Raw genomic sequence first — 115,343 nt, forward strand, 5'->3', positions numbered from 1 at the left:
TAAAAAAAAACAGGGCCTCCCAGGGTAAGTGTTATCGCTTTCCATCCATGTAGCCGCTGCATTTACGTTGTTACAATCTGTGTAGTATCGGGTTTTTGTTTCTTATGCAACATCACCCTTGTAACCCCGCCTTGTATACAGTTTCTGTTCGTCGGCCCGGATGTTTGCCGCCAGCTTCCTTCAGATTCCACTTTACAGTGGACACCCTTGCTATTGGCTAATGCTTCCTACTACAAAGCGCATTCGGGACTTGCACCCTAGAGATATAACACATGCCTGGCACACATAAAAAAGCACCGCTGGTGAACGGTGCTTTGTAATAAGGTGTGGATCTATTCCTGGTCAAGCGTCATTATATCCCTGTCGAAGAGGTATAAACCGCTTTTATCATCGCCTATCATCTCCAGTTTATCATTACAATCTCTCGCCAGTTTTTCTTCCTCCATTTGTTCCATTACATACCATTGCAGGAAGTTGTGAGTGGCATAGTCCTTTTCTGCAAGCGCTATTTCAACGAGGTCGTTGATACTTTCGCTCACTTTCAGCTCATGTTTCAGCAGTTGTTCGAAGGCTGCCTTCAGGGAAACGAAGGTCATTACAGGCTGCTCCAGCGCCGGGATCACGGCAAACCCGCCTCGTTCGTTCACATAGTGGATCAGTTTCAGCATGTGCATTCTTTCTTCATCGCTGTGACGAAAGAAGAACTTGGTTACTCCTTTTAACCCGGGTTGGATTTCAGCCCAGCTACCCATGGCAAGGTAAGATTGTGACGATTGCGCTTCCATCAGTATCTGTTTGTTCAGCGCGTCTTTCATTCTTTGTGATAGCATATTACAGAATATTCAGGTTTATTAAGCTTTATACTAAAATAGGAGTTTTTATGTTACCGGGCTGAAAAATATCCATAAAAAAACAACAGGCCCTTTTTTAGAAAAGAACCTGTTGTTCTGCAATTTACCATGCCGATTATGTCTAATCGTGACCCTCTACTTTTACGATCTTATTGTAAATACCAAAAAGGAGGAATGAAGAAACCCACTGACCAACGAAAAGACTGGAATGCTTCCTGCCTAAACATTGTAATGCCAGTGATACGCCCATTGCGCTCAGTGCAGCCAACAGGTAAGCATCGGAAGGTATTTTTGCTGTTTGTTTCTCAATGGCCTTAGTAAGTTTTCCTTCTTCGGGTTGTTGGCCAAGTACGTTTTCCATAATACCTGATTTAGTAGTGAATAAATTGTTTTTCCTTTCCGGAGTTCACGTATAAAACCATGCCATTAATCTCAGCAAACACAGCACCAGCAATCACTTCCGGTTACCCGAATGGCACAATTAATGAAAGGGATAGCTAAAACTGATCTTATGTTAGTACCATTTATTGCCCTTATCGCCGTTATTGTTGCCGTAGTCATTTACCTGGTAATGCAAGGCAACCGCAAAACAAAGGATACCGGGAACAAATAGCAGCCTTAAACATAGTAAAGCATTGGCTCGATTTTGTTAGCTCATAACTGTAATTGTTTGTTCACTTAACCATTAATGTTATGAAAACGAAACCATCCTATCTCAAGCGCAAGGCTTATTTCTATGTTACCTTACTGCTATTCATGATCTCGGTATTTCTCCACTGGTTCTTTGGGTGGAAAGATTATAAACAGGAACAGCTGACCCATTCGCAACCTCCGCAGGTAGAAGAATATGCGGTACAAATGATGCGGGAAACAATGGAGAACTGGCAATCCGAATTCCTTCAGCTTATCTGGCAGGTAGTTGGCCTCTCTTTCCTTTGGTATTGCGGGTCTCCTCAGTCCAAAGAAGGCGACGACAGGCGGGAAGAAAAGCTGGACTTCATTATTAAACGCCTGGAACCAGACAATGCTGATGAGCTGCTGGCAGAATGGAAAAGAAAATATCCTGAGAAATAATTGTTCGTTAAAAATTTATAAAGATGAAAACGCTTACTATTCTATTACTAGCTGCAGCTATGCTTTCGGCATGCGGACAACGAAAGAGCCCCGAACAGCAAACAGAAAAAGATAGTGTAAAAGCGATGAAGGAAAGCATGGATCATGTGCCTTCTTCCACGGTCAACTTTATAACCGACGCAGCTATTACAAATATCAAAGAGATAAGGCTTGGCAGGCTGGCAAAGAGTAAAGCGGCCGATGAACGGATACGCAGGTATGGCGCAATGATGGAAAAAGACCACTCGCTTGCTAACCAGCAACTGGATTCAATAGCCAAACTAACAGGCGTAACAATGCCAACAGAGTTAACGGGAGAAGATAAAAAAACCGAAGAGACACTTTTCACCATAAAGTATACAGACTTCGATAAAACATACATCAAGGAAATGATAGCAGGTCATAAGAAAACGCTGGCCATGTTTGAGAATGCAAAGAATTCGAAGGATACGGCCATCAGCCGCTTTGCAGAGAGCATGATACCAACCCTGAACAAGCACCTGGATGAGGCGTTGACCATCCTGGAAGATATGCGTAAACAGATCAACAAAAGTAATAAGAGCATTCAATAAATTACGAGAAACGCAGGGCACAACAGCTGTTATAGTAGAAAAACGGATGCCTGCTCCCTGGCCAGATGAAAAGAGCAAGAATATCCAGGGAACGGCCAGGCCGGTGGAAGCTGATCAGTCTTCTTCCCCTTCTTCCTCATCATAACTGGTATACGACCAGTCGATATCCAGTGTATCCAGCATATTGTCGAACCTGTCCTGTATATCTGTTCCCGCAAAAATACCCGTACACTGCTGCTGATCATCAAACGACAGGCTAATCACCTCCCTGTAATCGGCTGTATATACCTTTTGCTTTTCCCAACTGATCTCCGGGAGCAATTCCCAGCGGGTTTCTAATTCTTTTACCACTGCGGGGGAAAGAGTGGTAAAGGCGTTCGCCACATATTTCAATCCTCCCAATGTGCCGTTATAAACAGCCATCAACAGGAGAAAATCTTCGGTTGTTCCAGTTTCCTTCATCCACTCATCGCCATAAAAACCATAAACAGGCGGATTATCCATTCTCAGGTCTTCTTCTTTGATCCCCCAATATGCCACAACCTGGTTCTCTTCATAAAACACCAGGTAACGATCGTCTGAAAAACCTATTTCTTCGCCCCGGGGTTTAAGCAAACGGTTATGCGAGTAGTTGATCGCTTCGTTCTTTCCCAGCGCGAGGTAGTATTCCCTGAGTTTGAGCGGCAGTTTAATATGCAGCCGCTTTTCTACCTGTTGCAATTCGCTGTCGGCAAAGCCCTGGTTTTCGACGGATGTTACATTGTAGAGTTGTTTTATTTTTTCGATTGCGGTCATGGGTTGTTTCCTTGAATTACGTTTTATAAATAAACGAAATTTTGTTCAGAAGAATGGGTGAATATTATTGCGCATTGTGGGACGTTCCATAACAATGGAGGTAAGTTCCATTATTAACCCAGCAATCTACATTTCCTTGATGAACCGACTGAAGCGCCTGCCGCCTTAGATAAAGGTTAAAATGAAGCCAAACAAAAGAATAGGTCTTATATAATCGTAATTAATTCAGTCGGGTAAACTATTGCCATAAAACATGAAAAGGAACTGCCCAAAGATTTTTTCCAAATGGAACTGCGTCCTTCCCTGAATAAAGTACGACACCGCCAATAAAATCTTTTGCAGCAAGTTCCGCTAACACCTGGATTCCTTTAAAATCGTGAATATTGACTGATTCAGATTTTTTAATTTCAATAGCAAATAGGGAACCGTCCGGCCGTTCAAGCACAAAATCAACTTCCTTGCCGTCACCTGTTCTGAAATGCAAAAGTTTGGCTCTCGTTTCGCTAAATGTCAGTTGCTTGGTTAGTTCGGTAGCAATATAATTTTCGAGGATATGGCCAAATAGATCAGGTTTATTTCTTTCGATATCTTCTATATCCAGATCCAGCATATAGCAGAGCATTAAGGTGTCTATTAAATATCCTTTGGGAGATTTAACTAATCGTTTTCCAATGTTTCTAAACCACGGCTCTATGTCAAAATTTAAAAACATCATTTTTAAAATGTTCCGATAAAATTTCGAGGTTACCGGATTTAGCCCCAGGTCGCGGGCGATGTCCGAATCATTTAACAGGTTGCCGGCGCGCGTTGCCAGAATACGTAGCAGATTAGGAAGAACGGATATTTTTTCCAATTCCGCTATAAGCCGTACATCGCGTTGTAAAATTGTTGTAAGGTATCCGTCGAACCAGATATTGCGCTCCGAAGACTCCTTATCCGCAATTTCAGGGAAAGTTGCCAGTTTCATTGCATCTGTAATACCCAAGCCCCGATCACTCATATTCTCAAAATCCAGGTTCACTAATCTATCCAATCCGTTTCCCTGACCTTGTGATGCTTCTGCCGTACAAAAGGGATAAAGAGTTAAGACGGTCATTCGCCCAACAAGCGGATCAGATAATTTTGGTAATGCCAGAATATTGGCCGAACCGGTTAATAAATACCTGCCGTTTGCGTTTGATTTATCTTGCAGCCTCAAGTCATCAACAACAACCTTTAAAGCGCGGAATAACTCTGGAACAAGTTGTACTTCATCAATGATTAAGGTGTCTTTATAGGACGATAAAAAACTTTCAGGAGATGAAGAAGCTGCGGCCATTTGGGTTGGACGATCAAATGATACATAGGCGGCAGGACTATTCTTATGACCTATTTGCTCCCTGAGATTCTGTACTAAAGTGCTTTTCCCAGACTGTCTGGCTCCGTTTAAAAAAACAACCGGGCTGACGTTTAGCGCCTGTAATAAACGGGAAGTAATATAGCGAGGTAACGTTTTCATATTTGCAAAATTAAAGGCAACCTTTTGAAATTCAAAAGCCAAACTTTAAATTTGCAAAATAAAATATAAATAATTGATTATAAGCAGATTATTTACAAACCAAACAATCAAAACAAACATATTAATCATTTTTTATATATTACTATTTTTTATGCAAATCGTATAATACAAAGTAGTTATCCGGCGATATAGGTCAACCTCCCTTCACTTTGAATGTACGTTTTTCGCCTACAAACAAAATGGCCGCCATAGATTATGGCGGCCATTTTGTTTATAGCTGAAATATCAATTCCTATCAACCAGCTTGTTCATCACTTCATTGTAACGATCGCCGGTATCAGGGTATTTCTCCAACAGCAATTCAATATTCCTGTAATCATCTGCTGACAATTCCACATCTACAGCGCCTGCATTTTCTACCAGGTATTTGCGGCGTTTAGTACCTGGAATAGGAATAATATTATCTCCCTGTCCCAGTACCCATGCCAGCGCCAATTGAGCAGGGGTACAGTTTTTCGCGGCAGCCAGCTCAGCAAATTCCCTGGTCAGGTTCATGTTGTTCTCTGCATGTCCGCCCTGGAAGCGGGGAAGCGCTCTTCTGAAATCGCTTTCTTTCAGGCTGGAAGGATCAAGTGCATTGGTGACCAAGCCTCTTGCCAGCGGGCTGAAAGGGATAAAAGAGATATTCAACTCCTTGCAAAGCGGCAGTATTGCTGCTTCCACGTCCCTGGTTAACAGGGAGTATTCGCTTTGCAATGCGCTGATTGGATGCACGGCATTGGCCCTCCTGATAGAGTTAGGCGAGGCTTCTGAAAGACCCAGGTAACGTACCTTTCCTTCCTTCACCAGGTCCGCCATTGCGCCAACCATTTCTTCTACCGGAACATCCGGGTCTATACGGTGCGCGTAATATAGATCTATAACATCGGTCTGTAAACGTTTCAGGCTGGCTTCTACAGCCTTTCTCATGTAGGCCGGTGAGCCGTCGAATGAGCGGGTACTGAGCGCCTGATTCAACTGGAATCCGAATTTGGTTGCAATGAAGATCTTTTGCCTGTTAGGTTTCAGGACTTTTGATACCAATTCCTCATTAGCCCCATTACCGTAAATATCGGCAGTGTCCCAGAAGTTGATTCCCAGTTCAAGGGCTTTTTCAAGGGTAGCGATAGATTCAGGGTCATTGGGTTCGCCGTATGCATGGCTCATGCTCATACATCCCAAGCCGATTGCAGATAATTCAATACCTGTATTTCCTAATTTCCTGTACTTCATAACTAAAACAATTATGGAACAAAGGTAAAAGGCAGCAGATTGATAAAATAAAAGTATTCAAACGAATAATTCTACAATTCAAACAATTACCTTTCTAACCTCTTTAGGTGTTTTGCCTGTATGTTTTTTATAGAAGGTATTGAAGTAGCCAGGGTATTCAAATCCCAGGCAGTAACCGATCTCAGAAACGGCCCAGTCGCTGTGCCGCAACAGCTCAGTAGCTTCCAGCAATATCCTGGAGGCAATATGCTCAGTGGTTGTTTTGCCCGTAACTTCTTTTACCGCCCTGTTGAGGTGATTGATATGTACGGAAAGTTGCCTGGCAAAATCCTTGGCTGATTTCAGTTTCAGCTCATTCTGACGGGAGTCGATAGGAAACTGCCGGCTTAAAAGCTCCAGGAAAAGAGAAGTAATACGGGCAGAGGCGTTCATATCGTGATCGTAGTTCTGCGCCGGTTGCATTTTGATGGCATAATGCACAATAAGATGAAGGTAATTGCGCAGCACATCCTGCTTCTGCACATAACTGCTCTGGTTTTCTTCCAGCATCTTCCTGAAAAGATATGATATCTCCTCTACGCTTTTGTCGTCCGGGAAAAATACCCTGTCTGATTCCAGCTGGAACATAGGCAGATCTGTCAGCATTTCGCTCCGCTGCTTCGCGAATGCTTCATTAAATATGCAAAACCAGCCGTGTTGCTCACCTGGTCCCGGTTGCCAGTAATAAGGGATCAGGGGATTGGAGAACATCAGCGCCGGCCTGTCTATATGCAGCGTCCTGTCGGCATATTCCAGCGTTCCTTTCCCCAGGATGAGGCTTACTTTGTAATAATCCTTGCGGGAGTACGGAATGGTTACCCGGCATGCATTTTTTTCAAATACATTCACGTGAGGAGTGCCAGGGACCAGCCTTTCCTGCAAAGGGTATTTGATACGCTGGTAAAAACTCGGTATATCTTCGCTCCTGTTCATGGATCAAAATTACACAATTCAAACAATATAGTTAAACCAGGCTTCCTGAGAAACCCGGTTCCGGCTTTATAATATCTCTACATATCCTTCCGTTCCGTTTACCCGTATCCGTTGTTTATCCCTGATCCGTTTGGTTGCATCCAGCACGCCCACTACGGCAGGCAAACCATATTCCCTGGCAATTACCGCTCCATGGGTCATCAGGCCTCCTACCTCGGTTATCAGGCCTTTTACAGACACGAACAAAGGCGTCCAACTCGGATCGGTGAAGAGGGTTACCAAGATATCGCCATCTTCCAGGTCTGCATCTTCCATCTTCAAAATAACGCGCGCCCTGCCTTCCACTACGCCCGAAGAAACGGCTAGCCCCACGATGGCATTCGCAGGCAGGTTTTCGTTCTTATACCTTCCTGTCATAATCTCACCTTCTGATGTCATTACCCTTGGCGGGGTCAATTTTTCAAACTGCCTGTATTCCTCTTTCCGCTGTTCTATCAATTGGTAGTCCAGTTTCCCGGAGTTTACCGCTTCCCTGAACTCGTGGAAGCCGAGATAGTAAACATCTTCCGGCTCGTGAATAACGCCTGCTTTCACCAGCGCTGCCGCCTCTTTCATCAATGCCTGTTTATAAAGGTAGTAACGCACGATCTTGGCATATTTAGGGTATTCGCGGTACCCGATATAATTCCTTACCAGGTTGATCACATGTTTTGCTTCAGCGGCCTTCTTTTCGCCGTCCGGCAACTGCCGGAGGCGTTCCAGCAGACCCCTCCCCTTGTCGTTAGCTTCCCGCAACCCTTTTTCAAACATCTTCCTGCCGGCCCCGGGTTCAAAATTCCTGATATTGCTAAGGATCAGGGGGATCAGCTGCGCAGGCTTTTCGCTCCACCGGGTTTTCGTGATATCGATTTCCCCGACGCAACGCATGCCGTATTTATCCAGGTACCGTGTAATCGCGTTGGCAGCTTCTTCGCCGCCTGCTGTTTTCCCCAGGTCCTCCAGGAAGTTATCGTCTTTGACCCGTTGCAGGTAGCTGATCACTTCAGGATAAGGACGGATCACATCTGCAACATCCAACAGCGCCAGGCCCATTTCGGAAGTGATGTTGTGAGGAACGGATTGCGTAAGCACATCTACAGCGTTCTTTTCTCCCAGCCACTCATTCATTTTATCGTTGACCCAGAAAGAAGCGTTTATCCCGGCCATCACCACACCCAGGCTTCGCTGGTTGAACATATCTTTCTTCTGCTTGTCCAGGTCTTCCACGATAAAATCAAAAAGTTCCGTGCCCGACTTCTTCGCAATCTGCTGCCGCAGCGTTGCGATATCCGCTTCATTAGATCTGATCAGCTCTTCTACCAGCGTGGGGTTATATTCTATTTCTGTAACCGGCGGCGTTGGAGGCAGCGGATTTACTGCTGGGTTGTCGGGTAAAGGTTTGATGAAATCTTCTTTTGCTACCACCTGTAATAATGCATCTTTTATCAGCGGGTCAGATTTCCCGAAGATATCCAGTATGGTGTCCCTGTTGCCGGGTGAAGCCAGGTTGCGGGCAATGTCTACAAACAACCTGCCTGCTGCCGTGTGCATCGGGCGGGGCGCTGTCAACTGCCAGATAGCAATGCCCAGAGGTTTCAGCGGATCGGTCATCATTTGCTGATGGCCTACAGACACGTATACATGGCTTTCGTCGTCGCCTGCTTCGGGAACAGGGAATAAAGTTGTGATCGGGCGGCTTTGCACGATATAGAAACTGCCATTTGCCAGGCACCATTCTATATCCTGCGGCTGGCCGAAATAAGCTGCTATACTCTTCCCGATGGTTGCCAGTTGCAGTATCTGTTCATCTGTTAAAGCCTGTTGCCGCTGTTGTTCCTCCCCGATCTCCTCCGCTGCTGTTCCCCCGTTTTCCTGCGCTTTTACAGCCAGTTTTTTTACAGCTACCTGTTTATCTGCTATCCTGTTATTATTTACTTTATAAACATCCGCATTCACCAGTCCCGAAACCAGGGCTTCTCCCAGGCCAAGGCTGGCGTCAATGGAAACGGTTTTCCGGTTGCCGGTAACAGGATCGGCGGTAAACATTATTCCTGCCACCTCCGGGAAAACCATTAGCTGTACAACTACTGATAACTGTACTTTACGATGATCAAACCCATTCTGCAAACGGTAGATCACCGCCCGGTCGGTGAACAGGGAAGCCCAGCACCGGCTGATATGTTTAAGGATCTCAGTTCTTCCAATAATATTCAGGTAGGTATCCTGTTGCCCGGCAAACGAAGCGGTTGGCAGATCTTCCGCTGTGGCGCTCGATCTTACTGCATAGGCCTTTTCTTCTCCCAGTGCGGCGATATACCGGGAAACTTCTTCCGCCATCTCGTTAGGAATTTGAAGGCGCTCAATTTCAGCCCTGATCCTGCCGCTTAAGGCACTAACTTTTTCCCTGTCATTGGCCCGGCAACCAGCCAACTGATCTAACAATTCGTTGATCAGCGAATTGTTAGCAACGATCTCGTTAAAGGCCCGGGTAGTGATGCAAAAGCCCTGCGGCACGTTGATCCCGTCAATGTTACAAAGTTCGCCGAGGTTGGCGCCTTTGCCTCCAACAGCGGAGAGTTGGGATTTGTCGATGTCCCGGAAGCCAAGTACATAGGAATTCATACTGATAATATTCATTGGTTTAAGTTGAGCGAGGTTATGCAGAGCAGGTGTATGCAATAAAAGTTTAAAAGGACAGCTATTATTTTATACCTGTCCTCTTAATAACAGTATCGCGTATACTATAACATTTCTACTAACTGGATATTATTGCCGCAGGTATCGTTCAACACGGCGAGCTTAACTGTCCCCATCGGAGTTGGCGGCAGGCTGAATTCCACTCCCAGCGCCAGCAGCCGTTCATACTCTGCCTGCACATCGTCGACGTTGAACTGGGTAAACGGAATCCCTGCATCGAAGAGGGCTTTCTGGTATATTCTTGCCGGTTCGAAATGTAATGGACCGGGTTCCAGCAAGATTTCCGGGCCATCCTGTTCTTCTTTGCTTACGACTGTCAGCCAACGGCTGTCGCCGTCCAGCGGTATGTCCGTTTTCTTTACAAAGCCCAGTTTATTTGTATAAAAATCCAATGCTTTTTCCTGGTTCAGGACTAGAATGCTTATAACTTTTACTTTCATCTTTTCCAGATTTTAGGTTTTAGTTTACAAGATTCCAAAATCAGGAGATAACCGACTTTGCGAAAGTTGCGCTTTTTTGAAATTCGGAAGGGCGTTGTCCTGTCCGGCTTTTAAATAAAGTGGTAAAGGAACAAGGACTTTCGAAGCCCATGGCAAAACAGGTTTCCATAACGCTTTTTCCTTCCCTGAGGTAAGCTTTGGATTTTTCTATGCGTTTGTCTGTCAGGTATTGTTTGGGTGTGACCCCGTAATATCTTTTGAACAAACGCAGCAAATGGTACTTCGATACAAACCGGGCATTAGACAATAAATTCAGGTTGAGGTCCGTATCGAAATGTTGATCGATATACTTACGGATGCCAATAACCGTATCCAGTTGAGCCTGGTTAGCATAGACGGAAGCACGGATGCGGTATATTTCGCTGGTGTAAAATGTCATCAGATGGTTTTTCGATCAACGGGGTTAGCAAAGGTATCAACAATTCATGATGTTTTGCAAAAGAAACAGCACTTTTTTTTCAGGATGATCAGCTTAAAAGCCGCGCGGGTATTGATGTTTGCATGTATAACAACGCTTCGGCCATTTATGTTTTATCTTTTATCAAAAAAATAAATGCCTTTCATTAAAAAGAAGACCGAAGATGTGGTATAATGGCAATACCAGCATCATTTTTTTTCAGCCGTTGCAGCAAATATTTGTATATTTCCTTCATAAGCATTTCTTAAATGGCCCTGGCAACAGACATACTAAAGGAACATATTTCCAAAACCGTTTCGCTGACGGATGAAGAGTTTGCACATTTCAGCTCCCATTTCAAACCCCTCTCCTTCCGGAAAGGACAGGCAGTGATCAGTGAAGGCGACCTGGTAGATCATGAGTATTTTGTAATTGAAGGATGCCTGAAGGCGTTTTATATTAATGATGAGATCAAGATGCACATCCTCCAGTTTGCAATGCCTACCTGGTGGACGTCCGACTATGAAGCGCTGTACAACAAGACAAAGGCCAAGATCAATGTGGATTGTATCACCGACGCCGAAGTACTGTGCCTGTCGAATGCCGACAGGGAGAAGCTCTGTAAAGAGATCCACCCGGTAGAACATTTCTTCCGCTGGCGTACTAATAAAGGATATGTAGCTGCGCAAAGGCGACTTCTTTCTTTGATGAACAATGATGCAAAAACCCGGTACGAAGAACTTCTCAAACTCTACCCACAACTATATAATCTTGTTCCCAAACACCTGATCGCCGCCTACCTGGGCGTTTCAAGAGAAACGTTAAGCCGTCTTTACAACTCAAACAGGAATGTGATGTAGGTCACGCAACCATCTGCCAACACCCTCGTTACTTTGTATTGAAAATTCAAAACAATTAAAAATACAAAGCAATGAACACACAAATTTTCAACATCGTAAATGCGCAAAGCAATATCGAATGGGTAGGCAGAAAAGTTACCGGCGCCCATAACGGCACCATCGACATCCAAAGCGGATCGCTTACCTTAACAGATGGACAGGTCACAGCCGGCAGCTTTGTAATTGACGTCGCTTCCATCAAGATCCTCGACGTTACAGATCCTGCTACCAACGCACAGTTTGCAGGACACCTGGCTTCCGACGATTTCTTCGGTACAGACAAATACCCAGAAGCCTATTTCGAGATCACTTCCGCCCGGGGCAATCATGTAACAGGCAACCTCACTATCAAGGGTATCACCCATCCCGTTGAATTTAATATAACCGTTGCCGTTAATAATGATACATTGTCTGCCAGTGCAAAGATCGTTGTCGACCGCACCCTGTACGATATCAAGTTCCGTTCCGGCAACTTCTTCCAGAACCTGGGCGATACCCTTATCTACAACGACTTTGATCTGAATGTATCCTTAACCGCCAAAGCAGCGCTTCAAACTGCCTAGCACAAATCTTATTTTATGCCGTTCATAAAAATTGAACTGACCCGCGAAGGTGTAACCCGCGAGCAGAAACAGCAACTGATAAAAGGAATAACAGACCTGTTTACAGACATATTGAATAAAGATCCGCAACTGACGCATATTTCCATACAGGAAGTGGAGCTGGACAACTGGGGATACGCAGGTGAACAGGTATCTGTATTACGTGAAAGAGGCATCACCGCCGATAAAAAATAGATAATGAAAAAACAAACCGTTATAGTAACAGGAGCCTCGTCGGGCATTGGAGAAGCAGTGGCCAGGTACTTCCTTGAAAGAGGCGATAACGTTGTTATCAATTCTGCAACCCCGGAGAAACTGGAAGCAGCCTACAGGAGGCTGGGAGGAGGAGATCACTTAGCTATGGCAGCCGGCGACGTCAGCAACAAAAAAACGGGCGAACAACTGTTGGCAGTAGCCCTGGAAAAATTTGGCAGCGCGGATGTACTGGTGAATAATGCAGGGATCTTTGAGAATAAGCCTTTCCTGGAAGTAGATGAAACCTATCTTGACCGTTTCCTTGATACCAACTTAAAAGGTATTTTCTTCACTACACAGGCTATCATCCCCCAAATGTTGCAACAAGGCGGCGGGGTAGTGATCAATATCGGAACTCCGTTGGTGAACCATGGATTGGGCGGCGCACCCGCCACCGCCCCGGTTTCGGCCAAAGGCGCAGTTCATGCGCTCAGCATCCAACTGGCCGCGGAATTTGGCAGGCATAACATCCGTGTAAACGTGGTTGCGCCAGGGGTTATCCGTACGCCGATGCATGGCAGCAACAGCGATAAAATGGCAGGCATTCACCTGGTAAACCGTGTAGGCGAATCCGAAGATGTTGCAGAAATGGTATATACCGTTGCCAAAAGTAATTTTATCAACGGGGCCGTTATCAATGTAGACGGCGGCATGGGCGCTGGTCATAACCTGAACTGAAATGAAAACAATATTGCTGATCGCTTTGTTGTCCTGCCAGTGGTGGGGCAGCAAAGCCCAAAATAAAAATAAGATGGAAAGTCTGAAAGCTAATACTGCCGCTATTTCCGAAATCCTGGAAACCAGGTATTTCAAAGGCATCTACGAAGGGGATATTGCCCTTTTGAGCACAGTCTATCACCCGGGTACGCTGCTTTTTGGCGATGTTAAAGGTCAACCCTATGCAAAGAACCTGGAACAGTATTTAGACGGGGTTAAGAACCGCCAGAGCCCCAAAGCCTCCGGCAAGCCGTTCAAGGGAGAGATCCAGGACATCCGGGTTGTCAATTCAATTGCCGTTGCCGAAGTAAAAGTAACCATGTATGATTTTGTTTACCAGGAATTTCTATCTTTTCATCAGATTGATGGCAAATGGTTGCTGGTAAATAAAATGATCGCTGATATAGCTGATCATGCTGTTATTGAACGTTAAATAAACTAAAAGCTGATGTGGAATAAAACTAAAGCAACGGAACTGTTAGGGATCGATTATCCCATCCTGCAAGGGCCTTTTGGCGGCAATCTTTCTTCCGTTGCATTAACAGCCGCGGTATCCAACGCCGGGGGCCTGGGAGGTTTTGGGATGTACTCATACGATCCGCAGGCTATCGTGGAAATCGACAGGCAGATCAAAGCAGCCACTAATCAACCTTATAACCTGAACCTCTGGGTTTCGGACAACGATGTTCCTTCCGGAATCATTTCTGATGAACAATATGAAGAAGCGGTGAAATTATTCCAGCCGTATTTCGATGAGCTGGATGTCCCTTTACCTCCGAAGCCTGCGCCATTTCATAGCAGGTTTGAGAACCAGCTGCAGGTAATACTGGACCTCCGCCCAAAGGTTTTCAGCTATGTATTTGGCGTCCTTTCACAGGATGTGTTGGAAGAATGCCGGAAGCGGGGAATTATAACCGTAGGCGCAGCTACCACGCTGGATGAGGCGCTTGCACTGGAAGCAACGGGCACCGATATGATCGTTGCTTCAGGCTTTGAGGCAGGCGGGCACCGGCCCTCCTTCCTGGCGCCGGCCGACTCGTCGCTTACCGGAACCTTTGTATTGGTACAACAGATCAGGGAGAAGGTCAGGATACCTGTTGTTGCCGCCGGCGGTATTGCCACCGGCGCGGGAATAGCCGCAGCGATGACGTTAGGCGCGGATGCAGTGCAGATAGGAACAGCTTTCCTGGCCTGCGAAGAATCAAATGCTCTACCTGTACATAAAGAAACATTGTTTTCAGCAAAGGCGAAGTATACTACGCTGACACGTGCTTTCACCGGCCGGTTAGGCCGCGGAATTGCCAACCGGATCACAGGAGAATTAGACGAGAAAAGATTTCTGCCTTTCCCTTTACAATCTCATTTCCTATCCGCTTTAAGAAAAGCAGCCATCGAAAAAGAACAATGGGATATGGTGTTCTTCTGGAGCGGGCAAATAGCTCCCGTGCTGAAGCACAGGAAGGCGGGAGAATTGATGCGGGGGTTGGTAGAAGAGGTAGAGGAGATCTTGGAGAGATAATAAAATACGGCGTTGCCGTTCTTCATCAGCAACGCCGTATTTCAACCTATTACTTCCCTTTGATAAGATGCACTAACCAGATAAGGATCACCGATCCTACTAACGCCACTATCAGAGAGCCGATAAAACCGTTTCCCATATGAATTCCCAGTTTGCCGAATAACCAGCCGCCCAGCCAACCTCCGACAACGCCTACCAGGATATCTACCAGCACCCCGAATCCTTCGCCACGCATTAATTTACCAGCGAGCCATCCTGCAATGCCGCCAATGAGTAAGGTCCATAACATAAGGAGATAATTTTTTAGATAATTGAAAGTATAGCTTATGGTGTATATTTCAGCAATATATAAAATATAGTTTAATACGTAGAATATTTAAATAAAAAAAACGGAACGGCATCCGCAACGCCGTTTATCCCAATTTCACTTTAATGCCTGCAGTTTCCTATATCATTATTTATATTTGAATTCAGTATTATGAAACTCCTCGGGTATATTCTTTTATTGAATTCAATATTACTGGCCGCCATTTCTCCATGTTATGGGCAATACTACTTTAAACATTACCAGGTAGATGATGGATTGGTACACAATGCCGTAACTGCTGTAATACAAGACAGCAAGGGTCTGATATGGGTAGGAACCCGCGGCGGGTTAAACCGTTTTGACGGTTATTCTTTCAAAGCATACAAAAACAATAACGACAAATTCGGCAGCCTGGGAAATGATGTTATCAATTGCATAGCAGAAGACAGGAATAAGATGATCTGGATAGCGACCGGCAAAGGTATTTTTAAATATGACCCCTACAAGGAAGTGCTCACCGAGCTGGAAACAGTTCCGAAAGAATATACGAACAATGTGGTAATAGACAAGGATAATAACCTATGGTTCCTCATCCAGTTTTCTCTCTACAAATACATACAGGCAGAAAACCGGGTAGAGCATCTGAAAGTAAAAGCTTCCTGTCTGGCGCTGGATTCAAGTATGAATTTATGGTTAGGAGATGATGACGGTAATATCCGTATTTACAACCCCAACTCAAAAACAGATAACAGGATAAGGATCGTTGAAAAAAATTTCCCTGCCAATGAGCGGTCTGTCAGCAAAATATTTCCTGTTGGCAATGGCGAGCTATTATTAGGTTGTTTTAAACATGGGTTAAAAAGCTACGATACCAAAACCCACGCCGTTAAATCATTATCCCTGGACGCCGACAAAAATAAAAGCATATTTGTTCGCGATATTGCAGCGGGTAACGACGGGAGGTATTGGATAGCTACCGAATCAGGAATTTATATCTACGACCGGGCCACTGACAAAAGTATAAGCCTGACAAAACGGCCCGGCGATCCCTATGCCCTGGCCGACAATGCCGTTTATGCAATATGCAGGGACAACCAGGGCGGCATGTGGGCCGGTACTTTTTTCGGTGGTTTAAACTATTATTCGAAAGTGAATGCGCGATTCGAAAAATACTACCCGCTGCCTGGCGCCAACGCAATTTCAGGAAATGCAGTCAGAGAAATATGCGCCGACACCAGCGGGCATCTATGGATCGGCACTGAAGATGCAGGGATTAACAAACTGGATCTAAAAACAGGGATATTTACCAACTATACCGCCACAGGCAAAAAAGGAAGCATCTCTTATTCCAATATACATGGTCTGCTTTCCTGGGGAAACCAATTATTTATCGGCCCTTTTTTACAGGGTATGGAGATAATGGACACGCGTACAGGATTGGTTACAGACAGGTTTAAACTGATTGGTGATAAAAAAGGCCTGGTAAGTGATTTCGTTATTTCAATCTACCGGACAAAAAAGGGCAAGCTGTTGGTTGGTACCGCCTATCGCCATGCGGGGCTGTTCGAATATGACCCGCAACAGAAAACTTTTAAACGCATACCCCAGATACCATACAACACCTATGTTTATGATATATTTGAAGACTCGGAAGGAAATATCTGGACAGGCAGCGTAAAAGAAGGCGCTTTTTACTATAATCCTGAAACCGGGCAGCATGGGAACCTAAAGTTTGGCGATACTACCAGAGGAAAAACTATCAATGAATTCCCGGTCTATAATATTTTTGAAGACAGCAACCATACTTTATGGTTTGCCACTACCGGCAGCGGGCTAATAAAGCTGGGCCGCGACCGCAAAACAATTAAAAGGTATACCACGGCAAACGGATTGCCCGGTAATGTATTGTACAGCATACTCGAAGACGATTCAAAACATTTGTGGATCAGCTCTTCCAAAGGCCTTATCTGCTTTGACCTGCGCACAGAACAGGCAAAAGTATTCACAAAAGCCAACGGGTTGATAACGGATCAATTCAATTATAACTCGGCCTATAAACATACCGATGGCAAAATGTATTTCGGCTCAGTTAAAGGAATGATTGCTTTTGATCCCGCACTGGTTAACCAAAAAGAAGACAGTCCCCCTACCTATATTACCGGGTTCCAGATCAATAATACAGAAGCAATACCCGGCGGCCATAACAGCCCGCTATCCCAATCTATTTTATATACGGACACGATTACACTGAAATACGACCAGAACAATTTCAGTATCGAATTCGCCGCATTAAACTTTTCGTCGCCCGAAGCAACACGATACAAATACCTGATGAAAGGCATCGGCCAACCGTGGACCTATCTCAACACTAACCGCAGAGCCTATTTTACCGATCTCACCCCCGGGACATATGAGTTTATTGTGCATGCAGAAAGCAACACCGGGAGCTGGACGGGCAAGGAGCGGCGGCTGTTTATCAGGATACTGCCGCCTTTTTGGAAAAGCAACGTCGCCTATGTTATATATCTCTTCCTTTTAGCTGCTGTTATATTTATTACAGACCGTTTATACCGCCGATACCTTGAGCGTAAAAATCTTACGAAACTGCGGTTATTTGAGCATGAAAAGGAGAAAGAAATATACCAGGCGAAAATCGAATTCTTTACCAATATCACACATGAGATACAAACCCCGCTTACGCTGATTGCGGGACCTATAGAATGGTTAAGCAAAAAATTCGACGATGATCCTGATGTCAAGAAAAGTCTCAAAATAGCTGAAAGAAACACCCAACGCCTGATAGAGCTGGCCAGTCAATTGCTAGATTTCAGGAAAACAGAAGCGGATCAGTTCAGCCTGAACTTTGTAAAAACAGATATTCCGGGGCTGGTAACCGATGTAGCCACGGGCTTTAAGGAACAGGCAGCAAGCAAAAATATCCGTTTGAATGTAGTTATACCTGAAAAACACTTTATGGCGTTTGTAGACAGGGAGGCGCTTGTTAAAATATGCACCAATATAGTATCGAATGCTGTTAAATATGCGGCTACCTGGGCTACGGTAAACATAAACGCGGTGAACGAATCTGATGAATATTTTACTATTACCTTTGAAAATGATGGCAAAGGTATACCCGTCGAATTCCGGGATCAGATATTTGAGCCGTTTATAAGGGTTCGCGGAGATGATAAGCCGGGAACAGGTATCGGGCTATCCATAGCCAAATCGCTTACCGATCTGCACAACGGGTCTCTGCGGTTGGTTTCCGGTGAAACTGATTTAATTATATTTGAACTGAGGCTGCCTATCCATCAAAAATTTGAATTTCAATTAAGCAGTTGGAAAAAGATAAAATAGTATGACCGAAAGCATTCTTATTATTGATGACAACGAAGATATCCTGGATTTTTTATCTGTAGTATTGGGAGGTTCTTACAAGCTGCATCTTGCCGCCAACGGGGAAATTGCTCAAAGCATTTTAGACAAAGAAATTGTTCACCTGATCATTTCAGATATTATGATGCCGGGAATTGACGGGTTTGAACTGTGCAGGTTAATTAAATCAAATGTTGAATACTGCCATATTCCCATCATCTTATTAACATCTAAAAATACCTATAAGGCACACATTGAAGGTTTGGAAGTAGGGGCCGACGCATATATACAAAAACCATTCTCGTCAGAATTGTTGCAGGTGCAGATAGCCAACCTGCTTAAAAACCGTCGTAAGATCAAGGAGCATTTTGCCAGCTCGCCTTTTGAGGATGTAAGGGTGATGGCGCATTCGAAAACGGATGAAGCTTTCCTGAAGAAACTGGATGAATACATCAAAGCGAATATCAAAGATCCGAATATCGATATTGATATGCTTGCCGAACATATGTTTATGAGCCGTACTACCTTGTACCGCAAGATCAAATCCCTATCCTCACTCTCGCCAAAGGAGTTGATCGATATTACCCGGCTTAAAAAAGCAGCCAACTTAATTGCCAGGAACGAATTTTCGTTTTACGAAATTTCAAAGATGATAGGTTACAGTTCACAAAGCCTTTTTAGCCGGAACTTTCAGAAGTATTTTAAAATGACGCCCAACGAATATTTTGATTCATTGCCAAGAGAGTAAACCCTCCTGGCAATGATATTTATATTAATTTTTGACCTCATCGGCAACTGCATCTTCCCATTTTGTCCACATTTCAACACCCGGCGCATAGCCGTTATATCCCGCATTCTGGCTCAATTTTCCATATAAGTTGGCGTCAATCGCCGATTGTGGAATTGGCCAGTAAATATTGTGCGGCGCAATAGTATAAGATCTGCCTTTTACTGTTATCTTGTTTTTGTTATAATAATTATTATAGTGTTGAATGCGTTGATACCAATAACTATTGTCTGAAAGGGTATTCACATTGTAGCTATTACCCCACTCGTCGGCCCTGCCGCTTAAAGCCAGGCTGTAAGATATACGGCTTAACTCCATGTGCCGCCATTCTTCCATCCATAATTCGCGGGCGCGTTCATTGACAATATCGCCAATTGTAACGGCAGTGTAGAGTTGCTGGCATTTAGCTCTGCGTCTTACGGTATTTACATCTGCCGTAGCTGCAGCAATATCTCCCTTATAGAACTCGGCTTCGGCACGAAGCAGGTAGGTTTCCGCAAGGCGGTAGCAATACCAGTCGGCAGCTCCTCCCCTGTTATTATTACTTGCAGGATTGCCAATATGATCAGGGTCATTGGCGAAAACTTTATAATGCGGCCAGTCGAACCAGTTGCGCACGGTATCGGTACATAAAATTTTGTTACCGTTATACAATCTCAGGTTTTTACCGAAATACATGGCGTCTGAGGGATCATTATATTTCAGGGAATCCATCCTTGCCCAGTTGCCTACCCTGCTGTTGTGGCGCAGATCCGCCGTATCGTTAACCCCGTTAACATACCAGAGTTCATGTTGTGCAAAATAAGTAGGGCTGATCATGGCAATACCGCGGCCCAACGCCGAGTTGAAATCCAGGTTTGCGCGGTAAGAGCCGCTGGAGGTAGCATAGCACTGCATGAATTTCCCGGCAGGCGAAACGAGGGTAGAAATGTTCCACATCGGCCCCCAGTTCCTCATCGTACGCATTTTTATTGCAGCATCGGTACCATCGCGGTTGGGCATGGCCAGAATAGTCTCTTTATTTGCCACGATGCATTTGTTCACAGGGCGGTGCAAGTCCCATATCACGTTACGCGTAATATGCCAGGTGGATTCCAGCGGGCTTTCAAATGTTCCGAACGTGGAAGTCATTAACGAATAACCGGAACTGTTGATCAAAGAATCGGCTTGCGCAATGGCTTTATCCCATTGCCCGGTAGCAAGGTAACATTTGATCAGCAACTGGCGGCAGGCGCCTTTGTTAATCATTCCCACATAAGACATGGCCGACTGATCAGGCACCCATTGCACCGCATCCTCCATATTTTCAGTGATCATTTTCAAAATGGCTTCACGGCTGGTGCTCTTGTAGTTTTGCTTTGGGGTAGATGGAATCTGGGTGATCAAAGGAACATTGTTAAACTGGAAGCACAAGGCAAGGTAACGGAACGACCTGTGAAAATATGCTCTTCCGATGTATTCGCGTTTGGTAGCTTCATCCAGGTCAGGCACTTTATCAATATACGAGGTGATTGTATTGGCATACTTGATCCCGTTATAAGTTTCTCCCCAGAAGTAGCTCAGCATGTTCACATCATTGGTATACATTCCATCCGTTGGAGTGAGGCGGGTAGCTACATCTGCAAAAATACTTCCGTCGTCCGTTTTCCCGGATACCGCCATGTCCGACAACATATACTCGGAATTGATGGGAACCGAAATATCCCTTGTAGTAATGTAGCTCCAGTAGCTTCGCAAATGCTTGTCGCACATCGCTATGGCAGCATCGAGGCCCGACTTTGTAGAGAAAGTTGTTTCCGGCTCATAAAAAGACAAAGGATCCGGTTTAAGATAATTCTTGCTGCAGGCGGCGATCATTGCTGATACGGTTAGCAGGCAGAGAACTTTTGTTATATAACTATTTTTCATCTTTACTTTTTTATTTGGTTTAACCACGTATCATCCAACAGGATCTTAGAACGTCACGTTCAATCCAAGTGTGTAAATCCTTGGTGCGATATCACCGGTTTCTATATCCCAGTAATCCCAGTGTTTATCTTTCTTCCAGACTGCCAGGTTGCGAACCGTAGCATAGACTTTCAGGTTTTCAATTCCTGCGCGCGAAATCAGCTTGTGCGGCAGTGCATAACCGAGCGTTACGTTATCGAGCCTGATAAAAGAACGATCGAATACCCTGTTGGGGGCAGCGACCCCGGAAGGTCCTCTTGCATCCAGCCGCCCGAAGAAATCACTCGGGTGTTCAAGCGTCCAATAATCCTTTTTATATGTATTCGCATTATATGTAACCAACGAAACGCTGTTATCCTGGTTCAGGTAAGAAGTACTCAGGCTTTTATTGCCCCAGTAAGAATAAATATTGAAAGAGAAGTTGAAATTCTTATAGGTAAAATCATTCCGCAACGACCACATAACAGGCGGCGTGGTTTGGCCGAGGAATTCCTTGTCTTTGTTATTGTAAACCGGCGTTGTAGTTCCGTCGGCATTTTTGATATCGTCTGCCGTATAATTATTAGCCACTTTAGGATCGCCGGGCCGCTGCCCATATTTCGCAGCTTCCGCTGCTTCGTCTACCTGCCAGATGCCCGTTACGCGGTAGTTCCAGATAGCGCTGATCGGTTTGCCGATAAACCATCCATTGGAAATATCATCAGATTCTTTTGACGATATTACATTCCCGTTAGCATCCAATACATCTTCGTACCGGTAATACAGGTGCTTCACCGTATTTTTATATTTCGAAAACCCGAAAGTAGTATTCCAGCTGAAGTTGGAGGTTTTGATATTCTGCGTGTTGACCGAAATTTCGAATCCTTTGTTCTCCACTTCCCCTAAATTGGTAGTGATGCTGGTAAATCCTGAAAAGTCGGGCAGCGACTGGCTCATGATCATATCTGTAGTAGGCATATAATAATAATCGAGCGTTGTGGTGATCCGGTTATTTAAGAAAGCCAGATCCAGCCCGATATTATACGCCGTCGTTTTCTCCCATTGCAAATGCGGGTTAGCCATGCGATCGATCCTCAGATAGTAATACTGCACATAATTGCCGCTTGCATCTACGTAGCCCTGTGTGGTTGCGCCGTTTGCAAGATTGGCCAGCGCGATATACGGATTAGCCAGCGACCTGTTCCCGTTCTGGCCGTACGACAAACGCAGTTTACCGTTGCTCAGCGGGCTCCAATTAAAAAATCTTTCATTGGTAAATGTCCAGGCCAGCGCTGCTGAAAAGAAGGTCGCACGGGGATTGGAAGTACCGAAAGCAGAATAGCCGTCGCGGCGTACTGAAGCCGTTAACATATACCGGTCATCGTACGAATAAAACAAGCGGGCCAGCATACCATCGGCAGTTTCATGAGAATCGTCGGTATTGAAACTGCTGTAAAGCGGGTCGCCCGTCCCGGTTTCATGGAATCCCAGCGCATCGCTTGGCAGGATATTGCGAGCATTAATAACATCGCTCCAATAACGCCTCTCTTCTGCTTCCTGGACCAGGGTTACACTCAGTTTATGTTTATCTGCAAAGGTCTGTTCCCAGCTGAGGGTATTGTTCAGGGACCAGTCGAAACGTTTGCCCCAGTTCCTGTCTACTCCCCGGTTAATTGGCAGCCAATCCGGATGCTCGGCCGATTCGAAATACCGGTTATAGTACCATTGATACCTTGGAGAAACGTTAAAGGAGTATTTGATATTAAAAGGGAGCTTTACTTTGGCAGAAACGATAGTGTTCAGAACAGTATAGCCTCTTTCAAGTTTCATATACTGTTTATTGAAATCAAAATTATATCCTTTGCTGGCTGTCATTTCGTCGCCCATTGGATGCACTTCCAGGTTTCCATTCTCATCCCTGTAGGCGGCAAAAGGGCTGTTATTAATGATCTGTGAGCCCCAGTTAACCGCGATATTACCGTCGGACCTGTCCTGGAAATTCACATTGGCGCTGATATCCAGCCAATCGGTGACCTTGCCGTCCACTTTCAGGTTAGACCGTACTGCCCTGTAGTTATCGCCCACAACCACTCCCTGGTTAGACAGGTAGCCGGCAGACAAATAATAGTTTATTTTATCACTGGCGCCGGATACGCTGAGGTTATAATCCTGGTTAAAACCTTTACGGAAGCTGTGGTCATACCAATCGAAGGATTTACCTTTCAGGTAATTGTCTAATGTTGTGAATTGAAGACCTAAACGTTTGGCCCATATTTCGTTATCGCTTGCCTCAGGCGTATTGGTTGAATAGGCCCTCCATTCGTCGAGGGTGATACCGTATTTATTCAGCATTTCATCAGTTGGTCTTTCATAATATCCCGGTTTGCCTGCGGTTGCCGATTCTGATATATAAGGTTCATAGGCGCCTGTTGCTGAATTGACGCCGTAGGTAGCAGCCGTGTACCAGTCCTGCCGGTATTGCATATAACCTTCGGGGCCAAAAACCCTCCGGTTTGCCGCCATATCGGAGAGGCCAAAATTGGTTGTCAGGTTGATGGTAGGCTTTCCTTTTTTTCCCTTCTTTGTAGTGATGATCAATACTCCATTAGCAGATTTTGCCCCGTAAATTGCGGCCGCCGATGCGTCTTTAAGGATATCTATCTGTTCGATGTCATCAGGATTGATTTCAGACAATTCTCCATAAAAGATCATACCGTCCAGTATCAGTAATGGATCATTATGGCCGCCATCTGTATAAACAGAACGCTGGCCCCTGATCCGTATGGTACCTCCTCCTTTGGCGGAAGGGTCAAAACCTACGCTTACGCCGGGCGTTCCCCGTATGATATCCTGTACAGTTTTAGGATTTTCGTCTGCAATTTTATTGGGTCGGATAGAAGTTATTGCCCCTGTAAGGTCCTTTTTCTTCATGGTACCATACCCGATAACGACCACGTTATTCAGATCGTTGGTCGCCTGTTGCAGTACAATGATCAAAGGCTTTCCATTTGGCATTACCTCCCTGCTGATATAGCTTACGTGCGAGGCCCTGAGCGGCACGCCTTTACCCGCCTGGATGCTGAAATTCCCGGAGGCATCTGTTTTTGCAATCACTGTTGTTCCCTTAGCGGCAATTGTAACATCGGCAATTCCGTTGCCAAGGGAGTCAGTAACCCTGCCGGTTATAGTTTGTTGCTGTGCATGGGCAAAAAAGGGAAATAGCAAAAACAATAAGGCCCCAAATAGTTTGGGTACGCGCCTCTTATACAAAGAAGAGGTAGGGCTTTTCTTTGTTTTTGTACAATTTTTCTCCATAATGATCAGTTAGTTATCGCGGTGAAATTTATTGGTTTATACTCGTCCTGGCATTGTTGAACGTGGAGTCATAACAATGATGATAAACACCTCTGTTGAGGTTCATGGTTGCAGCGGCAATGCTTGCAATGCAGCACCGCCAATGCTTTTCTATGATTCGTCTTAGGGAGTAGTATTTGAGCTTCTCATAAGTGGAATATTCATTGACGAGAAACCGGAAGCCCTATCTATACCCAATACAGTATGGCAATAGGCCAGCAGCTAACTACACACCTGATCTACGTGGTCTGTTTCGTGGATAATCATTCATCTTAATATTGTAGTACGAAGTAAAAATTCTTTTCCCGTACGTTTTATTCAACTTTTTGTCGAATCGTTCCAAAAACCGGGAGGTAAAGGGGGATTTAAACCAGGTCGCAGGTAAAGGGAACCGTTGGCGCTACCAGCCTTACAAGAAGGCTATAGCACCAACGGTTATATCAAGCTATTCAACCTATTTTTCTAAAAGTGCCGTGGCGCACCACAGGTAGGGCGCCTGGCCGTGAAGGTCGCCGGCATTACGCGGGCGGTCGTGGTAATACTGTTTATCATTCTTTTTGCCAGTGCCAACACAAACTTCGGTCACATTATTACGCTCATCGATGTAGGAAACCATAGTGTTCCATGCTTTTTGCGCAGCCGGCGCATATTCAGCGGCATCCAGCCATCCTTGTTTGACGCCTGCAATAAAAGCATAGGTAAACATAGCTGTACCGGATGTTTCAGGCCAGAACTCCGGTTCATTGATAAGCTGGTTCCACATGCCGTTAGGTCTTTGGTGTTCTTTCAGGCTTTTCATCATAGTAAGATAGCCTTGCATGATACGTGCGCGATCTTTGTGGTCTTTAGGCAGTTCACGAAGCAGATCGGGCATGCCTACCGCCATCCAACCTGCGCCTCTTGCCCAGTAGTATGGTACATCCGGAGCGTGGTAGAAAAGACCGTTAGGTCGTTGCAGCTCATCAAGGTAATGTACCATTTCCTTTGCCGCCCTATCGATATATTTGCGATCGCCGGTTACTTTATAGGCTTCGATCTGCACAACGGTGATCATATACATATCGTCGATCCATAAACGGGTTTGCCAGGAATACCCTTTATCAGCCCAGGCTTTTTCATCCGGTTTTGCATCCTTCGGCAGCTCCCATTGCGAATCGGCATAGGCAAGTCCCATTTTCTTATATCGCTCGTCTTTTGTTACCTGGTAGAGTTTCAGTGCAATACTGCCAAACATATTATAATCGACGTGGTTCATAGGGGGCAGTAATGGTTTTTCCCTGCCGAAGAAGGGTTCGAATTTATCCTGCAACAGTTTGATCAGCTTTTGGTCTTTTGTTTTTACAGCATAGTCCAGCGCGCCGTTCCAGCTGCAAACTTCCGCATAGTGAATATACCGTCCTGCATAGAGTTCATGCCGGCCGTCGACGAAGTGATAGGCCAATCGTTTGCCTACCTCGTCGGGCGCCGCGCCTTTGGGAAATTTGGTCAGAGGATTTTGCTGGGCAGATAGAAATTGGAAAGATATAATTGCCAGCAACGATAAAAATAATTTACTCATAACGCTTTCTAGTTGACTTATTTAAATTTTAGTGATTATGCGAGGCTAAGTACAACGGTCCCGATGCTTTCATATCCCTTAACTGTAAACGCGCTGACGCAGCTTTGAGACCGGAGTCGTGCGAAGAAAGAAAATATCTCTCTTACATTCTGTTCAGTTTTTTGTCGAATCGTTCTAAAATCAGAAAATGGGGATATGAGGATGATCAGAATAAAGCCTACTCTAACGGCTAAGCTTGCTTAGGCGAAAATCCAGGGAAAACCCGGGAAAAAAATCAATGTTTTCCGCTATTGTTCCGGTGCTCAATTTTATATTTTTTTGTATAGTATGGCCCAGTGAAAAATCTTTGGTCTATTGCTATCGTAAGGGCCAGGTACCTAATCTCAGTGCAATTGGCTGGCAAACTATTTTAAAACTGTTCAATTGTCCTGATCTTTTTTAAAGAAACTCCTGCAGAATTATGAAAAAGTTGCATTGGCTAACGCTCATACTATGCATTCTAGGCATCAATGAAGGGTATGGGCAGTATGACCCCGGAGCGACCATGATGATCGCCCAGAATAATATGCTGTATAATAACACGATCCAGTCTTTCGTGAATCAAAACATTATTAATGATCTTGCCTATGCCAACACAAAAAAGAAACCATCGGGAAATACGGCCGGGAAAGTCGGTCTGCCTCCCAATGCCAGTGTTTTCCGGATCGTACCAGACGGTCAAACGTCGATTGAGGTAAAACAGACGATCGTTGACAATTTGAAAAAGAAAAACCCCATTTCAGGGCAGAACCTTGAAAAAGCCCTGAACCAATATTCTCCGTTTCCTGCTTACATAAAACTGCTAAACTCACTGGGGCTTGATGTACAGCATAATTATGCCGATGCTTTCACAGCCTACATTCTGGGGATGTGGCGCATAGCCAATGGCCAGAGCGCCAACCCTTCCACCGCCATGATCCAGGCAGTACGCCGTCAGGTGGCGCAGACCATTCGTCCGTCTGCCTGGAACAACCGGCAAAAACAGGTGGCGGCAGAATATATGATCTATGAGCTGATCTTTGCCAATGAACCCTATGAAGGTTCGCGCAAAGCCGGGGATAAAAGGCAAATGAAACTTGATTCCGATGCCGTTCAGCAACGTTTTCTAAGCAGTAATAATATGGACCTGAGGAGTATGGTTGTTACAGATCAAGGGTTAACCAAGAAAAGATAGCGGGTAAGGGGAAAAGACTGCTTAAACAGGAAGCCTATCAGAAGGCTGTTAGGGCGAAAGGCGATAACTTTCGAGCTTATTTTAGGAGATTTATTTATTTTTTTTAATTTATTACCTGAATAATCTTCCGACAGCTGTGTTAAACCGGCCAGAGAAACAGATCGCCAAGGTTTGGGTCAAAAGTTTTATCTTCGTAGTGTGCTATGAAGAAGCTTACTCGATATACAAATATTAAAGACCTTAAGGCTGATAACGATCGACAGCAGCCTAAGCAATCTGATTCAAAATATGAATCAGATTTGATGGGATTCATTGCTCTGTTGAAACAGCATTCTTCTTCTCCAAAGAGATCTAAGCGAAATAATTCGTAAGGGATATAAGTGGTAATGGAAAGACTGCCTAAACATTAAAAGCCTCCCGACGATCACCGGACCCGTAGATCTTGATCTATATTCAGGCTATAGCCTTTTCCATGTACATTTTTGATGCTTATACTGGCGTCTTTCTGCAATTTTTTACGCAACTTGGACACATACATATCAAGGCTCCGCCCTGTGATCACCCCTTCATCTTCCCATCCTTCTTTTAGTAAGAGGTTGCGATCGATCACCTGGTTAACCTGTTTCAGAAAGATATTCAAGAGGGTTCGTTCTTTAGCCGTTAGGGAAATATTCTCTGAATCATACACTAACAGGCCTTTGGTTGGTATAAACTGGTAGTTGCCGATAGAAATAGCATCCAAAGGCTTAAACATTTCGCGGAGAGTCAGGGAAGTCGAACCACCGGAACCTGTTACAGTTAAAATCGTTTGCGCAAAGACTACCCAAAACAAAAAAGCCTCCGGACTTCATCCAAACGCTCCAACATTTTGCGGAGGGTCAGGGATTTGTACCCCCGGACCTGTTACAGTTAAAATCGTTTGCGCAAAGACTACCCAAAACAAAACATAATCCAAACGCTTCCAACATTTTGCGGAGAGTCAGGGAGGCCAACCACCGGACCTGTTACAGTCAAAATCGTTAGCGCAAAGACTACCCAAAACAAAAAAGCCTCCGGACTTCATCCGAAGGCTTCCAACATTTTGCGGGCTGAAAGGGATTACAGTCGAACACCTTATACCGCTTTTAACCTTTTTAGATGAAGTAAAATGATATTTATTTGTTTAAAAATCAACTAATTACAATAAAATACGCAATAATTAAACGTACAGTAAGCAGGATTTAATCATCCTGCTTTTTTATTTCCATATTTTTTACCTCAAAGCACATTTAATATCCTCCGCGCACATCCTTTCCCTTAAAAGAGCTTTGTCGGGTTTTGCCGATAAAGACTATTGAAAAATGCCCACCCACATCCTTTGCAATCATTTTCCAATATCCTTTATGTGGCTTTCGCAGCCACACGCATCAAAAACGATTTTTAGAAATTCAGTGAGTTAGAAGTAAAATTTCTACCCCATTTAGAACCATTTATACAATGCAATTTTTATGGCTTCCACCCATGTTTTTTTATCCAAGAAGCCAGTATGCTTTATTGTTCCGTTTCAAGAGCAAAGGTATTTCCGTGTTCTTAACGGCGACAAAAGGTCATGCAAGTTTGAAAAAAAATCTCCACCCTTTGGGTAGTATTTTTTCCCAAAACCTTGTGTCGCCTAAACACTAACCTTTTATGCTCGTGAAACGAAACATAGCATACTCCGGCTCCTTAGACGAATAAAAAAAATGTCAGACATGAAAATTAAAAGCATTGGAAATGGTAAAGAAACGAAACAGCACCTCCCCACCATACCGAATAAATCAAAAAAATAAATACAATGAAAGCATTAAACAAAATGGACAATTTGGATAAAGGAACACTACTTAGCAAACTGTTCCCCGAAGAATTACAGAACATTCAAAACGCAATAGAAAAGCAATGTGACTACTTTCAGCAAAATGAAATCGCCTTTCGTGAGGGCTGGTATCAAAAGGGATTTTTTACAGCAGAATTTTGGTACAGGCTTGTAGAGAATGCACACAAGGCAATCGGAAAAAACGACCGCCAATTATGGAAACGCCCAAGCTGGTTTGCCGACCATCTTTTTGACGGACACAATTCACTTTTTGCTGTACACTGCCTTCTTGAGTATGCAGACACCGAAGACTGTAACCCCGATTTAAAACAGGCAATACATCTGCTTTTCGGAAATGAAAAACTATTACAAATCACCTCAAATAAATAAGCGATGAAAAATAAAATCTCATACAGTATTGAAACCCTGCTATTTGGTATAGAGAACCCCAAAGGTGCTATTGAGCAGGTATTGTTTGCCAACAAAATGGCAGAACATGAAGGTATGCCACATTGCAATCGTCTTGCAAAATTAACATTCACAGACCCCACCGTTAACAGGGCTTTGCCCGGTGCAGTTCCTTTAGATGAAACGCTTATACTCGGTTATGAGGGTTGGAGCGATAGCTCACTGCATCTATGTATAAGAAGCGGACGAAGTGCGTGCAAAATTGCAACAGGCAGTTTTCCAAATCGTGAAATAGAGATATACGACGATTACCGACACGCAATTCTACTCCGTAAACTTTCTGACAAAGACATACAGGAAATTTTCAACTATGTATGGGATAATATGGAGTTAATACAGCCCAATCCCAACCCCATAAAGGAAGATTGGTAATAATAACCACAGGCGACCGCCTGTTATGGCGGTTGCCTGTTAAAATCAAAGACAATGAAAATAAGAGATAAAAAAGGAGAATGGATTGAAGTTACAGACCTCAAAAAAGCCATTCAGCAAGCAGGCTGGTATAAAGAATATCAGCACGACCCGCCAACAGAAAGCGACAAAGAACGACAGGCTTATTGGGCTGACATACATGAGAAATTGTTATCGTTAAAAGCGAAACAGTCCTGTAATACTTAGGTCGTTTCATACAATCACCCACGTTTATATTTTGTATTTTTGTTTATAACGGATTGGATAATTTTTATTAAATTAAACAGTGAATTATGGTATCATCATTAGTCATAGGAATAATATTTTTGGTAGCAGGCTTGGCATTGCGTTATTGGATTAACCGCAGGAAGTTTTACAGAAGAAGCCCCACCGGAGCGGAAGGGTTTTCCAGCTATGAAAAATCAGTTGCTATTAAATTTATCGAACGTGTAGGTAAATGGATAGCCTATGCTTTGATTATTTTCGGGTTGCTATCGTTATGGGTATATTCAAGAGAGAAAAAGGAAAAGACATCCCAAAATATAGAGGTGCAAAAGCCCCGATAAATAACCCCCACAATCTTATAACGGTACAGGTCTTTACAGGCTTGTGCCGTTTTCTTTTGCGCCAAACCGTACCACTCAAAGCCAAACACACCCGCATTTAGAATACGCTTAACAACCTTTCCTAATTTCCATTTCTGACGTGAAAATGAGAGGAAAGGATTATGGAAGTAATAGCAATACCGAAGTCTGTTCTTAAAGAACTGACCACAGAGCTGGACGAGCTGCTACAGCTTGCCACTGATGCAAGCAAAGCGTATGTAGGAATTTTTAATGGGGAACGGTGGCTCGATAATCAGGAGGTATGCCTCATGTTGGGCATTACCAAACGTACCCTGCAATCATACAAAGACAAAGGGTTTTTGCCTTTTTCAAAACTGAACCGAAAGAATTACTACAAATTATCGGAAGTACAGCGTTTGCTTGCTCCCGATGAACAAACCGCAAACAAATGAGTATGGAACTTTTTGATAGCGATGCGGAAGAAATAGCCTACTACAAAAGCAAGTTTGAAGAACTCCGCACCCGGCTGGAATTAATATTGAACAACTACCGCCCCGTAATGAACGGTGAAATTTATTTGTCGGGTGAAGACCTGTGTAAGCTATTACATATCAGTAAACGCACCTTACAACAGTACAGAGATGACAATATCCTGCCTTATGTGCAGATTGGCGGCAAAATCATCTTCAGGCAATCTGATATATTAGAAATATTGGAACGTAATTACATTAACAAATCGTAAGCACGTAGAAAGGTAAATGATTGGTTGTGTAAAAGAGGCAACATTGTTATCTTTGCTATGTAAAATATAGAAAATACTTAAAGTGTTTTTGCTTTAGGTCTCGACATTAGAAACTGGTAATTTTTAAATTCTCCGAGGCAATAAGTAAGAACGCTCATGCTATGGCGTGGGCGCTCGCTTATTCGGAGAGAGGCGTACCAGTGCCTTAATGTCGATAAGTGTGGTTGCCTACGCTTCTTTTTTGTGCAGGCATCCGCAATTAAAAAACGGATATTATGGACACTGCAAAAGAAAACAAAAATGCAATTCGGGTAGCAGTCATTGACGACAATGTGCAACTCCGAGATATGTCAGCAAAGCAACTTAAAAACTCCGGCTTTACGTTGTTGTTTGAGGCGAGTAACGAACAACAAGCACTCGAAAGAATATCGACCGATGGTCTGCCCGATGTTTGTATCGTAGAGGAAGATTTTGTAACAGCTAAATTGTTGCTCGAAAGACATCCCGATTTGAATGTATTAATGTCAAGTACGAACGATGACGAGGACAGTGTTACAGAAATGCTGGAAACGGGAGTATCGGGCTATGTACTGAAATACGCCGACCCTGATGAGATTGTAACTGCTGTAAAAGCATTAGGCAGTAGCAAAAAATATTTTAGCGTGGGGGTTAGCAATATAGCAACAGAGTATTTTGCAAAGCTGTCATAACTCATTTTACAAAACAAAAAGTCGCCCGACTTTTTGTGGTCGGACGACTTCTATTTTTCGATTGACACAATCACTTCCTAATCCTTATTATTAAACTGAAAACTCACCTGTTTTTCATTCCCAAAATTGTCGCTTATCCAAATATCAAACGACTGTGATACGGCAGACTGTGAAGTGTAGTACAGCCGGAACTGTGTAGCGGGAAGCTGATACAAATCATTCGGCATATACGGCGGTTCGTTGTAATACCGCAATGTGCCTTGCCCGTCATATTGAAAATAGCGGATAAAGTATTTTGCATCGTTGAAATTACCGCTCCGTTCAACCGTTACCCTTATTTCAACGGTCTGCCCGTTCGACACATCTCCCGGAACGGGCATCACCTTTACCTCAAACGGATAGTTCTGCTGTATGTCGAGTTCATCCTTATTGCAGGATGACAATATGGTGCAACTGGTAATGACCAGGAGAAACAGCCACAAAAAATTGTTTCTATTCAAAAATCGTTTCATTGTTGTTCTTTTTAAAAGTTAAACCTTAGCCCAACGCCTGCCGATGGGCGGAATTGTTTTAAATCCGTACCCCATAAAACTTTGGTACGACCTTGCAGGAGCAGCACAAACCTGTCAGACAAATAGGTTTCAAAGGACAAACGCCCTCCGGCTCCGTAAACAAAATGGTCTTTGTCGAGGATTTTAGAGCCATCGTACAGCGTTGCTTCGTTCCGGTTAATGGTTTCATACCCGGCAACAGCACTAAGCCCTGCATTTAGCGTTACTGTCTTTCTCGCATCACCTAAAAGCTGGAGAGCGAAACCCATTTCACCCGTGTAGGTTTCCAGCGGTATCTGTAACGTCCTGTAATCGGCGAATTGGTGGGTATATTCTGCACCCCATATCCAGTAATTTCCGCCCCTGCTGTTTACGGTCATGGTCAAATTCAAGAAGTAATTGTCCTTTACTTCTTTAGACAACAATCCGGCGTTTACTTCCAGTCCTTTTTGTCCGGGTGTCATTCTTTGTGCCTGTGTAGCTGTAATGCTCAACACCGCAAGCATCACGGTAAAAATGTATTTTATCATTGTTCTTTTACGTTTTGGTTAATTAATCTTTAGGTGCATGGCGTTTACCAGCTTTGCGTGTACGAGGTCGAAATTTTCTACCTGCAAAGTCTGTTGTCTGCCGCCGTTCTTTTCAAAGATTTCAATGACCAACACATTATCATCGGTAATGGTAAACTGGTCGAGCAGGAATACATTTTGTTCAGTAGTATTGCCAGCAATTTCCGTCAGTGGCTTATACATACGCAGTGGTGTCATGGGCTTTTCCTGCACTACGGTACGCTTTGCCACTTTCTTATCCACGACTTTGAAACTCACAAAGTCAATGTTAAACGGTACATTGCTTGAATTGCGCAGTTCCGTATGGAAATAGAATTTGCCGTTATGGACATAGATACCTTTCAATAAGAACTGAATACCGTAGCTTTTAGAAGCGATGTGCTTTACAATCCTTTTATCTTTTTTGTAAATGGTTTCCATAAGCAACCCGGCCAGCGATGGCGAGTTGCTCCCCAATTCCTCAAACAACACATCGTTTCCGTTTTCCCTGTCTGATGCTTTCTGCATGGTCAGTAAATCGTAATTCAGCGTTGCAGGATATGGACTGTAATAAACATTGAAGTTGTAGAAACGCCCGTCATCGGTAATCACCGAAAAATTGGTTTCTTCCGTAAAATCCTTAACGGTGGCTTTTATACGCAACACGTTTTCGGCATCTTCTGCCTTGCCTGCGATAAGATACTCACTGCCCAAATCCACATAACGGATAGCTGCCGGAAATATCAGATGGGAGGTTTTATTGTACGTTACCTGCATTTCGTAAGGTTCTACCTTACCCATGCTTAATTTGCTTGTATTGGATGCAACCTGCTGTGCATTCGTAGTGGCATTAAAGGCTATCAAACAAACCATTGCCAAAAGACTTTTAAATATTGCTTTCATTTTTTTCTGATTTTTTGTGTTGAACATTAGTTTTTAGAAACGAGGAACAATTGATGACCGGCTTTAACGGTAACTTTCGGTGTTCTTACTTTTTTGGCGAAGTAACCCGATATGCCCTGCACCACGCCACGGAAAAGGTCGCCTGCCGCTTGCTGTCCTGCGGAGCGGGTCATCATAATGGACGTACCGGAGGTTTGGCTCATGTTAGAAGCGATTTCCGTTAAGGCATTTACTTCAGGCGAATAAGGCACATATAAGCCCTGTTGTCCGTCTAAATCGTACACGGTTATTTCCACAGGGATAATATTGCCCTCAAACTCAATAGACGTTATTTTCAATTGTAACCTACCGCCAGCAAACTTTGCGTTTGCGGTTAACACCGTTCCTGCCGGAATGGTACGGCTGGGTGTTTTTGCAGTTTCCATCAAACGCAGGCGCACACCGCTTTCATCCGTTACGGTCTGCGTTTCCTGCACTACTGCTTTGATGCTGTTTTTGGGCTGTACAACCTGCTCATTGGTTCCGGCAGTATAAAACCCCCTGTTGCGGGTTTCGTTCCAGCTTGCCAAAAATGCACTGTCCGTAGGTTCACGATACAAAGCAGATACGGCATTTTTCCTTGCTGGCGAGAACGCTACAAAATGTTCTTTTTGTGTAGCACCTTTTGCGGGAACAGTTGTATCAATCTTACCCGGTTGTGAGGTAGTATTGGATGGCAGATATTTTGCTGCCATCTGATAAGACTTCTCCATCAAAGCCATTTGGTCTTGCACGGTCGTTGTAGCGGGTACATCCTTTGCTGCCAATTTTTCTTTCAATTCATCCACCTGCCTGCGGAGTTCCTGCGTTTGATAGTCGTTGTTGTCGTAAAACGAGCCTAACGTACTTTGGGCATTTCGATAACTGTTTAAAGCCGGGTTGCCGTTTCGTTGCGTACCACCTCCGAAAGCAGATCCGTCTTCGTTGCCCTCATCCGGAGAAACTGCTTTCTTGTTGGTGGTACTGTCTTCGTTCCAATAGTCGGACAGGGACGTAAGCGCATTGCGCTTTTCCTGCTCTTTCTGTTCCAGCATTTCCTGCTCATAGGCTTTTTGCTTATCCGACTGCAATCCTGCATCGGTAGCTTGTGGCACGGCATCGTTCAAACCTATATCCTGAACTTTTTTCTTGTCGGAAGATGGTTTGAAGATTAGGTACATACAGCCAAGAAATACCACCGCCATAAGCACAAAAATGATTGGCTTCTTTAGCTTTTCGGCTTTGTTCTGCGCACCGTCTTTCGGTGCTTCCTTTTGGTTATTCGGGTCGTCATCTTCGACCAGAATACTCACTCTTTTGTTTTCATTATCTTTCATACAACTGATTTTTTAGAATTTTTGAAATACTGTCCTGCGGAGATACCGGGGACTTTTTTTGTTTGATAAGCGGGTTTTCGATATGCTCAATTTTCAGTTTGTTATCGCTTGCGCCAACATCATAGCACTCTTTCGCTATGACGATAACGGACAATAACAGATAGCCTGCAAAGAGCAATAGCGTGTAACGATGCTGTTTTTTTACAGGCAGCTCACGCCACTTGTCATCGAGCCTGTCAAACCACTTGCTGATTTTTGTTCTTAACTTTTTCATGCCTTAACTATTTTCCGTTTTAGTGCCTGAAACCCCTGCCTTTTGGAACAACCTGTTGTTTCGGTGCATCACTGACCAAAGCGATTGCCTCCCTTACTTTGGGCGCATTGACCACAGACAGGTTGGTGAGTTCCGATTGCTTTAATAAATGCCCGTACTGGTCTTTTCTTTTAACCTCCATTTTATTGAGGAAGAATTTTCCGTTCAGGTGTTTTACCCACATACTGCACTGCACATGGGGTTTGTCTTCGCCAGCCCATTGCAGGTAGCCCGTAACAAGCAGTACAGGCTTAGGTGTTCCCTCTGTACCATTACGGCAGTTTTCGAGATATTCACTTATGCTGTCTTTCAACTTTCCGGGATACGCACCCTGCGTATGGAAATAGCCGTTATATCCTTTGTCTGTAAGGATTTTGGCAAACGTGTTTAAATCTGATAATACTTCCATAGAATTGATTTTAGCGTTCGATGACCTCCATGTCTTTGTTTTCAAGCACGGCAAATTTTTCAATGTTGAAGCCCTGCGGGTTGTTGTCTGAACGGACGGAGTTCACGAGATAGCAGGAGGTTACAAGGCTGCGCTTGGTAACATTGCTCGAACGGATGATGAATTGTTTTGCGTAAGTACGCACTGCATAAGGATAGCTGTCGAAATTACAGACCACGCTGTCCACTTCGATGCGTTGCTGTACGTTGCCCGAAATAATCCGGTTGTAGTAACCCTTTTCCGAAAGGTCTTTGTAATAGTCAAAGGCACTTTTGTCGGCGAGGTTGAACGCCCGTTTCATATTGCTTTCGATGGCGTTCTTGTCCGGTGCGAGCGTAAAGAATAATTCATGGAAACGCCTTACGTGTTCACGGGCTTCTACTGGTCGGTTAATGCTTGCATCCTGTGATAAAGCGAGCATCAACGATTTACCGTTATCCAGTACATAAATCTTTTGCCGTTGTAACTCCGCAAAGCGGTAGGATTGCCAAACGGCATATCCTACCACGCTGATGCAGAGAATGGCAAAAACAATAGCGTACAGTCTTATCTGTCTAAAACTGTTTTCGATGTTTCTTAATGTTTTAAATTCCATTTTTAGATGATTAAATTATTTGTTCAATAACCTGCCGCCGATGTTGCCTACTGCGGCTCCTGTTCCCGCTCCGGCAAGGTTTCCTGTTTTCGCAGCCGTTGAGTTTACATTACGCATGAAGTTTCCAGTACCACCCGCCTGAATTACCCAGCCCGCTACCGTTGGAATAGTGAAATAGCCCACTATGCCAATCAGCATGAAAATGATATACACGGTATTGGAGGTATCGGGGATATAAGTGGGGTCTGCTAACATTGCAATGTCCCGTTCAAGTATGAGCGACTGTATTTTCGCCAGTATGGAACTGAACATATCGGATATGGGCAACCATAGGTACACACTGATATATCGGGTCAGCCATTGCGTAAGCGTGGACTGAAAACCGTCCCATACGCTTATCGCAAAGGCTATCGGCCCCAATATGGACAGCACGATGAGGAAGAACGTTCGTATCGTATCTATGACCAGTGCCGCCGCCTGAAAGAGTATTTCCAGCAGGTCGCGAAACCACTCCTTAATGGCTTTTTCCATTTTATAGGCTTGTCTGTCGAGATACATTCCCGTCATGGTTGCCAAATCGGAGGGCGACCAGCCCAATTCATCCAGCTTCTTATCAAATTCCTCATCGCTTACGAGGTAAGCGGTTTCGGGATTGCGAAGCATTGCCTCCCTTTCCAACTGGTCTTTCTGCTGCTGCAACTTGTTCAGGTCAAGCACCTGACCTTCGAGCATAGAGTGTGTGCCTTTTACCACGGGCGACATGACCGCATTGATAGTCCCCAAAACCATCGTGGGGAAAAACATAATGCAAAGCCCTATGGCGAACGGGCGGAGCAAAGGGAATACGTCTATCGGTTCCGCACGGCTCAACGCCTGCCAGACTTTGAGGGCAACGTAAAACAGTGCGCCCAATCCAGCGATGCCTTTTGCTATCGCAGCCATGTCCGCCGTTAAAGGCATCATTTCATCATACAGGCTGCGCAGCATTTCGTGAAGATTATTCCATTCCATAGCTTACCAATATTTTTGTTCTGCGGTTCCGTACAGTTCCAGCACCCGTTTGGTATTGTTCTGTTTCTTCGCCCTCAAAATGCTTACAGAAATATTTTTATTGGTATAGTAGCGTACAAGGCTGTGGTAGTCCTTAACCTCTTTGTACACCTTGTCTATTACGTCCATGCGCTCCTTATCATTTAAGGATAGCCCGGTGTTGGAAACAATCTGTTTCAGCTCTTTCAGCAACTCGGTGCTTTCGTTCAGGAGCGTGGAATAACCGTTGGCTATTGCTGTCAGTTCCTGCGGGGTGAAATTTGGGTCGTTCATCATTTTGCCGAAATTCTTCACATACATTTCGGACACATCGCCCACCAGCAAAACAGTTTGCTGTACCTTGCGGGCATCTTTAACCAGGTTGTTGACCGCTTTCAGTTTGTCGTAATACTCTTTGCCTTGGTCATACACCTTTTTCACCTCGTTGAAATTCTTAACCACGTTGCTCACAGTGGAGGACGTTTGCACGATTTCGTTTGCACTGTTGAGGATGCCGGAAATAAGGTTTCCGGGGTCAGTTACTACAAACTGCGCCTTAGCGGATGGTGCAGCGGCAAGCATAAATGCCGTACACACCAGTAACATTGCTTTTTTCATTGTTTCTGATTTTTAAAAATTAATAATTGCTTGATTTTCTCTTACCCATATTCAATGGGCTGTTTTACATTTTGCGCCCCATCTTCCTGATGGGTTCGGGCGTTCTTTTCTGTTGCAGGTCATTAAGCCGTGTAAAAAAATCCTGCAAACTTTGAGGCTGGGTTGCAGATACTTCCTTACATAGTTTTGCAAAATCCTGTTCTTCTTTGTTAGCAGGGTCGGCTTCAAATACCAAAGCCTTGTTGTTGCCAATGGGCAGTGTGATTTTTTCCTTTTCCACTTGTCTTGCTTTTAAAATGATTAGAAATTGTTTGCTTTTTCACGCCTTTGAAGTGCAATGCGCTTAATGGCTTGCTCCACATTGCCGCCCAGCTCATGAGCAAGCTGCATCACTTCCAGCTTTTCGGTTTCTTCGGTGGTGTATGCGAGGTATTCTTCGAGCGATACCTCTGTGGCATATACGGCGGAGTGCGTACCACCCAACCCAATCCAAACCTCTTTGTAAAGGCGACTTGGGTCATTGTTCATGTTGATAGAAAGTACCTGTCCTTTCTCTTTGTCCGTAAGCCCCAGCATCGCTTGGATGTCGTCAAACTTGTTCATGTACTTACGCTGGTCAAGCAAGATTTTACAGTCGGAGTTGTTGATGATACTTTCTTTCACAATGGGCGACTGGATGATGTCGTCCACTTCCTGCGTTACGACTATCGCCTCACCGAAGAATTTCCTCACGGTCTTGAACAAATACTTAATGTATTCCGCCATGCCTTCTTTCGCTATCGCCTTCCACGCTTCTTCAATCAGTATCAGCTTACGCACACCTTTTAGCCTGCGCATCTTGTTGATGAAAACCTCCATGATAATGATGGTGACAATGGGGAACAGTATCTTGTGGTCTTTTATCGCATCAATTTCAAACACGATGAAGCGTTTGGAAAGCAGGTCTAATTGCTTGTCGGAGTTCAGCAAGTAATCATATTCCCCGCCTTTGTAATAAGGTTCCAGCACGTTCAGGAAGTTGGCAAGGTCAAAGTCTTTTTCCCTTACCTGCTTTTCTTCGAGAACCTTGCGATAGTCGCCTTTTACATACTCATAAAAACCATTGAACGAGGGATAAGCATCATCCTGTTTGATGTGTTCGATGTAACCCGAAACAGCATTGGACAATGCTACTTCTTCAGAGCGTTTGGGCGGCTCATCGTCCCGTTTCCAAAGCGTGAGGATAAGCGTTTTGATACTTTCCCTTTTCTCAATATCAAATACGCCATCGTCCGTGTAGAAAGGGTTAAAAGCAATAGGGTTATCTTCCGTATAGGTAAAGTAAACACCGTCTTCGCCTCTGGTCTTTCCTTTAATCAGTTCACACAATCCCTGATACGAGTTACCTGTATCTACCAGCAGGACGTGTGCGCCCTGTTCATAATATTGACGTACCATGTGGTTAGTGAAAAAAGACTTACCCGAACCTGATGGCCCCAAAATGAATTTGTTGCGGTTCGTAATAATGCCTTTTTTCATGGGCAGGTCGGAAATATCCAAATGGATAGGTTTGCCCGTAAGCCTGTCTGCCATCTTGATACCAAAGGGTGATGGCGAACTTTGGTAATTGGTTTCTTCGGTGAAGAAGCACAAAGCAGGTTCTATGAACGTGTAAAAACTTTCTTCACTTGGAAAGTCGCCCGCATTGCCCGGCATAGCCGCCCAATACAGCGTGGCAACGTCCACCGTGTTGTGGCGTGGCTTGCATTCCATCAAAGCCAGTGCGCTACCTGTGTCGTTCTTTAGCTGTTTGAGTTCGTTCGGCTCGTCTGACCACGCCATGATGTTGAAGTGCGCACGGATAGAAGATAGACCGAAGCTGTGCGCTTCGTTCAGGTACTTTTCAATCCACTCTTTGTTGATTTGGTTAGCCCTGCTGTACCTTGCCAGCGAGTGCATATTGCGGGCAGATTTTTCAAACTTGCGCAGGTTCTCATCGCTGTTGTCTAAAAACAAATACTGGTTGTAAATGTGGTTGCAGGAAAGAAGCAAACCCACGGGAGCAGCAAAGGACAAAAGACAATCGCTTCTATCAGTAGATAGCTTTTCATACCTCGTGTTTGCCGATACCGTTCCGGGCAAATCGTCCGTGTCTGAAAGTGTATGCAGGCACAGCCTTTTGTTACCGATGCGTACATCCTCACTTCCCAAAGCGATGTCCTGCATGGGTGTTGCGGCTTCCCTTGACAGGGTAAAATATTGCTCTAACAAACCCTGCGTGTTGTCCGTACCGATGATGTCATCTTCTGTAAGGCGTTCCAGCTTCACAAACCCGCTATCGTTCATAATACGCTCAAACTGCGCCACCGCTTCCATGAACCTGCGAACGGTTTCTTTATCCCTTATTTCTTTCGGGATAAGCACACCTTTGCAAAGCGATGAGAAGTTGCTTTGCATACGCATCCGGTCTTTGGTGGTCTTGGTAAGGAACAGGTAACAGTAATGATTAAGAAAAGGACGTTCGTTGAAATGCTGCTGATAAGACTTCGCTAAAAAACTCAATCCATCCTGTGCAATATCAGGTGCGTAACTTTCTTTAATAAACCAATCCTGTTTGTGGATAATGGAGTAATCCGGCAAGGTCTTGATAGCCTTGTGCCATGCTGAATGGATAGCATCGTACTCCGGCGATGCTACCGTGAACAGTTCCGGCAAGTGAACCCGAAAGCAGGCAGTAATGTCCGCATCTTTACTGATGATGCAGTTCTGTTCCACCGACAATAAGGGAAACTTGCTTTCCAGCGTTGTGGCTTTTGCTGTGTTTCTCATAGGGCATCGGATTTACGGGTGAACTTTACATAGCGGTGTACAGCCTTGCGGCAGATGATATATTTCGGATGCCTTTTCTTTGCACCCAGGTAGGATAGAAACCCAGCGCCTTGCCATATTGCTATGGTAGGTTTCCGAGAATCCTCCTCCGAACCGTACGTACACCTCTCAGTGTATACGGCTCTCCATAATAATTTTTCAGTCTTGTGTTCCATTGTGAATTTTTCTATGGCATCCCACACACACCGCCAAAGTTTTCCTCTTTCTGCCAATCATCAGAACTTCCCAGCGTTCTTTACCTTTAAGGTCTTTGAGTCGTCTGATGTGGTGCATTTGAAGATTTTCTTCAGCTCCACACATTTCACATTTACAAGCTTTTAACCTATCGATTAGGCTTGTTCTCGTATTTGTGATGATGGATGTGTTTGGTATTTGATCAAAGACGTGAGATCGAGAAGGTTCTTTACGTTTGAAGCCTTGGTTATAGAATACTCGGTACTTCGTTTCCCCATTTTTATTGGTAAAGGGGATGGCGAAATCCTTGTTACGCATATACTGACTTAGTATTTTCGCTTTCGAAGTGTTATGCTTCGCCGCGAGTGTCTTATACATGCTGTACTCCATAATATAACTGAAGTCACTAATGATGTTGCTGTTATTGGCAATGCTGAAATAATTGTAGAAGCCTCTGATTTGAGCATTATAGGTTTCCAGTATTTCAAGGTCATCATGGTTACGCAAGTATGGTCTTCCTTTCGGTTGCCATATTTCTTTCCCATCGATGTATTTGAACCAAACTGCCTGATATTCAATCAGCTTTTTCCTGATAGTTTCCTGCGTAATGCTTAATACTATTCTGTTATTAAACAATCGGCTTGGTCTACCAGTAGCATCCCTTTTTGTCTGATTGGATTTACGTATATAAACTTCATATCCCAGAAATTTAGCTGGTTTGGTAGCGTGTGTAATGAGTGTTTTCTCATCAGATAGTTCGAGTTGGAGTTCATTAAACAGGAATTGCTTAATGTCTTCTTTAACTCGTTCACATTCTTTTTTGCTACCGATAACACCGAGGATAAAGTCATCGGCATACCTAACATACTTCAGTCGTTTAAACGTTTCGTCCATTTCATCCTGACTGGGGATGAGGATTCTACTTTTGTCTATCTTCTTGATTTCTCGAATGATAGCTTTCTTGGCATCATTATTTTCTTCCGTTTCCAGCTTCTTAGTGATGTACCTTTTTCTGCACTCCAGCTTTCTGTACTCTGGAGTTCTGCTTCTTTTCTCACCCTCATTAAATGATTGGATATATCTTTTTACGTATTTGTCTAACTTATCAAGGTATATGTTTGCCAGTATTGGGCTTACGATACCACCTTGCGGTGTTCCACTATACGTATTGTTGAATATCCATTTGTCAAGATAGCCCGCATTTAGAAGCTTTCTTATAAGCCTAATAAATCTGTCGTCGGAGATGCGTTCCTTCAATATGTTAATCATGACATCATGATTAATGTTATCAAAGAAGCCTTTTATATCTCCCTCAACAAACCATTTAACTCCAATGAATGATTTTTGAATATCGGATAGAGCTGTGTGGCAGCTTCGTTCCGACCTGAAACCATGAGAACTGTGTTCAAACTGTCCTTCGTAAATGGCTTCCAGTATCATCCTGATTACCTCCTGAACTAACTTGTCATCAAATGATGGGATGCCGAGCGGACGCATTTTCCCGTTCCTCTTAGGAATGTAAGTTCTCTTAGAGGGAAAGGGTTGATACGTTTCGTTCTTTAGCGAATCAACCAACTGATTTATGCGTTCTATACTCATATCATCAATGGTTTTACCATCAGCACCTTGTGTCATGTTTCCTTGTTTGGCGTATATTTTCTGATACGCTACGTAGAACATTTCACTGTTAAACAGAATCCTGTAGAGTCTTTCAAACTTGTAGTTTACATCTCTACTATGCCTTGACAGACTGTTTAATACTAATTGTGGATTTCTCATAATGTCTCTCACATTTTCCATTCTTTGTATTAAATAATTACTACTGCCTCCCTTCGCCATGTACAAGGCTTTCCCTTGCTCGGACTACTACGGAGGCTCCGTTGCCATGTCGGATATTCAGAGACTACTCTCATAGCCACGCCAGTGGCATTCCGATTTAGGCAATCCCCGTTTAGGTATGTATTAACCTGGCATGATAAACTGTCGGATACGACTTCCGTCTGTTACTACTTACTGTAGTTGCGCTGTGGTAGGTTTAAACCTCGTTCCCCATGAAGCACTGAGAACGTGTACCACAGAATGACGATTTATAATTACCTTACGTCATTGCTTGCCTGCTAACCGCTTAGACTATCGTTCAATTAATCAGAACTTTATCCTCGTGTTTATCCTTTTATCTCACCATTCAGTCGCAGTTTGGTAATTAACTGACTTATGACTTTTCCGACATGCTACACTCCCTGTCCGGTTTCCCTTTCAGATAAGTCGGCTGATAATAGACTTTATCTAAACCTTTGTCTAACAACTTGCCAAAGTTGTATTTAACACATACCCTTACGGGCGCACCTTCATCAATCCGTGTTCACCGTACTTACCGTTTAATGCGAATGTTTGCCACACAATGAGCGATGCACCGCCTGCACCGATGAACAGGCACAGGTATGAGTTTGCACCTGCCATGTACATAATCATCACGAGGATGAGTACACCGAGCAAGCCTCCTGCGAAAATGAACAGGTACTGTGCTTTCAAACCTTTGAACTCAACTGTCCTGCCGATACCTTTGTTAATGTTGTAATTACTCATGGGCATCGGTTTACAGGAAGAATGAACGAAGAATGGTAGCAGCTACAATCAAGAAGATACACGCACCGAACCAACTCGCTGCGGTCTTCGAGGTGTCCGGGTCGCCACTACTGAATTTGTTGTAAACTTTCACACCTCCGATTAACCCGACCACAGCCCCAATCGCATAAATTAATTTGGTTGCAGGGTCGAAATAAGACGTTACCATTTGCGTGGCTTCCTGAATACCAGCCGAGCCGTTCCCTTGTGCAAACACACCAAATGCCGACAGCAGCGCAATGCCTGTCAGCAATACTTTTTTGCTTTGTTTTTCCATAATTTGAATGAATTATTTTGTTACACTTTCCCGCCACTTGCGGGCTTTCGGGACAAAAGTGTCAGGAAAAACAAGGCACAATAACGATGTGTCTTTCAGTGGAATTACTTGGCAGTGAGTGGCGTTTTGAACGAACTACTACTACTGTCTAAATCATGTCACAGAATGGTTTATCTTCTCTATCAAATTAGTTTATGTTATTTTAGCAGTAATAATATTTACTCTAATTGAACATGAAACTTTCGGACTTAACAATAGAAAGCATAAAGGAATTTATATCAGGTGATAATCAACTAACGCCACGTTTGACAGGTGAAAAAATTTTGAAACTGTTTAATCATGTGGGGTTCAAAGACGTTTATAAATATGGTGACGGAGGGATGCCAAACAGCCTTAGCAGAAATGCGTATGTTTTAGAAAAACTATATGAAATAAATGGTCGAAAAGAGATGGTTCAACTGTTGCAGATAGTTTTCGACCCAAGACATTTCGCCCAAGATGCTTCAAAGGATATAAAGGTAGCGGTAGAACAAATTAACCCGCTCTTACAACAGGATGGCTATAGGCTTGAAGACTTCGAAGGAAAGTATAAAATTATTGGTGCGGACTTGCCGGAAAATATTGAAGTAGAAGTTCATTTTGAAGATATAGAGGCACAGATTGTTGAACAAATTCGAGCCGCGAGATTTTCAATTTGGGTAGCGGTTGCATGGTTTACAAACAAGACATTAATGAGAGAGTTATATAATCGAAAGCAAGAAGGGATTAACGTCCGTGTTGTTGTTTTGGATGATGAGATTAATACAAAGTACGGTTTTGAGTATGAGAAGTTTTTTGAAACGAAAAGAGTTCCTAAAAGTGGGCAGTATGAGAATATAATGCACCATAAGTTTTGTGTAATTGATTTAAAGACAGTTATTCATGGGTCATATAATTGGACATCAAAAGCAAACTGGAACAGAGAAACAGCAAGTGTTGAAAATAGCCGTGAGTTAGCAGAGAAATATGCTTCCGAATTTATCAGTCTTATTAAATAGTAGTTTCCAATAAAATTAAAAGAGAAAATAGTAATGACAAGTATTAAACGCCCAATGTTTGAAGCGCACGTATTGGAAGGATTATGTAGAACTATTGGAGATACTTCAGATGGTTTGACAGGTGCGGAGATAGGGCAAATCCTTTTAAACGCTAACATCCCAGATATTGACCCTCAAAACACAAAATGGAGAAGATTATATTCAGCATTTGCAGATTGGCAGAATAAACACCAATGCTCAAACCATATATTAAAATTTATTCAAGATGCTTTGCAACCAGTGAGGTATATCGGAAAAGAAGAAACTTTTCATAGCCGCAGGTTAGAAGTCAATAAACGTTTAGCTTTTATAGGCACGGAACTTACAGAGCAAGGCAAATTTAGATTGGTCGAAAAAGCCACAACAATTGCAGAAGCTGAACAACGTGCCAGTCGTTTAAAACATAAGTTGGAAAACAGAAATGTTCATGCTACAATATTTGAATATTGTAAGGCAGAATTATTGGTTGAAAACTACTTTCATTCAGTTTTTGAGGCTACTAAAAGTATTGCAGACCGATTAAGGGCAATGACCGGGCTTTATGCAGATGGCAATGCTTTAGCAGAAACTTCATTTTCTACCAGTAACCCATTGGTTAAAATTAATCACTTAAAAACAGATACGGACAGAAGCGAGCATTTAGGATTATGTAACCTAATTAAAGGAATGTTCGGCTTAATCAGAAATTCAACGGCGCATGAGCCTAAAATCAAATTTGAAATTACCGAAGACGAGGCTTTGGATGTTTTGAACACCATATCCTACATTCATAAAAGGCTTGATAAAGCTATATAAAACAAAAGGGAGTTTGCTTACACAAACTCCCCAATGTCGAAACCCTCTACACTACTTTTCCGCTCATCGGAAGAACCGAAATCCGTTCCGGCAGGGAGGCTTCTATCCAACAACTCCGCAATCTTTCGTGAAGCCCCTGCTATGGAGTTTTCGAGCAGACTAAACAATTCGGTTCCCTGCATTCGCTGAACTATATCGACCGCTTTTTGTTGAGAGGCAGCTTCCAGTACATCCTGCTGAAGCAATGCCCCCACGGTTGTCAGTTCCTCGTAGGTAACCCCTGTGGCAAACCCATTGTCGCTGTTCGGCATTCCCTGTTCTTCCCATTCCTCGTCCTCATTCTCAAAATCGGAAACAGGTGCACTCCCAAAAACATCATCCAATTCCTCCGGCGGAATTTCCCTCGCAAAACCTGTTTCGTGGGTTTCTGTTTCAAAATTATCAGGTATATCTTCCTGTTTTTCTTTTTGGCGTTGAGTGGCGGCAGTTGGCACTCTGTGGCGTTCTGTGGGCTTTGGCTTGCCCATTATTTCCGGCAAATCCCGATTGGTCACAGGTTGCTGTTGTTTGTTTTTCACCACTTTTTTAATGATGATTTTGTCTTTTGCCAGCAGCACAATAACAATGAGCAGACAGATAACAATTACAATTTCCATGACTATAAAATAGGTTTATACTTTTCGTTAAAACTTTTGGTAATGTCTTCGCCAAATTCCTGAAAATGGTATTCCAGCAGGTTATCGAGATAGGCGTATATCGTTATCTTATCCTCACCGATGACCTGCACGATACGGGTCAGCTTTTCGTGAAAATCGGGACGTATGTACACCGACTTCCCATAGCGGGCATTGGTTTCCGCTCTTTTGAAAAACTGTTTTTCATAGTCCGCTTCGCTGGCTTTTTTAGAACGGCTCCTTTCCCTGCTCACGGGCTTGTCCGGCTCTTTCTCCGGTTCCTGTTTTTGGGGCGGTTCAGGCGTTACATTCAAACCCTCTTTTTTTACACCATCGGCGATAATGTTCATCAAAAATTCTTCGTCTATCTCCGGCTGGTTTTTCTTTTTATTTTCCATAGGGCTTACAATTTCACAGTTCTTAAAAACTCATCCATAAACAAGTCCAGTCGGCAGGCGTTCATCAATCGTTCATCGGCAGGCAGCAAGGTGGAACGGAAGACCGTTTTTGCATCGGCTTCGCCCTCTTTGCGAAAACGCTTACTATCCGTGATACGGGTACGCATAAGGTGAATACCTAAGCTGTTGATTAAGTCCTCATAAACGCTGTACAATGCGGTTCTTTCCCTTCCGTCCACTTGGTTCCAAAACAGATTAATGCTTTGAATAGAAGTTGCGCCCTGCTTTCTTACCACATCGTTAAGGACTTGTGTAAAAATCAATGTGCTTTCCATCACTACACGGTCGGCTATGATTGGTGTAAAGATGTGGTGCATCCCAGCCAGCGTTTTCAATATCCCTGCGGAATTAACCGTACCGGGCAGGTCGAAGAAAACCACGTCCACAGCAACGGTAGTCGATTGCAGGAATTGCTCTACTTTATCCAGTACACCGTCTGCCCGATGCTGCATAACGGGATAGGCTTTTTTGTTGATACTTGTAAACTGCTTATGAGCCAGTTTTTTGTACACCTCATTACCCATAATGCTGCTCATATCTCTTGCCCTCATTTGCATAAGGCTGTGCTGCGGAAAGTCGCAGTCGAAGACGGCAACATTATAGCCCAGCCGATAATGAAGAAGACTTGCTACCAGCGTGGTAAAAGTGCTTTTTCCTACACCTCCTTTTTGAGAGGAAAAGGCGATAAACAATGGTTGTTTCTTTGTGTCCATGTGCATAACTGTTTTTAATTATCTACTTATCTATTTATACATCGCTATACCTGTATAGCTGTTTATTCATTTATGTGCAATGGTGCAAAAGCACATTCGCACATTGTTATTTGCAGGTTGTTGTATGCGGATATTTTTAACTGTATTGAGATAAATGCAACTGCACTTTTTTATTTGTGTATCTGCATGATTGCTTATTGCATTTTATACAGACTTGCCCACTTGCATACAGCATTATTTACCTGATTGCCTGCCTGTGTATTTGCGTAGCTACGCAGCTACGTTGTTACATACTTACACAGGCAATCGCAAATGCCTACACAAAGAAATGCAGAGATATACCTGCTTTATTAAACCTGTCCTGTATTGGCGTTCTGTGGCGGTGTTTGGCAGAGTTTCACACTGCAATGCTTCGAGAAAGCTGCGCTTATTTTGTATTGGCTTCAATACAAAGAGTGAATGGAGAAATCATTTCAGATAAAAGGCAACAGGTGGAACGGCTACAAGCCGTTTTTTTCTGCTTTATCTAATCCGTCCCGCAGGGCGGATTTTCCTTTCACCCGAAAGGAGCAAGTTATGTTTTTAGCTGCTCGAAATAAATTCCGCATCTAAAAACAACTTGCCCTTAGCAGGGGGCTGGAAAACGCACTCCGAAGTCGTGGTTTATGGTAATTATAATGGATAGAGATATGGAAGACAACAAAAGAAATCAAATAAGCAAGGTAGGTCGCAAACCTAAGAAAGACCCTGCGAGACACCGTTATTCGATTAGTCTGAACGACATGGAAAATGCACAGTTCCTTACGTTGTTTGAGCAATCAGGTATGAAAGTAATGGCGCATTTTATTACCGCCTGCATCTTTCAGAAGACAGTAAAGACCGTAAAAATTGATATGGATGCCGTGGATTTTCATACAAGGCTCACCAATTTTTACAGCCAGTTCAGAGCCGTTGGTGTGAACTATAATCAAATCGTGAAGATACTGTACCGCAATTTCTCGGAAAAAAAGGCATCGGCGTACCTCTTTAAGTTGGAGAAACAAACCGCAGAAATGGCTTCTTTGTGCCGCCAAGTGATTGAGCTAACAGCCGAATTTGAAAAAACGCACCTGCAAAAAGACAAATAAGATGATAGCGAAGATTGGTAAAGGCGAGAATTTGTACGGTGCTATTTCCTATAATCAGAAAAAGATTGACAGCGAAAACGGGCAGGTCTTGTTATTGAACAAGATACCCGAAACGCTGGATAATACCTATTCAGCCAGTTATCTACACCAGCGTTTTGAGCCTTATTTATCTACCAATATCCGAACGGAGAAACCAGTGCGCCATATATCGCTGAACCCAGATCCTGCGGATAAGGTCAGCGATGCGCAGTTTATAGAAATGGCACAGGAATACATGGAGCGTATGGGATACGGCAACCAACCCTATATAGTATATAAGCATAACGATATTGAGCGTACCCATATCCATATCGTAACGGTTTGTGTAGGCATAGACGGTAAGAAGATAAGCGACAGTTACGACCACCCGCAGTCAATGGCAATTTGCAGGGATTTAGAACAGAAGTACAACCTGATGCCCGCCACCGAAAAGCAGCGCACCGGAAACGAACAGGCATTCCGTCCGGTGGATTACAGAGCTGGGGACGTTAAGAGTCAAATTGCATCGGTCGTAAGATACCTGCCGAAGTATTACCAATACCAAAGCATCGGGGCTTACAATGCTTTGCTTTCCCTGTTTAATATTACGGCAGAGGAAGTAAAAGGCGAACTGCACGGGCAACCCAAAAACGGGCTGGTGTATTTCGCCCTGAATGAGCAGAAAGAAAAAGCCAGCAATCCATTTAAGGCATCCCTTTTCGGCAAACACGCAGGATTGGACGAACTGCAAAACCATTTCAAACAGGCTAAGGAAAAAATGAAAGGCGACCCTGCAAGAGCCATCCTCAAAAACACCATTGAGGCAGCGATGCACACCGCTACCAATGAAGCTGATTTTAAAAAGCAACTGACGGAGCAGGGCATCAATACCGTAGTACGCCGCAATGACGAGGGGCGCATTTACGGCATGACCTTTATTGACCACGAAAGCCGTACCGTTTGGAACGGTTCAGCTTTGGACAAAAACCTATCTGCGAATGTATTTAATGATTGGTGGAAAGATGCAGCAGTGGAACAACGCCAAACCATAGAGCAGAACAGCACCACCGATTTACCAGCAGCAGGCAAAAACAATGCTGATGAAAAAGAAGAAACGCACGGGCTTTTTGACTTCCTGAATAAAGAGCAGCCGACCGATGATTTCGGATTGATAGACGGATTGGGCGGGTTGCTGCCGGAAGCGCAGGGCGAGGATTACGAGGAACACGCGTTTGCCAACCGTATGAAGAAAAAGAAGAAAAGACGAGGGAGACAACAATAATATTTCATTTGACCATCAAAGACCAGGATTAACATCTTGGTCTTTGTTGATTTCACAATTAATGCCAAATAGTGCCACTAAAAGCCATCTTACACCGCTTTCCATAAGCACATCCCCATAGCGGCTACACTTGCATCAAAACAAATTTTTGAACTATGCAAGGAGAAGACGATTTAAGAGGGCTTGCCAAAATAATGGCATTTATGAGAGCAGTAAGCATCATTATGGTGCTGATGCACTTCTATTGGTTTTGCTTCGGGTTCTTTGCCCAACGTGGCTGGACACTCGAAATTATAGCCAAGATACTGACCAATTTCAACCGTACCGCAGGGCTGTTTTCAAACACACTGTACACCAAGATTTTTGCTTTAATACTGTTAGCACTAAGCTGTTTGGGAACTAAGGGCGTAAAGAATGAAAAGATAACATGGCGCAAGATTTACATTGCTTTAGCTATCGGCTTTGTCCTGTTCTTCCTGAACACACCGCTTTTAAAGCTGTCCGCAGGTATGACTACTTCGCTTTATATCCTGACAACTTCGTTGGGCTATATCGCTTTAATGATGGCGGGTGTATGGATGAGCCGTTTGCTGCGCAACAACCTGATGGACGATGTTTTCAATAATGAGAACGAAAGTTTCCAACAGGAAACCAAGTTGATGGAAAACGAATACTCCGTCAATCTTCCTACGAAGTTCTACTATAAAGGAAAGTGGAATGACGGGTGGGTGAATGTAGTCAATCCTTTTCGAGCCTCGATTGTGTTGGGTACTCCGGGCAGTGGAAAATCGTATGCAATCGTAAACAACTACATCAAGCAACATATCGAGAAAGGGTTCAGCATGTATATCTACGATTTCAAGTTTGACGACCTTTCTATCATTGCCTACAACCATTTACTAAAGCACGCTAATAAATATAAAGTAAAGCCCAAGTTTTACGTCATCAACTTTGACGACCCACGCAAGAGCCACCGATGCAACCCGCTTAACCCCGACTTCATGACAGACATATCCGATGCTTACGAAGCGGCTTATACCATCATGCTGAACCTTAACAAAAGTTGGGTAACAAAGCAAGGGGATTTCTTTGTGGAAAGCCCAATTATTCTATTGGCAGCCATCATTTGGTATCTGAAAATCTATGAGAATGGCAAATATTGTACGTTCCCCCACGCCATAGAACTGCTGAACAAAAAATACGCACACGTATTCACCATATTGACTTCATACCCGGAACTGGAAAATTATTTGTCGCCGTTCATGGATGCGTGGCAAGGCGGAGCGCAAGACCAATTACAGGGACAAATCGCATCTGCTAAAATTCCTTTGTCAAGAATGATAAGCCCGCAACTGTATTGGGTGATGACGGGTGATGATTTTTCACTCGACATCAATAACCCAAAAGAGCCAAAGATTTTATGCGTGGGTAATAACCCCGACCGACAAAATATTTATTCCGCAGCTTTGGGTTTATACAATTCACGCATTGTAAAACTCATCAACAAAAAAGGGCAGTTAAAGAGTTCCGTTATGATAGATGAGCTGCCCACAATTTATTTTAGGGGACTGGACTCGCTCATCGCAACTGCGAGAAGTAATAAGGTGGCTGTCTGCTTAGGCTTTCAGGATTTTAGTCAATTAACCCGTGATTACGGCGACAAGGAAAGTAAGGTGATACAAAATACAGTGGGCAATATTTTCTCCGGTCAGGTAGTTGGCGAAACCTCCAAAAACCTTTCGGAGCGTTTCGGTAAGGTATTGCAGAAACGGCAGAGCATGACCATTAACCGCAATGATAAATCCACTTCCATTTCTACCCAAATGGATAGCCTCATACCAGCATCCAAAATCTCAACGCTTACACAGGGTATGTTTGTCGGTTCAGTATCGGACAACTTTGATGAGCGAATCGAGCAAAAAATTTTTCACGCTGAAATCGTAGTGGATAATGATAAGGTTGCCGCCGAAACCAAAACCTATAAAAAGATACCGCAGATATTATCCTTTGTAGATGAAAACGGAGCCGACAACATGAAGCAGGAAATAGAGGGTAATTACAAGCAAATAAAGCTGGACGTTGTAAATATTGTGGAGAGTGAAATGGAGCGTATTAAAAACGACCCTGATTTACAGCATTTGGTACAGCAGGAAAAGTAAGGCAGGTCTTTCTATCTTGAAGCAATCTAAATTACAGCGTTTTGTGGCTAAATTTCTCTTTTTTTGGGACTATTTCAGGAAGTGTGTAAGTTTAAAAATCGAGGCAAAACTAGGTAGGGCTATATTTTAACCCTCCCTTCGAAAATAGTTAAAAACTGATTAAGGATCATGCCCCAGTTTCTAATGGGCATGGTCCATTTTTTTGATGCTTCCCGTAAAGCCAGGTATACAGATTTCATCACCGCTTCATCGTTAGGGAAGGATAGCTTGTTTTTAGTGTATTTCCTGATCTTGCCATTCAAGTTTTCGATCAGGTTTGTGGTGTAAATTATCTGTCTGATTTCCAGTGGAAAATCGAAGAATACGGTCAGTTCTTCCCAGTTATCCCGCCAGCTTTTGATGGCATAGGCGTATTTGCCAGCCCATTTACTTTCCAGGATATCCAGCGCAGCAATGGCCGCCTGCCGGGTTGGGGCCGCATAAACCTCTTTCAAGTCGCTGGTAAATTGCTTCTTGTCCTTCCAGACAACATACCGGCAGCTGTTTCGTATCTGGTGTACAACGCAGATCTGGGTAGCCGCCAAGGGAAATACGGAGCGGATGGTCTGAGTAAATCCATTGAGGTTATCGGTGGCGCTGATCAGAATATCCTCCAGGCCTCGCGCCTTCATGTCAGTGAGCACAGTCATCCAGTAGGCCGCAGATTCATTTTTGCTAAGCCACATGCCTAATACTTCCTTGTAACCGTCTCTACGCAAGCCTACTGCTATGTAGATCGTCTTATTGGTTACTTTACTGTTCTCCCGAACCTTGAAGACAATCCCATCCATCCATACAATCAGGTATACAGGTTCCAAAGGGCGATTCTGCCAGGCTACAATATCTTCTGCAACCCGGGCCGTGATCCTGCTGATAGTAGGACCTGATACCTCAAACTTATAAACATCTTTTATCTGCTCTTCTATATCAGAAACGCTCATTCCTTTGGCGTACAGGGACACGATGACCTCTTCAAGCCCTTCCACCATGTTTTCTCGCTTGGGCACTATAATAGGGTTGAAACTCGCATCCCGATCCCTGGGAACCCTGATCTCGGCCTCTCCGTAGCTAGTCTTTACCTTCTTTTTCCCATAGCCATTACGGGCGTTGTCGCCTCCCGTTTGTTCATGTTTGTCGTAACCAAGGTGGCCGTCCAGCTCCCCTTCCAGCATCTTTTCGATGCCGCGTTTCTGTATCTGGGCAAGGAAATCATTCAATTCCTTACCAGTTTTGAATTGTTTCAGGAACTCATCTGTAATAATGTCTTCTGGTCTCATTTTGCTGTGTATGTTTTAAAATTAAAAAATCGAGGCGGAACCTCGATTTTTATCTTTACACAGTTTTTGAAATAGTGTCCTTTTTTTGTACTTTTGTAGAGTGAAAAAGATTATATCCATATTTTTCCTGACAATTTACCTGTTCTCTACAACGCAGGCAGTTGAATTGCTCAAATTGCCCGTGATTTTTCAGCATTACCATGAGCATAAGATGTTGGACAAGGATATGACTTTTTTGGCTTTTCTGGATATGCACTATATGCACGGTTCGCCCCACGATGCCGATTACGACAGGGATATGCAGTTACCTTTTAAAACCTGTGCTCATCCAATAATCGCTATTGCCAGTTATGTAGCACCTGTACCTATTTCCATAGCTGTACCAAAGGTTTTTTACGTTGAAAAGAAGCAACACCTGATTTACAACACCATAGGTTATTCTTTCAACTACCATTCTTCTGTCTGGCAGCCTCCCAGAGCTTGTTAAAATTTCACTGAAAGAGAAATTCCGTTTCCATTCCCGATGCTGTACATCGGGCAGTTATGTTATTGGACAATATTTCTGGTAAGGGATATAGTGCAATAGCTGTATGACTGCTGTATCGCCAACGTAATGTTTTTCCCGTTTGCCGAGCTGCTCCGTTTGCAAAAAATGTCCTCTTATGGACAATCACAATGGAGTGCCCCGAACGATAAAGACAGGCGTATGTTCGACCATTGTGGTTGTGGTTGCGGCTGCCCCGTGCATTCGGCAGGGTATTGCATTCTCTTTCCTTTTTCCCATTTAACAAGTAAAAGATTATTATGCTGAATAAAATCATTGAGTTCTCTATCAAGAACAAACTCATTATAGGGCTGTTTATGCTTGCCCTTATCGGTTACGGCGTTTATGAAGTACGACGTCTGCCCATTGATGCTGTACCTGACATTACCAACAATCAGGTGCAGGTCATTACCACCGCTCCGGCACTCGGTGCCCCTGATGTGGAACGTTTGATTACGTTCCCTATTGAACAGGTTAACAATAATATCCCCGGTCTGCTTGAACTCCGCAGCTTTTCCCGTTTCGGGCTATCGGTGGTTACGATAGTATTTGATGACAACACTGATATTTACTGGGCAAGGCAACAGGTTGCGGAACGATTGCAACAAGCGCAGGAACAGATACCGAAAGGATTTGGGACACCTGTACTTGCTCCTGTTACAACAGGATTAGGCGAAATCTACCAATACTCTGTCCGTCCCAAAAAAGGCTATGAAAATAAATACAACGCTATGGAGCTGCGCACCATTCAGGACTGGATAGTCCGCAGGCAACTATTGGGTGTGAAAGGCGTAGCCGAAGTAAGCAGCTTTGGCGGCTTGCTCAAACAATATGAGATTGCCGTAACGCCGGAAAAGCTGATGGCTTACAACATTACCATTGGCGATGTATTCAGCGCACTCGAAAAAAACAACCAAAATACGGGTGGTGCGTATATAGAAAAAGGGCCCACAATTTTGTTTATCCGAAGCGAGGGGCTGGTGGGCAGTATGGACGACATTCAGAACATCGTTGTCAAAAACCTGCCCGATGGCACACCGCTTTTAATCCGTGACATTGCGGAAGTCCACTTTGGGAACGCACCGCGCTACGGGGCAATGACCTACAACGGTCAGCAACAGGTTTCGGGGGCGGTAGTGATGATGCTGAAAGGCGCAAACAGTAATGAAGTCATCAAAAACATCAAACAGCGAATTGCGCAGATAGAAAAAACGCTGCCCGAAGGAGTTACGATAGACCCGTTCCTCGACCGTACCAAAATGGTAAACAATGCCATCAGCACCGTTACCAGAAACCTGATGGAAGGTGCCCTGATTGTGATTTTTGTGTTGGTATTGTTTCTTGGCAACCTACGGGCAGGGCTGCTGGTAGCCTCGGTTATCCCTCTGTCCATGCTATTTGCCATTATCCTGATGAACACCTTTGGCGTGAGTGGCAACCTGATGAGTTTAGGAGCATTGGACTTTGGTCTGATTGTAGACGGTGCAGTCATTATCGTGGAAGCGGTTATGCACAAGTTGTCGCATAGCAGGCGGTTCAGGAGTATCGACAACCTTTCCCAGCCCGAAATGGACAAAGAGGTACAGGTCTCTGCATCTGGAATGATGAATAGTGCGGTTTTCGGGCAAATCATCATCCTGATAGTTTACCTGCCCATTTTTACACTGGAGGGCATCGAGGGTAAAATGTTCAAGCCAATGGCACAGACCGTAGCCTTTGCCCTGCTCGGTGCATTCATCCTTTCGCTCACTTATATACCGATGATGAGTACCTTGTTTTTGAGTAAGAAAATTACGCACAAACAAACGTTTTCGGACAGCATGATGGGGCGTTTGGAGCGTTTTTTCCAAAAATACCTGACCAAACTTTTGCGTTATCAAAAAGCGGTTCTTGCAACCGTGTTGGGCTTGTTTGTGGCGGCGGTTTTTGTGCTGACTACACTCGGTGGCGAATTTATTCCGTCATTGCCTGAAGGCGATTTTGCCATAGATACAAGGGTGTTGCCGGGCAGCAACCTGAATACATCCATTGACGCAGTTTCAAAGGCATCTAAAATCCTCCTCAAAAAATTTCCCGAAGTGGAAAAGGTGGTGGGCAAGACCGGGAGCAGCGAAGTGCCTACAGACCCAATGGCAGTGGACGCCTCGGACATGATGGTTATCCTGAAATCTCGCAGCGAATGGACATCAGCAAAAACTTATCCCGAATTGGAAGCCAAAATGTCAAAAGCGTTAGAAGATGTTCCGGGGGTATCGTTCGGCTTCCAATATCCCGTGGCGATGCGTTTCAACGAACTGATTTCGGGGGCAAGACAGGATGTTGTTTGTAAAATTTTCGGTGAAAATTTAGATACATTGGCAAGCTATGCCAACAAGTTGGGAAAAATCTGTAACACGGTAAAAGGTAGCGAAGCCTTGTATGTGGAAGCTGTAACCGGTATGCCACAGATTGTGGTCAAATACAACCGCGCCGCCATTGCCCAATATGGTATGAACATCAGCGACATCAACCGTGTGGTCAATGCCGCATTTGCGGGCGAAAGCAGCGGTATGGTGTATGAGGGCGAAAAGCGGTTTGACCTCGTGGTGCGGCTTACAGGAGACAAAAGGAAGAAGCTGGAAGATGTACAGCACCTTTTGGTAGCAACGCCGCAGGGTACGCAAATTCCTTTAAGCACCGTGGCAAGCGTGGATATAGAAGAAGGGTTGAACCAGATACAGCGTGAAAATTCGCAACGGCGGATTATTGTGGGCTTCAACGTCCGTGGCAGGGACATCCAAAGCACTGTTCATGAATTGCAGCAGAAAGTGCAGCAGCAGATAAAACTGCCACCGGGTTATTACATCACTTACGGTGGTGCTTTTGAAAATCTGGAAGCTGCCAAACAGCGTTTGTATGTGGCGGTTCCGGTTTCGCTGGTACTGATTTTCCTACTCCTGTTCTTTGCATTCCGTTCTGTTAAGCAAGGCTTGCTCATCTACACGTCCATACCGCTTTCCGCCATTGGTGGCATTTTTGCCTTGGCGATAAGAGGTATTTCGTTCAGCGTGAGTGCGGGTATCGGTTTTATCGCCCTGTTCGGTGTAGCCGTGCTGAACGGCATCGTACTGTTGGGCGAATTTAACCGTCTGAAGAAAGAGGGATATACCGATTTGAAACGCATTGTCATTATGGGAACCAAAACCCGTTTGCGCCCTGTGCTGATGACGGCTTTTGTGGCTTCTTTGGGATTTTTACCGATGGCACTAAGCCACGGAGAAGGTGCAGAAGTGCAAAGGCCATTGGCAACGGTGGTGATTGGAGGCTTACTGATTGCCACATTCCTGACGCTTTTTGTACTGCCCATCTTGTATATGATGTTCAATAAAGGTGTTTCCATTTCTAAAAAAGCAATAGGTATTGTTTCCGTACTGTTGTTGTTAATGGCAACAAATTCAAATGCCCAAATCCCAATAACATTACAGCAGGCAATTGACACCGCTTTGACGAATAACCGTTCTGTAAAAAACGAACGGCTGAAAACCGAATACCGTCAGAAGCTTATTCAGTCAGGAACAAGCATCCCGGCAACGCAGGTTTTCGGCGAGTATGGACAAATCAACAGTTTTTACAAAGACACAAGGCTGGGCATTTCGCAGACCATCAATTTCCCGACTGTTTATAAACGGCAAAAGGAACTGCTGAACGAGGAATGGAAAAGCAGCGTGCTGAACGTGGGCGTACAGGAAGCGCAGCTTAAAAAGCAGGTAGCACAGGTATTTTACACGCTCGTGTACCTGCAACAGAAAAAAGCGTTGCTGCAAAAGAATGATACTCTTTTTGCAGAATTTCTCGACAAAGCCACACTTCGTTTCAACAAGGGCGAGAGCAACGTACTCGAAAAGACCACCGCCGAAAACCAGCGTGGACAAATCAAGTTGCAGCTCTCCCAACTGGAAAAAGATGAGGAAGTCTTGCAGTTACAGTTCCGGTTGCTGCTGAACACCGAAACGGTTTTTGTCCCGTCCGAAAATGCAATATTGGAAAACAATATTTCAGGTATAGATACTGCGGCACTGGCTGCACATCCCGCCATGCAGTTTTTGAAGCAGCAACAGCAAATTGCGCAAGCTACCACAAAAATGGAACGTTCCAAATTGTCGCCTGACATAACATTGGGCTACAACATTGCCGGAATGAAAGGAATGGGTGCAGACGACAAGATTTATAACAGTACCCCCCGTTTTCAGGCAGTGCAAATTGGACTGGGTATTCCAATTTTTACAGGTAGTCAGAAAGCAAAAATCAATGCGGCAAAAATCAATGAAGAAATAGCTTCAAAAGATTATGACCTCAACCTGAAAAATTTTGAAATCGCTTTTGCCTCGGCTTTGAAACAGTATCAGAAATATCAGGAAACGGTCGCTTATTTTGAGAACACCGCATTGAAAAATGCCGAAACCATTACCACTACCGCTAACAAGCAGTTTCTGAACGGCGACATCAATTATCTGGAATGGGCGTTGCTTATAGGTCAGTCGGTCAGCATCAAAAGTGATTACATTGAAGCGGTAAAAAGCAGGAACAATGCCATTGCCGACCTTAATTTTTACCTCAATAAATAATAACAGTAAATCAATGAAAAAATTAATTGTCCTTATAAATGCGTTGGTGCTGCTTGCCTCTTGCGGCAACAAGAAAAACAATGAACAGCAGGAGCAGCAGCCTGTCAACAAAGTGGAAAATGTGGTTGCCCTTACCGATGCCCAATATAAAAACGCAGGTGTAGAAACAGGCAACATCGAAAACAAAACTATTTCATCGGTACTGAAACTAAACGGAAAGATAGATGTGCCACCACAAAACATGGTGTCTGTCAGCGTTCCTTTGGGTGGCTATTTAAAGTCCACCAGACTGTTGCCCGGCTTACACGTAAGCAAGGGTGAAGTGTTGGCTGTAATGGAAGACCCACAGTATATACAGTTGCAGCAGGACTACCTTACCGCCAAGGCGCAGCTTTCGTTTAACGAAAGTGAATACAAAAGGCAAAAAGACTTGAACCAAAGCAAAGCTGCCAGCGACAAAGTATATGAACAGGCAAAGGCGACTTATCAAACACAATATGTACTGATAAAATCGCTGGAACAGAAGTTAAGGCTGATAGGCTTGAGCCCTGCCAATATAACCGCAGGCAATATTTCAAAAAGCATCAACATCTATTCGCCCATCTCCGGTTTTGTATCGTCGGTAAACGTCAACATCGGCAAATATGTCAATCCGAGCGATGTGCTGTTTGAGTTGGTCAATCCGAACGACATTCATCTGGCATTAACGGTTTTTGACAAAGACCTGAACAAGCTGGCAGTAGGACAGCATTTATTGGCTTATACCAATACGCATCCCGAAAAGAAATACCCCTGCGAAGTTATTTTAATCAGTAAGAATCTTTCCGGCGACAATGCTGCCCAAGTCCATTGCCATTTTGAGCAGTACGACAAAAGTCTGCTGCCCGGAATGTTTATGAACGCAGACGTGGAAATTTCGGGAGCTAATACCGCTGTACTGCCCGATGATGCCATTGTTCGTTTTGAGAACAAGAACTATGCTTTCGTGCAGAAAGGGAACAGGCAGTTTGAAATGACCGAAGTGCAAATTGGAAATTCCGAAAACGGTTTTACGGAAATCATTGACGGGGCAAAACACGACGGACAGATGTTTGCTACCAAAGGAGCTTATAATCTTTTAATGGTTTTGAAAAATACAGCAGATGATTAGTATGAAACCTGTATTGCTATTTATAATCTTAACGCTTTCGTTGGGCTTAAAAGCCCAAACAGGAAGTATGGATACGTTGAGCCTTAATGACAACGCCTATAAATTTTCGGTAAAGAAGCTGATAGTTCCTTCTGCGCTGGTTTCTTATGGCGTGTTGAGCCTGACGGTGGACGGTCTGAAAACTCTAAACAAGTCCACCCGTCACGAAAGCAGCGAACACATTACGCCCGGAGCCAAAATTGACAATTATATGCAGTATGCACCAGCCGTAGCTGTCTATGGTCTTAACCTCGCAGGCGTAAAAGGAAAGCACAATTTTAAGGACAGAACTATTATTTATGCCACGTCCCAACTGGTTTCAGCAGCCCTCGTACTACCAACAAAACATTTGGTACACGAAGAACGCCCTGACGGTTCCAATAACTTGTCTTTCCCGTCAGGCCATACGGCTACGGCATTTTCATCTGCACAGTTTATGTTCCGGGAGTACAAGGATAGTAATTTCTGGTTAAGTATTTCGGGGTATCCCATTGCCGCAATGACTGGCATTTACAGGGTTTTCAACGACAAGCATTGGGTTGGCGACGTCGTTGCCGGAGCTGGGATAGGCATCCTCTCCACTGAAATTGCCTACTGGCTGTTTCCCGTTACCTCAAAATTGTTTGCTTCAAAAAAAGACAAAGGAGCATTTTCCTTAGTTCCTTTTTACCAGTCGAAAAATATAGGTCTAACAATTATTAAAACATTTTAAACAATGAAACAACAAAAAAAAATAACAATGAAGAAAGTCCTGTTTGTGCTTGTCGCCATTTTTGCGCTTATGCAACTGTACCACCCGGCAAAGAACATTTCCGGTGGAGTGTCAGCCAATGCGATTGAACGCCATTACAACGTACCGCAGAATGTTGGTACGTTGTTAAGAACCAGTTGCTACGACTGCCATTCCAATAATACCAAATATCCGTGGTACAATAACATTCAGCCGGTAGCTCTTTGGCTTAACAGCCACATCAATGATGGAAAAAGGCATTTGAATTTTGATGAGTTCTACACTTATCCTGCGGAAAAGAAAATCAAAAAATTACAGGAGATAGCAAAGACCGTTGAAAAAGACGAGATGCCTTTGTCTTCCTATACCTTAATCCACGGCGATGCCCGGCTTAGTACAGAAAACAAAAAGGTACTGATAGACTGGGCTACCGCCTTGTCCAAAGCACAATAACAAATTAATTAACTAAACAAGAAAAAATGAAAAAGATAACTTTTTCCACTGTCCTGCTTTTTTCGCTGGCAATGGCACACGGGCAAACCGTTTTTCAGCAAGCTCAAAACGAAGCGAAACAAACCCACAAGCTCATCCTGTTGAGCTTTTCGGGTTCCGACTGGTGCGTACCCTGTATTAGAATGCACAAGTCTTTTTTTGAAAACCCGGAGTTTAAAAAGACCGCTGACAGCCTATTGGTACTGGTAAATGCCGATTTTCCCCGAAACAGGAAAAACCAGTTGGACGGCAACATCAAAAAACAAAACGAGGCACTGGCAGACAAATACAATCCGCAGGGGGCATTCCCTTACACCCTGTTGCTGGATGAAAACGGAACGCCGCTCAAAACATGGAGCGGTATGCCTGATGAAGCCGTTGAGGACTGGATAAAGGAAATCGTTACCGTTTACGACAAAAAATACCGGAATGAATAGATTACAGGAATTTCGTAGAGGAGAAAAGCTGATGGGCAATGCTTTTGAAGTTACCGTTGTAGGTGAAGATAAATTGTGGGCAGAAGAAAGGATAGATGTTGCTATCGACGAAATCAGACGGATAGAACAACTGCTCACAACTTTCAGTGAAGACAGCGAAACCAACCGTATCAATGCCAATGCGGGTGTACAACCCGTACAGGTAAGCCGGGAAACGTTCGGGCTGATTGAGCGTAGCCTGCGCATCAGTGCCGTTACAGACGGTGCTTTTGATATTACCTACGGCTCGGTGGACAAACGCCTCTGGAATTTTGACCGGAATATGACCAGCCTGCCGGATGCAGAAACAGCTAAAGAAATGGTTCGGCTTATCAATTACCGCAACGTGCTGCTGGACGGCAACGAATGTACCGTGTTTTTAAAGGAAGTTGGTATGCGTATCGGCTTTGGTGGTATCGGCAAAGGCTACGCCGCTGAAATGGCTAAACGATTGTTGCTGCAACAAGGGGTAGCAAACGGTGTAGTGAACGCTTCCGGTGACATCAGCACTTGGGGAAATCAGGCAGACGGGAAACCGTGGACGATTGGAATTGCCGACCCCGACCACGCAGGGCGACCATTTTCCTACCTTAACATCAGTAACATGGCAATTGCCACATCAGGCAATTACGAGAAATATGTCATTATCGGGGACAAAAAATATTCGCATACCATCAACCCCAAGACCGGGCTTCCGGTGACAGGTATCAAAAGCGTAACGATAATATGCCCCAATGCGGAAATAGCCGATGCAATGGCAACTCCCGTTACGATTATGGGTGTCAGGGCTGGGCTGGATATGGTCAACCAGATAGACAACTTAGCCTGCATTATCATAGACGACAACAACAAAGTTTACTCATCCCAAAACATACATTTAAAATGAAAAAGTTCCATAATCTCAAACTGTCCCTGTGCGGCATAAGCCTGTCGGCACTTGCGCTGTGTTCTTCCTGCACTACGGTAAAGGAATACCAGAAAAACAGGCTCAACGATGCCGAAATGGTGTTGGGCAACCGCAAAATCGAAAAAACAGAACTCAATTTCCAGTCCTACCGGGAAGGAGCTTCCGGTGCAAATGCAGGAAAAAGCGGCGGTGGCTGCGGCTGTAACTAATTATTCAAAACAAGAAATAAAATGAAAAGAATATATCTCACCGCAGCCGCACTTATGGCAATGCTGCATTCCTACGCACAGAGCAGTCTTCCCGACACTGGCTACACTGCCCGTAAACTAAAAGTGGAGGAGGTAAACCTCGTATCCAGTTACTACCATCAGGACGGGAATAACGCCGCCGTAACCGGGGGCATCGGCTCCGAGAAACTGACGGACATTTCCAACTCGATTGACGTGAAGCTCATCCGGCATGACAGGAAAAACCGCAAGCACAGCTACCTGCTGGACGTAGGTATTGACCACTATACCTCGGCATCATCGGATATGATTGACCTGAAAGCCAACAGTTCCGCATCACATGCCGACACAAGGATTTACCCATCGCTTGGCTGGACAATGGAAAATGAAGCCAAAGGTTCAACTATCGGAGCAGGTGTATCAGCCTCCAAAGAGTTTGACTACCTTTCCCTTGGTGGCAATGTTATGTTTGCACAGAAAACCAAAAACCGTATGGGCGAGTTTACCGCCAAGCTGCAGGTATATCTCGACCAGGTAAGTTTGGTAACTCCCATAGAGCTGCGGGCATCGCAGACCCGTGAACACGAGCATTACCCAACAGCATCACGAAACACGTTCGCTGGTTCATTCTCCTATTCACAGATTATCAATGAGCGGTTGCAGGTGATGTTTCTTGCCGATGTGGTACAGCAGCACGGCTATTTGAGCCTGCCTTTCCACAGGGTTTATTTTACGGACGGCAGCGTGCATCAGGAACAACTGCCGAGTAACAGGTTTAAGCTGCCAATCGGTTTTAGGGGAAGCTATTTTATAGGCGACCGTTTTATCCTGCGTGGCTATTATCGTTATTATACGGACAATTGGGGTGTCCATGCCCATACCGCCGAACTGGAAGTCCCCGTAAAAATATCGCCTTTCTTCTCCGTAAGCCCTTTTTACAGGTATTACCAACAAAGTGCCGCCAAATATTTTGCAGGCTACCAAACCCATCAGGCAGGCGAAGACTATTATACCAGCAATTATGACCTGTCAAAGTTTACCAGCCAATTCATAGGTGCAGGTATTCATTTCACACCGCCGGGCGGCGTATTTGGCATCAAGCAACTGAACACGCTTGAACTGCGCTACGGGCATTATTACAGGTCAACAAAAATGAACGCTAATATTATTTCACTGAATTTAAAATTCAAATAACATTGATGAATGTGACAAACGGCTCAATGATAAGATTACGTCAATAGCAATGAAGATAATCAGTATAATTTATAATCCATATTTAATTAACTATGTCCTATAATATTCCCTACCATTTCAAAGGTCTTAGCGACAGTGAAGTTACCGCTTCAAGAAAGAAGCACGGTTACAACCGTATTGATGCCACCCACAAAAGCGGTTGGCTGGAACTGCTTTTGAACATACTGAAAGAACCAATGCTTATCCTGCTGTTTGCCATTTCTGTTATTTACTTAATTATTGGCAATTATGGAGAGGCATTGTTCATGTTTGTTGCCATCGTTGCGGTTTCGGCTGTTTCATTCTATCAGGACAACCGGAGCAAAAAAGCATTGGAAGCGTTGGAAAAGCTCAACGAGCCTTTAAGTACTGTTGTCCGAAATGGCAAAGTAGTACAAATCCCTACCCAAGAAATTACAGTAGGCGACCTGTGTATTACGGAAGAAGGGAAAATGATTAATGCAGACGGAAAGATAGTCCACAGCAATGATTTTTCGGTGAACGAGGCATCTCTGACAGGTGAAAGCCTGTCGGTTTTCAAAAGCAGCGAAAGCGATGATAACAGAGTGTACAGCGGAACGGTTGCAGTGTCGGGACTGGCTGTTTTTGAAGTGGAAAAAATCGGCAGGGAAACCCGTCTTGGAAAAATAGGCACGTCTTTATCTGATATAAAAGAGGCTGCATCGCCTTTGCAGCTTCAAATCAGGAAGTTTGTCAAAACAATGGCGGTGATTGGTATTGTCATTTTCCTGTTGGTTTGTGTTGTCAATTATTACCATACCCGAAACCTGCTCGAAAGTCTGCTTAACGGGCTTACTCTGGCAATGTCTGTCTTGCCTGAAGAAATCCCGGTAGCGTTTACCACATTTATGGCATTGGGCGCATGGAAGCTGATGCGTGAGGGCATCATCGTTAAACGGAGCAGCGTGGTTGAAACACTCGGTAGCACGACTGTTATTTGTACCGACAAAACCGGGACGATTACAGAAAACACGATGCACCTGAAACATCTGTATGATTACCGTTCGGACAAAATTTTTGATGAGCAGGACTTTAACGATACCTCACTTTCGGAGTTGATAAACTATGCCATGTGGAGCAGCGAGCCAGTACCCTTTGACCCGATGGAGAAGACCCTGCACCAAATATATGGACAGACACAAAAGGACGACCATAGAGGCTACTTTACCTTGTTCCACGAATATCCTTTGGACGGCAAACCGCCTATGATGACGCATATTTTCCAAGATACGAAGCAACACCGGATTGTTGCGGCAAAAGGTGCGCCGGAAGCCATTCTTCAGGTGTCCACACTTCCTGAAAACGAAAAAAGTAAAATTCGCGGGTTGATAACAGGGTTTGGGGAACAAGGATTTCGTGTTTTGGGTGTAGCAAAATCACATTTTGAAGGTAATACCTTTCCTGAAAGACAACAGGATTTTCAGTTTGAGTTTTTGGGCTTGGTAGTATTTTATGACCCACCTAAAGAAGGCATTCGCTGTGTATTTCAGCATATATACGATGCCGGGATTAAAGTAAAGATAATTACGGGCGACAATGCCGACACTGCAAAAAGTATTGCGGTACAGGCAGGTATTGTCAATGCCGACAATGCCGTGGAAGGAACGGAAATTATGGCATATTCCGGGGAGCAACTATTGGAAGCAGTAGAGGAAAAAGTGCTGTTTGCAAGAATGTACCCCGATGTGAAACTGACTGCGGTAAATGCCTTAAAACAAAAGGGTGAAGTTGTGGCTATGGTGGGTGATGGTGTGAACGATGCACCAGCATTGAAAGCCGCAAATATCGGTGTGGCAATGGGTAGCAAAGAAACTGAGATTGCGAAAGCCGCTGCTTCTTTAGTTATCATCAACGATGATTTGGACAAGCTGATTACGGGAATAGCGGCGGGAAGAAGAATTTACACTAATATCAAAAAAGCCGTTCAATACATCATTTCCATTCATATTCCCATTATCCTTACAGTGTCTTTACCCTTGTTTTTGGGCTGGACATTTCCACAGATATTCACGCCGGTACACGTTATCTTTTTAGAGTTGGTCATGGGACCAACCTGTTCCATTGTGTATGAAAATGAGCCAATGGAAAAAAATGCAATGTTGCAAAAACCAAGAAAAATGACTGACACATTCCTGAACTGGAAAGAGCTTGGAATAAGTATTGTTCAGGGACTGGTAATAACGGCAGGCATATTGTTCACGTACCGATATACGGTGCAGACCGGTGGTGGTGAGCAGCAGACAAGGGCAATGGTTTTTACTACGTTGATTTTCGCAAACATTCTGTTGAGCTTGACCAACCGTTCATTCTATTACAGCCTGTTTGAGAGTTTCAAAAATCGTAATGCCCTGTTTGTGGTCATCAATGGCTCAACCTTAGTACTTCTTTTAGCGATACTGTATTACCCGCCGTTGTCCGACTTCTTCAAGGTTACAGGTTTGAGGCTAAAAGAATTGAGCATAGCTACTCTTATTGCATCGGTTTCCGTTCTGTGGTTTGAGGTTTATAAATTGTTTAAACGAAAATAGTAATTGACAAAAATTCAAAAGCGATGAAAAACAAAAAGGAAGAGGTAAATGAAATTACGATTGACAACTATTGGAACAACCATTACATCAATCGTAGCAACTGGCTTAGAGCCGCGGTGCTGGGAGCCAATGACGGTATTATATCCGTGTCCAGTCTGGCTATTGGAATAGCGGCAGCAAGCACAACAAGAGAACCGGTATTGCTGGCTACTATTGCCTCGCTTGTTGCCGGAGCCTTGTCAATGGCGGCAGGCGAATACGTGTCTGTAAGTTCACAGACTGATATTGAAAAAGCCGACATAGAAAGGGAAGCAAAAGAACTCCGTGATATGCCGGAAACAGAACGCAACATATTGGCAGAAATCTATGAAAGGCGTGGACTGAAAAAAGAAACCGCCATGCAGGTAGCTAAGGAACTGATGGAAAAAGATGCTTTGGCTGCCCATGTTAGGGATGAGTTGGGGATTAACGAAATCAGCAAGGCAAACCCCATGCAGGCGGCACTGGCTTCAGGGGCATCTTTCACGGCAGGCGGAATATTGCCTTTAGCAGTAACGCTGCTGGCTCCCATTGTGGGGATGGAATACTGGCTCTACTGTTTTACGCTTGTCTTTCTCATTTTGTTGGGAATAGTATCGGCAAAAACAGGCGGTGCGGGCATCGGTAAAGCTATTGTAAGAATTGCTATCTGGGGAACAATTGCAATGGGCTTGTCTGCATTGGTGGGGCATCTGTTTGGTGTAAATGTTTAATGATAGCTAATAATCTTTCCGGAGCTAATAACTGTGAAAAAGGTACAATGGGATAACTGAAAATTTGAACCGCATATATAGAATAATTAAGTCTTAATATCTAAAGTGAAAGTCAATGACGGGATTTTATACAAAAATCATGGAGGAGTTAGAAGAAGAAATAAAAGAATTGACATACGAGCAAGGCAATGTTTTAGCTTCCTCTGAAAAAGCAGTTGAACTTATTTTACATAAGACCTCTGAATTGAAAGAATATGTATTGAAGACGGGGTTTAAAAATGTGCAGGAAGAAATACACTTTTTCAAATATCAGAAACCAGCCATTATAGCAAAGCTGATTTACCACAATGCTATCTACAAAATTGAGGCACGGAAACCTTACGGAGCAAAGCCGATAAGAAAATACCTTAACAAAGAACTGAAAAAACTCAAAAGGTTCTTTGATAATAATCTTGATTTCTATAAGTATTATCGTAGCAATAATTCTTTTCTTGATGAAAATTTTTTTGTACGTGGCAAGCACGATATAAAACTGTGGCTGGACACCTACTACTTCCAATCAGACCAAACCTTTTCCACTTCCCATGATTATAAGGTTGCTAAGATAATTGCCAACGACTTGATACAGGTTTATATCGAAGGTCAACTGTACAGCAAAACCCAAGACAGTAATTCGGCATCCACAGAAAAATTGAATTGGACAGGTAGTAAAGTTGCAATGATTGAACTAATCTATGCGCTGCATTATCAGGGTGTCTTTGACAATGGGAACAGCGATATAAGAATAATAGCCCAATATTTTGAAAGTGCGTTTGATGTTGAGTTAGGTAATTTTTATCAAACCTATTTGGAATTGAGAACCCGAAAAATAAACCGTACAAAATTTCTCGATGAATTACGGGATGGACTTTTAAAGAAGATGGACGAACAAGATGAGAAATAATATTACCCAATAGAGATAAAAAAGTAAACGGGGACTTGCAGATCCCCGTTTGCTTTTTATCCATCCCATCCGTATTATAAAACCCCTCTTGGCAGATGAATACCTTTAACCCGTACAATTGTTTCAGAATTATGCTGACTTTGTTTTTCGGCTTTTTCGGGCTGTACCGCTTCTGTATCGGCTTCCGGCTTTATGGATAATTGTATTTTCCTTTCAACCGCCGCCAGTTCCGTTTTAAGGTCGCTCAAAGCTTGCTCTTTCTTCCATGTACCGTTTACCACCTCCTGAAGAACAGGGAGGTCTTTTTGCAGCCCGTCAAGTTTCTTTTGTTCCTGCTCTAAGATGCCGGGTATTTTTTGGAGCGCATTCAGAAAATTGAGCGATGCTGTTTTTGCATCGGTCGCCATCTTACCGTTATTGAACGTGTATTTGATATTGCCCTCGCCCTGAACAAAGAAACGGTTATCCCTTTCGAGCGTAGTGCTGTCCTTTTCCGAAAGTTCGGTTTTGACCAATAACGTAAAGCCGTACAGCGTACCGATTTCCTCATACTGCCCTGCGGTACGGGCTTTTTCGGAAAGCTGGTTGAGTTTCGCCCCAATTTGTTTTACATCGGCATTGGGCGGCAGCCCTGTAAGCTGCACCGGGTTGAGTATTTCCCCGTCTTTGTTTTTCTGTATGCGCTGTTGCAGGTTTTGCCAGTCGAGGCTCATACGGTCAAACCGTGCCTGCGTACTTTCCAGTGAGGCAATGGTATCTTCCAGCTTGTATTTGGAAGTAGATTTGGAACGGTTGTGGGCCTGCCGTTCGCTTTCCAGCCCGGCAATCTGCTTTTCCAGTTTCGCTTTTTCCAAAAGGTCGGTATTGCCTGATAGTATCGCCACATATTCCGAGAAGTTCATGCCCGTTTTTTCGTCCATGCCACCCTCATCAATGGTACGTTTGCCGAGGCTGTTGCTCTTTAATTGCTCAATAAATACTTGCTTATTGTACATCGTATTGAACTTGTAGCTATCCAGCGATTTTTGAACAGCGTAGATGAAAATATCCACTTTGTTATCGGCAAAGAATTTGGCAATGTCATTGCCTTTGCGGATAGCCCTGCCGTCCCGTTGGGCAAGGTCAGACGGTCGCCACGGTATATCCAAATGGTGAACGGCAACCGCCCGTTTTTGTGCATTTACGCCCGTGCCGAGCATTTCGGTAGAACCGAACAGCACTCGTATTTTTCCCTCGTTAACATCCCTGATAAGTTCCTTGCGCTGCTTTTCATTCTTAGCCTCCTGAATAAACCGTATCTCGTGCGCAGGGATGCCGTGGTCTTTCACCAGCTTGCGCTTGATTTCCGAGTATATATTCCATTCCCCCGGCTTGTAAGTACCGAGGTCGGAGAAAACGAACTGCGTTCCTTTCTGCGCATTGTATTTATTGTAGTATTGGGCAATATTAGCCGCACAGTGCGAGGCTTTATTGTCCGGGTGGTCTTCATAAGCCCGGCTAATCATCCGCATATCCAGCGACATCTTACGGGCGTAGTCTGTCGCAATCAGCATCTTCGCTTTTTCTTCGCTTTCACTTAGCGGAGGTCTGCCCAAAAGTTCAGCATTGCCCGTTTTGGCAAACTCCATTAGCTTTTGAATGAAAACCTCCTGCTCCGGCGTGGGTGGGATATGGTACAGTATCTCGTTTTTTTCGGGACGGTCTATACCAATATCCTTTGCCGTCCGGTAGTCCGTAATTTCCGAATAGAACTGCGCCAGTTCCGGCACTTTGATAAAGAAGCGGAAACGCTCTTTTGATACGATATTGTTCGCTACCGAAAATTCATAATCAGTAGTCTTACGTGCGTATATGGCTGCCCACGCATCAAAACAGTTGATGCCCTGTTTTTCCATTGCTTGCGGGCGCAGGTATTTAAAGAGTAAATACAGTTCTGTGAGCGAATTACTGATAGTCGTACCCGAAAGGAACGTTGCGCCCAGGTCTTTGCCTGTGCGCTCCTGAATGGTGCGGAGGGCAAACAGCAGGTTTAACGCCTTTTGGCTACCAGCCATATTGCCCAAACCCGCTACACGCTCATGCCTTGTATTGAACATGAGGTTTTTAAAACGGTGGCTTTCGTCCACAAAAATGTGGTCAATGCCCATCATTTTAAAGTCCACAACATCATCCTTACGGTTTTCGATGTCATGCTCCAGTGTTTTTAATTTAACCTCTAAATTTTCCTTACGGATAATGACCCCTTTGAGCATCCCCCTTGAAACCTCTTTTCCCTGCGCTTTCAAAGCGGCAAGATTATCTTCCACGCTTTCCAGTTCTGCTTCTAAAATCTGCTTTTGCATTTCGGGCGATTGCGGTATCATCCCGAATTGGTCGTGCGTTAAGATGATACAATCCCAATCGTTGTTTTTAATATCCCCGAATATGCGCAGGCGTTTCTGCGGGGTAAAATCTTCCTTGCCGGGATATAATATTTTGGCGTGGGGATAGGCTTTGCGGTAGGTTTCCGCTATCTCGTGCACATTGGCTTTTAACCCGATAATAATCGGTTTATGTGCCAGCCCCAAACGCTTCATTTCCTGTGCTGCCGTACACATGATGAGCGTTTTACCTGCACCGACTTCGTGGTCGCAGATAGCACCGCCGTTCATCTTAATCATCCAAACGGCATCCTTTTGGCTGGGGTACAGGTCTTCGATACCTAACGCCTTGCGGTCAAGCCCCGGAAACTCCTGATGGCTACCGTCATACTGCGGGCGTACAAAACAGTTAAAGGTATCGTTGTATTTGTCGGTTAACCTTTGCTTAAACTCATCCTTCTGCGCAAAGAGCCAGTCCGAAAACTCCCTGCGTATCTCGTCAATTTTGCTGTTAGCCATTTGTATGGCTTCCATGTCCCGCACCTTTACTTCCCTGTCATCTATGATTACCTTTTTGGTAATGTCAGGCGTAGTGTTGACAAGGGCGTGTTTCAGCAGGGTAACGCCGTCAAACGTCCGGCTTTCAGACTTGATAGCGTACTTTTCGGTAATATGGATATTCTTAAGGTCGCAATGGATGGAAAAATCATCGGAACTTTCAGAATAATTGATGCGTATATCCGTATCGAACAGGTGTGAAGCGAAACGGTTGTAGATACCCGTAGGTATCCAGCGTTCGCCGAGGTTAAAATCGAGTTCCTCAAACTCAATCCTGCGGGGCTTTGCTTCTTCGAGGGCTTTAAGGCTTGCGGCAGCTTCCTTGTCATCCGGTTGCCCGGCAAGGTACGCCTGCACATCTTCGGCTTTTTCAACTACGTTGCCCGAAACCCATTTTTCGGCAATCTCGTATTCCTTTTGTACAGGACTGTAAAAGATACGGCCATGCAGCACATCTTTTAAATCCTCGCCGGACATCCCGCTAATCTCCGACATATAGCCCAAGTCAACCCTGCCGTACTTGTTGAGCGATGCCGCCAACGCTTCGTCCGGGTTATCCGTTGCAAGCGTTGCCGTTGAAAAACTTACAGGCTTGTGGAATATATCAGCTTTATGCACTACACCACCCACAACACGCTCCAAATAGGGTACTTCCTTTCCTGCGGTGTCGGTCTTTATCAATTTGATATTGTCGGCACTGTTCAGGTTGCCATATTTCTTTAGAAAATCATCATACAGGCGGTTCAGCGTTTCCCGTTCCTGTTTATATTCGCTATGGTGCTGCGCTTCCTGATTGTATAGTTCCTGATAAACATCCCGCAACCCTATGTACGCTTCGGCTCTTGCTTTCTGATTGGCTGGCAAGGATAGCGGGTGAAAGACCGCCGTACCATTGGATAAATCCACCTCCCTCAAATGCCCTACAAAACCATTATCCATCACAAGGCAATCATCCCGGTGGAATGATTGCAGTTCACCGGAGTACGGGGCAGGTTCAGGAAGTACCTTGTCATTGGCAGAAACAGCAGGTTTATCTTTGGATATTTTTTCTATTTCACCACGGCTGTTGATACCAACGGATGAAAACAAATCGCCTATCACGGGTGCTTGTCTGTTTGTACGTGGTACGGTTGGGGGCTTCGGTGTTTCTTCTTTGGGATTACGCAGGGGTATATAATCAAACAAGCCCGGCTGATGCGGGCGATTGCCCGCCTTTTTCTTGGTAACAGTTGTCCTTCTCCTAACTCTTTTCGGTGGAGCGAGAACGGCAGCTTGTGGCGCACTGTTAAAGAGGTCAAACAAACTTAACTGCACTTCTTCCCGTACTTGCGGTGCATCGGCTATCGCTGTAACGCTTTGCTGCGCACGGCTAATAGAGGGTTGTGCTGCCACAGTATTGGTAAAATTGAACAATGTGGGTTGTGGCGTTTCGCTCCTTTCTATGCCGGTAGCCGGCTGCGTGGGCGTAGGGTCAGGAGTTACGGTAACATCCGGCTCTACCGTAGGCTCATCGGGCGGTAGCCCTTTGTAAAGATTTATATTCAGATACTCTTTAAAATCTCCATCCAGTATTTTCTTTGCTTCTTTTGCAATTTCGGCTACGCCGCCACTATGTGTATAGACGGTATAAGGTTTACCGTAGAGGTCGGTAGATTGTATGATTTCATCAAATACAACGGGGGCGGTATAATGAACGAAAGCGTTTACGTGGTCGTTGTGCTTCGTGAGCAGCGTATCGCAAAAGTCTTTTTCCAATTTCGTAAAACCTTGCTTACCTATGTTCTTTTGAAGTACGATAAGGTCGCTGCCGACTTCTGTTCCGGCATAATCCATGAAAAGATTGTTCGGTAGCCGTACCACCGAAACAAGGTTATGCTCTTTCATCAATGCCTCACGTATGGGCTTATTGCTTGGGCTATCCAAAACGCCCTGCGAGGTGATGAAAGCGAGAACACCGCCATCCCGTAGCGTGTCCGTTCCCTTTAAGAAAAAGTAATTGTGGATGCCCCTTGCTGCCTGCGCCCTTGCAGGGGCATTACCCCGTGAATACGAAAGGTCAAAGACCGAACTTGTACCAAATGGAATATTGCTGGCAACCACATCGTAGCTGTTCAGCTCCCTTTCGGGTATTTCTTCAAAACCGCTTATACGGATATTTCTGTCAGGGTAAATCTGTTTGAGGATTTTACCCGTTAGCAGGTCTTTTTCATAAGCGGTAATCTGTGATACGTTTTTATCTGTAAAAGACTGGATAAAGCCGCCAATCCCTGCCGATGGCTCTAAAAATTTTTGAATGGCTATACCATTTTCTTTGAATACATCGGATAATGTATTGATGATTTCGGGCGGAGTATAAAACGCTGTAAGTACCGAACTGCGCATACTGTCCACAAAGTGTTTATACTGCCTTTCGTCTGCGGCATTTTCTTTCAGTACCCTGTGTAGTTCCTGCGTTTCCTCAAAATACCTCCGCTCATAATCTTTCCACTGCTTTATATCTGTCGGATGCTCTGCGGGATTTAAAATGAATTTTAGTCCCCCGAAACCACTGTACTGTAAAAGCTGCTGCCGTTCGGCTTCGGTAGCTTGGCGTTTTTCCTTTTCCAACCTGAACATGACCCGTAACGCCTCGATATTCTGCTTCAGGTGGTCACGTTGATTAAATGCCATAGTCTTCGATATGAATTGCTATGGTTCCCGTGATTTCCGTATAAAGCAGGTCGTGGTCGGTGGTATAGGCGAAGTCATCCGTCAGCACATATTTGGCAAATACGGGTTCACAGATAGGCAGCATCTTTAGAGCAAACGGGCGCAGTTCCTCATCCAGCATGATGCTGTTAAACTCACTGCACACCACTTGAAAAACGGTGTCGAACTTGGAATAGTAAAGCCCCTCAAAGAGTATATTATCTGCGATTTGGTCGCATTCCTCAATGGGGTTGCCCGAACGGAATGCGCCCTCGTAAGCATTTGCCGCCCACTTGGAGCGTTGCTCGATAAACTTTTGGTCGTCCGCTTTTTCGGGGAAGCTGATATTTAATAATTCCTGTAACCTTAACGTAAAATAAGAGAGGTCTTTTTGCTGTGTACTCATATTGATTTTGTTTAAAATTTTCAATGAGTAGCTAAAGTATTATGGCTATAAACCGCCACACCTAAAGCGGTAGTAGTTGGCTTTGGGTGGCAGAGTTTGGCGGTAGAAAAATTGATTATGGGAGAATCGCTTTTACGAATGGCAAAAGAATTACCAAGTGGAAGGATATAATTGGGTGGTGTACGTATTTAGATAGTAGTTCAACTATAAACCGAGCATGAAACAAGAAAGGAATTTTAAAAAGTCAACTCTTCTTTTTCTTCCGTTTAAATTTTTTGAAAAAACTCTTCTTGTTTTCTGCATCTTCTTTACGACCTTCTTCAATTTCCCAATCATCCCAACGCCTTGCGAGACGGATTTTATTTCGCGTAATAAAGTAATGTGACTTACATTCAAAATTCCAATTTCCAATAGACGGAGAAAGCGAAACGGTTTTTCCGTCAAAACGAAGTTCCCAATCTGTTGGGGACAGGGGTGTAACAACTTTGTTTCCGCAACCGCAGACACACAAGTGGACAGCCGTTCTATATTCAACAGAGATGTAAAGGACATCTTGTTCAGGGCTGTTCGGAATGTACTCAACGAACTTATGTTGGATTATCTTCATTTAGCAATTTATTTGTGTTGATTAAAAATAAATTATTGTGTTCGTTTTTTATATCTTGATAAAATCCGCTTAGCTTTTTCCATTTCACAACTGCAAACATTGCATTCAGACAATTTAAGTCCGCAATTTGAATATTGTTTGCGTATTCATTTGCATCCGTTTCGGACGAACCTATTCGGTAATCCAGATGGTCGTTTTTTTCAGACGAAGCAATAGTAACACGAACAGCACCATTCAGACAATCATCAGCTTTGTTCACGCCAATGCCGACATCAATAAATGTAACGCCCATTTTCAAAAACGCTTTTGTAAGATTGTAGCGAACTTCGTTTTTGTCGATGCTAATAAAGACGTAACTGAAATCTTTTAATTCATTTACATTTTCAAGTGTTATATACTTCGTATGTGCTTTTATTCCTGCGTGCATATTGGAATAAATTCCGTGATAATAATCTACTTTATTTATTCCGCTTTCTGTTTCCAGCTTTTCACTTGAAACAGCACCCGGCGAACGAAAAGCGTTGTGAAGTTGAAAAACATCAGCATCAAAAATGTGTATTTCTTTAACAGGAGTTTTTGCAACTTGGTCAAGAATATACGAACCAGTTCCGCCCAAGCCGATAATTGCAATTTTTTGATTCTCAAATTTGCGATTTAAAAACTCAATTCCTGCACGAGAAGAATTTGTGTCGGGATATTTAAAAACGTTTGTATCATTCATTACTTCTGTTTTCATTTAAAGCTTTTTTAAGTGGTTTTGTTGTTACTGTACTGTCAATGGCTTTAGCGTGGATACTTAGTATTTCTGCATAAGTCCTGATTTTTTCGTAATAGTTCGGATAATTCCCTGACAACGGTTTGCTTGAAAAATAATGCGTAGCCAATAGTTCGTTTGTTAGTTGCTGTCTATTGGAATTATTGATTATTGCGTCAAGCGGTTGCCCATTAACATTACAAGGCGTTTCACCATTAAAAGAAATCGTGTGGTCGGGTGGCGTTGAAATTTTCGTTGGACTTGCATAGTTTAATACACAAATCAACGTTCCTAACGCTACACTTTTTGAAGAAGTAGCATAGGGAATTTGGCGGACAACCAAGTGTCCGCCTTTTACCTCTATGTCGTAGCCTTCTTCTTGCAGACGATTTAAGTCAGGATTAAGATTTATCAGTTGCTGTTGCATTGAAAATCATTTTATGTTTAACAAAAACTTCCTGACCCGCAAACATTGACCCTTCGGGGTTTTGTTTTGGGCCATCTTCGTAAGCTACGGTATAAACCATTGTTGGCTTATCTATGTACTGCCCAAATGCAAGAACAATCACTTCTTTGAAGCTGATTTTTTCTTTTGTCCACTTGTGCGGTGTGCCGTTTACCACAATGATTACTTCTTTCGCTTTTGAATAGAAGTGTTCAATTTCAGGACGAGCAAGATTGACTTGCTTATCATCGGGAATCGGTTCATCTTCCCAAGGCTTTTTAACCGCAAGAAAAATTTCTTCATCATTTGCGATATGTCCTAATCTTCGGATTTCAGCACCTGTAATGTATTGCTGATTCCATTCGTACTTCTTACCGTTTATGGTAAGCCCTAAAACACGGTTGCCGTGTTCGCCTTTCGGATTTTTGTCTTTGTTTTCTGACATTGTTTAAAAATTTATTTATTCAACCTATCTACAAAAACCGTTATATAGGTTATCTTTGTAACAAGTTCATCTTCAATACCCAAACCGTTACTAACGGTTTTTGGTAGTTAATTTGTAGCAGTAAAAAATGAGCAATAGTCAGGACTTAAATAACGAAACGACGGAGAGCCTCTTGGAATATATCCAATGGAAGGACGAATCTGACTATGCAGAAATAGCTAAAGAAGCATTTAAGGTATTTACATTCCGGTATCAATTAGAGCTTCTCAAGAAACTTACACCTATTTGTAAAAATTGGGGATATGACAGTCAGGTTGCAACTGAATTAGCCTATGAGGCTTTTAACCGTATTTGGAAGTACCCGAAGTTTGACCTTTCAAAATCAAAGCAAAAGGACTATGACAAGGCTATTATTTTTTATCTTTTTGGCATTGCTAAACGACTTTTAGCTGACTACAAAAGAAGTGAGACCGAAGACCCAAATCCATTTACAGGAAGTGAAGAAATTATTACAGAGTTTCCTGATATAGAAAATATGGAAATGGGCAAAGAGCGTAAAGCCCAATTACAAAAAGTATATGAACTTTTAAATGAAGCACTTTCCAAACTTTCACCAAAGCATAAGGTAATTTATCTTACATATAAACAATACGAATCAATAACAAATGACGGGTATAATTTGCCAAGGCATTTAACTAAAAAATTGCAAGACGAACTTGACCTAACGCAAAACAGTATTCGTGTTTACAAGAAACAAGCAATTGAGGCGGTTAACACACATTTAAAAATTTATGGCTCAAAATAAAAAACATATTACACCAGAGAACATAACCGAGTGGTTATCTTCTACTGGGTTCCTCTTCCCGAGGAACGAAGTTGAGCTTGAACGCTTTGAAAAGCTATATGGCGATGTTGATTTCGGATTAACGGGAAAAGAGATTGACCCTGATAAAATCATTAATGGCACTTTCAGAGAAACTAAAATTGTAGAAAAACCTACCGATATTAAACAAGAAGAAATCAATCCTTATCGAATGGCGGCACGCAATGGTAATGGCTTACCTAAACACATTATGGATAAAATCAAGAAAAATCAAAGTAAACAAAAAGATGATTCAGGCGGGTCGGAAAATGCAAATAAGTAAGTTGGCAGAATATGTTGCTAATGAGTTTTCAGACAAGAATCTTACTTTGCTTGATGAGATTGCCAAGTTTGAAAGTGTTCCTATTCATTATGACAATTACGAAGACGCTTTTGACGGAATGTTGCTGTATGATACAGATAACAAGGACTTTCACATTCACATAAACATTGACAACGGAAACAACCAAAATTCTAAACGTGGGCGATTTACCCTTGCTCACGAACTTGGACATTTTTTCTTGGATGAACATCGCTTGGGTTTAAAATACGGTTTGCTTGAACCGCATGCTTCGTTTCATAACATCAACCATAAAACGCTAATCGAATTAGAAGCGGACTATTTTGCAAGTTGTTTACTTATGCCAAAGGACAAGTTCAAAAACTTTTCCGCAGAATATAAACGAATAACGGGAAACAGAAAATTTTCTATTGACACAATTCTTGGTTTATCCGAAAGTTTTCAAGCAAGTGTATTATCAACTCTTATTCGATTTGGTGAAGTTGGCACACACGAAGTATTTGCCGTTGTGTCAAAGGACAATATTGCGCAGTGGTTTGTGAAAAGTGTAGATTTTCCTAATTGGAAATTCAAATTCAAAATAGGCGACATTATTCCGCAGACGAGCGTTGCAGGAGAATATTACACTATGGAAAATAGAAAATTTACAAGCATTGAATCGTTATCGGCGGACGATTGGTTTAATCCACCAGCAGATGACAATAGAGCCAACCGTCAGATGTATGAGCAATGTTACTATTCAGACAGCTATGGCTACGTAATTAGTCTTATATGGTTTGATTAAGCTAAGAACCTTATATAATATTGTGAAGATTTTAGATAAGGAATAGAATTTATTTATTCTTTAGAAAAGGCAGACTTGATGCGGCAGATGAAATACCTCTATAATCTATGATTTAAAAATTGAAGCATTTTGCTGACCTCGATATCCATTCTCGAAAAAGCAAACCATTTTTTACCCAAATCCTTTAATGATGCCCCGATGTGGTACAGCTCCGCTCCATCAATGATAAGAAAGCGGTCATGGGCATGAACAAAAGGATGAACGTTTATAGCTGGGTATTGGCTGTTGTAGCGTTGCACATCGAGTTGTAACTGATTGCTGATGCTTTTGGTGTAGATAGTGGCTGATACGGTCTGCCCACGCTTTCCCAGCAGCGTAAGCACCGTATCGTCCACATAATTGTCAATAAGGATAATAGACCTTTGTGCGTTTCGGATAATGCCCGAAACAAAGGTATAGGCATCAAATATCTGCCCGTCATAGAAAACACCTTTTTCGCTGTGTAGCTTGCCGCTTTCCAGTGCTTTAAATATTTCCTCAAACCTGCCGTCTGCCTCAATCTGTTTCAGTTCGATTTTATCCATGCGGGAAAATAGCCCAGCATTATCCAGTAATAGTTTTCGCATTTCAACAAAGGCATTCATTATCTCAATGCTCACCTTTACGGCTGTATCGCTGCGCAACACTGCCGACAACATGGCTACACCTTGTTCGGTAAACACGTAGGGCAAATAACGCCGTCCGCCACGTCCTGCGTTTGAGGTTCCAATTTGGAACCTCAAAGTTTCGCTTTCCTCATCGTTTAATTGAAAACAGAATGTTTCAGGAAAACGCTCAATATTTCTTTTCACGGCTTTGTTCAGTATTTTGGTTTCCACCTGATACAATTGAGCCAGGTCTTTGTCAAACATGACCTGTTTGCCCCGCACCGTATAGATAAGGCTTTCTATATCCTTTTGACTGATGATTATATCGTTGTTCATCTCTTTTTGTTTGTGGTATTATCAAATTCAAAAGAACTTTCGCCATTATCTTTCAGTATGATAAAGGCATCGAATTTCTTACCCGCCTTACTTTTCATGCCTTGGATAAGGCTGGTCTTTCCTTTGTTCACAAGGTTTTCGATTTCGGCAATGCTCAATTGTACACCGCACACGTTACGGAATTGAAGCCAGTTGCAAGCCTCATCGGGGCATTTGACAACCTTATCCCGGATGAGCAGTTTACGGGCTTTGCATTTGGGGCAGGTCAGTTCAGGGTGATTATGGCTTGCAATGTTCATGCTCAACAATTCCTGCGTTATGGATGAAGTATAGGCTTCCATTGATTGATGATAGCCCATTGCATCGGCTTCGTTGTTCTCAATCTTTTGTAAAGCCATTTCCCATTCGGCAGTCATGGCAACATCGGCAATCCTTTTATCCTTTACAGCTTCGTAAACCTGCAATCCCTTTTCTGTGGGAACGAGGGATTTTTTATCACGCCTGATATAATCCCTTTTAAAAAGGGTTTCTATAATGGCGGCTCTTGTGGCTGGTGTACCAATGCCGATACCTTGCAGTGCTTTACGCTCATCTTCGTTCGCTATTTCCTTTCCTGCATTTTCCATTGCAGACAACAAATCCGCTTCCGTATAGAGTACGGGCGGTTTCGTCTTTTTCTCCAACACTTCGGCAGTTTTAATTTTCAGGTCATCGCCTGCTTTTAGTTCCGGCAACTCCTGTACTGGCTCGCTATCTTCATCACTAAAGTTTCTTTTGATACCACGCCAGCCTGCTTCAATAATTTTACTGCCTTTCACCAGAAAATCATAGTGCAGCGCCTGTAATATAACGTCTGTTATTTCTTTGGTACAGGCTTGTGATAAGGCTTCCACCAAACGCAGGGCAATCATATCGTAGATAGCTTCTTCGTTTAAAGGCAATGTTGATGGAATAGTTTCGGTGATGAGCAGACCGTGATGGTCGGTTACTTTTACATCATTCACGATGCGTTTATTGAAACGACCCCATTTCAATTTCCCAACCGCTTCTTTACAGGAAGCCCTTGCTTCCAACGACCTTACCAAAGCAGGTATTTCAGCCCAAATATCTTCGGGAATGTATTTGCTTCCGGTACGTGGATAGGTAATCAATTTCTTTTCGTACAGGCTTTGGGCAATGTTCAGCGTTTCTTCGGCAGTTAAGAACAGTCTTTTGTTCGCTTCCTTTTGCAGTCCCGTTAAATCGAAAAGCAACGGAGGTTGCTCTGCAACGGTTTTGGTTTCTACTGTGGTAACGGTAGCTGTTCCGGCACGCTCTATGGATTTGAGGGTATCGTCTGCCAGCTTTTTATCTTCCCATTTGGTTTTGGAAAGGCTTTTAAAATCCGTAAACTCTTTGCGGTGTTCTAACTGTATCTGCCAATACTTTTTGACCGTAAAGTTTTTGTTTTCCAAATAACGTTTACAGATAAGCGCAAGCGTGGGTGTTTGCACGCGCCCCAGCGAATACACACCATGCCCCGCAATACTCAATGCCTGCGAAGCATTGATGCCCACCAACCAATCGGCTTGGCTTCGCCCTTGTCCGGCACGGTACAGCCCGTCAAAATCGCTTCCGGGTTTCAAATTGTCGAAACCCTGCTTAATGGCTTTTTCGGTCAATGAACTTATCCATAAACGTTGAAAGGGTTTACTGCATTTCAGGTATTCATAAATGTATCTGAAAATGAGTTCGCCCTCACGTCCGGCATCGGTAGCAACGATAATGCTATCCGAACGACCAATAACCTGTTCAATAACTTTCAATTGCTTTACCGCTCCGCTATCGGGAACGTATGCCTTTTCCTTTCTTACTTTCCGTACCGTCAGTAAAAAAGGATTGGGCAATATGGGCAGGGCTTCCCTTTGGAAGCCCGATAACCCATAATCCTCCGGCATTGCCAGTCCGACCAAATGCCCGAATGCCCACGTAACCTGATAGCCATTGCCTGTTATGTAGCCATCCTTTTTATCGGTGGCTCCCAACAAGGCTGCTATTTCACGGGCTACGCTTGGTTTTTCTGCAATAATTGCTTTCATATCTTTTTCTTTTGAGTGATTACCTTCTTACACCTCTGGATTTATTTTCTTTCGGTGGCTGCTGCTGTTCCTGCTGCTGTTTGTTGATAGGAGCGTTCTGTTGGGACTTTAAAGGCTCGTTGATGTTCTTGGTAGCCTCGTTGGTTTTCCCTTCGGAATTGACGGCTACCTGCGTTTTGTGGGTATCTGCCGGAACAATCTTGTCTTTTAGTTTGTCCGGGTTTCTGAAATTGAAATCATACTTGCCTGTTTCGGCATTCAGTGTAACGTAGCCCTTGTAAGGCTGTCCTTTGCCATCCATGAAATCCGAAACATAAATCGTTTTGCCCTCCGTGAGCTTTTTGTATTGCTCATCGTTAAATTCCTTGCCCCTGTATAGTCGTGGATTGTCCTGCGATTGTGCCTGCTGCTGGTTTTGAGATTGCTTGTAATTTGAACCTCTTTCAAAAAGGTATTCAGGAAAACGCTTATCGGCATTGTATTGAATGTCGCTGCTGAATGTTTTCCCTTTCTGCGAAACCATACCCTCTATGTAAATGGATTTGCCCTCGTATAAAGTTTGCTTTTGTTCAGCACTAAGTTTTACCCCTCCAATGTCGTCAGGAACTTTTATCCAATCCTGTCGCAAGGCGATAACTTCCTTTGTCAGTTTATCAATGCTGATAATGGACGGTATTTTTTCTCCGGTCTTGGGATAGGTCAGTTCCACCACACGCCCCATGTTCCCGGTTTTGAGCAGGTTCTCTTTATCCTCTTTGGTAAATTCATGCCCGAAAAAAGGCGTATGCAAGTTGGGTTCGTGGCGAACGCCATACATCACAAATACAGGCATCCCGTTTTCTCCGCTTTGAAGTCCCAGCCTCGCTTCCGAACGCATGACGGCAGAACCGAAATTGATGCTCACAGGATATACCTTATTGGTCTTATAGCCCTTTAACAGCATTTCCAGCGTATTGTCTTTTTCCAGCCGTTCTTTGGTTATACCGATTTGCGCCAGCGTTTTCCAATCAATATCATCTGCTTTAAAACGATGGTCGTTTGTTTGAGGCATTGCCTGTGTCGCTTCGGGCTTTGCCTGCGGTGCTTGTGTTGTTTCCATATCTTTTTTGTTTTCTTGTTGTGGTTCCTTTGGCTCTTTCACTTCGTGCTTTGCCATAATAGCCTCGCCTTCTTTGGTAGGGGCATTCACCTGTTGCTGCATTTTCTGCGCTGTTTCAACTGCATCCTGTGCCGGAACTTTGAAAAATGAAAAACGAGTAGGGTCTTTGAGCTGTCGCCAGAAGTTGGAGAAGAAGTTGGAAAAGAAATCGCCGCTCTTATCTACCCGCATAAATGCGTTTTGATTTTTCTTGTTGGCATCAACGGTTTTCAATTCGCCATTTTCATCTACACCTGTAACAGCTTGGATGGTCTTTTTTTCCTTATCCATAACCAGCAAAACATCCGAAAGCTGTTCAGGCGTTTGCTGTGGATTTGTTTGTGTGCTTTGCTGTGGCTCTTGCCCGGCTGTTTCTGTTATTTGCTCACTCATACTATTGATATTTTAAATGTTATCGTCCGAAAATAGTTGAAGCGGGTACGGCGTAGCCGTACCTGTCTTTGAATGGCACTGTTTGTCACTCGTTGTCCTTTGTACGTTGCAAGGGAGCATTCACACTATCCCTTATGAATTGGTGTACGTCAGATAATTTGTAGTACAATTTTCCGCTGATGGTATAATATGGCAGCTTGCCGGATGAGCGGTAACGCTGCAAGGAGCGGTGGCTGATTTTCAGCATTTGTAAGAGGTCTTGGTTATCCAATAATTCCTCGCAGTCTATGGTATTGCGTTGCTTCTGTATATCTATGATGTGTTGTTTCAAAACATCGAAACGTTCCATGATACGCTCCATCCACGCAAAAAATTCCATTCTGTCTATGTTCATAGCAATACGTTTTTATGATATTCTTATAGCACAAAATTGGAGCGTTTGGCTGGGGCTGTCTTCCGATACGTGTCTATCAAAACGGCACTTTTTTCATTTTTTTTGCAATTAATGTAAAGTGCTGTTGTGTAACGATTTCTTGCTCTTTACGATATACGTTGCGTATTTCAAAGGGTGGATTTGTCTATATACACATATAGGCAAACGGGCAAAAAAAAGACAGCACCATATCGGTGCTGTTATTTTATAAGAGAAGATGGACACGAAAACTTTACTTATTACCTTTCAATTTGAGTAAAAAGTATAAACCGTTATTTTGAAGTTCCCTTTTTTCTTCTTTGTATTCCAACAATGTCATTCCCGCTGTTAATCCCAAAGAACTTAATAGTGTATAATGTATTGGCATACTGGCAACCACTGTTCCTATTAACGGCACATAAGTTTTGGGATTTTGCATTTTCTCAATAAACCTCCTAAATGTTTTACTATTCAGGTTTTTCATTTTGTTCTCTAAATCGGTGAGAGGTTTTTGTATTTCACTAAAGAAAATGCTCCGATACTCATTATCCTTTAAATCAGCATTGTAAAGCTGCTTGTTTTTAACCTCTATTGTATTTATGGTCTGATAAAACAATCCTAATTCATCCTTTAATTTTAGCTTGAGTTCTAATAGGTCTTCAAAACTTAAAATATCAGGATTAGGCAAACTGATTTTTAAAGCATCAAGTGCCAATGACTTTGTATAGCCCTCAGTTTTTAAATCGCTGTTGGATTTATTCGATTGCTGGATAAATGTTGAAAAAAGATTATTTAGATTATTGCTACTACTCAAACAATTTTTTCCTTCTATCAAAAGTTTCAGAAACCACTTTAGTTTTAAAGAATAATACCACCATATTAAATCTACCTCAACTGGCTTACCCCAATCAAAGCCCCACATATATTTCATTACATCATAAACCTCTTCTGTGATTATTTTACCGTCTTTATTTGTGGGATGATTGGGAAAGATTAAATCATGGTTTGAGTTGACTATTTCGCTTATTTTACTTGCAAACCCTTTTTCAAATTCATCTTCATTGTCTTTATTCCTTTCGGTTATTGCAATCAAATTTTCATCAATAAGAACTTTATAATCCGTTCTAAATGTCTTGGGAATAAATTGAAAATCCTCTACTCCGTCAAACTCAAAATTTCCGCTTGCTTGACTAAATTTTGGGGCATAAACTGCGTCATTGACGATGTTTATTTTATCATAATACAATGCCAATAATTTTATTTCATTTTCCGATTTTGGAGTAATATCGGAGTTATAGTAAATTTCTCTCATTTTCAAATTCCTTTCGTATCCTTGTGGTTGATTGCTGGCTTATCATTTCTTTTTGTGGAGAAATTTGAATATATTATTGATATTAACTCCAATTCCCGCAAAATTTGGTTCAAGAATTATGGTATCGTTTAATATTTTACCAACACCTCCTTTTAGTTCCTTTTTTACTTTAAAATCTTTTATCTCTTTTTGGTCTTTAATGTCTTGGAAAACCTTTTCAATAAGTTTGACAACATCTTGGGGCGTTTTACAAACATTCGCTATTTCGATAAAGACTAATTTGTCCTCTGGGATTTTACCGCCGATAGACTGTCTATCATTTCCATCCAAAAAATATTTTGGATGAAGTGTAGTAATCATCAGTGCTGGAAGTAATTCTTTAGGGTCAATGCCATTTACAGCTTCCCAAGACATAAGCTCCGAATAAAAATGACTTTCGGGAATACCCTGAATGGCAACCGCGTCATTTTCGGCTGCAAATTTTGCAATTCTATCAAAATTGTCACGTAAGGTTTTACTAATCGGTTCATCCCAATTGTAATAGTCCAGAATATATAGATAATACTTCCTTTCTACATTCTCGGGAATTGCTGCAATTGTACTTATTTTTAATCCCATTATATCTATTATCTTATTTTGAGTGCTGTTCGTTTTGCGCTATTCTCTTTACAAACTATCATACGAATATTGTTAGTTCATCCATAGCTAAAATACAAAAAAAGCCAATGTCGGTAGCATTGGCTTTCTTTGCGTTATAAGCAAGGTGACTAATAATTAGCCGTTGTCTTCCTTATCCATGTATTCCTCTAAATTGTATTTCAGTTGGTCTAAAAATAAAGTACGTGAGCCGGCACGGGTTTTCATACGATGAAAGCTGTTATGAATGTCGCTAAGCGAAACACGGAACAGGATTTGAAACACCATACTGATTTTGCGAATGCCTAATTTACCATGTGAAACAGCATCGGCAGCATGAAGCGCATAAATCAATTCAATAAGCGCACTCTTTGGCTGTGTCCAAAAAATATCTTTGGTGTCATTGTTCTGCAATAGTACATCAGGGCTTAGTTCAGGGCTTAGTTTTGTCGTGAGGTAGTTATAGATTAATTCATTGGCTAAGATTTTTGCCACCTTATAATCAAAGTAGGTCGAGAATTGTGGGTCAATTTCAAAAACAAAGCTGTTTAACCCATCATAGTAATTGATGTTTCCCAGCATATAATAGTTTTCGTCCCGGTCAGTCCTGCCGGAGCGGTAATATCTGTAAAAATCAGAATTGCAGATATGCTCTTTATATTCCTGTTTCAGTTCCCGGAGTTGTAGAGCGAAATAGCATTGATGCAAATTCCCATTATCTGCGGGACAAGCTGTTTCAATCCGATAAACCTTGTTATAGTAAATCAGCTTTCCGAGAATGTTCGGTTTCACCAGTTTGAAAAAATGGATTTCTTCGGCTTTACTGGAAAAGCCCTCTTTCAATACATCTTCTTTGACAGTACGCAGTAGTTCCTGAAGATAAATTGTCATTCTATAAGCCTCATCAATGAAGCTGGATGCTTCAGCAGATAATTTTCTTTCCTGCTTTTGAATTTCGGCAACGATGGTTTGTAAGGGATGCTTCATAGTTCCGTTCGTTTTATCAGGCTGTATTTATCCAAATACAAATGTTAGCCTTAACTATGAATTTATTCCATGAGATATGCCGAAGTCAGGTAAAATTTATTTCAAGACAGACAATAAGCGACATTGGAAAACTTAAACGAAATGTAAAAAAAGGGTGTGGGGTAAGACATCAAAGGTCAAGTTCTACCATAGAATGCCATCTTCCGGTGTTCGATTGACATCTCTTTTATTTTTAGCAATGCTCCTGTAAGACACAGGTTCACTAACAATAAAATAAAGGAGAAGTGGTCATGGAAAAGAAGAAAGAGAAATTTGAAGCTCCTAACAACATCGAGCATAGCATTGCTAAAATAGACGAAGAAATAGAGCGAGAAAAAGAAGAAAAATTGGTAAATTTAATTATTGAAATTGTTGTGTCGTCAACATTAAAAGAATACTATGAAACGAGCGATAAGATACTTACGATTCAGTCAATTAGGACAGAGTAATGGCTCTATTGAAAGGCAAGAGCTTTATACAGACCAATGGTTGCAATATAATAGTGTTGAACTGGTAGATACATTTATTGACCGAGGTAAAAGTGCCCGCACATTTGACCGTCCTGATTTCATTAAACTAAAGGAGTTTATTAATAAACATTACAAAACAGTAGATTACCTTTTAGTTGACCAATTAGACCGTTTTAGCCGTGATGCAGGGGAAGCCATGAGCATGGTTAAACTCCTGCAAAAGAAATATAATATTCAGGTGGTAAGTGTTACAGAAGGAATAACTTTTGACTATGATACACCCGGCAGTTTTTTTAGAGCCGGGCTACAATTGTTGCTTGCCGAAGAGGATAATATAAATCGAAGCATCAAAGTGAAAGGAGGGCTTTATACTGCTAAAGCTAAAGAGGGAAGGTTCGTTTATAAAAATGCACCATTTGGATATAGAAAGGAAGGTGAAAGAAAAGACCGCCGTTTAATTATAGAAGAAACCGAAGCAAAGATTGTACGTTTCATCTACGATGCGTATCTCAAAAACACACCGTTGTACCGTATTAAGGAGCAGGCTCAACAATTAGGTTTCGCAACCAAAGGTAATATGGCGATTGAGCGTGTACTCACTAATCCAATATATGCAGGATTATTAAAAGTAGATGCCTACAAAAATTATACTGGTGGTTTATTCGATGGCATTCATGAGCCAATTATTGATATTACCACATGGAAAATGGTTCAAGAAAAAATAAAAAGACCGGAAAAGTCTCGTACAGTAATTGATGACGAACTTCCTTTGCGTGGTATTTTAAAGTGTCATTGTGGAAACCCGTTATCAGGCGCACCATCAAGGGGTAAATCGGGTAAATACTTCTATTATTATAAGTGCAAACACTCGAAGCACAATAATATCAGTGCGGTTAAATCAAATGACCAGTTTTTAAGTGTATGCGAATTAATGAGCCTCCCATCGGAAAAGGTTAGGAAAATCAGGACAGAAAGCAAAGCCTCCATTGATAAGGAAATGGAGAATAATAGAAAAAAGGCTAATGATAAAAAATTAGAGCTACAGGAAGTTGAAGAAAAATTGTTCTCGGTTGAAGAAAAATGGATAAAGAATGAAATCAACAAGGACACCTACAATCGTTGGCATTCGATATATAATGATAATATATTCAATCTTAAAGGTGCAATTGAAAGGTTAAGCAATGACCAAAGCCATGCGTTCGGCATATTGGAAAAAAATCTAAATCTTTTGACCGATATGCGCTATGTCTATACTAAGTCAGATACGCTGCGAAAAAGAGAATTTGTAAATCTGGTGTTCGACAGCAATTTATACTATCAAGATGGCATCTATCGAACACCCACTATGCTCGGTGTTCTATCGCACAACCATCTGATAATGAAAGAAAAAGGGTTATTGATATACGAAAAAAAAGAGGGTCTTCTTGATGAAGACCCTCTCAGCGGAGAGTCAGGGATTCGAACCCCGGGACCTGTTACAGTCAACAGTTTTCAAGACTGCCGCAATCGACCGCTCTGCCAACTCTCCAAGTGGACTGCAAATGTATGACAAGATTCTATTTTTCAAAAAAATATACCCCTTTTTTTACATCTTTTTTTGCCTTATAATCGCGCGTGTACGTATTATTTAATTGTAATCCCCCTAAACTCTGCGTATGGACATATTCTTTGAAGGACCCGTACTATGGTCACAGATCGATGCTAACATGCACCTGCGGCATTCGGCATATGCCGACTTCGCCGCCCAGGCACGTCTAAACATGCTGGAACACGTAGGGATCAAAGCAGTTCACCTGGTACAACACCAGGTAGGACCCATCCTTTTCAGGGAAGAACTTATTTACCACCGCGAAATCGGGGCAAATGACAAAGTAAAAGTAAGCTGCGTAATGACAAAATGCAGGAAAGACGGCTCCCGGTGGTCGATCACCCATGAAATTTTCAGGGGCGATGGCACCAGATCCGCTACCGTACATGTAGATGGCGCCTGGATCGATTTCCAGAAACGTAAACTTACCGGCCTGCCCGAACATATACTGGAGAAATTCAAAGCAGTGCCCAGGAGCGCCGATTTCAAAGAAGAAGAATAAAAATAGGCGCGGAGATATCCAACCATGGATATCTCCGCTTTCTTGCCAGCCATCTCCATCGAACTATCTCCGGGTAAGCGGCCTGCCATCCCGCTTATCCAGCTCCAATTCTTTAATAAATGGCAACTGGTTCTGGATATGCGACCGGGTCGATTGTTCTATGTAGCTATCCAACTGGAAGAATTTAGCCGCCCGGTTTGCGCCCAATAACTTGTTCATACGCCTGAAATAACGAAGCTGCAGGCGGGTAAACTCCAGGTCATTGTTGATCATCTGCCGGGTCAGTGAATTCATTTTGCGCTCATCAACAGAAGAAAATTCCTCGTTGTACATTTTCAGTAGCGCCAGCCGCTCACTTAACCAGGGTTCTTTTTCCGCTTCGTAATCAATAAGCGTAACTTCAAATGCCTTTTCTTCAATGGGCGAAAGGTTCAGTGTTTCACTCATCAAGGCCAATTTATTTTTGCCGAAGATCTGCGTAACTACATCGTTTTGATTTTCAGTTAGAACAACAGCTTCGGTTTCGGGGGTCGACTGTGCAGCCAATCTGGGGGTAATGGCTACCAGGAGCATCAACAAACAGCAAACTTTTTTCATGTGCGTTAATTTTTAGGATTAGACGCAGTTCCGCAGTCCAATTAAGTCAGTAAATGGGGTAACAACACCGGCTCTGATGAGGGTTAATTAAAAACACGACAGATTTAAATTTTAATTACGAATGTTAAGCAAGTGTGTAACCTCCAGGTATACATATTAGCGAAACCACCGTGTTTTAAGAAACACAGATTTTCAGTAAATAGTTGCAGAAAAATAAAATTAATTTATAGCTGCCGGCCGATCCGACTGGCAGCCATAGCGGTAATTTATAACATTAGAGCTTTTAACAAAGCATTCCTTCCATCTCCCCAATCCTTTGTTGCCTTTTCAACGATCTCTATTGCACCCTTGTTGTTCGTAGCTTTGCCCTTGGTTGGCGGCTTCAGGCTTTCTTTCCTTACATCTTCCATCACTACTTTTGTAGCAAACCAGGTAATATGTTCGTGCGGCAATGCCACACCCAAAATAGTTCCCGGCAGCCCGGTAAACGATTCCGGCCCGCCCGAGGGGATGATCGCATCCGTATAAAAAGCCACTACATAAACGGAATCCAAAATAATAGCATTCGCCCTCCGGCAATCAAACCCCGCTATTTTCCTGGTTTCGCTGGTGATCTTCCAGTTAATCCTCCTTACCGAATCTTTAATAACCAACGACTGCTCAAAAAGCTGCTTCTGCGCAATACTGATACTGCTATCCAGCATTGTGTACACGGTATTTGAACTTTCCCTCACAAACGGGTTATTCACCTGCTCCGATACGCCAGGTTTATACAAAGAAGTATTCCCATCAAAGTAATATTCAAAGTTCGTCACCAGGAACTGAGGCGTATTCTTCTTCAAACTTTCATACCATCCCCCATCCTCTCCCGCTGCCGGCTTCCTCATACGCGCATGCAGGTTGATCTTGCGTTCGTACTGTATATGCCCTCTCTGCAAAAAGGTAACTAACTGGGCGCTGGCCTCTGTATTGAACAATATAACTATAAAGAGTATACGAATAATAGTTTTCATCATTATTTGTTTTCTTCGTTAGCAGCTGTACTTCCGCCAAACTTGCTGAAGTTCCAGCTAAAGGTTAAAAGAAAATACCGCTGTATCGTAGTTCTCCGGCTCTCAGAAATATTATTGCTGTAAATGCTCCTGGTGATGCCTACATTCTGGTTCAAAAGGTCGTTCACGGATACGCCGAATATAATATCATCTTTCTTTCCAATACGCTTGGTTAAACTGGCATTTACAATAGCCACATTGTTATTGGAGGTAAACACGCTGGTCCGCTGCCGAAGATTGTATTCCAGCTCTGTTCTCAGGTCGATCTTTGCAGGGAACATAATAGTAGAAGATCCTTCTATATAATAATTCCAGTAATTAGGCTGTACATTGGTTTTCAGCGACGATACACTGGCATTGTAATTCGCATCGAACCTTAAATAGAATTCGTATTTCTTTTCCTCATACTTGCTCACAGAAATATTCAGACCCGGATTATAAGTATGGGTATTAACCAATATTCCCTGTGTATAATTGAGATTTTTCGTATAATTCATTCTACCGCCCGGACCTATACGCAGGTCCCATATCGGAGTTTCCCAGTTGAAACTAAAATTGAACCACCCTGTCTGGTTACCATTAATATTCACAGTTTGAGACGTAGTTACACCGCCTTTATCTATCACACTCCTGTTGCCAAAAGAATTAAGGATAAAGTTATAACCCAGGCTCACCCAGATGCTGCGCTTGGATAAAACTTTATAATCATTGAACGACGCGTTGAAACGGTTATTGAACGAAGGCTTCAGATCAGGGTTCCCAATAGTGATAAAGAGCGGGTTATCGTTTACCACCAAAGGCTGCAAGGCGTCTATCCTCGGCTGTTCCGTGTTCCCGTTATAAGTGAAAGAGAAACGGCGGTACTGCGAAAAGTTATACCTGAATACCGCCCGCGGGTAGTAGTTGACAAACTGCCGGTTGTAGGTATGGTTCCTGAACTGGTCTTCCTGCGTAAAGTCAGACAACCCTGCCGATCCGCCAAAACTGATGCGGATCTTATCTTTCGTATATCCATAACTGAGACCTACCTTGTTGGTAAAGCTGGTTACATTATAATCATTGCTGTACAACGAATCCAGGTCCGTATATTTACCGTTGCCGCTGTCATTATACGACAACCGGTTAGAGTTGCTGTTCAACCAGTTAAAACCATAAGTAGCCGTAATAGTACCATTCTTTGATATAGGCTCTGTGTAGGTAAGGTTACCAACGAGGTTTAACATGTCGGAATTTGACACTTTATACTGATCCAGTATTTTTACCGAATCCGGCAACCCCGGCCTGTAGAAAGTGGTGGTAGCATCTACATTCCCTTTCCCTTTGTTCTGCTGATAATTTTCTGAAAAGTTGAAAGACATGGTCCGCCTGGTTTTTTTAAATTTCTTACGCCAGAAGATATTGGAGTTCAGGCTACCTATATCAGCAATATTAGTGGTCATGCGGGTACCGCTGTTCTTCATTTCATCATTCAGCCGGGTACTGCTGGCATTGTAGTTGGTGCTGTTCTTATGATCCAGGGTTCCATCCACCATCACCCGGAAGGAGGAAGAAGAATCGTACTGCCACTCGTAATCTCCATCTATCCTGTTCCTGAAAATATGGTTTTTGAAATCGCCTGTCGACTCATTATAGTAGGTAGAATCATTGCCAAGCAAGGTCTGGGAATTATTGGCGTCACTTCCCTTTACCGAGAGGTTCATCAGCTTATAGTTGGTATTCACCCGTTGCCTGTCCCTATCCCATTTATCATTATAGTGTACGCCGCCGGTTTGCACTGTCGGATACCCGTTGCCGTTATACCTGCCATCCCATGAATCCAGTTCGTCGCCTCTCCACATAAAATCAAAATCGCCATCTTCATTAATACTGAATTCATCAGTTCCCAATCCATATTTATCCTTATCCTGCCAGTTAAGCCCTACCTTCCCGGTACTGGAAAAAATGCCATAAGCTGATATCTTTTTCTTGCCCTTGAAATAATTGAACATCACCTGGTTGTCGTGGTACCCTTCTGTTCCGTATCCCAGGGCCACCTTCCCAAAATAGCCTTTCTTACTGTCTTCTTTCAGCTGGATGTTAATGGTTTTACTTCGCTGTCCGTCATCCACCCCTGTAAAAGCCGCCTGGTCGCTTTTCTTGTCGTACAACTGCACTTTATCTACCATATTGGCTTTCAGGTTCTTGGTGACCAGGGTAGGGTCATCTCCAAAAAACTCTTCTCCATCTACCAACACTTTTTGTACAGACTCTCCCTGCGCCTTGATCTCTCCTTTTGCATTTACTTCTATACCCGGCAGGATCTTGAGCAATTCTTCCACAGAAGCATTTTCCCGGGTTTTAAAACTGGCTGCATTGTATTCGGTGGTATCTCCTTTCATTTTGATGGCGGCGATCTTTTGCTGCACCACCACCTCGTTCAGAAGTTTTGATTTTTGTATAAGCGCTATATTACCCAGTTGCTTAACCGCATTGGCTGATAATGAAAGCGTATCGGCATAATCGGCAAACGTGGGATAACTTACTACCAGTACATATTTGCCTTCTTTGAGTTCCGGGATGGAAAATTTCCCCGATTCATCGCTTCTTCCAAACTTGTACAGCGTCGAGTCCTGGGCATGCAGCAGCATGATAACTGCGTTGGAAAGGTGAAGCTGATTAAGGGTATCTACTATTGTTCCTTTTACTGTGGCGGTTTGTGAATAGCTGTAATGGGCCGCACACAGCAGGAAAAACAATACAAATAGTCTTTTCATTGGTGGATTTAAAGATTAAACTACAGATGCATTGACTTTAAAATTCCATAATTAATTCATAACTTTTAATCTTCGAATGATAAACATCTGTTAAATGGATTGTCTATTTATCATGTAGACAAATCGTACTTTAAAAAAGACACGGCTACGTTATGAAAACAGTAAATGAAAGGAGAAGCCGGAACTGGTTTGCCAGGGATGGAAAAGACGGTTTTATTTACCGGGCCTGGCTGAAGAAGCAGGGTATCCCGGCATCGGAACTGGAAGGGAAACCTATCATTGGCATCTGCAATACCTGGTCGGAGCTTACGCCCTGTAACTCCCATTTCCGCGAATTAGCTGAAGCTGTAAAAAGAGGGATACTGGAAGCAGGCGGTTACCCGCTGGAATTCCCGGTAATGTCGCTGGGCGAAACATTAATGAAGCCTACCGCTATGTTATACCGCAACCTGGTAAGCATGGATGTGGAAGAATCTATCAGGGCCAACCCGCTGGACGGCGTAGTGCTGCTTTGCGGCTGCGATAAAACCACTCCCGCCCTGGTTATGGGCGCCTGCAGCGTAGATATTCCTACAATCGTGGTTTCGGGAGGCGCCATGCTAACAGGCAGGCATATGGGCACAAGCATAGGAACCAGTGATATATGGAGATTTAGTGAGAATGTGCGGGCAGGAAAAATGTCGAATGAAGAACTGGCCATGGCAGAAGCCGGCATGTGCCGGAGCGATGGACATTGCGCGGTAATGGGTACCGCCTCCACAATGGCCTGCATGGTAGAAGCATTGGGACTTTCTCTCCCGCAGAACGCCGCTATCCCCGCGCCTGATGCCGCAAGAAAAGTATTGGCCCAGCTGTCGGGCAGGGAGATTGTAAAGATGGTAGAAGAAGACAGGAGACTTTCACATATCCTTACCCGTGAAGCATTTGAAAATGCCATCCGGGTTAACGCCGCCATAGGCGGTTCTACCAACTTTGTAATTCACCTCCTCGCTATTGCCGGTCGTATAGGCGTACAACTGGAATTGCAGGATATGGACACCTTCTCCAACGGCATTCCTTTGCTGGCCAACCTGCAGCCTTCAGGCAGTTTCTTCATGGAAGACCTGTACTACGCAGGCGGGCTCCCAGCCGTTATCAACGCCCTGCTCCCCCATTTGCACAAAGGTTGCCTTACCGCCAACGGGCAAACGATCGGGCAGAACTATTCGAATGCAGTAAGTTATAATAAAGAAGTGATCACCGACCTGGAATCGCCTTTCAATAAATTGTCGGGTATCGTTGTTTTGCATGGCAATATCTGCGAGAACGGGGCAGTAATAAAACCCTCTGCCGCCAGCTCCCATCTCATGCAGCATACAGGTAAGGCAATAGTATTTGAAGATATTGATGATTATAAAAAGAGAATAGACCATCCCGACCTCGACGTAGACGAAAACAGCGTATTAGTGTTGAAGAATGTAGGTCCAAAAGGCTATCCCGGCATGCCGGAAGTTGGCAACCTGGGTTTGCCCGCTAAACTGCTCGCTAAAGGAATTACCGATATGGTTAGGATCTCCGACGGGCGTATGAGCGGTACAGGCTTCGGAACAGTGGTATTGCACGTTTCGCCCGAAGCCGCTGCAGGCGGTACGCTGGCCATATTGAAAGACGGCGACACCATCACGCTGGATGTGCATGCACGAAAATTATTTGCACACCTGACTGATGAAGAAATTGCACAACGGAAATCCAACTGGCAACCTAGTTACCCGCTGTCGACCCGCGGGTACGTACAACTTTACCAGCAACACGTAGAACAGGCGCACCTGGGCGCAGACATGGACTTCCTGAAAGGCGGTTCAGGCAGCGAAGTGACCAGGGACTCACACTAAAACGATCGTTATGAGATTTAACAAGAAAGTAGCTATTGTAACAGGAGCCGGACAAGGGATAGGGTTTGAAATGGCCAGGCAACTGGCGATGGAGGGAGCTGCTGTGATCCTGAACGACCTGGATGAATCACTGGCCAATACGGCAGCAGCAGATATCAATGCAAATAACGGTATATGCAGGGCTATGCCCGGCGACTCCAGCGATACCGCTTTCATTCAGCAAATGGTAGATACCGCCGTTTCTGATTTCGGAAGCCTGGATATCGTTATCGCAAATGCCGGCATCACTTTATTCGGTGATTTCTTTACCTATACGCCGGCAGCTTTTAACAGGGTTATGCAGGTAAACCTTGGAGGCACGTTCTTCCTGGCGCAGGCGGCAGCTAACCAGATGAAAGGGCAGGAAAAAGGCGGCGCTATTTTATTCACTTCTTCCGTAACCGGCCACCAGGCCCATAAAGACCTGGCAGCCTATGGAATGAGTAAAGCAGCCCTGGAAATGCTGGCAAAGAACCTGGTGATAGAGCTTTCTCCGTACCGGATCACCGTAAACGCCGTAGCTCCCGGAGCTACGCTGACAGAACGCACCATGGATGATCCGACCTATGAAAAAACCTGGTCGGACCTCACCCCGATGGGTCGCCCTGCAACCACGAACGACATTGCCCAGGCAGCGTTGTTCCTCGTATCGGACCACGCGCGTCATATTACCGGTCAAAGCCTGGTAGTGGATGGCGGCTGGACCAGCATCAGCCCATCACCCTACTGACAAGAGGCCTAAAAGATCTTCTGTAGATAGCGCGCCCGCTACCTCCGTACCCTCCAGCAACTGGTCGGCCAGTTCCCGCTTCAGGTGATGCAACTGTATGATCTTTTCTTCAATAGTTTGTGCGGCAACCAGCCGGTAAACCGTTACCGGCCTGGTTTGCCCTATACGATAAGCCCTGTCGGCAGCCTGGTCTTCAATGGCGGGGTTCCACCAGGGATCTAACTGGATCACATAATCTGCCGCTGTCAAATTCAATCCCTGCCCCCCGGCTTTAAGACTGATCAGGAACAAAGCGCCCTTACCCGACTGGAAATCCTTTACCCGTTGCTCGCGTTGTTTCAGCGATGTACTGCCATCCAGGTACAGGTAATCAATCCCTTCTCTTTCCAATGCTTCGCGAACCAGCGACAAATGCTGTACAAACTGGCTGAAAACAAGCGCCCGGTGATTATTGTCTATCAACTCCTTAACTATTTCCAGTAATATTGCAAGCTTGGACGACAAAATATCTGATTCCGGGTCTGCCAGCCTGGGATTACAGGCGGCCATCCGCAGCCTTGTAATTTCGGCCAATGCTCTTATATGTTGTTGCCCCTGTTTGGTGTCGTGGTGCTGGATCCGTTCCAGGGCCGTACGCCGCAACGCTTCGTAGAACGCTTTTTCAGACGGCGACAGGGTAACCAGCCTGGTAATCTCCGTCTTAGGCGGCAATTCGTCTAATACGCTGGTTTTAGTGCGTCGCAGCAGGAAAGGCGCAACCAGTTTGCGCAGGTGCTGTTTGATCTCATCCGCCGGGTTCCTGACAGCCGGGAACACGAACTGTTTATTAAAATGATCCAGCGAGCCTAAAAGACCCGGGTTCAGGAAATTGAAGAGGCTCCATAGTTCCAACATATGATTTTGTATAGGCGTACCCGTTAGCATCAGTCTGAAGGCGCCCTGCAACTGCAAAGCAGCCCTGGCAGTCTTGGTCTGGAAATTTTTTATGGTATGCGCTTCATCGAAAATGATAGTGTGCCAGCGGACGGCCGACAGCTGGTCGGAGGCCTGCATTAACCCATAAGTGGTCAATACTACCGTGAATGGTCCTGCATTTTTAATGATGTTCTCTCGTTCTCCCTGTTGCAACGTCTGCACATTCAATGTTGGAGCAAACCTGCCCAGTTCGTTGGTCCAATTCATCATTACAGAGGCGGGGCATATTACCAGTGCGGCGCCATCGGCGGCCCGGTGCAGCAGCAGGGCAATAGCCTGGATGGTTTTCCCAAGCCCCATATCATCTGCCAGGCAGGCGCCCGCACCCCAGGCGGCCAGGCGCGTCATCCACCGGAAGCCTTCTTCCTGGTATGGTCGCAAGGTTGTTTGCAACGTAGCCGGAACAGCGACCTGCTCCGTCATCGCAGCGATCCTCCGCCTGGTGAACTGGTCGAAACCTTTGTCGGTGCTCAAGCTTCCCGCCTTCTCCAACAATTCGTCCAGCAACGGCAATGCAAAGGGTTGGATGTTGATGGAGCTTTTGTCGAAATACGCTACACTGGCCAATTCGTTGAGGCGTTTACGTAAGTCGGCGGCCAGCGATAAATATACTCCTCCCTCCAGTTCCACGAACCGCTTTTTAACTGTTCTGCCGGTATCCAGCAACGATTGCAGGGATAACACCGTGTCTTCATCTACCTTTAACTCTCCTTCGCACTGGAACCAGTGATGCTTTTCCTGGATCGATAAACGCAATTCCATGAATGTAACCTGCGGGGTTACCTTATAGCGCTCGCCTTCCGGCCATTCGGCCCGCACAATATCAGGATGCTGCTGGATGATCTCTACCAGTTCCAGGCAATCCAGCGGATCTTCAAAGATGATGGCGTCCTCCGTAAATTCAGTAGAAATAAGTCCCTGGATCAGCGACAGGAATATGTTGAAATACTGGCGTTCCTTATCCAGGTCCCTGATGGCCTGGGCCCTGGCTCCCTGGCTGAGCCCTACCACATAGATGGCGCCTGCGCCGGGTTTGCAGTAAGGCGGTTCGGTATTGAATGGCTTTACATAGAAAGAAGCTTTGAGCCCTTGTCCCAGCGGAACAATCTGCACCACGATACGCGGATCGGCGTTCAGCTTGCGAAGATCTGTATTCAGCTCCCCTACTTCAGCATGGATAGTCAACTGGTTACCGAGACTTTTAACCAGGGCAGTCATTTTCTCCTTTCCTGCCTCCGGAACATATGGTATCTGATCTAAGGTTTGCAGTATTTTCCGCTGCCTGGGCGTCAGTTCAATAACCACCAAACGGGTAGCGGATTCGCGGAGCAAAACAACCTTGCTGCTGAAGTCGTTTACGTTGGAAGAGAACGTGTAACCGTGGGCGGTAGTATTGATAGTTAATTCCGGCTTGCCTGTTGCGACTTCAATATTTGTCACGGCATCGGGTGCAAACAGCAGCGGATGGCCGGCAATGGCTTTCCATACATTTTCGCTGAACGAATAATGCTCGCCGTCATGGTTGTAATAATGTTCTTTCTGAATAGTGCCTGCAACCCGGTGGTCCTGCTCCGTCATTTCCGGCAGCCTGGCCTCTTTCAGTCGTTTCAGGGCTATATTCCTGCCGTTGCTCCATCCATCGGCCTGGTAGGATTGCAGCACAGGTTGAATTTTATAATGGTCGAAGTCCACCAGGTAGATCAACCTGCTTTCTGCAGGCTGCCGGTCGGGTGTTTTTTGCTGGTCGGTTTCCAGCAATACATTGATCAGCCGCTCCCATTCAGGCGTGGGCGTCGACTGCGCAAACAGCGGCGCAGCGCCGATAGCGGTTTTCTGTTGCTGGAAAAAAGACCCGTAACCCAGGTAGTGTTCCGACTGATGCAGCCCCAGGTACTCATACGCCAGGAGGTTGTAGCCGGCCTGCATGGCGCCGGAAAGCAGCTTACCGGCCAGCGGCTGGTTATTGCGAAGCAATTTGCTGGCAGGGTATAACAGGCGTAAACCGAGTATCGACAGCAAACTAAGCAAAGGCTGATCATTCCTTTCCAGGATCAGTTGCAATTGATTTTCTGCCTTCTCTCTCCTGCCCGCATGCAGGAGTAATAAGGAAATAGCAGGAACGAATTCCGGCAAGGCTTTCCGGTCGTAGACTGCAATGAGTTTATCGCTAAGCGCGGTGATATGTTTGCCTTGCAGTTGCGTGAGCAGGCTGGTATAATAGAACGCCCAGACAGCGCTGTTGGGCAGCGTATGTTTTTTGTCTTGTTTTCGTTGAAATTTAATTCCTTTCTCGAAGAGGGTAAACGCCGCATCCGGTTTTCCCAGGTAGAGTTGTTCGACAGCGGCATGATAAAGATCTTCCGTATTTCCTGGCGTTAATCGACCATCCAACAGGTCGAGAAGTGGGAAATCAAATTCGTGCGCTTTTGCAAAGGTTGCCAGTTTGTTCAGCGGTTGCAGTTGCAGCAACTGGCTGTTGAGCGCATAATCGAGTAGTTTATCCATACTTTCCTGGCTGAAAAAGCGGAGCAGGTCTTCATACGCAGGAAAATAGAGGAGGTAGGAAATATGAGGAAGATATTGGGAGAGTTCCTGTTCCAGTTTTTTGACTGGTAGGAGGAGCAGCGACCGGCTGCCTGTAAAGTAGGCGGTCAGCAACTGTTGCAGTTCCTGCAGGCGGATATTGAGCTGGAAGAAGATGGGATTGATGCCCCGGGTTAGCTGACTTAAAAAACTATAGGCCGGGTTGGCGATCACCTCCGGGAAGATGAGGAAGTTCAGGGTAAGGGGAAGAGAATAGGCCCCTGTGATCTCCCTTACGATCAGCCCTTTAGCCAGCAGCTCTTTTATATGGAGTGCAATTTCCTGGTCTTGCAGGGAAGTGAGCGGCTTTACCCCGTCGATAACGAGGTAGCTTTCTACCGGGTGAAGGTAGAAAGCCAGTACGTTGATGATATGTTGTTCTGCGGAACTAAGACTATCGTATTGTTGCCGGTAATATTGTTCATTCAGCATACCGGCAAAAGTAACTATTCTCTTCTGCTTTCAACGGTATATACGAAGCTGTCGGCCCGGTAATACCCGAGGTTGTATTCAATGGGCCGTTCGCCCTGGTCGTATACAAAACGTTTACGGAAGAGGATAGGGCTGCCTGTTTCCAGTTCCAGTTTGGAAGCGATGAATTTATCGGCTGTTTTGGCGCTGATCTCTTCTTTGGAAAGGGTAGCTACGGTCATATAGTCCTTTTCGAGGATGTCGTAAAGAGGACGTTTGAAGTCTTCTTCCCCTGTCAATCCCACTCTTGGATGGAAATAAGAGATGAAGTAGACGAAGGGACCTTCCGCCTTACCTCTTAGTCTTTCCAGTTTCAGGATCTTTTTGGTAGGTTCTATTTCGAAGAAGTTGGCGATGGTTTCGTCGGGCAATACCCAGGTTACGTGAAGTTCAAAGTTTTTGATCACAATTCCCCTTGCGGTCATTTCCTGGGTAAAACTCAGCCAGTTTTTGGATTTTGAGCTGATAGCAGCTTCCGCTACTTTGGTACCTACTCCTTTTTTTCTTATCAGCAGGCCTTCATACACCAGTTTATTAATGGCATGGCGAAGGGTAGACCTGGAGATGGCTAATTGTTTGGCTAACTGGACTTCATTGGGAAAGAATTTGCCCCCTGCATATTGCGGGTCCCGGATCATGTTGCGCAACAAGTTCTCTGCCTGTATATGAAGGGGCAAAGGATTTTTATGATCAATACTCAAATTCATGCCTGCAAAGCAACTGGAAAAATCCAAGAAAAACAAACATTGCCCTTCAGTGGTTAAACGATTTTGCATTTAAATAACCACATTCATTCATATCTAATAATAAAATTATCAAGTTCTTATACCGCTCATCCAAATTTTCTTGTTTCGGTAAATTTATGTTTATATGTTTGTACATATTATCCGGGTTCCACTTATGATTAACTTGTTCACAGTACCGATCATGGCGACTATAAGCCTACCCGTTACACAGGTGGAGCGGCACTGTGCTTCTTCGTTACGCGATTCCTCCCTGGCCCTTTCCATTTTAACTGATCCGGGATTAGATACCGTACAGGCGCGGGCGTTAAGGTTATTAACAGGTTTAAATGCCGGCACTTCGTATAAGGAAGTCTGGATACGCGATTTCAACACTTTTATTAATGGTTCCCTGAAAGTAATGCCTGCGGATAGCGTCAGGAATATGTTGCTGTTGTTTTTCAGGATGCAGGGGGCGGATGGCAATATACCCGATGGCATAGTGCCTAGGGCACAGGCTCATGGCGGCTACCAGTACAGGTACAGCAACCTGGCGCCTGAATGGGCGGCGCATAAAAATACCGTGGAAACAGACCAGGAAACTTCATTGATCCAGGCGGTTGCCAAGTATGTTATAGCAACCGGTGACCAGTCAATACTTTTTCTATCCCTCAATGGTAAAACGATTTTGCATAGGATGGAACTGGCGATGAACTGGTTGCTGAAAGAGCGTTGGTCTAAAAAGTATGGTTTGCTGATCGGCGCCACCACCATCGACTGGGGGGATGTTCAGCCCGAGAAAGGCTGGGGCGTAGCCATTAATGACCATACGAAATGGGCGGTTGATGTATATGATAATGCTATGTTCGTTACCGCCATCCATGACTTTTTAAAGATCTGCCCTGCCGGCTACCAACCCTCCAGGGACTGGAATAAAGTGGCTGCCGGGATACGTGACAATGTAAGAAAAACCTTGTGGAAGCCTGACAAACAAAAATATATTCCGCATGTTTACCTGGCCGGATCGCCTTTCTCCCAAAACTTTGACGAGGCTGGATTGTTATACACCGGCGGAACGGCATGTGCAATACTGGCAGGTTTCCATACGAAAGAAGAGATTGCAAATATCAACCAACAATTTTTAAGGGCTGCGGCCCGTGAACAACATGCCACCATTGGCATGACTGTATGTCCACCCTATCCCCAATCTGAATTTCCCAATATGGCGCCCTACGAGTATCAGAATGGTGGCGACTGGACCTGGTTTGGCGCCAGGATGATACAAGCTTTAATTGAAAACGGATTTATACAGGAAGCAATGAATGAACTAACTCCAATGATTACACGCGTGATTGATCACAATGGTTTCTACGAATGGTATGATGTAAGGACCGGAACTCCAAAAGGCTCGGGAAATTTTCGCGGAGAAGCAGGGGTGTTATTCGATGCTATCTCAATGTTGAAAAAATGGGCATTAAATCAACAGCAGCAAATAAACAATTAAAGGGTCTTAGTTATTATTTATAAGTCAGGTCATTACCTGATGTGATGAAATTACGTATTCAACCGGATCGAGTGATTTTATGTATTCAGCCAAAGTCGATACTCCGGCACTTGTTATCAAAAACTCTAAACAATGAATAAAAACGAAAACTTGTTATTCACCGTGGTTCATTATTAAAAATTTTAAATAATTCAACCACACATCTCTCTTCCCGGTTTCGGAACTATTTGATTGATTATTATTTCATGATCTCTAAAGACTTGTTATGAAAAAAATCCTGGTCTATGCGCTTGCATGCCTATTTTCCATGCATGCAATGGCACAAATAAGGGTTAGCGGAAAGATTACCAACGCTAACGATGGCACCCCTATCCCCAATGCCACCATTGCGATCAAAGGTACTTCCAGCGGTACGATTGCTAATGAAGCCGGCACTTACACCGTTACAGTACCCAATCAAAACTCGGTGCTGGTGGTATCCTTCACGGGTTTTGCCACCAAAGAAGTACCTGTAAACGGTCAGACAGTAATTAACATCGCCTTGTCTGAACAGGTAAGTACGCTGAGCGATGTAGTGGTAATTGGTTATGGTACGGTTAAGAAATCCGACCTCACAGGCGCCGTTGCATCGGTAAGAGCAGAAAAACTGATGGACATGCCTGTTCCCAACGTTTCACAGGCCCTCCAGGGTAAAGTAGCCGGCGTGGATGTAAACATCAACAGCAGCGCTCCCGGACAGGCCGCGAAGGTGCGTATACGCGGTATCGGTTCCATCAACTCCAACATCGATCCGCTGTACGTGGTAGATGGAGTGATCGGCGTAGATGGAAACCAGATCAACCCGAACGATATCGCTTCCGTGGAAGTACTGAAAGACGCTTCTTCTACAGCGATCTACGGAGCCCGCGGTGCAAACGGCGTGATCATGATCACCACCAAACGCGGACGTAAAGGCTCTCCTGAGATTTCCTACCAGGGCGATGTAAACGTAAGTACGCTTGCACGTCACCTCGAAACGCTGAACTCAGAAGAGTTCGTGAAAGTATACAACCTGGCTTTTGAAAACGCAACCAAGTTCGACCCTAACCACGGTACCTGGGCGCCTCCAAAAGCATTGAATCACCAAAACTTCCCTAAACTTTTTGATGCTAATGACAAACCTCTATACAACACTAACTGGGAAAAAGAAACCTATAAACCAGCTGTATCCACCAGCCACCAGCTGAATATGCAGGGCGGTACAGACAATACCCTGTACAGCGTTTCACTGGGCTTCCTGGATCAGAACGGTTTGATGATCGAATCCTGGTTCAAACGTTATTCTACCCGTATCACTATCGACAGCGATGTTAAAAAATGGCTGAGAATAGGCGGTAACGTAAACCTGAACTCCGCAAAACAAAGAGTGGTATCTGACGCCAACGGCGCCCTGAACGTACCAAGGATGGTAACGGAAGAAGTACCTATCCTTCCTGTTAAATATCCTGATGGCACCTGGGCCGGCAACTTCGATATAGACGGACTCGAAGGCGGTCCGAACCCTGTTCATATAGCTAACAACCGCTATACCCTGAACAACTATACATCGGTGATCGGGGATGCTTACCTGTTGTTCCATATCACTCCGGACCTGGATTTCAAAACCGACTTCGGTTACGGCCTGTTAAGCCAGAAAAGCAACTTCTATTCCGCCATCAACCTGCCGCACCTGTCGCAGGACCAGGGCGGTGTTGCCCGTGTTTTTGGTAACTCCAACAAATACTGGCAGTCAGAAAACTACCTGACCTACAACAAGAAGTTCAATTCAAATAACAGTATGACCGCATTGTTGGGCGTTTCTTTCCAACAATACAAAAACGAATACTGGAACACAGAAACCCAGAACTTCATCGATGACTTCTTCCAATGGCATAACCTGGCCTCAGGTTCTGTAAAACAGAATTCGGAGTCGTCTGACTACAGCTGGTCCATGAACTCCTACTTTGCCCGTGCAACTTATAACCTCATGGACAAATACCTGTTCACTGCTACCGGTAGGGTGGATGGATCATCCAAATTCGGTAAGAACAACAAATACGCTTTCTTCCCGTCTGTGGGCGCTGCGTGGCGCATTGGCCAGGAAAACTTCCTGAAGAACAGCAACGCAGTAAATGAACTGAAACTCCGCGCCAGTTACGGTGTTTCCGGTAACCAGGAAATTGGTCAGTACCAGAGTATTGCACAGATCAGACCTACACAGGTGGTACTGAACGGCGCCAATAATTCCGGCCTGATCCCAGGTTATATCGGGAACCCAGACCTGAAATGGGAACGTTCATTACAGTTCGACGCCGGCGTTGAATGGGTAGCCTTCGACAACCGTATCAACTTAAATGTCGACTTCTATACCCGTACCACCAAAGACCTGTTACTGGCCGCCCCTATTCCATGGAGCGCCGGCTTCCAGGACGCCTTTGTGTATAAGAACGTAGGTTCTGTAAGAAATACAGGTGTGGAAGTAAACCTGGGAACTACCAACATCAAAACAGACAACTTCACCTGGACCACCAACTTCATCTTCACTACCAACAAAAACAAGATCCTGAAGTTGAACAACGGAAACGCCGATATCTTCCCTGGTCCTAACTTCCTGGGCCAAACCAACATACTGCGCGTAGGCGAACCGATCGGTTCCTTCTACGGCATGTATCGCCTGGGTACTTACGGCACCAACGAAGCAGCGGAAGCAGCAGCGCATAACCTGATGCCAGGTGATCGTAAATACCTTTACGAGGCAGGCACCAACAATCCTGTTTATGGCATTATAGGACAGGCTTATCCTAAATGGACAGGCACCTTCAGCTCTACCCTGAAATACAAAGGATGGGATTTTGCCTTCGACATCCGTTTTGTACAGGGTATGAATACCGCAGCTACATTCAAACACTCAGCGGAAGACCGCCAGACGCTGGCCAACAGTTTGAAGACCGTATTAAACGCATGGACGCCTGACAACCAGAATACCATGATAGCACAGGTACGCAGCTACAAATTCACCCAGGATTCGCACTTCGATACCTGGTGGGTAGAAGATGGCTCCTACATTCGTGGCCAGAACTTTACGCTGGGTTATAACTTCCCTGACAAATTCCTGCAAAGGTCTAAGATCAATAAGCTCCGTATCGCAGCAAGTGTTCAGAACCTGTTCCTCATTACCGATTATACAGGTTATGATCCGGAAGTGGATACATTCAATTCTGGTTATGGTGCAAACACTGCGTTCTCACAAGGTATCGACTTCTTCCCTTATCCACGCCCGCGTGTATGGAACCTGAGTGTAAACCTTGGATTCTAAGAGTTGATAGTTGAGTACCTTTTTTTAGTCTTTAAACCACAGAAAATGAAAAAGATCAATTATATATTAGTCTCATTGCTCCTGTTAATGAGTTTCTCCTGTAAGAAATTCCTGGAAGAAAAACCCACAGGATTCATTTCGCCGGATGCCCAGCTTACCAGTAAAAAGGTAGCGCAGGCTTATGCTACGGGGTGTTATAAATACTTGCAGGGGTTCCTCCAGGGCCAACCTTCCTCCTATGGCGGTAACGTGTATAACCTCATGGAGTTTGTAACCGGTAAAGCAAACAGCGACCTGGGTCAAACCGGTTTTGCCACTTTTTCTTCCATGAGTTACATTTCCTCCAGTTTCTATTTTGATACCTGGTGGCAACAGATGTACCTCGGAATTGGTACCTGCAACCTGGCAATAGAAAAGATCCCCGGCTTTGTGGTATTGACAGATGCTGAAAAAACCAACATGCTCGCAGAAGCCCATGCATTGAGAGCATTGTATTACTTCTACCTGGTAAGGATGTTTGGAGCTGTGCCTAAAGTGACTGAAGTAGCTAAAGACCTGAACGTACTGCTTCCTCGCACGCCGGCTAAACAGATCTATGATGAAGTGATCATACCAGACCTGGAAACAGCCGCCAAATCAACTTTGCCATGGAGAAGCACAACTGTTTCACTGGGCTTCATTCATTCCCTGCTGGCAGATGTATACCTGACTTACGCAGGAGCGGCTATCAATGGCGGCGCTACTTACTATGCCAAGTCTGCTGAACATTCCAAAATGGTTATTCAGAACAGCGGCAACTACCTGTTCCCCGAATATACAGATATGATCAAACCTGCTAACAAGGGAATCGGGGAGTTTATCTTCCAGGTACAATATGCAGCTGCAGTACCCAGCAACAACCCGCTCACTGCGCTGACCATTCCTAACTATTCAGGCATCTCCAAATATGCTGATGAATACGGATCTGTATATCCTACTACCCAGTTCCTCGCCTCCTTCCCGGCCGGCGATAAAAGGGTACAGGAAAAACAATTCTTCTACAGCAGTTATAAGAGCATCAAAGACGGATCTACCGTGACTTTCAGATCACCGTATATCTATAAATATTTTGATAGCCTGGCTGTTGTTTCTACAGCTAAATCCGACCTGAACTATACCCTTTACCGATATGCCGATGTATTGCTGATGTATGCAGAAGCATCTAACAGGGCTACAGGAACACAGGACGATATTGCAACCAAAGCAGTGAACGACATCCGCGCCCGCGCCAAACTGGCTCCTATCGGCAAAATGTCGATGGCTGATTTCGAGCACGAAGTATGGTTACAGCGCTATTTTGAGCTATGCTATGAAAACAAAATGTGGTTCGATATGATCCGTACCCGGAAAGTACATAACGATGTTACCGGTAACTGGGATGATTTCGTAGGTCACAAAACCGTATTAGGCGCCACTTTCCAGGAAAAGCACCTGCTGTTCCCCGTGCCTAAACAGGAAATTGACGCAAACCCGAACCTTTTACCAAATAATACAGGGTACTAAACATTGTCAAATCTGTTGAAACCAAAAGGCTACCTCCCGGGGTAGCCTTTTTTATTTTCATGAAAACTTGGCGAAATGCGATTATGTATGTATGTTTGTACATATTAACCTACATTTCATGACCCACCGGAGCACCCCTTCTTCCTTGTGCAGCATCAAACAACAAAAGATCGGGTATCGCATTGCTCCGACACATTACCATCCGATTACTATCAATACCGATTACCAGTCGCTGGCCAGTTGGATCATCCAGCAACCAATTGTGGTAATAGACGGTTATACCGGAGTTGACTGGGAAGGCATACAATCAGCGCTCAGCGATATTCTTACTGAGCAGGGAATTCGTTTTAAATGGTACGACATAGGGAAGCTGCAAAAGAGTACAGCAGTATTGGAGCAGCAACTGGCCCCTTTCATGGGAGGCGATGCCCATTGGGGTAGTATTTGTCCGTTAGGCATGGCCGATCTCTATCCTCAAACCAATCTTCACCTGCATCCCGACTTTGATCAGCATATTATTATTGGCCCCGGCGCAGCGTTATTCCATACTTCTGCTCCCGTTATTTATGCAGAACACTCGAAACTTACGCTGGATCTCAGCGACCCGGAAGCGTTCAAGCGCTTCTATTATATAGACAGGGTAATATACAACGAACATAAAGCAGCCATCCGCGATCGCATCAAAATAATGATAGACGCAACGTCGGTCAGTCGCCCCGCCTGGGTCTGGAGAAAAGAGCTGAATGCGGCTATAGACCAGTTGCTCACCCAACCAATCCGTTTACTTCCCTGGTTTGCCCCAGGGCCCTGGGGCGGCCAGTGGTTGAAAGCGAAGATCGACGGCCTTCCACAATCGGTCCCCAATTATGCCTGGGGCTTTGAGCTGGTGGCGCCTGAAAGCATGCTGCTGATCGACAACGGGAAAGCGACCTTCGGACTCCCTTTTGAATGGCTGATGTATGACTGGCAACAGGCGATCCTGGGCCGGCATGCCGCTATCTTCGGGTCGTATTTCCCTATCCGCTTCGATTTCCTGGATACTATAGACGGTGGACATCTATCTATCCAGTGCCATCCTTCCCAAAAATTTATTCAAAAACAATACAACGAACCGATAGCCCAGGACGAAACTTATTATATACTGGAAGCCGCTCCTGGCGCTACTGTGTTCCTTGGCCTGCGTCCCGGCGTTGATACAGGATTATTCCGGCAGGAACTTACCGAAAGCGCTGCAACTAATAAACCAGTAGCGATAGGCGACTTCGTGCAGGAACACCCATCTGCGAAGCACGATCTTTTTCTTATTCCTAACGGCGCCGTACATAGTGCGGGTAAAGGCAACCTGGTGCTGGAGATCAGCGCCACGCCCTATTTATATACCTTTAAAATGTATGATTGGCTGCGGCCTAACCTGGATGGAGAATTAAGGCCTATCAGTATTGAGGAAGCTTTCGCGAACCTGCGGCCAGGGTACACAAGTGAAGAGCTGGTAGCACGCCCCCGTACCGTTGAGACGGGGAACGACTGGCAGATAACGGAGCTTCCCACCCATCCCCAGCACTTCTATAACATCCGGCGACTGGAATTTGATTCCAGTATCGAAGTGACTACTGATAACAGGTGTTTGATGATGATTTTGGTAGAAGGAGAATCAATACGCGCCAACGGGGCAGTATATAATTACCTGGAATCTTTCGTCAATCCGGCTGCCGTTAGCCGCGTAACGTTAACCAACAACGGCAGTACCAGGGCGTATGTGCTAATGGTTACACTGAAAGATGATCACCCTGTTTATCACCGGCTTCCCCCTGTTATAATGTGACCTCAAAAAAAATTTATTTTTTTTTAAATGCTCCTGACATACTGTTGTCACAACCCGGTTTTTACTTTGTTGTAACAAAACGCAGAAAACATGTCACAAATTGAAATGCTCCTTAAAGAACTCAAACAAGAAGCAGTTACTACCCGCAAAATGTTAGCCCTGGTACCGGACGACAAACACGATTGGAAGCCCCATGCAAAAAGTGGCAGTCTTATCTGGTTGTCGACCCACGTTGCCGAGTTACCAGGCTGGGTTGATATGACGCTGAACACCAGCGAACTGGATTTCCAACAAAATCCATACACCCAACCACCAATTAGAAACAATGCGGAACTGCTCGCATTTTATGATAAGTCATTCGACGCTGGTATCAAAGCGCTGGAAAATGCCAAAGACGATCAGTTGGCAGAAAACTGGACATTACGGAACGGGGATATGATCCTGAGTGTTTCCAGCAAAGCGGATGTGATCCGGATGAGCTATTGCCAGACGGTGCATCACAGGGCGCAATTAGGATTATACCTTCGTTTGCTGGATGTTCCGATTCCAGGCAGCTATGGTCCGAGCGCGGACGAACACGGGCACTGATAAAGATCTGTTGCCGGTATTTACGGGCAACCGGCAGCAGGTTTTGTCGGTAGGGATAAGGTAATGCCTTATCCCTTATTTTGTTATGCCACCCTCTCCTATTCATTTTATTCACTCGATGAACGGATTTTGTCAGCCAAGCTGATTTTTTTACCTTCGGTCCACCCACTATTTGAACAACTAATATGCACATCCAACTGAAGTTACGGGCCCTAGGGAAAAATAACCTGTTACCTATCAATTATCAATACCCGATCAGCGCGGTCATTTACAAGATCATCAACAGTGCTGATAAAGAATATGCAACATTTCTTCATGATACCGGCTACAAAAAGCAGGATTCCCATAAAGCATTCAAGTTCTTTACGTTTTCAGACCTGGCGTTTCCTTTCCAGGTAGTAGGCGACCGCCTTCGTATGACCGGCGCCGAAGCTACTTTGCATATTGCCTTCCATCTTCCGCCGACCGCAGAAAAGTTTATCACAGGACTTTTCCTGAACCAGCAGATCCTAATCGCCGACAAGCGAAGCGGGGTCGATTTCCAGATCACTGAAGTTACCGTAGCGGAAGAACGCCCCTTAAATGACGAGCATAATGAAGTACTGTTAAACCTCCTTTCCCCCATTGTTTCGGGTAAAAAAGAGAAATTCGAATACTACCAGTTCCTGTCGCCCGACGACCCTGATTTTACCACAATGCTTATCCACAACTGGAAAGAAAAGTTTGATACCCTCTATGGGTTAGGTGCAGCCGCTGCAGAGATGTCGGCCGTTCAGATAAGTATTGTGCCGAATAAACTACCACCCCGTTCGCGGTTATTAACGATCAAGCAGGGAACGCCGGAGGAAACGAAAGTAAGGGCGTGGTATAATTACCGGTTGAAGGTAGTAGCGCCGGCGAAGGCGTTGCGGGTGTTGTTGAATACGGGGTGTGGGATTTATAATAGCACGATAGGATGTGGGTGTGTGTATATGTAGCAAAAAGGCTCGATGAAGAGAGGTACGATTAAGTAATTATTGGAACTCCCTTCCAATATATATTTCAATTCCGAATTACTTCACGAGCCTAAAACAAATTTATAACTTTAAAATTTATTTCCGGTTAATTACATTCCAATATATTGGAATGTGGTATCGAAAATTAATTTTGATATATGTTTTTAGTTTATGATAATTGCATTTATAAATTCTACGTAATGGCAAGCAAAAATTATAAACTGATAAACAAGCCCCTAATCTGTAAAACATGTATGCTACCTATTTGCGACGATTGCGAGATATGCAATTGCCATCCAGTGATAATAAGAAAAGATGACAACTGACGGCAACGGATTAATCTCAAACTATGTAATCTATTTTAATCGCTCATGGGAGCATTGTTGAGGAATGGGCTAGTTTATGGTCATAAATAGTACCACGGTTAGAGGACTTGTGTATATGTAAAAAACGAACCAACATGTTCAGATCGATTCCTAAAAACTCATTATCTGTTTAAAACTCTTTACATGATAATTTCACATTTATACCCTAAACATTTTCTCCTTTCGATAACTACCGCCAATCGTGGGAAGCAACTTCTGATTATTTCTAAAGTATGCAGAAATTAGTTAGAAATTATTAATATTTAAGAGCAAATTATTTTTCGAGAATAAGATAACCTAAATATAGATTGCTGTTTGTTCCTGTGCGACCTCCAATCGCCTATATAAACCTAGAAAAATGACAGAAGAAAAGAACTGGTTAACCTCCTATACCGGAGATCCCTTTGCCGATGCGGGAGGCTTTGTAATAAAGCAACTTTGGCAGGATGAACAATTTAAGGATAAAAGCATCCTTGAGCTTATCAAGTATGTTACAAAAGTTTATGTAAATAACTGGGGAGCCAAACTCCACTCCTTCTTCCTTAACTCAAAAATCACGCAGGCAGCATTTGTTGGGGATAGGAAAATAGAAGAAGCTATCAAATATTACACAGCTTTACTGAACGATGATCTTCCTTACAAAGAAGGATATTGCCGGATTTCAGGAGAGAAAACGAAATTATACCTGGCGGGAAGAGACAACCATGTTCTCTCAGGTTCAGGAACGTATATTAATTTCCATCCGAACTTCGAACCAGGCTTATATCTCTCGAAAGAAATGCTGATCCGCATGTTCTTTTTACCCCTGGGCGTTGTTCAATTAAGTGATAAAATAGCCCTGCTGGCATGTAATGTCCCCGATATTGCAGAGTATTTTGTAAAGGAGAACCTTGAAAAAAACCTGCTGGAAATCCGCTCTGGCATTTCACAAGGTGTGTTAAAGTCACCTTTCAATTTTCCTGCAAACGCGATATTCTCGTTTATCGATCACTATTTGCGGGAAATTAAACAACTCACAGACTATAGAGAAGAAGAAATAGAGGAGAAAACAAATGCCTCCATAACCTTATTCCATTTTACCAATTTTGGCGCCAGCCCCGACGCCAGTATTTACTCCCTCGACTCAAAAGTCTTCCAGTTCTACGCTGCTTGTCAATTTAAGTTTCCGAAGGTATGGAACCAGTTTTTAAGGTCTAACTACCGGAACTATAAACTAAAGGGAAGCATCTTCGATGTAGATACAGAAACCTGGAAAAGCAAGGATGAACAATTAGACTACGACGCATATAAGACCTGGAGAAACGAAGTTCTGGATAATCTAATGAATGGCGAATCAATACTTCCTAATATCGTCAAATGGCTGGTAGACCATCCATTCCCTTCAGAAATAACAGACTACTATCTAAACTATATCAGAAATATGGATAAAAAAACTATTCAGATAGTCAGAAAAATCGCTGACTTTATCAGCAATGGATCGGAAGATGAAATTGCAAAAGACATCAAACGCCTCAGGGGGCACAGGTCTGCTTACGAGCTGAGAACCTTTACCGTTGGCCTATTAGATAAAAATTATAAAGCAGAGGCACAAGACCCCTTATTTACGCTAAACGAGTACGCAGATTATTTGTTCCCCGACGGAGGTTTCTGGCGAGAAACCAAAAATCTCCTGCTGGTTGGTATCTATGAAAACCTGCATAAACAAGGCAAAAAAGTAGATACTCCTGCCCAGGACGACAGCGAAGAAATAGCCCTGGATACCGAAAACAATAACTAATAAATTTTCGATAATGAACCTTAAAACACAAGGATTTATCCTGATTGATGTTGACGCCGCTGCCTTAAACAACTCAGGCAAAAGTACTTCCAACGATTATGAAAACGGCGTAGATACAAAAAAAATGTTCAAAGACGGCCGGGCTTATCCCTATGTTTCCGGTCAGGCATGGCGCTACTGGTGGAGAGAAACCTTGCAGAAAAACCACGGATGGGAACTTTCACCGGTAACCAGAGATAACAAGATCGCCTTCACCGCGGCCGATCCCGTTAAATATGCGGACGATGACGTGTTCGGGTATATGAAAGCGGCCAAAGATGCAAAACTGGACGAAGAAGGCAAACCTGTTCTTGATAAGAAAGGGAAAGCAGTGCTGGAAAATGTTACCGTAACAAGAGTTTCTCCGCTTAAAAACTCGGTTATCATTGCAGCGGCGCCGGTTAAAACAAGTCAGAACTGGTCTAGCATGAGCAGGCAGGAAGGCGATGCGGTTCCCTACGTAAAAGAAGAGTACAGCGCTATTATGAAAGGCATGTTCTCCCTTGATCTCGAACAACTAGGCACTTTTTCTAATTATAATAAAACAGGGTTTAAAAACCTTACCGATGATATCAAAGAATCGGCACTCGCAAGCGGGGCAACCGAAATAGACGATCCTTATGTTAAGGATTCAAAGGGCAGGCCGCAGAAATTGGTTCGCCTGCATCGCGATGTACGGTTAAAACGTATCCAGGATACTATCAAAGCATTGAAAACGATCTCCGGTGGCGCCATGCAAACAGATAACATGGCAGATGTTACGCCTAAACTGATCATCCTGGCAACTACCAACACAGGAAATCATCCTTTCTTCCACGTAGCCAGCAACCATAACAATTCGTTTAATTTCGATACTGAAAATATACGCCAGGTACTGGCAGACTATAAAGAAAATATCCTCGGAACCGTTTTCATTGGCCGCAGAAGCGGGTTCCTGGACGACCAGGGCAGTTCGCTTAAAGACCTTGAATCGCTCGACCAGAACTACCCTCCGGTTAAAGTACTCTCGGTTAATGAAGCAATCGATCAATATTGCATTCAACTACAATCACAGATCAGCTAATGAAGTTATATGCAATTGATATCCGAAGCTGGACAGCCAGTTTTCGTTATCCCAATATGCTAAGTGGGATACAACCCACCCTGGAAGTGCCGCCTGTCAGTACCGTACTAGGCTTAATCAACGCTGCTGCAGGCCAATACATTCCTCATCAGCAACTGACTATCGGTTATTATTTCGAATATGGAGAAAAGGCCACAGACATCGAAACCATTTACATGATAGACAGCAATAACGGGGCTGCGACGAATAATGCAAAGTCCAATATCATTAAACGGGAATTCCTGTCAGATAACTTCCTGCGGATTTATGTAACTGACATGGCGATTGCAGAATACTTTGCAAAGCCAGTCTACCAGCTACTATTAGGAAGAATGAACGACCTGGCAACAGCCGATCCGGTTATCAGAACGCTGGAACTGGAGGAAATACCGAAAGCAGAAAAGCTGAGCGGCCAACTGCTGCCTTTACGCGGCAATTTTATTCCAGGTACTGTGCAAGCGTTGCCAAAATACTTCACAGATTCCATACCCAGGCAGAATATTGGAACAGAGCCCTATAGCATTATCTCCCATCATAAAAGCATAGGGGCAAATGTAAAGGCATATAGAGACATTGTTAACAATAAAGCCGTTGACATCTATCTGCACCATTTACAACTAGATCAATAAGTATGGAACTACTTGCCAAATCCAATCCCAGAACTTACCTGAATGAGCATATCAATGATTGCCTGGTAATATTCAGGTACCTTCAACATAATTTCCCGGCAGCCGCTAAAATTGTATCAGATATTAACTTCTGGGAAGTTCTGAGGCTGGCGGTAATCTTTCACGATCTTGGAAAAGGGCATGTGGAGTTCTATAAATTGTTGAATGGAGAAAAAGATCACCAATGGGACGGGCAAAGGCACGAGTTGTTCTCATTACCCTTCGTTGATGGGCTGCAGGTAGATGAAGAAATCAAAAAATTCCTAAAACTAGCTATCGCAGCCCATCACAAAGACATAAACACATTAAACGACCATATATCAGCAAAATACGGCTCCAATCCTTTAGGCTCACGGGAGTTTGAAGATGAATTTGGCAAGGTTAACGTTCCCAAAATATTATCTGTTTTAGCAACCGAATACCAGGTCGAGCTAAGTAATATCAAACCTCTATCGCCCAAAAACTTCCTATATGGTTATAAATACAACAAAAAGGAACTAAAGGACAACGAGCGCATCAAGCTTCTCTTACTTAATGGCGCACTTAAACACT

At 43.9% G+C, this 115,343-nt stretch carries 102 protein-coding genes, 1 tRNA gene and 1 pseudogene (1 of these 104 running past the window's edge); 53 read left to right on the forward strand and 51 right to left on the reverse strand.

Annotation, left to right across the window (positions count from 1 at the left end; all coding sequences use genetic code 11):
- Positions 1–332 precede the first annotated feature (332 nt).
- Both BLV62_RS19630 and BLV62_RS19635 read right to left on the reverse strand, forming a co-directional pair.
- Positions 333–830, reverse strand: a complete 498-nt coding sequence (locus BLV62_RS19630; protein WP_089763676.1) for a ferritin — start codon at positions 828–830, stop codon at positions 333–335.
- A 142-nt stretch (positions 831–972) separates the two neighbouring features.
- Positions 973–1,212: a hypothetical protein gene (locus tag BLV62_RS19635; RefSeq protein ID WP_089763677.1), complete on the reverse strand. Its 240-nt coding sequence runs from the start codon at positions 1,210–1,212 to the stop codon at positions 973–975.
- Between the two features lie 332 nt (positions 1,213–1,544).
- Between BLV62_RS19635 and BLV62_RS19640 the strand changes: the two genes are divergently transcribed.
- Together BLV62_RS19640 and BLV62_RS19645 are read left to right on the forward strand one after the other, a co-directional pair.
- Positions 1,545–1,925: a DUF6766 family protein gene (locus tag BLV62_RS19640; RefSeq protein ID WP_089763678.1), complete on the forward strand. Its 381-nt coding sequence runs from the start codon at positions 1,545–1,547 to the stop codon at positions 1,923–1,925.
- 23 nt (positions 1,926–1,948) lie between these two features.
- Complete coding sequence (locus BLV62_RS19645) at positions 1,949–2,536, forward strand: DUF4142 domain-containing protein (RefSeq protein ID WP_089763679.1); 588 nt, start codon at positions 1,949–1,951, stop codon at positions 2,534–2,536.
- A 114-nt stretch (positions 2,537–2,650) separates the two neighbouring features.
- On the opposite strand, the gene BLV62_RS19650 is transcribed toward BLV62_RS19645, so the two are convergent.
- The 7 genes from BLV62_RS19650 to BLV62_RS19680 all read right to left on the reverse strand — a co-directional run bounded on the left by BLV62_RS19650 (position 2,651) and on the right by BLV62_RS19680 (position 10,688).
- On the reverse strand, positions 2,651–3,331 hold the full coding sequence (locus BLV62_RS19650; protein ID WP_089763680.1) for a hypothetical protein: 681 nt from the start codon (positions 3,329–3,331) through the stop codon (positions 2,651–2,653).
- A gap of 238 nt (positions 3,332–3,569) precedes the next feature.
- A complete protein-coding gene (locus BLV62_RS19655; RefSeq protein ID WP_139170308.1) occupies positions 3,570–4,829 on the reverse strand; it encodes an ATP-binding protein in 1,260 nt (419 codons plus the stop codon).
- Between the two features lie 285 nt (positions 4,830–5,114).
- A complete protein-coding gene (locus BLV62_RS19660; RefSeq protein WP_089763682.1) occupies positions 5,115–6,101 on the reverse strand; it encodes an aldo/keto reductase in 987 nt (328 codons plus the stop codon).
- Between the two features lie 78 nt (positions 6,102–6,179).
- On the reverse strand, positions 6,180–7,073 hold the full coding sequence (locus BLV62_RS19665) for a helix-turn-helix domain-containing protein (protein WP_089763683.1): 894 nt from the start codon (positions 7,071–7,073) through the stop codon (positions 6,180–6,182).
- Positions 7,074–7,139: 66 nt separating this feature from the next.
- On the reverse strand, positions 7,140–9,749 hold the full coding sequence (gene ppsA / locus BLV62_RS19670; protein ID WP_225889592.1) for a phosphoenolpyruvate synthase: 2,610 nt from the start codon (positions 9,747–9,749) through the stop codon (positions 7,140–7,142).
- 104 nt (positions 9,750–9,853) lie between these two features.
- Positions 9,854–10,249 carry a VOC family protein gene (locus BLV62_RS19675; RefSeq protein ID WP_089763685.1) on the reverse strand — a complete coding sequence of 132 codons (396 nt, stop codon included), beginning with the start codon at positions 10,247–10,249 and terminating at the stop codon, positions 9,854–9,856.
- Between the two features lie 40 nt (positions 10,250–10,289).
- Positions 10,290–10,688 carry a helix-turn-helix domain-containing protein gene (locus BLV62_RS19680; protein WP_089763686.1) on the reverse strand — a complete coding sequence of 133 codons (399 nt, stop codon included), beginning with the start codon at positions 10,686–10,688 and terminating at the stop codon, positions 10,290–10,292.
- Positions 10,689–10,975: 287 nt separating this feature from the next.
- Between BLV62_RS19680 and BLV62_RS19685 the strand changes: the two genes are divergently transcribed.
- The 6 genes from BLV62_RS19685 to BLV62_RS19710 all read left to right on the forward strand — a co-directional run bounded on the left by BLV62_RS19685 (position 10,976) and on the right by BLV62_RS19710 (position 14,698).
- Positions 10,976–11,566 (forward strand): Crp/Fnr family transcriptional regulator, encoded by a 591-nt coding sequence (locus BLV62_RS19685; protein WP_089763687.1) that lies wholly within the window; start codon positions 10,976–10,978, stop codon positions 11,564–11,566.
- 71 nt (positions 11,567–11,637) lie between these two features.
- Positions 11,638–12,168 (forward strand): YceI family protein, encoded by a 531-nt coding sequence (locus tag BLV62_RS19690; RefSeq protein WP_089763688.1) that lies wholly within the window; start codon positions 11,638–11,640, stop codon positions 12,166–12,168.
- Between the two features lie 15 nt (positions 12,169–12,183).
- On the forward strand, positions 12,184–12,402 hold the full coding sequence (locus BLV62_RS19695) for a tautomerase family protein (protein ID WP_089763689.1): 219 nt from the start codon (positions 12,184–12,186) through the stop codon (positions 12,400–12,402).
- Between the two features lie 3 nt (positions 12,403–12,405).
- Entirely contained in the window at positions 12,406–13,140 is a 735-nt protein-coding gene (locus BLV62_RS19700) for an SDR family NAD(P)-dependent oxidoreductase (RefSeq protein WP_089763690.1), read from the forward strand.
- Position 13,141: 1 nt separating this feature from the next.
- Positions 13,142–13,612, forward strand: a complete 471-nt coding sequence (locus BLV62_RS19705) for a nuclear transport factor 2 family protein (RefSeq protein WP_089763691.1) — start codon at positions 13,142–13,144, stop codon at positions 13,610–13,612.
- Positions 13,613–13,627: 15 nt separating this feature from the next.
- Entirely contained in the window at positions 13,628–14,698 is a 1,071-nt protein-coding gene (locus BLV62_RS19710; RefSeq protein ID WP_089763692.1) for an NAD(P)H-dependent flavin oxidoreductase, read from the forward strand.
- Positions 14,699–14,747: 49 nt separating this feature from the next.
- Here BLV62_RS19710 and BLV62_RS19715 read toward each other — a convergent pair whose 3' ends face one another.
- Positions 14,748–14,987, reverse strand: a complete 240-nt coding sequence (locus BLV62_RS19715) for a GlsB/YeaQ/YmgE family stress response membrane protein (protein ID WP_089763693.1) — start codon at positions 14,985–14,987, stop codon at positions 14,748–14,750.
- 216 nt (positions 14,988–15,203) lie between these two features.
- On the opposite strand from BLV62_RS19715, the gene BLV62_RS19720 reads away from it, so the two are divergent.
- Together BLV62_RS19720 and BLV62_RS19725 are read left to right on the forward strand one after the other, a co-directional pair.
- A complete protein-coding gene (locus tag BLV62_RS19720; RefSeq protein WP_258522439.1) occupies positions 15,204–18,362 on the forward strand; it encodes a ligand-binding sensor domain-containing protein in 3,159 nt (1,052 codons plus the stop codon).
- A gap of 1 nt (position 18,363) precedes the next feature.
- The gene (locus tag BLV62_RS19725; RefSeq protein ID WP_089763695.1) at positions 18,364–19,128 is read left to right on the forward strand and encodes a response regulator transcription factor; all 765 of its coding nucleotides are present in this window, start codon (positions 18,364–18,366) and stop codon (positions 19,126–19,128) included.
- A 24-nt stretch (positions 19,129–19,152) separates the two neighbouring features.
- On the opposite strand, the gene BLV62_RS19730 is transcribed toward BLV62_RS19725, so the two are convergent.
- From BLV62_RS19730 to BLV62_RS19740, 3 genes are all read right to left on the reverse strand, one after another.
- Positions 19,153–21,075, reverse strand: a complete 1,923-nt coding sequence (locus BLV62_RS19730) for a RagB/SusD family nutrient uptake outer membrane protein (RefSeq protein ID WP_089763726.1) — start codon at positions 21,073–21,075, stop codon at positions 19,153–19,155.
- A gap of 45 nt (positions 21,076–21,120) precedes the next feature.
- Positions 21,121–24,324 carry a SusC/RagA family TonB-linked outer membrane protein gene (locus tag BLV62_RS19735; RefSeq protein ID WP_225889593.1) on the reverse strand — a complete coding sequence of 1,068 codons (3,204 nt, stop codon included), beginning with the start codon at positions 24,322–24,324 and terminating at the stop codon, positions 21,121–21,123.
- Positions 24,325–24,901: 577 nt separating this feature from the next.
- Positions 24,902–26,005: a glycoside hydrolase family 88/105 protein gene (locus BLV62_RS19740; protein ID WP_089763697.1), complete on the reverse strand. Its 1,104-nt coding sequence runs from the start codon at positions 26,003–26,005 to the stop codon at positions 24,902–24,904.
- A 460-nt stretch (positions 26,006–26,465) separates the two neighbouring features.
- Between BLV62_RS19740 and BLV62_RS19745 the strand changes: the two genes are divergently transcribed.
- Positions 26,466–27,218, forward strand: coding sequence for a hypothetical protein (locus BLV62_RS19745; protein WP_089763698.1), 753 nt, complete (start codon positions 26,466–26,468; stop codon positions 27,216–27,218).
- Between the two features lie 424 nt (positions 27,219–27,642).
- Here the strand turns inward: BLV62_RS19745 and BLV62_RS19750 are convergent, their stop codons facing one another.
- On the reverse strand, positions 27,643–27,972 hold the full coding sequence (locus BLV62_RS19750; protein WP_089763699.1) for a winged helix-turn-helix domain-containing protein: 330 nt from the start codon (positions 27,970–27,972) through the stop codon (positions 27,643–27,645).
- Positions 27,973–29,031: 1,059 nt separating this feature from the next.
- Between BLV62_RS19750 and BLV62_RS19755 the strand changes: the two genes are divergently transcribed.
- From BLV62_RS19755 to BLV62_RS19785, 7 genes are all read left to right on the forward strand, one after another.
- On the forward strand, positions 29,032–29,439 hold the full coding sequence (locus tag BLV62_RS19755; RefSeq protein ID WP_089763700.1) for a hypothetical protein: 408 nt from the start codon (positions 29,032–29,034) through the stop codon (positions 29,437–29,439).
- A gap of 3 nt (positions 29,440–29,442) precedes the next feature.
- Entirely contained in the window at positions 29,443–29,889 is a 447-nt protein-coding gene (locus BLV62_RS19760; RefSeq protein ID WP_026773202.1) for a hypothetical protein, read from the forward strand.
- Positions 29,890–29,943: 54 nt separating this feature from the next.
- Complete coding sequence (locus tag BLV62_RS19765; RefSeq protein WP_026769743.1) at positions 29,944–30,135, forward strand: hypothetical protein; 192 nt, start codon at positions 29,944–29,946, stop codon at positions 30,133–30,135.
- An 86-nt stretch (positions 30,136–30,221) separates the two neighbouring features.
- The gene (locus BLV62_RS19770) at positions 30,222–30,494 is read left to right on the forward strand and encodes a hypothetical protein (protein ID WP_026769742.1); all 273 of its coding nucleotides are present in this window, start codon (positions 30,222–30,224) and stop codon (positions 30,492–30,494) included.
- Between the two features lie 161 nt (positions 30,495–30,655).
- Entirely contained in the window at positions 30,656–30,946 is a 291-nt protein-coding gene (locus BLV62_RS19775) for a helix-turn-helix domain-containing protein (RefSeq protein WP_026773203.1), read from the forward strand.
- Positions 30,947–30,948: 2 nt separating this feature from the next.
- Positions 30,949–31,236, forward strand: coding sequence for a helix-turn-helix domain-containing protein (locus BLV62_RS19780; RefSeq protein WP_026773204.1), 288 nt, complete (start codon positions 30,949–30,951; stop codon positions 31,234–31,236).
- A 275-nt stretch (positions 31,237–31,511) separates the two neighbouring features.
- Positions 31,512–31,946 carry a response regulator gene (locus tag BLV62_RS19785; protein WP_026773205.1) on the forward strand — a complete coding sequence of 145 codons (435 nt, stop codon included), beginning with the start codon at positions 31,512–31,514 and terminating at the stop codon, positions 31,944–31,946.
- 77 nt (positions 31,947–32,023) lie between these two features.
- Here the strand turns inward: BLV62_RS19785 and BLV62_RS19790 are convergent, their stop codons facing one another.
- The 14 genes from BLV62_RS19790 to BLV62_RS19860 all read right to left on the reverse strand — a co-directional run bounded on the left by BLV62_RS19790 (position 32,024) and on the right by BLV62_RS19860 (position 44,250).
- A complete protein-coding gene (locus tag BLV62_RS19790; RefSeq protein WP_037326507.1) occupies positions 32,024–32,458 on the reverse strand; it encodes a DUF3872 domain-containing protein in 435 nt (144 codons plus the stop codon).
- Positions 32,459–32,469: 11 nt separating this feature from the next.
- Complete coding sequence (locus BLV62_RS19795) at positions 32,470–33,027, reverse strand: conjugal transfer protein TraO (protein WP_026773207.1); 558 nt, start codon at positions 33,025–33,027, stop codon at positions 32,470–32,472.
- An 18-nt stretch (positions 33,028–33,045) separates the two neighbouring features.
- Positions 33,046–33,948 (reverse strand): conjugative transposon protein TraN, encoded by a 903-nt coding sequence (gene traN / locus BLV62_RS19800; protein WP_026773208.1) that lies wholly within the window; start codon positions 33,946–33,948, stop codon positions 33,046–33,048.
- A 26-nt stretch (positions 33,949–33,974) separates the two neighbouring features.
- A complete protein-coding gene (gene traM, locus BLV62_RS19805) occupies positions 33,975–35,303 on the reverse strand; it encodes a conjugative transposon protein TraM (protein ID WP_026773209.1) in 1,329 nt (442 codons plus the stop codon).
- Positions 35,293–35,577: a nitrogen regulatory IIA protein gene (locus BLV62_RS19810; protein WP_026773210.1), complete on the reverse strand. Its 285-nt coding sequence runs from the start codon at positions 35,575–35,577 to the stop codon at positions 35,293–35,295. Before BLV62_RS19810 ends, traM begins: the two co-directional genes overlap by 11 nt.
- Positions 35,578–35,596: 19 nt before the next feature.
- On the reverse strand, positions 35,597–36,025 hold the full coding sequence (locus BLV62_RS19815) for a hypothetical protein (protein ID WP_026773211.1): 429 nt from the start codon (positions 36,023–36,025) through the stop codon (positions 35,597–35,599).
- Between the two features lie 10 nt (positions 36,026–36,035).
- Complete coding sequence (gene traK, locus BLV62_RS19820) at positions 36,036–36,659, reverse strand: conjugative transposon protein TraK (protein WP_026769730.1); 624 nt, start codon at positions 36,657–36,659, stop codon at positions 36,036–36,038.
- Between the two features lie 15 nt (positions 36,660–36,674).
- Entirely contained in the window at positions 36,675–37,670 is a 996-nt protein-coding gene (gene traJ / locus BLV62_RS19825; RefSeq protein WP_089763701.1) for a conjugative transposon protein TraJ, read from the reverse strand.
- A gap of 3 nt (positions 37,671–37,673) precedes the next feature.
- Complete coding sequence (locus BLV62_RS19830) at positions 37,674–38,306, reverse strand: DUF4141 domain-containing protein (RefSeq protein ID WP_026773213.1); 633 nt, start codon at positions 38,304–38,306, stop codon at positions 37,674–37,676.
- Positions 38,307–38,370: 64 nt separating this feature from the next.
- Complete coding sequence (locus tag BLV62_RS19835; protein WP_026773214.1) at positions 38,371–38,586, reverse strand: hypothetical protein; 216 nt, start codon at positions 38,584–38,586, stop codon at positions 38,371–38,373.
- Between the two features lie 20 nt (positions 38,587–38,606).
- A complete protein-coding gene (locus BLV62_RS19840) occupies positions 38,607–41,114 on the reverse strand; it encodes a TraG family conjugative transposon ATPase (protein WP_026769726.1) in 2,508 nt (835 codons plus the stop codon).
- A 198-nt stretch (positions 41,115–41,312) separates the two neighbouring features.
- On the reverse strand, positions 41,313–43,127 hold the full coding sequence (locus BLV62_RS19850; protein ID WP_089763727.1) for a reverse transcriptase domain-containing protein: 1,815 nt from the start codon (positions 43,125–43,127) through the stop codon (positions 41,313–41,315).
- 555 nt (positions 43,128–43,682) lie between these two features.
- A complete protein-coding gene (locus BLV62_RS19855; protein ID WP_211117782.1) occupies positions 43,683–43,934 on the reverse strand; it encodes a DUF4133 domain-containing protein in 252 nt (83 codons plus the stop codon).
- Positions 43,935–43,944: 10 nt separating this feature from the next.
- Positions 43,945–44,250, reverse strand: a complete 306-nt coding sequence (locus BLV62_RS19860) for a DUF4134 domain-containing protein (RefSeq protein WP_026769724.1) — start codon at positions 44,248–44,250, stop codon at positions 43,945–43,947.
- Positions 44,251–44,483: 233 nt separating this feature from the next.
- Here BLV62_RS19860 and BLV62_RS19865 point away from each other — a divergent pair, with 233 nt between their 5' ends.
- Complete coding sequence (locus tag BLV62_RS19865) at positions 44,484–45,287, forward strand: phospholipase D-like domain-containing protein (RefSeq protein WP_026769723.1); 804 nt, start codon at positions 44,484–44,486, stop codon at positions 45,285–45,287.
- A gap of 33 nt (positions 45,288–45,320) precedes the next feature.
- On the forward strand, positions 45,321–46,121 hold the full coding sequence (locus BLV62_RS19870) for a TIGR02391 family protein (RefSeq protein WP_026773216.1): 801 nt from the start codon (positions 45,321–45,323) through the stop codon (positions 46,119–46,121).
- Positions 46,122–46,138: 17 nt separating this feature from the next.
- Here the strand turns inward: BLV62_RS19870 and BLV62_RS19875 are convergent, their stop codons facing one another.
- Genes BLV62_RS19875 through BLV62_RS19885 form a run of 3 tightly spaced genes read right to left on the reverse strand, consistent with a single transcriptional unit; the run spans position 46,139 to position 47,966 of the window.
- A complete protein-coding gene (locus tag BLV62_RS19875; protein WP_026773217.1) occupies positions 46,139–46,777 on the reverse strand; it encodes a hypothetical protein in 639 nt (212 codons plus the stop codon).
- Between the two features lie 2 nt (positions 46,778–46,779).
- Positions 46,780–47,193, reverse strand: coding sequence for a DUF3408 domain-containing protein (locus tag BLV62_RS19880; protein WP_026773218.1), 414 nt, complete (start codon positions 47,191–47,193; stop codon positions 46,780–46,782).
- A 5-nt stretch (positions 47,194–47,198) separates the two neighbouring features.
- Complete coding sequence (locus BLV62_RS19885; RefSeq protein WP_026773219.1) at positions 47,199–47,966, reverse strand: ParA family protein; 768 nt, start codon at positions 47,964–47,966, stop codon at positions 47,199–47,201.
- A gap of 689 nt (positions 47,967–48,655) precedes the next feature.
- Between BLV62_RS19885 and mobA the strand changes: the two genes are divergently transcribed.
- The 3 genes from mobA (at position 48,656) to mobC (ending at position 52,552) form a co-directional block, all read left to right on the forward strand.
- A complete protein-coding gene (gene mobA, locus BLV62_RS19890) occupies positions 48,656–49,093 on the forward strand; it encodes a conjugal transfer protein MobA (protein WP_089763728.1) in 438 nt (145 codons plus the stop codon).
- 1 nt (position 49,094) lies between these two features.
- The gene (gene mobB, locus BLV62_RS19895) at positions 49,095–50,393 is read left to right on the forward strand and encodes a conjugal transfer protein MobB (RefSeq protein ID WP_026773221.1); all 1,299 of its coding nucleotides are present in this window, start codon (positions 49,095–49,097) and stop codon (positions 50,391–50,393) included.
- 155 nt (positions 50,394–50,548) lie between these two features.
- The gene (gene mobC, locus BLV62_RS19900; RefSeq protein ID WP_026773222.1) at positions 50,549–52,552 is read left to right on the forward strand and encodes a conjugal transfer protein MobC; all 2,004 of its coding nucleotides are present in this window, start codon (positions 50,549–50,551) and stop codon (positions 52,550–52,552) included.
- 119 nt (positions 52,553–52,671) lie between these two features.
- On the opposite strand, the gene BLV62_RS19905 is transcribed toward mobC, so the two are convergent.
- Positions 52,672–53,868 (reverse strand): IS256 family transposase, encoded by a 1,197-nt coding sequence (locus BLV62_RS19905; protein WP_089763702.1) that lies wholly within the window; start codon positions 53,866–53,868, stop codon positions 52,672–52,674.
- A 100-nt stretch (positions 53,869–53,968) separates the two neighbouring features.
- Here BLV62_RS19905 and BLV62_RS19910 point away from each other — a divergent pair, with 100 nt between their 5' ends.
- The 12 genes from BLV62_RS19910 to BLV62_RS19965 all read left to right on the forward strand — a co-directional run bounded on the left by BLV62_RS19910 (position 53,969) and on the right by BLV62_RS19965 (position 68,514).
- Complete coding sequence (locus BLV62_RS19910) at positions 53,969–54,355, forward strand: hypothetical protein (RefSeq protein WP_051347776.1); 387 nt, start codon at positions 53,969–53,971, stop codon at positions 54,353–54,355.
- Positions 54,356–54,672: 317 nt separating this feature from the next.
- The gene (locus BLV62_RS19915; RefSeq protein WP_026773224.1) at positions 54,673–59,016 is read left to right on the forward strand and encodes a CusA/CzcA family heavy metal efflux RND transporter; all 4,344 of its coding nucleotides are present in this window, start codon (positions 54,673–54,675) and stop codon (positions 59,014–59,016) included.
- 13 nt (positions 59,017–59,029) lie between these two features.
- Positions 59,030–60,166: an efflux RND transporter periplasmic adaptor subunit gene (locus tag BLV62_RS19920; protein ID WP_026773225.1), complete on the forward strand. Its 1,137-nt coding sequence runs from the start codon at positions 59,030–59,032 to the stop codon at positions 60,164–60,166.
- 67 nt (positions 60,167–60,233) lie between these two features.
- Positions 60,234–60,917, forward strand: coding sequence for a phosphatase PAP2 family protein (locus BLV62_RS19925; RefSeq protein ID WP_225889595.1), 684 nt, complete (start codon positions 60,234–60,236; stop codon positions 60,915–60,917).
- Between the two features lie 3 nt (positions 60,918–60,920).
- A complete protein-coding gene (locus tag BLV62_RS19930) occupies positions 60,921–61,388 on the forward strand; it encodes a heme-binding domain-containing protein (protein WP_051347777.1) in 468 nt (155 codons plus the stop codon).
- A gap of 26 nt (positions 61,389–61,414) precedes the next feature.
- A complete protein-coding gene (locus BLV62_RS19935; protein ID WP_026773227.1) occupies positions 61,415–61,864 on the forward strand; it encodes a thioredoxin family protein in 450 nt (149 codons plus the stop codon).
- Positions 61,857–62,789, forward strand: a complete 933-nt coding sequence (locus BLV62_RS19940; protein ID WP_026773228.1) for an FAD:protein FMN transferase — start codon at positions 61,857–61,859, stop codon at positions 62,787–62,789. The genes BLV62_RS19935 and BLV62_RS19940 overlap by 8 nt, the downstream gene beginning before the upstream one ends.
- Positions 62,786–63,019 (forward strand): DUF4266 domain-containing protein, encoded by a 234-nt coding sequence (locus BLV62_RS19945; RefSeq protein ID WP_026773229.1) that lies wholly within the window; start codon positions 62,786–62,788, stop codon positions 63,017–63,019. The genes BLV62_RS19940 and BLV62_RS19945 overlap by 4 nt, the downstream gene beginning before the upstream one ends.
- 21 nt (positions 63,020–63,040) lie before the next feature.
- Positions 63,041–64,231, forward strand: coding sequence for a DUF3570 domain-containing protein (locus BLV62_RS19950; RefSeq protein ID WP_026773230.1), 1,191 nt, complete (start codon positions 63,041–63,043; stop codon positions 64,229–64,231).
- Between the two features lie 92 nt (positions 64,232–64,323).
- Positions 64,324–66,819: a cation-translocating P-type ATPase gene (locus BLV62_RS19955; protein WP_026773231.1), complete on the forward strand. Its 2,496-nt coding sequence runs from the start codon at positions 64,324–64,326 to the stop codon at positions 66,817–66,819.
- 23 nt (positions 66,820–66,842) lie between these two features.
- Positions 66,843–67,571: a VIT1/CCC1 transporter family protein gene (locus BLV62_RS19960; RefSeq protein WP_026773232.1), complete on the forward strand. Its 729-nt coding sequence runs from the start codon at positions 66,843–66,845 to the stop codon at positions 67,569–67,571.
- Positions 67,572–67,710: 139 nt separating this feature from the next.
- The gene (locus BLV62_RS19965; protein ID WP_258522440.1) at positions 67,711–68,514 is read left to right on the forward strand and encodes an RteC domain-containing protein; all 804 of its coding nucleotides are present in this window, start codon (positions 67,711–67,713) and stop codon (positions 68,512–68,514) included.
- 74 nt (positions 68,515–68,588) lie between these two features.
- Here BLV62_RS19965 and BLV62_RS19970 read toward each other — a convergent pair whose 3' ends face one another.
- The 6 genes from BLV62_RS19970 to BLV62_RS19990 all read right to left on the reverse strand — a co-directional run bounded on the left by BLV62_RS19970 (position 68,589) and on the right by BLV62_RS19990 (position 76,777).
- Positions 68,589–74,102, reverse strand: coding sequence for an N-6 DNA methylase (locus tag BLV62_RS19970; protein ID WP_026773234.1), 5,514 nt, complete (start codon positions 74,100–74,102; stop codon positions 68,589–68,591).
- Positions 74,092–74,526 carry a DUF1896 domain-containing protein gene (locus tag BLV62_RS19975; protein WP_026773235.1) on the reverse strand — a complete coding sequence of 145 codons (435 nt, stop codon included), beginning with the start codon at positions 74,524–74,526 and terminating at the stop codon, positions 74,092–74,094. Before BLV62_RS19975 ends, BLV62_RS19970 begins: the two co-directional genes overlap by 11 nt.
- A gap of 244 nt (positions 74,527–74,770) precedes the next feature.
- A complete protein-coding gene (locus tag BLV62_RS19980; RefSeq protein WP_026773236.1) occupies positions 74,771–75,133 on the reverse strand; it encodes a ubiquitination-like system serine protease family protein in 363 nt (120 codons plus the stop codon).
- The gene (locus tag BLV62_RS28625; RefSeq protein WP_211117785.1) at positions 75,114–75,869 is read right to left on the reverse strand and encodes a ThiF family adenylyltransferase; all 756 of its coding nucleotides are present in this window, start codon (positions 75,867–75,869) and stop codon (positions 75,114–75,116) included. The genes BLV62_RS19980 and BLV62_RS28625 overlap by 20 nt, the downstream gene beginning before the upstream one ends.
- Positions 75,847–76,314, reverse strand: coding sequence for a DUF6791 domain-containing protein (locus BLV62_RS28630; RefSeq protein WP_051347779.1), 468 nt, complete (start codon positions 76,312–76,314; stop codon positions 75,847–75,849). The genes BLV62_RS28625 and BLV62_RS28630 overlap by 23 nt, the downstream gene beginning before the upstream one ends.
- Entirely contained in the window at positions 76,289–76,777 is a 489-nt protein-coding gene (locus BLV62_RS19990) for a multiubiquitin domain-containing protein (protein WP_051347780.1), read from the reverse strand. Before BLV62_RS19990 ends, BLV62_RS28630 begins: the two co-directional genes overlap by 26 nt.
- Before the next feature lie 127 nt (positions 76,778–76,904).
- On the opposite strand from BLV62_RS19990, the gene BLV62_RS19995 reads away from it, so the two are divergent.
- From BLV62_RS19995 to BLV62_RS20000, 3 genes are read left to right on the forward strand one after another with little or no spacing between them, the layout of a single operon-like run.
- Complete coding sequence (locus BLV62_RS19995; protein WP_026773237.1) at positions 76,905–77,582, forward strand: sigma-70 RNA polymerase sigma factor region 4 domain-containing protein; 678 nt, start codon at positions 76,905–76,907, stop codon at positions 77,580–77,582.
- The gene (locus tag BLV62_RS28165; RefSeq protein ID WP_051347781.1) at positions 77,569–77,922 is read left to right on the forward strand and encodes a hypothetical protein; all 354 of its coding nucleotides are present in this window, start codon (positions 77,569–77,571) and stop codon (positions 77,920–77,922) included. The genes BLV62_RS19995 and BLV62_RS28165 overlap by 14 nt, the downstream gene beginning before the upstream one ends.
- Position 77,923: 1 nt before the next feature.
- A complete protein-coding gene (locus tag BLV62_RS20000; protein WP_168927861.1) occupies positions 77,924–78,724 on the forward strand; it encodes an ImmA/IrrE family metallo-endopeptidase in 801 nt (266 codons plus the stop codon).
- A 98-nt stretch (positions 78,725–78,822) separates the two neighbouring features.
- On the opposite strand, the gene BLV62_RS20005 is transcribed toward BLV62_RS20000, so the two are convergent.
- From BLV62_RS20005 to BLV62_RS20035, 7 genes are all read right to left on the reverse strand, one after another.
- Complete coding sequence (locus BLV62_RS20005; RefSeq protein ID WP_089763705.1) at positions 78,823–79,707, reverse strand: ORF6N domain-containing protein; 885 nt, start codon at positions 79,705–79,707, stop codon at positions 78,823–78,825.
- Entirely contained in the window at positions 79,704–81,785 is a 2,082-nt protein-coding gene (locus BLV62_RS20010) for a type IA DNA topoisomerase (protein ID WP_026773238.1), read from the reverse strand. The genes BLV62_RS20005 and BLV62_RS20010 overlap by 4 nt, the downstream gene beginning before the upstream one ends.
- A gap of 19 nt (positions 81,786–81,804) precedes the next feature.
- The gene (locus tag BLV62_RS20015; RefSeq protein ID WP_051347783.1) at positions 81,805–83,316 is read right to left on the reverse strand and encodes a DUF3945 domain-containing protein; all 1,512 of its coding nucleotides are present in this window, start codon (positions 83,314–83,316) and stop codon (positions 81,805–81,807) included.
- An 85-nt stretch (positions 83,317–83,401) separates the two neighbouring features.
- Positions 83,402–83,710, reverse strand: a complete 309-nt coding sequence (locus BLV62_RS20020; RefSeq protein WP_026773240.1) for a helix-turn-helix domain-containing protein — start codon at positions 83,708–83,710, stop codon at positions 83,402–83,404.
- 271 nt (positions 83,711–83,981) lie between these two features.
- Positions 83,982–85,040, reverse strand: coding sequence for a hypothetical protein (locus tag BLV62_RS20025; RefSeq protein WP_026773241.1), 1,059 nt, complete (start codon positions 85,038–85,040; stop codon positions 83,982–83,984).
- Between the two features lie 42 nt (positions 85,041–85,082).
- Positions 85,083–85,658, reverse strand: coding sequence for a hypothetical protein (locus BLV62_RS20030; RefSeq protein ID WP_026773242.1), 576 nt, complete (start codon positions 85,656–85,658; stop codon positions 85,083–85,085).
- A gap of 156 nt (positions 85,659–85,814) precedes the next feature.
- On the reverse strand, positions 85,815–86,663 hold the full coding sequence (locus tag BLV62_RS20035; RefSeq protein WP_026773243.1) for an RteC domain-containing protein: 849 nt from the start codon (positions 86,661–86,663) through the stop codon (positions 85,815–85,817).
- 290 nt (positions 86,664–86,953) lie between these two features.
- On the opposite strand from BLV62_RS20035, the gene BLV62_RS20040 reads away from it, so the two are divergent.
- Both BLV62_RS20040 and BLV62_RS29010 read left to right on the forward strand, forming a co-directional pair.
- Positions 86,954–87,151, forward strand: coding sequence for a hypothetical protein (locus tag BLV62_RS20040; RefSeq protein ID WP_026773244.1), 198 nt, complete (start codon positions 86,954–86,956; stop codon positions 87,149–87,151).
- Positions 87,102–87,890: pseudogene (locus BLV62_RS29010) on the forward strand (recombinase family protein); the annotation flags it as partial. The gene BLV62_RS20040 and the pseudogene BLV62_RS29010, both read left to right, overlap by 50 nt.
- A gap of 725 nt (positions 87,891–88,615) precedes the next feature.
- Here the strand turns inward: BLV62_RS29010 and BLV62_RS20050 are convergent.
- Positions 88,616–88,700 (reverse strand) — tRNA-Ser (locus BLV62_RS20050).
- Between the two features lie 127 nt (positions 88,701–88,827).
- Here BLV62_RS20050 and BLV62_RS20055 point away from each other — a divergent pair.
- Positions 88,828–89,262 carry an acyl-CoA thioesterase gene (locus BLV62_RS20055; protein WP_089763706.1) on the forward strand — a complete coding sequence of 145 codons (435 nt, stop codon included), beginning with the start codon at positions 88,828–88,830 and terminating at the stop codon, positions 89,260–89,262.
- Between the two features lie 63 nt (positions 89,263–89,325).
- On the opposite strand, the gene BLV62_RS20060 is transcribed toward BLV62_RS20055, so the two are convergent.
- The 3 genes from BLV62_RS20060 to BLV62_RS20070 form a co-directional block, all read right to left on the reverse strand.
- On the reverse strand, positions 89,326–89,859 hold the full coding sequence (locus BLV62_RS20060; protein WP_139170310.1) for a hypothetical protein: 534 nt from the start codon (positions 89,857–89,859) through the stop codon (positions 89,326–89,328).
- Between the two features lie 266 nt (positions 89,860–90,125).
- On the reverse strand, positions 90,126–90,872 hold the full coding sequence (locus BLV62_RS20065; RefSeq protein ID WP_089763730.1) for a GLPGLI family protein: 747 nt from the start codon (positions 90,870–90,872) through the stop codon (positions 90,126–90,128).
- Between the two features lie 2 nt (positions 90,873–90,874).
- Entirely contained in the window at positions 90,875–93,664 is a 2,790-nt protein-coding gene (locus BLV62_RS20070; RefSeq protein WP_089763708.1) for an outer membrane beta-barrel protein, read from the reverse strand.
- A gap of 152 nt (positions 93,665–93,816) precedes the next feature.
- On the opposite strand from BLV62_RS20070, the gene BLV62_RS20075 reads away from it, so the two are divergent.
- A complete protein-coding gene (locus BLV62_RS20075) occupies positions 93,817–95,535 on the forward strand; it encodes an IlvD/Edd family dehydratase (RefSeq protein ID WP_089763709.1) in 1,719 nt (572 codons plus the stop codon).
- 10 nt (positions 95,536–95,545) lie between these two features.
- Complete coding sequence (locus BLV62_RS20080) at positions 95,546–96,304, forward strand: SDR family NAD(P)-dependent oxidoreductase (protein WP_089763710.1); 759 nt, start codon at positions 95,546–95,548, stop codon at positions 96,302–96,304.
- Here the strand turns inward: BLV62_RS20080 and BLV62_RS20085 are convergent.
- Positions 96,293–100,294, reverse strand: coding sequence for a DEAD/DEAH box helicase (locus BLV62_RS20085; RefSeq protein WP_089763711.1), 4,002 nt, complete (start codon positions 100,292–100,294; stop codon positions 96,293–96,295). The genes BLV62_RS20080 and BLV62_RS20085 overlap by 12 nt on opposite strands.
- A 14-nt stretch (positions 100,295–100,308) precedes the next feature.
- Positions 100,309–101,040 (reverse strand): GntR family transcriptional regulator, encoded by a 732-nt coding sequence (locus tag BLV62_RS20090; RefSeq protein WP_089763712.1) that lies wholly within the window; start codon positions 101,038–101,040, stop codon positions 100,309–100,311.
- Positions 101,041–101,233: 193 nt separating this feature from the next.
- Between BLV62_RS20090 and BLV62_RS20095 the strand changes: the two genes are divergently transcribed.
- The 10 genes from BLV62_RS20095 to BLV62_RS20140 all read left to right on the forward strand — a co-directional run.
- The gene (locus BLV62_RS20095; protein WP_139170312.1) at positions 101,234–102,559 is read left to right on the forward strand and encodes an MGH1-like glycoside hydrolase domain-containing protein; all 1,326 of its coding nucleotides are present in this window, start codon (positions 101,234–101,236) and stop codon (positions 102,557–102,559) included.
- 265 nt (positions 102,560–102,824) lie between these two features.
- Positions 102,825–105,893 (forward strand): SusC/RagA family TonB-linked outer membrane protein, encoded by a 3,069-nt coding sequence (locus tag BLV62_RS20100; protein ID WP_089763714.1) that lies wholly within the window; start codon positions 102,825–102,827, stop codon positions 105,891–105,893.
- A gap of 45 nt (positions 105,894–105,938) precedes the next feature.
- Positions 105,939–107,435, forward strand: a complete 1,497-nt coding sequence (locus tag BLV62_RS20105; RefSeq protein ID WP_089763715.1) for a RagB/SusD family nutrient uptake outer membrane protein — start codon at positions 105,939–105,941, stop codon at positions 107,433–107,435.
- 118 nt (positions 107,436–107,553) lie between these two features.
- A complete protein-coding gene (locus tag BLV62_RS20110; RefSeq protein WP_139170314.1) occupies positions 107,554–109,257 on the forward strand; it encodes a class I mannose-6-phosphate isomerase in 1,704 nt (567 codons plus the stop codon).
- Between the two features lie 90 nt (positions 109,258–109,347).
- The gene (locus BLV62_RS20115) at positions 109,348–109,845 is read left to right on the forward strand and encodes a DinB family protein (protein WP_089763717.1); all 498 of its coding nucleotides are present in this window, start codon (positions 109,348–109,350) and stop codon (positions 109,843–109,845) included.
- A 185-nt stretch (positions 109,846–110,030) separates the two neighbouring features.
- Positions 110,031–110,822 (forward strand): CRISPR-associated endoribonuclease Cas6, encoded by a 792-nt coding sequence (locus BLV62_RS20120; protein WP_089763718.1) that lies wholly within the window; start codon positions 110,031–110,033, stop codon positions 110,820–110,822.
- Between the two features lie 741 nt (positions 110,823–111,563).
- Positions 111,564–112,982, forward strand: a complete 1,419-nt coding sequence (gene cas8a1, locus BLV62_RS20125; RefSeq protein WP_089763719.1) for a type I-B CRISPR-associated protein Cas8b1/Cst1 — start codon at positions 111,564–111,566, stop codon at positions 112,980–112,982.
- Positions 112,983–112,995: 13 nt separating this feature from the next.
- Positions 112,996–114,084, forward strand: a complete 1,089-nt coding sequence (cas7i, locus tag BLV62_RS20130; protein ID WP_089763720.1) for a type I-B CRISPR-associated protein Cas7/Cst2/DevR — start codon at positions 112,996–112,998, stop codon at positions 114,082–114,084.
- On the forward strand, positions 114,084–114,752 hold the full coding sequence (gene cas5b / locus BLV62_RS20135) for a type I-B CRISPR-associated protein Cas5b (protein WP_089763721.1): 669 nt from the start codon (positions 114,084–114,086) through the stop codon (positions 114,750–114,752). The genes cas7i and cas5b overlap by 1 nt, the downstream gene beginning before the upstream one ends.
- A 2-nt stretch (positions 114,753–114,754) precedes the next feature.
- Positions 114,755–115,343 carry the start of a CRISPR-associated helicase/endonuclease Cas3 gene (locus BLV62_RS20140; protein ID WP_089763722.1) on the forward strand. The gene runs 1,628 nt beyond the window's last position, so 589 of the gene's 2,217 nt are visible here — the first part of the coding sequence; the start codon lies at positions 114,755–114,757; its stop codon lies off the right edge, out of view.

Source organism: Chitinophaga terrae (ex Kim and Jung 2007), from assembly GCF_900107795.1.
GTDB lineage: Bacteria > Bacteroidota > Bacteroidia > Chitinophagales > Chitinophagaceae > Chitinophaga > Chitinophaga terrae.

What these genes read in the sequence shown, in the direction of transcription:
- BLV62_RS19630 (WP_089763676.1), bottom strand. Translation starts at nt 830, where the DNA reads ATGCTATCACAAAGAATGAAAGACGCGCTGAACAAACAGATACTGATG.
- BLV62_RS19635 (WP_089763677.1), bottom strand. Translation starts at nt 1,212, where the DNA reads ATGGAAAACGTACTTGGCCAACAACCCGAAGAAGGAAAACTTACTAAG.
- BLV62_RS19640 (WP_089763678.1), top strand. Translation starts at nt 1,545, where the DNA reads ATGAAAACGAAACCATCCTATCTCAAGCGCAAGGCTTATTTCTATGTT.
- BLV62_RS19645 (WP_089763679.1), top strand. Translation starts at nt 1,949, where the DNA reads ATGAAAACGCTTACTATTCTATTACTAGCTGCAGCTATGCTTTCGGCA.
- BLV62_RS19650 (WP_089763680.1), bottom strand. Translation starts at nt 3,331, where the DNA reads ATGACCGCAATCGAAAAAATAAAACAACTCTACAATGTAACATCCGTC.
- BLV62_RS19655 (WP_139170308.1), bottom strand. Translation starts at nt 4,829, where the DNA reads ATGAAAACGTTACCTCGCTATATTACTTCCCGTTTATTACAGGCGCTA.
- BLV62_RS19660 (WP_089763682.1), bottom strand. Translation starts at nt 6,101, where the DNA reads ATGAAGTACAGGAAATTAGGAAATACAGGTATTGAATTATCTGCAATC.
- BLV62_RS19665 (WP_089763683.1), bottom strand. Translation starts at nt 7,073, where the DNA reads ATGAACAGGAGCGAAGATATACCGAGTTTTTACCAGCGTATCAAATAC.
- ppsA (WP_225889592.1), bottom strand. Translation starts at nt 9,749, where the DNA reads ATGAATATTATCAGTATGAATTCCTATGTACTTGGCTTCCGGGACATC.
- BLV62_RS19675 (WP_089763685.1), bottom strand. Translation starts at nt 10,249, where the DNA reads ATGAAAGTAAAAGTTATAAGCATTCTAGTCCTGAACCAGGAAAAAGCA.
- BLV62_RS19680 (WP_089763686.1), bottom strand. Translation starts at nt 10,688, where the DNA reads ATGACATTTTACACCAGCGAAATATACCGCATCCGTGCTTCCGTCTAT.
- BLV62_RS19685 (WP_089763687.1), top strand. Translation starts at nt 10,976, where the DNA reads ATGGCCCTGGCAACAGACATACTAAAGGAACATATTTCCAAAACCGTT.
- BLV62_RS19690 (WP_089763688.1), top strand. Translation starts at nt 11,638, where the DNA reads ATGAACACACAAATTTTCAACATCGTAAATGCGCAAAGCAATATCGAA.
- BLV62_RS19695 (WP_089763689.1), top strand. Translation starts at nt 12,184, where the DNA reads ATGCCGTTCATAAAAATTGAACTGACCCGCGAAGGTGTAACCCGCGAG.
- BLV62_RS19700 (WP_089763690.1), top strand. Translation starts at nt 12,406, where the DNA reads ATGAAAAAACAAACCGTTATAGTAACAGGAGCCTCGTCGGGCATTGGA.
- BLV62_RS19705 (WP_089763691.1), top strand. Translation starts at nt 13,142, where the DNA reads ATGAAAACAATATTGCTGATCGCTTTGTTGTCCTGCCAGTGGTGGGGC.
- BLV62_RS19710 (WP_089763692.1), top strand. Translation starts at nt 13,628, where the DNA reads ATGTGGAATAAAACTAAAGCAACGGAACTGTTAGGGATCGATTATCCC.
- BLV62_RS19715 (WP_089763693.1), bottom strand. Translation starts at nt 14,987, where the DNA reads ATGTTATGGACCTTACTCATTGGCGGCATTGCAGGATGGCTCGCTGGT.
- BLV62_RS19725 (WP_089763695.1), top strand. Translation starts at nt 18,364, where the DNA reads ATGACCGAAAGCATTCTTATTATTGATGACAACGAAGATATCCTGGAT.
- BLV62_RS19730 (WP_089763726.1), bottom strand. Translation starts at nt 21,075, where the DNA reads ATGAAAAATAGTTATATAACAAAAGTTCTCTGCCTGCTAACCGTATCA.
- BLV62_RS19740 (WP_089763697.1), bottom strand. Translation starts at nt 26,005, where the DNA reads ATGAGTAAATTATTTTTATCGTTGCTGGCAATTATATCTTTCCAATTT.
- BLV62_RS19745 (WP_089763698.1), top strand. Translation starts at nt 26,466, where the DNA reads ATGAAAAAGTTGCATTGGCTAACGCTCATACTATGCATTCTAGGCATC.
- BLV62_RS19750 (WP_089763699.1), bottom strand. Translation starts at nt 27,972, where the DNA reads ATGTTTAAGCCTTTGGATGCTATTTCTATCGGCAACTACCAGTTTATA.
- BLV62_RS19755 (WP_089763700.1), top strand. Translation starts at nt 29,032, where the DNA reads ATGAAAGCATTAAACAAAATGGACAATTTGGATAAAGGAACACTACTT.
- BLV62_RS19760 (WP_026773202.1), top strand. Translation starts at nt 29,443, where the DNA reads ATGAAAAATAAAATCTCATACAGTATTGAAACCCTGCTATTTGGTATA.
- BLV62_RS19765 (WP_026769743.1), top strand. Translation starts at nt 29,944, where the DNA reads ATGAAAATAAGAGATAAAAAAGGAGAATGGATTGAAGTTACAGACCTC.
- BLV62_RS19770 (WP_026769742.1), top strand. Translation starts at nt 30,222, where the DNA reads ATGGTATCATCATTAGTCATAGGAATAATATTTTTGGTAGCAGGCTTG.
- BLV62_RS19775 (WP_026773203.1), top strand. Translation starts at nt 30,656, where the DNA reads ATGGAAGTAATAGCAATACCGAAGTCTGTTCTTAAAGAACTGACCACA.
- BLV62_RS19780 (WP_026773204.1), top strand. Translation starts at nt 30,949, where the DNA reads ATGGAACTTTTTGATAGCGATGCGGAAGAAATAGCCTACTACAAAAGC.
- BLV62_RS19785 (WP_026773205.1), top strand. Translation starts at nt 31,512, where the DNA reads ATGGACACTGCAAAAGAAAACAAAAATGCAATTCGGGTAGCAGTCATT.
- BLV62_RS19790 (WP_037326507.1), bottom strand. Translation starts at nt 32,458, where the DNA reads ATGAAACGATTTTTGAATAGAAACAATTTTTTGTGGCTGTTTCTCCTG.
- BLV62_RS19795 (WP_026773207.1), bottom strand. Translation starts at nt 33,027, where the DNA reads ATGATAAAATACATTTTTACCGTGATGCTTGCGGTGTTGAGCATTACA.
- traN (WP_026773208.1), bottom strand. Translation starts at nt 33,948, where the DNA reads ATGAAAGCAATATTTAAAAGTCTTTTGGCAATGGTTTGTTTGATAGCC.
- traM (WP_026773209.1), bottom strand. Translation starts at nt 35,303, where the DNA reads ATGAAAGATAATGAAAACAAAAGAGTGAGTATTCTGGTCGAAGATGAC.
- BLV62_RS19810 (WP_026773210.1), bottom strand. Translation starts at nt 35,577, where the DNA reads ATGAAAAAGTTAAGAACAAAAATCAGCAAGTGGTTTGACAGGCTCGAT.
- BLV62_RS19815 (WP_026773211.1), bottom strand. Translation starts at nt 36,025, where the DNA reads ATGGAAGTATTATCAGATTTAAACACGTTTGCCAAAATCCTTACAGAC.
- traK (WP_026769730.1), bottom strand. Translation starts at nt 36,659, where the DNA reads ATGGAATTTAAAACATTAAGAAACATCGAAAACAGTTTTAGACAGATA.
- traJ (WP_089763701.1), bottom strand. Translation starts at nt 37,670, where the DNA reads ATGGAATGGAATAATCTTCACGAAATGCTGCGCAGCCTGTATGATGAA.
- BLV62_RS19830 (WP_026773213.1), bottom strand. Translation starts at nt 38,306, where the DNA reads ATGAAAAAAGCAATGTTACTGGTGTGTACGGCATTTATGCTTGCCGCT.
- BLV62_RS19840 (WP_026769726.1), bottom strand. Translation starts at nt 41,114, where the DNA reads ATGAGAAACACAGCAAAAGCCACAACGCTGGAAAGCAAGTTTCCCTTA.
- BLV62_RS19850 (WP_089763727.1), bottom strand. Translation starts at nt 43,127, where the DNA reads ATGAGAAATCCACAATTAGTATTAAACAGTCTGTCAAGGCATAGTAGA.
- BLV62_RS19855 (WP_211117782.1), bottom strand. Translation starts at nt 43,934, where the DNA reads ATGAGTAATTACAACATTAACAAAGGTATCGGCAGGACAGTTGAGTTC.
- BLV62_RS19860 (WP_026769724.1), bottom strand. Translation starts at nt 44,250, where the DNA reads ATGGAAAAACAAAGCAAAAAAGTATTGCTGACAGGCATTGCGCTGCTG.
- BLV62_RS19865 (WP_026769723.1), top strand. Translation starts at nt 44,484, where the DNA reads ATGAAACTTTCGGACTTAACAATAGAAAGCATAAAGGAATTTATATCA.
- BLV62_RS19870 (WP_026773216.1), top strand. Translation starts at nt 45,321, where the DNA reads ATGACAAGTATTAAACGCCCAATGTTTGAAGCGCACGTATTGGAAGGA.
- BLV62_RS19875 (WP_026773217.1), bottom strand. Translation starts at nt 46,777, where the DNA reads ATGGAAATTGTAATTGTTATCTGTCTGCTCATTGTTATTGTGCTGCTG.
- BLV62_RS19880 (WP_026773218.1), bottom strand. Translation starts at nt 47,193, where the DNA reads ATGGAAAATAAAAAGAAAAACCAGCCGGAGATAGACGAAGAATTTTTG.
- BLV62_RS19885 (WP_026773219.1), bottom strand. Translation starts at nt 47,966, where the DNA reads ATGGACACAAAGAAACAACCATTGTTTATCGCCTTTTCCTCTCAAAAA.
- mobA (WP_089763728.1), top strand. Translation starts at nt 48,656, where the DNA reads ATGGAAGACAACAAAAGAAATCAAATAAGCAAGGTAGGTCGCAAACCT.
- mobB (WP_026773221.1), top strand. Translation starts at nt 49,095, where the DNA reads ATGATAGCGAAGATTGGTAAAGGCGAGAATTTGTACGGTGCTATTTCC.
- mobC (WP_026773222.1), top strand. Translation starts at nt 50,549, where the DNA reads ATGCAAGGAGAAGACGATTTAAGAGGGCTTGCCAAAATAATGGCATTT.
- BLV62_RS19905 (WP_089763702.1), bottom strand. Translation starts at nt 53,868, where the DNA reads ATGAGACCAGAAGACATTATTACAGATGAGTTCCTGAAACAATTCAAA.
- BLV62_RS19915 (WP_026773224.1), top strand. Translation starts at nt 54,673, where the DNA reads ATGCTGAATAAAATCATTGAGTTCTCTATCAAGAACAAACTCATTATA.
- BLV62_RS19920 (WP_026773225.1), top strand. Translation starts at nt 59,030, where the DNA reads ATGAAAAAATTAATTGTCCTTATAAATGCGTTGGTGCTGCTTGCCTCT.
- BLV62_RS19925 (WP_225889595.1), top strand. Translation starts at nt 60,234, where the DNA reads ATGGATACGTTGAGCCTTAATGACAACGCCTATAAATTTTCGGTAAAG.
- BLV62_RS19930 (WP_051347777.1), top strand. Translation starts at nt 60,921, where the DNA reads ATGAAACAACAAAAAAAAATAACAATGAAGAAAGTCCTGTTTGTGCTT.
- BLV62_RS19935 (WP_026773227.1), top strand. Translation starts at nt 61,415, where the DNA reads ATGAAAAAGATAACTTTTTCCACTGTCCTGCTTTTTTCGCTGGCAATG.
- BLV62_RS19940 (WP_026773228.1), top strand. Translation starts at nt 61,857, where the DNA reads ATGAATAGATTACAGGAATTTCGTAGAGGAGAAAAGCTGATGGGCAAT.
- BLV62_RS19945 (WP_026773229.1), top strand. Translation starts at nt 62,786, where the DNA reads ATGAAAAAGTTCCATAATCTCAAACTGTCCCTGTGCGGCATAAGCCTG.
- BLV62_RS19950 (WP_026773230.1), top strand. Translation starts at nt 63,041, where the DNA reads ATGAAAAGAATATATCTCACCGCAGCCGCACTTATGGCAATGCTGCAT.
- BLV62_RS19955 (WP_026773231.1), top strand. Translation starts at nt 64,324, where the DNA reads ATGTCCTATAATATTCCCTACCATTTCAAAGGTCTTAGCGACAGTGAA.
- BLV62_RS19960 (WP_026773232.1), top strand. Translation starts at nt 66,843, where the DNA reads ATGAAAAACAAAAAGGAAGAGGTAAATGAAATTACGATTGACAACTAT.
- BLV62_RS19965 (WP_258522440.1), top strand. Translation starts at nt 67,711, where the DNA reads ATGGAGGAGTTAGAAGAAGAAATAAAAGAATTGACATACGAGCAAGGC.
- BLV62_RS19970 (WP_026773234.1), bottom strand. Translation starts at nt 74,102, where the DNA reads ATGGCATTTAATCAACGTGACCACCTGAAGCAGAATATCGAGGCGTTA.
- BLV62_RS19975 (WP_026773235.1), bottom strand. Translation starts at nt 74,526, where the DNA reads ATGAGTACACAGCAAAAAGACCTCTCTTATTTTACGTTAAGGTTACAG.
- BLV62_RS19980 (WP_026773236.1), bottom strand. Translation starts at nt 75,133, where the DNA reads ATGAAGATAATCCAACATAAGTTCGTTGAGTACATTCCGAACAGCCCT.
- BLV62_RS28625 (WP_211117785.1), bottom strand. Translation starts at nt 75,869, where the DNA reads ATGAAAACAGAAGTAATGAATGATACAAACGTTTTTAAATATCCCGAC.
- BLV62_RS28630 (WP_051347779.1), bottom strand. Translation starts at nt 76,314, where the DNA reads ATGCAACAGCAACTGATAAATCTTAATCCTGACTTAAATCGTCTGCAA.
- BLV62_RS19990 (WP_051347780.1), bottom strand. Translation starts at nt 76,777, where the DNA reads ATGTCAGAAAACAAAGACAAAAATCCGAAAGGCGAACACGGCAACCGT.
- BLV62_RS19995 (WP_026773237.1), top strand. Translation starts at nt 76,905, where the DNA reads ATGAGCAATAGTCAGGACTTAAATAACGAAACGACGGAGAGCCTCTTG.
- BLV62_RS28165 (WP_051347781.1), top strand. Translation starts at nt 77,569, where the DNA reads ATGGCTCAAAATAAAAAACATATTACACCAGAGAACATAACCGAGTGG.
- BLV62_RS20005 (WP_089763705.1), bottom strand. Translation starts at nt 79,707, where the DNA reads ATGAACAACGATATAATCATCAGTCAAAAGGATATAGAAAGCCTTATC.
- BLV62_RS20010 (WP_026773238.1), bottom strand. Translation starts at nt 81,785, where the DNA reads ATGAAAGCAATTATTGCAGAAAAACCAAGCGTAGCCCGTGAAATAGCA.
- BLV62_RS20015 (WP_051347783.1), bottom strand. Translation starts at nt 83,316, where the DNA reads ATGAGTGAGCAAATAACAGAAACAGCCGGGCAAGAGCCACAGCAAAGC.
- BLV62_RS20020 (WP_026773240.1), bottom strand. Translation starts at nt 83,710, where the DNA reads ATGAACATAGACAGAATGGAATTTTTTGCGTGGATGGAGCGTATCATG.
- BLV62_RS20025 (WP_026773241.1), bottom strand. Translation starts at nt 85,040, where the DNA reads ATGAGAGAAATTTACTATAACTCCGATATTACTCCAAAATCGGAAAAT.
- BLV62_RS20030 (WP_026773242.1), bottom strand. Translation starts at nt 85,658, where the DNA reads ATGGGATTAAAAATAAGTACAATTGCAGCAATTCCCGAGAATGTAGAA.
- BLV62_RS20035 (WP_026773243.1), bottom strand. Translation starts at nt 86,663, where the DNA reads ATGAAGCATCCCTTACAAACCATCGTTGCCGAAATTCAAAAGCAGGAA.
- BLV62_RS20040 (WP_026773244.1), top strand. Translation starts at nt 86,954, where the DNA reads ATGGAAAAGAAGAAAGAGAAATTTGAAGCTCCTAACAACATCGAGCAT.
- BLV62_RS20055 (WP_089763706.1), top strand. Translation starts at nt 88,828, where the DNA reads ATGGACATATTCTTTGAAGGACCCGTACTATGGTCACAGATCGATGCT.
- BLV62_RS20060 (WP_139170310.1), bottom strand. Translation starts at nt 89,859, where the DNA reads ATGAAAAAAGTTTGCTGTTTGTTGATGCTCCTGGTAGCCATTACCCCC.
- BLV62_RS20065 (WP_089763730.1), bottom strand. Translation starts at nt 90,872, where the DNA reads ATGAAAACTATTATTCGTATACTCTTTATAGTTATATTGTTCAATACA.
- BLV62_RS20070 (WP_089763708.1), bottom strand. Translation starts at nt 93,664, where the DNA reads ATGAAAAGACTATTTGTATTGTTTTTCCTGCTGTGTGCGGCCCATTAC.
- BLV62_RS20075 (WP_089763709.1), top strand. Translation starts at nt 93,817, where the DNA reads ATGAAAACAGTAAATGAAAGGAGAAGCCGGAACTGGTTTGCCAGGGAT.
- BLV62_RS20080 (WP_089763710.1), top strand. Translation starts at nt 95,546, where the DNA reads ATGAGATTTAACAAGAAAGTAGCTATTGTAACAGGAGCCGGACAAGGG.
- BLV62_RS20085 (WP_089763711.1), bottom strand. Translation starts at nt 100,294, where the DNA reads ATGCTGAATGAACAATATTACCGGCAACAATACGATAGTCTTAGTTCC.
- BLV62_RS20090 (WP_089763712.1), bottom strand. Translation starts at nt 101,040, where the DNA reads ATGAATTTGAGTATTGATCATAAAAATCCTTTGCCCCTTCATATACAG.
- BLV62_RS20095 (WP_139170312.1), top strand. Translation starts at nt 101,234, where the DNA reads ATGATTAACTTGTTCACAGTACCGATCATGGCGACTATAAGCCTACCC.
- BLV62_RS20100 (WP_089763714.1), top strand. Translation starts at nt 102,825, where the DNA reads ATGAAAAAAATCCTGGTCTATGCGCTTGCATGCCTATTTTCCATGCAT.
- BLV62_RS20105 (WP_089763715.1), top strand. Translation starts at nt 105,939, where the DNA reads ATGAAAAAGATCAATTATATATTAGTCTCATTGCTCCTGTTAATGAGT.
- BLV62_RS20110 (WP_139170314.1), top strand. Translation starts at nt 107,554, where the DNA reads ATGACCCACCGGAGCACCCCTTCTTCCTTGTGCAGCATCAAACAACAA.
- BLV62_RS20115 (WP_089763717.1), top strand. Translation starts at nt 109,348, where the DNA reads ATGTCACAAATTGAAATGCTCCTTAAAGAACTCAAACAAGAAGCAGTT.
- BLV62_RS20120 (WP_089763718.1), top strand. Translation starts at nt 110,031, where the DNA reads ATGCACATCCAACTGAAGTTACGGGCCCTAGGGAAAAATAACCTGTTA.
- cas8a1 (WP_089763719.1), top strand. Translation starts at nt 111,564, where the DNA reads ATGACAGAAGAAAAGAACTGGTTAACCTCCTATACCGGAGATCCCTTT.
- cas7i (WP_089763720.1), top strand. Translation starts at nt 112,996, where the DNA reads ATGAACCTTAAAACACAAGGATTTATCCTGATTGATGTTGACGCCGCT.
- cas5b (WP_089763721.1), top strand. Translation starts at nt 114,084, where the DNA reads ATGAAGTTATATGCAATTGATATCCGAAGCTGGACAGCCAGTTTTCGT.